Below are 115,343 nucleotides of genomic sequence, written 5' to 3'. Positions count from 1 at the left end.
GAGAGGAGTTCGCTTTGCTGTTTGTGGATCAGTCGCTTGCCACGGCGGCGGATGAAGCGGAGAACGTTCGGTCGAGGATTGCTAAGTTCAACTGGTCCTCCGTCGTCGCAGGGTTGTCCGTCACCGCCAGTATCGGATTGGCAAGTTCTCAAACGACGCCCTTATCCAAGATTATGGAAGTTGCTGACCGGCAGCTGTATCGCGCAAAGGCCAGCGGGCGCGATATGGTCATGTCGGCTTGATATCTGGGCTAAGTTTGGCGAGGTTTCGTGTTTTGCCCGCGACATGCTGCCCGCGGATGATCCGTGCACTTCATTGGAGTGACCTTCCACCAGGCCGCTAGTGAACACGCGAGCAATCTAACTGCCGTGTCCGCTCTCTGCAAGCTCAATTTGCTTACCCGATGTCCGACCAGGGGCCAGGCAGCCGCCTGGCGGCGACGCGCCCCATTTCGGTCATTCAGGAGTTCGTAGCGCCTTACGAAAAGCAGACATCGCCAAACGCAAACATTGTGCGCAAACTGCAGGCTATTCGATTGCGAGAGCTCTGCAACTAACGGGGCGGAATTGGTGTCCGACCGTTCAGTTTTTCTTGCTGGCCCACAGCAAGCTCCCCTCCTAGATGCATAGCGGTTCAAAACTGCGAGGCAAAATGGACAAGATCGGCCTTTGGGTATCCCAACCTCATTTCGGGTTTCTCGAAATCGCAAAACTGATGGGTATCAGCAGCATCGTCGTCGAGCTGGAACACGGCACTTTCGATCTCGGGACACTGGACCAGTTTCTAGCGGTGACTCGGGCTCTGGGTGTCAGAACCCTGGCAAAGGTCATAGCACCCACGACAGAGGCCATTCAGCAGGCCCTCGATTTCGGCGCCGATGCCGTGATCATTCCCCACTTGCTCGGTATCGAGCACGCGCGCGAAGTCACCCAGGCCGCCAAATACCCGCCACAAGGTATCCGCTCCTATACAGGCGGACGCGTTTATGGCTATGGCCGACCTGCCGCCGATGCATTCGACAAGGAGAACCGGCGGACGCGCTGCTACGCCATGATCGAGACCGCCGAAAGTCTTGAAGATGTCGAGAAGATCGCCGCACTTCCCACCGTCGACGGCATCTTCCCAGGCCCTTCGGACCTGTCGCTGTCGCGCGGCCGTGGCGCCTATAGTTTTACTGAGGCAGACCGGTTCGACCTCGTGCGCTGCGCCCGGGCGGCCTTCACCTGCGGCAAGCCATGGGTGATGCCGGCGTGGACACCGGAAGAACGCCAGTTCGGCGTCAAGGAAGGCGCCGAACTTCTGGTGGTCGCCAGCCAGACCATGACGATCCGTGCCGGCCTCAATGCGACGCTCGGAGCCCTGCGGCAGGAGAAGATTCTGGCGTGAGCAAATCAAGACTCGGGTCTTGATGAGCCCACGCAAACCGTGCTGCAGTGGCCGTCAGGTTCGGCATTATCGAAACTGAAACGTCGTGAATATTCGTTTCCTCCAAACCGTCGTCTGGCTGGCCGAGCTGCGCAATTTCAGGGCGACGGCCGAGCGCATGCATATCACACCTGCCGCCATTTCCGGTCGCATTGCCGCACTGGAAGATGAATTGGGCTTTCGCCTCTTTGACCGGGACTCCCGCGACGTCAGCCCTACTGTCGAGGGAGCCCGCTTCATCGAAGGCGCCAAGGACATTGTCCACCGCTATGAGCAATTGCTGGAAGACACCAGCAATGCACTGGGCCCGGATGGCAATATTCGGATCGGCGTGCTGCCGAGCATGGCGGCCACCCTCCTGCCAGCCATTATCCGTACGCTACGCGATCGCTTTCCACGTGTCAGGGTCTCGGTGAGTACCGAGTCCTCCCCAACAATCCTGCAACGGCTCGAACACCGGGAGCTGGATGTCATATTGGGATTTCCTGGCAGTGATCATGAACTGTACCGCATCACCCCACTTTGTCAGTTCAAGATGATCTGGGTTTCAGGGCAGGACTATCCGCGGGACGATGACCCTATAGTGCGGGCCGAGCGACTTCGGGCCTCGCCGATTATTTCCTACGAGGTGGGCACGCAAAACCACCGCCGGCTCTCGGACTATTTGCGACAAGCACAGTTCGACGATGCCACAGTGCACTACTCCAATTCCCTCGCCACTACGATCGGCATGGTCAGCGCGGGTATCGGGCTTTCAGTGCTGCCGGCAGCCACCATTCGCTCCGAGCTTCTCGCAGGAACGTTGAAGGTCCTGGACGTAGATCAAGACTTTCCGTCTACGGACTACTTTGCCGTTTGCTTACAGACCCCAACTTCCCGGTTGGCACCGCGTGTCGCATCAATCGCTGCGGAATGTGCTTCTGCCTTTTGCGCTGATGTTGGGCAGAACTTTGCCCTCCCGCTTTAGCCGCGTATGCGTGGCGCTCTGTCGAGATGACGACGCATCAGCACCGCCGCAAAATCCCGATCCCCTTCCTGCACAGCATCTAGAATGGCCATATGCTCTTCGCACGATTGTTGCATGCGCTCGATGGGGAGGGATGGAAACGAAGCGAACTCATGGAGCCGCCGCAGCTGGTTCTGCATTTCGACTGAGCGCTTGATGAACACATTGCCGGAACATTCGGCCAGCAGCAGGTGAAAGCCCGCATTGATGGCAAAGAAGCCATCTGCGGTGCCGTCGCCGAGTTGCGCCAAGAAATTGCTATGCTCGGCCCTGACGCGCTCGGCGCCCCGCTTGTCGAGCGAAAAGCTTTCTTCCAGGAGGCCGCCACACTCGATCAGAATTCGGAACCGATAGCTTTGTTCGAGCGCAGCGGGCGTCGTCAGTGCGGGCTCGAAGTGCCAGCCCTTGCCCTGGCTGCGATGCACAATGCCGTACTGCGACAGCGTCTGCAGCGCCGCGCGCAACTGGCTGGCGGGGACGTTGTAGCGCGCCACAAGGTGGTTTTCGGCCACCGTGTCAGGCAGGTCACCATTGGCATATTCGCGTAGGATAATGTCGTGCAGGGCCCCGATGTCGCTCTGGGACCTCGAGGCATGCGATGCCATGAGACGCGCGGCTGCCTCGGTGAGGAAGAAGCCGCGATTGGGCCTGGCCTCGACAATTCCGCGGTCGGCCAAATGCTTGAGCGCCTGCCGGATCGGAGAGCGCGATACCCGCAGTTTCTGGCTCAGCCCAAGTTCTGTAAGGTGCGCCCCAACAGGGTAATTTTCCTTGATGGCCAGCTCGATAATCTGGTCCGCTAGAACGTGATGAAAACCCCGATCAGTCGCGGGGGTGCTCTCATCTTGGCGATCGTCTACCTTCATCTCATCGCCTTTCGTCGGGCCCTGCCCCGGCTCGCTCAAACCCGCCCCCCGGGCAGAACTGGGACGCACGCAACGCGATGACGCTCACCTACATCCACCAGCCTGGCGTCACTCCCGGCCTGTTTCCAGTCGAACTGCATACCAATAGGGGCAACCGGCTCATCGTCATAGTGCCGGCGCCGAATTTCATAAGCGCCGGGTTCCACCTGGTGCAAATCGGGCACGGCTTGCAGCAAAAGGCGCGTATAGGGGTGCTGGGGATTGTCAAAGATGGCGTCTCGCGCACCCTCTTCCACCACCCGCCCCGCCTGCATGACGACGACCCGGTCGGCAATCTGCTCGACCACGCCGAGATCGTGCGAAATGAAAAGATAGGCAAAGCCATGCTGGCGCTGCAATCGCTTCATCAGCTCCAGAATCTTGGCCTGTACCGTGATGTCGAGCGCGGAGACGGGCTCGTCGGCGATCACCAGCGAGGGACTCATGATAAGGGCCCTCGCGATGCAGACGCGCTGTCGTTGACCGCCAGAGAGTTGGTGAGGATAACGATCCAGAAACGAAGCCGGGAGATCGACCTCTTCAAGCACAGCCGCGGCTCGTGATCGATAGTCGCGGCGTTTCACGAGAGGATCGGCACGAAGGCCCTCGGACACGATTTCATGAATTCGGCGACGCGGATCGAGCGAGGAATAGGGATCCTGAAAGACGATCTGCGCCGTTCGACGCATCTGACGCAGCGCTTCGCGGGAAAGCTGCTGGATGTCCCGGCCGCCAATACGAATGGCCCCGCCCGATTTTTCAACGAGACGCAGGATGGCGCGACCCAGAGTGGTTTTGCCGGACCCCGATTCACCCACCACCGCCACTGTTTCGCCTGGACCGATGGCAAGCGAAACGCCCTTGAGTGCATTGGTCTTCGTCGGCGGCGCAAAGGGGAGCGCGGCCTTTCGGGTGAATGTCACGCGCAGTTCGTCTACTTCGAGCAAAGGTGGCCCGGCGGGGGAGGAAACGGGTTGGGTTCGCGACCAGGATTTGTCCCGGCTTGGCAATGAGGCAATCAGCGCCTGCGTATAAGGATGGGCGGGGCGAAGCAGGATGTTACGGGTTCGGCCCTGTTCCACCAGATTGCCCTTCTGCATGACCACGAGCCGCTCGGTATAGGCACCGACAACGCCGAGATCGTGTGAGATCAGCATGACGGCCACGCCAAGATCGCGGGTAATCTCGGCCATGATTTCGAGAACTTCGCGCTGAATGACGGCGTCAAGCGCCGTGGTGGGTTCGTCGGCAATCAGCAAGGCCGGCTGCATCAGCAGCACCGAGGCCAGCATGATGCGCTGCCGCATGCCGCCAGAGAATTCATGCGGATATTTGCGCAGGCAGGCCTGTGGGTCCTGGATGCGGACGCGGTCGAGCATGGCAAGGATTCGGCGTCTGCCTTCGCCATCGCCGAAGCGTCCGTGAGCACGGAGGCCTTCTTCGATCTGTGCCCCGATGGTGAGGGCGGGATTGAGCGAAGTCATCGGCTCCTGGAACACCATGCCGATGCCCGCGCCTCGCACAGAGCGCATTTCGCGTTCGCCAAGATCGAAGAGCGATCTACCCTCGAATGTCATGCGTCCTCGCAGGATACTCGCCTGGGGTGGCAGCAGGCGCATGGCGGCGCGAGCGAGCATGCTCTTGCCGCTGCCGGATTCGCCGACAACGCCTATGGTCTCGCCACGACCGAGGGAAAAGCTGATGTCGCGCACAACCTCGCCCACACCTGGAAAGGCGATCGATAGCCCCTCTACGGCGAACAGCGACACTGAATCTTGGGGCGTTTTTTCCATCAGGTATGTCCTTTCGCCCGAGGGTCGAGCCAGTCGCGGAGCGTGTCGCCGGTAAGGTTGACCCCCAGCAGGAGGTAGGAAATCGCGAGGCCCGGATAGATCACGGCCCACGGCGCCTGCGAGAAGATGTTGCGGCCATCCGAGAGCATCGCGCCCCAGGTCGGAACATGTGGCGGCACGCCGAGACCAAGGAAGCTGAGCGCGCTTTCGGTCAGCACGGCGGACCCAAAAAGACTCGTCCCGACGACGGTGAGCGGGGCAACGCAATTGGGAAGGATGTGGTAGGCGATCGTGAAGAGGTCATGATTGCCGAGAGCCTCTGACGCCTCGATATATTCTTTCTCTCGCAATGACAGGACAGTCGATCGGACGACGCGGAAGACCACAGGCGTGAACGTGATGGCCATGGCCCCGATCATCCCGGCAACGCTGGGGCCCGTGACGGTCATGATACCCAGGGCCAGCAAGATACCCGGCATGGCCAGAATGGCGTCCATCAGCAGCATGGCAGCGCGGTCAGCCCACCCCATGAAATAGCCCGACATTGCCCCGAGCAGGCTGCCGATCAACAAAGCGCCGGCAACCGCCATGCCGCTGACGGCGGAGCTGGTGGACGCGCCCAGCAGCAACCTGCTGAACAGGTCGCGCCCAAGGTGATCGGTGCCGAGCAGATGCGAAAGGCTGGGGGGCAGATATCGCTGGGTAAAATCGAGGGCATTGGGATCGAATGGCGTCCAGACGAGCCCGACCACGGCCAGCAGGGCGACGCTGATCAGCAGGATGGGGCCGATCCCGATCCGGTGAAGCGAAAGGAATGCGCGCATCATAGCTTAACCCTCGGGTCGAGCAGCGGGTAGCACAGGTCTACCAGGAGGTTGACGACGATGAAGATGAAGGAGACGAAGATCAGGCACCCCTGCACGACGAGATAGTCACGGGCATAGATGGCATCGACGAGATAGCGACCGAGGCCGGGAATGGAGAACACCGTCTCGGTCACCGCGGCCCCGCCCAGGCTGTTTCCCAAAGTGATGCCGATCAGGGTCAGTGTGGGCGCGAGGGAATTGGGCAGAACGTGACGAAGCAGGACCCGGCGCTCGCTCAACCCCTTAGCTCGGGCATGGGCGACGTAATCGAGCTGCAGAACTTCGAGGGCGCTGGAGCGCGCCATGCGCATGATCGAGGCTAGCTCCCCGACGACCAAGGCAGCGACCGGCATCAGCATATAGAGCACGCCGCGTACAAAGTCCTCGCCGAGCGAGACATAGCCAACCACCGGCAACCACTGCAGCTGAATGCCGAAAATCAGGATCAGGATCAGCCCGACCCAGAAGGTCGGCATCGAGACGAGCAGCATGGCGATCAGCCGGCTGACATAGTCGATGCCAGTGCGAGCCCGCCACGCAGCGATGACGCCCATAGGCACCGCAATCAGGGCGGCAAGTATAAGGGCCGTGCCGGCAAAGGCTGCCGTGACCGAGAAACGGTAGAGAATGGTAGGCAGGATCGGTTCTCCATTGCGCATGGAGTTGCCGAAATCGCCCTGCAACAGATTGACCAACCAGATTCCGAACTGGACCGGCAGGGGCTGGTCGAGGCCCAGCTCGCGACGGACACGGGCGATCGCTTCGAGATCGTCCATGTCGCCGACCAGCAATTGTGCAGGATCGCCGGGGATCAGCCGCATGAGAGTGAAGACAATGATGGCCACGACCAGCAGGGTCGGTATTGCCATGAGAATGCGTCTGAATGCGTAGAGCATGCTGATCCCCGTATCGGTGAGACTGGCCTACTCGGCCAGCCAGGCGCCCCAAAGGCGCGGATGTCCGACACCGAACTCCGTATAGCCAACCAGCTTGTCCGTGCTGGCGGCAACGACAGCGGGATTGTAGAGGCTCGCGCCTGGCAGATCCTCGATCAGAACCTTGTGCATGGCATCGAACGCAACCTGACGACCTGCGGGGTCGAGCGTGGTGGCAGCCTGACGCAGGAGAGCGGTGAACTCGTCCGAGACGATCTCATGCGCCTTGGCGGTGTCGGGCTTGGTATCGCTGACCAGTTCGAAGCTGAGATAGGGTTCGGTGCGTGGGGAGTAGCTGTAGACCATCATCTGATAGCCACCGGCATAATAGGCATCGTCCTGCGTCGCCCATTCGACCACTTCGAGCTCCACGTTGAAGCCGGCCCGCTTGAGCTGTTCCTGCACGATCAAGGCCGTGTCGTAGTCATCCTGGAAGCGCCGGTTGGTCATGATCTTGAGCGTTTCGCCGGTATAACCGGCTGCCTCGGCATGTGCCTTGGCATTGGCCGGATCAAAGGCGGGGCGCTCGTCCTGGGCACCGGTGTGGAAATTGCTCAGGAGCGGAATTGCCGACGGATTACCCTTGGCGAGGCCGTTGGACATGATCTGAGCGATCTCGTCGATGTCGACGGCTTCGGTGATCGCCTGGCGCAGCGCCACATCGGTGAAAAGGCCATCCTTACGATTGAACAGCAATAGCTTCCAGTTAAAGGAATCCGAGGAATAGACCTTGAGCCCATCCGTGGCCTCGAGCTCGGCCAAATCATTGGGAGTGAATTCGCGAGACAGTTGCACGTCGCCGGCAAGCAGAGCCGCCTTGGCCACTGCTGCATCGGGCACAACGACAAATTTCAGATTGTCGATATAGGGCGTGCGATCACCGGCAAAGCCGCTCTTAGGGTCGGCACTGGCGACATAGCCCTCGAACCGTTCGAGCGTCACATATTCGCCCTGCTTCCACTCGGCCAGCTTGTAAGGGCCGGTGGCGATGGGCGTTACAAGCTCACCGACAGCGTCGACGGAATCCGGATGCAGAATGGGGCCGATGCACTGGTGATTTGCCATTTTGGGCAGGAAGATTGCCGTCGGTTCGACGAGGTTGAACACGATGGTCTGGGCATCGGGGGTATCGATGGAGCTGATGACCACATCGCCACCCTCGACAAACCAGCTCCGGCAGCGCCAACCGGTTTCTTCCTTGAGCAGGCGTTCCCAGCTCCACTTGACCTCGGCCGAGGTCACGGGCGCGCCGTTATGAAAGGTCATCCCGTCGCGCAGGGTAAACGTGTAGCTCAAGCCATCGTCAGAGACCGCAAGCGACTTGGCGCCTAGCAGGCCCACGCTGCCATCTTCCTTATAGGCAACGAGCCCCTCGGCGATGTGATTGATGACGGCATCAGTATTGCCGTCACGCGTCACCCCGGGATTGATGCCCTGGATGTCTGTTGTCAGGGCGATGGCGACACTGCCACCGACGACGGGCGTGCCATTTTGTGCCAACGCGCTACCCGCCATGAGACTTGCGGCAAGCAAGCCGAGAGCATTGGCCCACAGTGCCTGTGGGACATTGAAAGATATTCCAGTCATGTCTTCTCTCCCTTGAGACCGTAAGGCGCGTCAGCGCCCACTTATGAAAACGCGTACTCCGTGAAGTCCTGCGTCAGATATGGCTGACGGCACACCCAAAGCCGGCCCCTCGCCGGCTCCATGATGATTGTCGCCACAGTCGATTCCATCACTCCCGCCTTACCCGCCATCGGCGGCTGCAACACGCCATAGGGCGCATCCTTGGCATCCATGAAGGCAGAGATGATAGTTTGCCGATCAACCGGCCCGTTGCGCCGCCTAAGGGTGCCTTCGATCAGCATCTCCCGAACAAGAGAATCCGGGGAGCGTCGCACGCCTTCGTCGACGGTCCCCACAAGGGCAGCCGGACTGGTGAAATGGTTGGCATGCACGAGGATGCCTTCATGCGGTTTGAGCCAAAAGACCGCCTCGGGCGTGGTTTCGAGGTCGATGGCCATGCCATCGCGATGGCTCAGCATGAAGTTGTGCGAATAATTCCGCGGTGACTTCATGATAACGCCGATGGCTTCACCGAGCGTTTTCTGGCGCAACACGTTTCGCCGGATGACAGGGCTGCAAACGCCCTGCGTTTCACCTTCTCGGTCAGTGTGCAGGCCATTGGCGGTCAGAGCCAGACCAGCATTGTTCATGCCGCAACGTGCCACCTGCCCCGCCTCGGCAAGACCAAGAATCTCGTGGCCCTTTTCGTCCCGGATGTGGAGCACGACGGTTGAATCCGCCGCAGCATCGAGCCAGTCCCAATTCTGCCCATGAAGGACCGTGCCATCGCGAGTGACCTCTGGCAGGGCTACAATGCCCGAACATTCGGCAGGCGCAGGCTGGGTTTTGTAGTGCCGCGCATTGATAACCTCGGTGCGGGCATTGATGGCTAGGATTGCCGCCACCGGCAGCTCCGCGCCCTCAGCAATTGCGCCGATTTCGACGTTGGTTTCCTGATCGTAGCGCTCGATATGCTCGGCGGCCTGAGTGCAGACGGCCTCAACCTGCGGCCAGAAAATACCGCGGCGTTCGAATTCTCCGCGATAAAGCTCAAGCCCTCGGCGGATGTGATCTCCCGCAGCCCGGCCGTATTGCAGGCCACGATCACGCGGCCCGCCTTCCATTGTGACAAGGGGAAAGGCCGTCATTTGCTGTCCTTCTGAACAAGGCATTGGCGGAAAAAGGCGAAGACGGGTTCCAGGACCCTGGTACCACTATGAGCAACCCCTTCGACCGTACTGAGCGTTACCGAGATTCCGTGCAGTTCGAGGTTCTGTCGCAGGGCTGCAAGGCGCTCGACGCGATTCGCACCCGCATCGTTGGCCCCCTCGCGCCAGGTCCAGCTTTCAGGCTTGATCCCCACATTCCAGGTTTCCGTATCCAGCGCGCCAACCACCAGGTGGACAGGGACTCGGCGCAAGGCTTCAAGGTCAATTTCCTTGCCAAACCGCTCGCCGAACCCGCCCGTACCCGGCCACCACTCAACCGCAGGATCGATGCGCGTCACCGAGCCTGGGGCACCGACCGACACACCGAGTAGATGATCGGGATGGAGATAGTAGAAGCGGTGCACAAACTGTCCGCCGCCCGAAAACCCGAAGAGGAGGAATTGCGGTTCAAGCTTATTCAGGGCGGCACGAACCTCCTCGACCATGGCTATCAAGATCTCGTCGAAGCGCAGGCCCTTGTATTCGAGATATTTGTAGTTGTGCTGTTCTTCCGGCGCTTCGGAATAGGGTGCGTACACACCCATGGGGAACAATGGCGCCAGGACGACACATCCGGTTTCCTCGGCCAGACTGGCGAACGCGTCGCGATAGCCTTCCGCGGTCCGCTTGGTGCCATGGACAGCAACAACCAGCCGGGCACTTTTCACCTCGTCCCGGTGATAGCCGGGCGGGACATAAAGGCAATACGAAAAACGGCTATCCTTCTGCAGCGAGAAGAATGGTGTTCCCTGGTAGTAGGGAAAGTAGCGCTCCATGCTCATCTGCAGCCCCCAACACTCATTTGTCACAATGTATTTATTGGCGCCTGCGTACAATGTAAAGCATCACCAACGGGCATACTGCAGGCACAGGCGGGTGCTCCAACACTCTGGAAATGCTGGCGTTTTGAATTATCTGGCGGAGAACCTCGCGCTATTGAGGCGAATTGCTGCACAAACTAGCGCGATTTCACCGAAATTCAGCTCAAAGCCGCTGAATTTTGCAGCGATCGGATCGACGCCGCATCGATACTGCGGAGCATGAACACACATCACGCTCCAGCCCTTGAGGCATCCACCGTGCTCGCCGGCGTTTTCGGCGCCCTCGAGCCATCACCGGTCCTGCCGATCCCGTCGCTAGCTCATCGCCTTGGCGTTGGATTCATCTATGCCAAGGTGGAAACAGGCCGCCCCCTCGGCAGTTTCAAGTCGTTGGGTGGGACATTTGCGGCCGTTGCGGCCATCGCACGCTCGCGCCTCTCCCTCCCAGCAGCCCAAGCAACAGCCTCTGCGCCGCACCTAGTCTGCGCGAGTGACGGCAACCATGGTCTCGCTGTCGCCACTGGCGCGCGTTACGCGGGTGCCAATTGCACCGTCGTGCTCCACAGCGGCGTGCCGGAGGTCAGGACCAGGCGCATTCGCGACGCCGGAGCGGTAGTGCGCATAGCCGGCGGAACATATGACGACGCCGTGGACCTGGCGCGAGAGCTTGCCGCCAAGAACGGCTACCTCCTCATACCCGATACCAGCCTCGACCCTGTAGACCCCGTGGTTGCTGATGTGATGGCCGGCTATGCCGTCATCTCCGACGAGCTCCGACGCCAGTTTTCGCAAGATCGCATCGCAACGCCGACGCATGTCTTCGTCCAGGCGGGAGTCGGAGGTCTCGCGGCCGCCATAACCGAAGGGTTGCGTGGGTGGCTGTCGGCCCCCGCACGCATCATCATCGTCGAGCCTGACCAGGCGCCCTGTGTCGCCCTCGCCATGGCCGCGGGGCGGCCGGTTCGGGCAGCGGGCAATCTCGAAACCTCGGCGGATATGCTCTCCTGCGGCGAAGCCAGCGCCCCGGCCCTCAAAACCCTGAGGGAATATGGTGTGACCTGCATGACCGTCTCGGAGGTGGAGTTGGCGAGATCCGTCAGAGAGCTTGAAGAGGCTTGCGGCGTTGAGACGACCAGTTCGGGCGCGGCAGGGCTCGCCGCTCTTGCCGCCGCGGCGGGCGACTCGCTTCGCCGCCAGGAACTGGACCTGACCGGCGACAGTAGAATTCTCCTGCTCGTTACCGAAGCCCGTCCGACGCCTTAAGCGCAGACCATTTGCCAGGAAGCTCACAATGACAATTTCCCCATCGACTCACGCCCACCTCACCCAGTGGCGCCGGCATCTGCACAGCCACCCCGAACTCGGCTTCGAGGAAACAGCCACATCCGATTTCGTCGCCGAGCGCCTGGCCGAAATGGGCATAGAGATCACGCGCGGGATTGGAAGAACCGGCGTCGTTGGTACCCTGCGAGCCGGCACGGGCAACAGATCGATCGGCCTGCGGGCCGACATGGACGCATTGGCGATCCAGGAAGTCGACGGACGCGATCACGGCTCCCAAATTCGTGGCAAGATGCATGCCTGCGGCCATGATGGTCACACCACGATGCTGCTCGGCGCCGCCCAACACCTTGCGGCCAATCCCGACTTCAGCGGCACCGTGCACTTCATCTTCCAGCCCGCGGAGGAGCATGGGCGTGGCGCCCTAAGCATGATCGAGGACGGTCTCTTCGAACGTTTTCCGGTCGAGGAAATCTACGGCATTCACAATATGCCCGGCATTCCCGTAGGCCATTTCGCGACGCGGCCCGGCCCATTCATGGGGGCCGAAGACAATTTCGAGATCGTTGTCACCGGCAAGGGCGTGCATGCGGCAAGGCCCCATTCCGGCGTTGATCCCATCGTGACGGCGTCCGCCATCGTCATGGGGTTGCAGACGATCGTGTCGCGGCGGATCGATCCGACCAAGCCTTGCGTCGTCTCGGTCACCGAGTTCATTACCAACGGGACGCGCAATGTCATTCCATCCGAAGTCCGGATCAAAGGGGACTGCCGCAGCTTCCTGCCGGAAGTCAGCGCAGCCATAGAAACCGAAATGCGTCGCCTCGTCGAATCCATCGCCGCCGGCTATGCCGCCAGCGCCACTGTCTCCTATAGCCGCGAATTTGTTCCTACCATCAACGCGGTCGAAACGACGGAGGCGGCCATACGCGTGGCTCGCATGGTCTTGGGCGCAGACGCCGTCGATGCCGAATGCCCATTGAGGATGGGATCTGAGGATTTCGCTCATATGCTGGCGCGGGTGCCTGGTACTTTCGTCAATCTTGGCAATGGTGTAGCCGGCACGCCAGGCGCGACGCCCTTGCACAATCCCGGCTACGACTTCAATGACGAGATCATTCCCCTTGGCGTGGCCTATTACGCAGCTCTTGTTGCCGATCGGCTTCCCCCGGGGGCATGAGGTATTCGGGAGGGGTAACCCCCTCCCGGTCTCACTTGGCCGCAAGGGCCTTCCGAACCATAAGGCTGGCGCCGGAAACATCGCCCAGCTTCTCGCCATCTCGAACCCGACGAATACGCTCGATGCCCTTGTCCTGGGCAATAAGGCACTGGTCAGCGAAGGCCTCGGCCCCCTCCCGCGGCAGCACCAGAATACCGGACTCGTCAGCCATGACGATATCCCCCGGATGCACCGGCACGCCGCCGCAACTGACGGGATAGTTGAAACTGCCACCGAGATTGGCAAGGCGCGTTGTTATGGCCGAAATGCCCCTAGACCAAACCGGCAGGCCGAAGCGTTCGATTTCCTCGGGGTCCGTCGCAGGACCATCGACGACCGCCCCAACGGCACCGGCACATTTTGCGGCATTGGTGACCCCGCCACCCCAACAGGCGTAACGGCTGTCTCCGAGGCGATCGACCACGACAAAATCGCCGGGACGCAACAGACCAGTCACATGATGGAGCAGAGTAGAATCCGTGCCGCTGATCGAGACTGTGACAGCACTCCCTACAATCCGCCCTCCTGGCCACAACGGGCGAAGCGTCCCATCCATGAATCCAGTATCGCGAAGATGCCCGGCAGTTGCCGTTTCGACATCGGCGAGCTTGGCGAGAAGCTCGACAGGCACTGGGGGCGGCATTGAATCAGAAATCAGATAGCGTGGCATTTGCGGCCTTCCATTTTCTTTGACAGCAAAGCCGATATCTATCTGAGTGCTTGAGGCTATTAGGGGCGAAGCCCCGTAGGCGATCGGGGAAAGAATGCAAAAGACGAGCGGCAAGAGCCGAGTTTCGGCCGAGCGGGACGACACCCATCTCGACTCCTTCGATCGCGCCATTCTCAACGTAGTGCAGGAAAACAATCAGCTCACGTCTTCGCAGATTGGAGAGCAAGTGGGCCTCTCGTCGACGGCCTGCCTCCGCCGCCTCGCTCGGCTGCGCCAGACCGGCATCATCAAGGCTGATGTGGCCATCGTTGACCCAGCGGTAGCTGGCGCCCGCATCACCTTGATTGTCCAGGTCTCCCTTGAACGCGAACAGGCCAGCCTGCTCGATCAGTTCAAGAAATCCATGACTGTTCAGCCCGAAGTGGTCCAATGCTACTACGTGACCGGCGCCCATGACTTCGTGCTTATCGTCAATGTTCGGGACATGGCCGCATATGACGAATTCACCCAGGAGCATTTCTTCAACAATCCCAATGTCCGGCAATTTTCCACTGCCGTAGTGATGCGGGAGGTCAAATTCTCGACGCGCATAGCGCTTTAGTCGAAGTCCAATTGTATTTATTGATTGTCAAAGACAAAACTGAGAAGCTCGATGCCAATCGTTCGCGAGCCTCTCATGTCCGTTTCAGAACCCCCAATTCGCCCAATCAACCCCCGCTTCTCTTCTGGGCCATCAGCCAAGCGCCCCGGCTGGCGCGCGGAGCACCTGAACCAACACTCGCTTGGCCGTTCCCACCGGGCACCGGCCGCACATAGCCGCATCGCACACGCCATCGATCTGACCCGCCAATTGCTCGATATCCCGCCCGACTATCTGGTGGCAATTGTGCCGGGTTCCGACACCGGTGCCGTGGAGATGGCACTGTGGTCGTTGCTCGGGCCCCGCGGTGTAGACGTGCTCGCCTGGGAGCACTTTGGGGGCCTGTGGGCCAGTGACATTGTCGATCAGCTCCACTTGCCCGATGTGCGGATTCTCACAGAACCTGGCGACGTCCGGGACCGACTGGCAAGGGTCGACTGGCGGCGCGACGTTGTGTTTACCTGGAATGGCACCGCCACTGGAACGCGCGTACCAGATGGCGAGTGGATCGACGACGCTCGCGAGGGCCTTGCAATCTGCGACGCCACCTCCGCAGTTTTCGGAGAACGCATTCCCATCCGCAAGCTCGATGTGATCACCTTTTCCTGGCAGAAGTGCCTCGGCGGAGAAGCGGCCCACGGCATACTCGTCCTGAGCCCACGGGCAGCAGAGCGGGTGCTCTCGTATAACCCGCCCTGGCCGATGCCCAAGGTCTTCAGACTGAAGGACACCAACGGCTTCCTCCCTGGTCTCTTTTCAGGCAACACCATCAACACCGTCTCCCTTCTTTGCGTCGAGGACGCCATCGACAGCATGGAGTGGGCCCTATCCATAGGCGGACTGGAGACGCTCGTCGCACGCGTTCATGCCAATTATGGCGTCATTGCCGACTGGGAGGCCTCTTGCGACTGGGCAGCCTTTCTCGAACCGGCCGAACCCTGTCGCTCTCGTACATCGGTTTGCATCCGTATCACCGATCCCTCCGTTCTTGGTCTCGACGAAAGCAGGCAACGTGCATTGCTGTCCGCAATGGCTACGCGATTGGATAATCTGGGCGTCGCGTTCGACATCTCGGGCTTTCGAACAGCACCCCCGAGCATCAGAATCTGGTGCGGGCCTACGGTTGAGTCGGGAGACCTTCTAGCCCTGATGCCTTGGCTCGACTGGGCATTTGGCCAAGAAAGAGGAATGCATTAGGTGGCGAACAGACTACCTTAGCTTGCTAGAGTCGCCCACGAGTTGACCGCGTTCACAGGCGCGCCCAGCCGCGGCGCCAGTGCGCAGAGTATCAAGCTCTCACTCCGTCATGAACGCGCCCCATACCGGCCGTTCGGATCACACTAAGGATTTCCCGAAACCTGCCGGTCAGCTTGGCTGCCGCCCGTCGAAATGGGGTGGAAAAGTCCGCTCACATATGGCGTCGGCATTATAATGGCGACGGAAACCCTTCGGGCCTGATCTATTTGGTAAAAAAGGCTTCATCGCTGAAGCGCTGGGGCCACACGTCCGCGGGAGGAGGATATGAGCGTTACACCGCCGGAGCGGCCTTAGGAACGAACCAGCGGTCTTAGTGGGGACCGAAGGCCAGCTGAACCGTCTTCAGCCCGGCGAACTTGTCGATAGCGAACCGCCTTCGTCGCCACCCCGCTCTGGCCATGACCAACCAGTGCGCGGGTGATGCAGGTGTTCATTTCCATGTTCCGCTGCGGAACTCCCTGGCACACTGGAACCGCTGCGTCGAGCTTGATGATCCAAGCGCCGGAAGCTTCACGATATGTTGGCCATCTCGATTGCTTCGCCGACTGCGTCGAAATCATCCAAGTAGCGTTGGGATACTCCAATGCTGCTGCCATGATAAGACAACCTGTGGGGGCATCTTGATCATGCGCTCGCGTCGAGTTGAGGTTTCATAGGGTGTGCTGTACGCTGTTACAGTAAGGGGAACGCATGGCACGAACAGTAAGCAAACCGACCGGGGGGCAGCAGAAGGAAGCTGCGGCCCTAAAACCGCTGACAGCATCGCGGGCTCGGTTTGCTGGTGGGGAGGCGCTCCCGCGCCAGGCTTTTGGCGGATCCAGCCAGCTTGCGGGTAGAACGAATGAGTTCGTCGAACTTGTAGAACCGACGCGCGATGTAAAAGAGCTCGTTCTCTCGCGCGATGTTGCGCGAACGCTCCTTGATGTGGCTGATGAATATCGCCATGGCGAAGACATTCGTAGCCATGGCCTGCCGTTGCGAACGCGACTGTTGTTCTGCGGGCCACCGGGCTGCGGCAAGTCCCTAACCGCAGAGGTCATGGCTAAGGAGCTCGGTTTACCGCTGATGGTGGCAAAACTGGACACCCTGATCGGCTCAATGCTTGGAGAAACGGCGTCCAACCTTCGCCGGGTCTTCGATGCTGCCGAGCGTCAAACTTCGCTTCTGTTCCTCGATGAATTTGACGCGCTAGCGCGCACGCGATCCGATCCTTCGGAGCACAGCGAAATGCGGCGTGTCGTGAACAACCTGCTTTTGATGATCGAGCGGTTCAAGGGTCGTGGGTTCATTGTTGCTGCAACCAATCTCGAGGCAACGATCGACCCCGCTATCATCCGTCGCTTCGACGAAGTGGTGTTATTTGATCGGCCCAGCGCGTCAGAAGTCAGGCAGCTAATCAAATTCAAAACGCGCAATTTTGGCGTTGAATTCGATATAGCCGAGAATGCATCCGAGCTGGTCGGCAGAAGTCATGCCGATGTGGAGCGGATTTGCTACACCGCAATGCGCCACGCCATCATGGGCAAGCGCAAGAAGATCTCCCATGACGACTTTAACTATGCCATGGATTCGGATCGACGGCGTAAAGATATCCAGAATAAGGTGGGCGCCTCGACTTAGTGGAGGATTGCATTGGCTCGCCGGCCTCATCTTACGCTCAGACGCCTCGATGGTGAACTCGAACGACGCAAAAGACCTGGTTTTGGTGGCGGTCCGCAGAGGGATAATCGGGCTCACGGTGGGCAGCTTCTCCAGCAGCTAACCGAAATTGTTCAGCGGGCTGCTCAGCGGAATGCCGACGAACCCGATGTCGCTCCTGACCCTACGGTAATTCTGCGCATTAATACGAGCGACGGCGGCTATTTGGCCGAGGATGCTCTCGAGAATTCCGGCCTTCAAATCCTTGAGCAGCGTGGAAATCAGGCCACCATCGTCATCTCTACCGACCCTCAACTGCGCGTCCTGCAGCAGCGCACCACACAGTATGCTGGACCCATTCCCGCCGGACAAAAGGGTGCCCGACACGCAGGTATATTAGGCGTGGTCGATAGCTTTGACGAATTGGAACCTGATGATCGAATTGGCACCGCGCTTGTTCGGCATGGTTTCGCCACTGCCGAGGACATCGACAATGACACCGAATTTCTGGTCGATGTAGAGCTCTGGGATATCGACGATCGTCTTGTTCGGGAGCTCCATCTCAACCGCGTCGAGCGCAAGGTTCAGGAATATGATGGCGAGCTTCTAAGCCAATATCGAGGCGCGGGTATTTTTATCGCGCGGGTACGAATATCCGGAATTGGCCTTCGTGAGCTTCTCGCACTGAAAGAGGTTGCGTGGATCGATCTCCCTCCTGTGCCGGATTTTGCGCCTGACGAGGGTGCAGAAATGACGGTAGATGACCTTCCGCCGATTGATGCTCCGCCGCCAGGTTCAATTTGCGTTGGCATCATAGACTCGGGGATCATTGCATCACACCCAATGCTTGCGGGTGTCGTCGCCGGCGCCTTCGGTGTGCCGGAACGATTGGGAAGCGACGATGAGAGGCGCCACGGAACCGCTGTTGCGGCCCTGGCCGCCTATGGTTCTGTCGCGGAACAAATTCAGCATGATCGCCTCCGGCCGAGATTTCGAATAGCGAGTGCAAAGGTTGTCGACGCCCGTGGAAGATTTGACGAAGACCGCACCGTGGCCGACATCATCGAGGAGGCCATTCGAAGGCTGCACGATGAATTCGGCTGCCGCGTTATCAACATTTCGCTGGCGGACATCGAGCACCTCGTAGGCGGTAGGCCTTCGAACTGGGCGATGACGTTGGACAATCTCGTGCGAGAGCTTGGCGTGATCGTTACCTTATCCGCTGGCAACATAGGCGAGATCAGTCAGCGCCTGAAGGACGAGGGGCTGGGTATCTATCCCAATTACTTGCTGAAGGAGGAGAATCGACTTTACGAACCCGCCAGCTCAGTAAGCTCACTGGTCGTTGGATCCCTAGCCCACGGCAACGGTCTTATGCCTGACGATATCCACGACGTGGACATTGTTCCCATCACCGACGCACACCACCCATCGCCATTCAGCCGCTCTGGTCCCGGCTTCAATGATGGGATCAAGCCGGATGTTGCGGAGTACGGTGGCACTGCGGTTTGGTCCGGCTTTAATGCGCGCCTTTTCGCAGATCGTGAGAGTTGCGGCGTACTGACCCTCAACCCCAACTATCTCCAAAGCCTGATGGAATACCGGCACGGTACCTCGTTTGCCGCGCCAGCGGCCGCGTTCAAAGCAGCCGCACTACTCGAGGAATTTCCAAACGCGAGCGCTAACTTTATCCGCGCCCTGATGGGCTTGGGAACCGATCATCCCGAGGATTTACTGGATCGGGTGACATCGGCGAATGGGCGCGAACATTTCAGGTACGCAGGATACGGGGTATCCGATCTAAACCTCGCGATTGCGTCCGAAGATGGCCGGGTTGTGATGGCAGTGGAAGACAGCCTTCTGGTGGACCGTTTTGCTGTCTATCAGGTACCTATCCCTACCGATTTCCAGACCGCTCGTGGCACTCGGCACATCAAGGTCTCGCTCGCCTTTGACCCCCCGGTGCGAAACAGCCGCAAGGAATACCTTGGTATAAAAATGGGGTACCAGTTGGTGAGGGGGAAAAGCGCTGCGGAGGTTTTCGAACGCTTCCGCAAATGGGAAGCCGATGAGAAAGAGGACGCCGGCGGCGAGGCCTACACCTTTGAAAATAGGTATCTCTGCGACCTTACTCCAAACCTGACCATGCGAGAGGCTGGCACGCTGCAAGTGGGTACTTATATTCGGAAGCGAGACATGTCCGGATATGGCGACAACTACTACCTGGTGGTCAAATGTGAAGGGAAATGGGCTGCAAATTTGGTTGACCAACAGACCTTCGCCGTGGCCGTTGAGCTATGGCACGAGGCACTGGTGGAGCTGTACCAGGAAGTGGCTCTGAGGGCGTAATGCTGAAGCCGGATGCGAGGATCGCCACTCACGCCGCCAATAGCAACACTTGAAGGCGGCTTTCAATGATCCGCCCGCCAAGAGCTGCCTGTCCGTTTACGGCCCCTAACGCGACACTCAGATCTATTGAGTTCGCAGTTTTATTCTGAATGGCAGAATTTGGCGCACCCGGCGAGATTCGAACTCACGACCTCTGCCTTCGGAGGGCAGCGCTCTATCCAGCTGAGCTACGGGTGCATGCCGGATTCGGGCAGGGCCCGGGGAGTGGGCGCAAACTAGTCGAAGCTTGCCTTCCGTGCAACGGGGGAAATCCAGGCGCTTGATAAGTCCTGACAGGAACTGGCATCAGGCTGTGGGAGAGCAGGATTTCGCCCTTGGAGAATAGCCTATGACCACTGTTCCCGGTCCCGACGGATTGCCCCGTTGCCGCTGGTGCTCCGGCGCGCCGGAATTCCTGCCCTATCACGATCACGAATGGGGTTTTCCTGTCAGTGACGACACGCGCCTCTTTGAGAAGCTCTGCCTCGAAGGCTTTCAGTCAGGGCTGAGCTGGCGGACCATCCTCAACAAGCGCGAAGCGTTCAGGGCCGGGTTTGCTGGCTTTGATATCGACAAGGTCGCAGCCTTCACCGAGATCGATATCGATCGCCTCCTTGCCGACAAGGGCATCGTGCGCCATCGCGGCAAGATCGAAGCCGCCATCAACAATGCCCGGCGCGCCCAGGAACTGATCAAGGAGGCCGGCTCGCTTGCCGCTTATATCTGGCGCTATGAAGCGCCGGCGGACGAAACGCTGCCGCAGAGCATGACCACCAGCCTCGCCGCCATCGCCCTTTCGAAGGACCTCAAGAAACGGGGCTGGAAATTCGTCGGGCCAACGACGGTCTTTGCCTTCATGCAGGCCATGGGCCTCGTCAATGACCACGCCATCGGCTGTATCAGCCGTGAAAAGGCAGCAGCCGACCGAAAGCTCTTCATCGTTCCTGGTCGATAAAGGCGGAAAAGCCCTGTCGCGAGGCGACAGGGCCAGTTGCAGCTAGACACCTTCGGCTTCGATGGTCGCTTTCGCAGCGTCATAGAGCGCCTTGCCGTCTGTGCCAGCGGCCTGCATGTCGGCAAACCACTGGTCGATGGTGGGCTGAGCGGCCTCTTTCCAACGGGCCGTTTCCGCTTCATCGAGCTGGATGATGTTATTGCCCGCATCGGTCGCGATCTTGAGGCCAACGGCGTCGCCGGCGTCCATCACGCGGCCGAACTCACGAGCCGTCTCGATGCCGGAATTGGCATCGATAACCGCCTTGAGATCGTCCGGCAGCCCGTTGTAGCGGTCGAGATTCATGGTGAAGGCGAAGGTCTGGGTATAGAGCCCATGACTACCCGAGAAGCCGGTATGGTTCTTGACCAGCTCTGCGACCTTGAGCGATGGCGTTACTTCCCAGGGAATGGTCGTGCCATTGATCACGCCGGTCGAGAGCGCCTCCGGCACCTGCGGCACCGGCATGCCGATGGGCTCGGCCCCGAGACGGGCCAGCATGTCGCTGATGATGCGCGAGCCACCGCGGATCTTCATGCCCTTGAGATCTTCCAGTTTTGTGACAGGGTCCTTGGTGTGGAAAAGACCCGGGCCATGGCCGTGGACGCAGATCAGCTTGACGCCGTCGAACTCGTTGAGAGCGTTGGCTTCCACATAGTTCTGGAAGGCGACCGAGGTCGGTTCGGCCTTGGTTACCATGAAGGGCAGTTCGAAGACTTCGGACTTGGGGAAGCGTCCGGGCGTATAGCCGAGCACGGTCCAGATCAGATCGACCACGCCATCCTTGGCCTGGTCAAAGAGATCGCCAGGCGCGCCGCCGAGTTGCATGGCGGGATAAAGCTCGAACTTGAGCCGCCCACCTGAAGCCTCCTCGACGCGTTTGACCCAGGGCTCGATGGCCTTGGCGGGGATAGTCGCCTGCGCGGGCAGCATCTGGTGCACGCGCACGTCTTGGGCCCGCACGATGGCGGGCGAGGCAAGAACAGCAGTTCCCGCTGCCGCCCCGATCAGAAATTCACGTCTCTTCATAGTTCCTCCCTCCTATGGATCGGTGTTCTGTTCCGGGCCGAGCGGCCCGGATTTACTGCCCCGGCATGGTCAATAGAGCCATCGCACGAGGAAGAGCGAAATGGTGGGGAACGCCACCAGGATCACGGTGCGCACGAGGTCCGAGACCAGAAATGGCGTAACGCCAAGGAAGGTCTGGCCAATGGACGTGCCTTTGCTCATCGAGTTGATGACAAAAAGATTCATCCCCACCGGCGGACTGATGAGCCCCACCTCCACCACGACAAGCGTGAGGATGCCGAACCAGATCGAAAACTCTTCGTGGCTGAGGCCGAAATCGAGCGCCAGGGTCACCGGATAGACGATCGGAATGGTGAGCAGGATCATGGACAGGGAATCCATCGGGCCGCCGAGGATCAGGTACATGATCAGGATCAGCGTCAGCACCAGCCAGGGATTAAACCCCTGTTCGGTGACGAAGGCAGCGGCGGCCTGCGGCAACTGGCTGAGCGCCAGGAAATTGTTGAGCGCCGCGGCGCCGAGAATGATCATGAAAATCATGCCCGTGCCTGTCGCCATCTGTACCATGGCGGTGCGGAAGGCCGGCCAGGTCAACGTCCGGTTGAAAATGGCTATGAGGCCTGTACCTACCGCACCAACAGCTGCCGCCTCGGTCGGCGTAAAGATGCCCGTATAGATGCCGCCGATCACCAGAATGAAGATGAGCGGCGCTGGCCAGATGCGGCCCAGTTGCCGGAAGCGGTCGGCATAGGGCATGCGCGGATAGGGCGTGCCGGCGCTTTCCGGCTTCAGCCGCGCCACGATGGCGATGGTAACGCAATAGCCGATAGCAGCGAGCAAGCCCGGCACGATGGCCGCCAGGAACAGCTTGGCGATATTCTGCTCGGTCAGGATGGCATAGATGACGAGTATCCAGGACGGCGGCACCAGAATGCCGATTGTGCCGCCAGCCGCCAGCGTGCCTGTTGCCAACGCACCCGAATAGCCGTGGCGCTTCAATTCGGGCAGCGCGATCTGGCCCATGGTGGCAGCGGTCGCCAGCGACGAGCCGCAGATCGAGCCGAAGGCCGTACAGGCGCCGATGGAGGCCATGGCCACGCCGCCCTTGCGATGGCCGAGCCAGGCTGTGGCGGCGTCAAACAGCGAGCGCGACACCCCGCTCATGGCCGCAAACTGTCCCATGAGCAGGAAAAGCGGCACGACGGCGAAGGAATAGCTCGAAAAGGTGGAATAGGTCAGCGACTTGAAGAGCGCAAAGCTCGGGTTCCAGCTTTTGGTGATGAGATAATTGCCGACGACACCAACGACCAGCATGGCGAGCCCGATCGGCATGCGCAGGAAGATCAGCAGCAAGAGCACCGGGAACGACCAGAGGCCCAGTTCGATATTGCTCATTCAGAAGATTCCCGGTTCGGGCTTGTGGGGTGTTCGCGAAAGAGCATTGGCCGTGGATCGGACCACGCAATAAAGGCTCACCAGGAGCATGCTGACGGCGCCAAGCATGGCCGCGGCATAGGCCATCCAGATGGGGATATGCAGGATGATGCTCATCTCGCGATTGCCCATCTTGTCCATCATGCCGACGCCGAAACGCCAGACGATGAAGCCAGTGGCGGCGAGCATCACGAGATCCATGACCACTTCAATCACCGCCGCGACGCGTGGCGAAAAATAGTCGGTAATGAGCGACACATCGGCATGGCCGCGCAGATACTGCGTCAGCGGCAAAGAGCAGAAAATGGCGAAGAGCACGCCGAACTGCACGATCTCCGTGTCCCCCAGGATTGGCCTGAGACCAAAGGGGATCAGCGCCCGCCCGATGACGCTGATCAGCGTGACGATGGTAACAACGACAAGCGCCACGCCGCCCGCAATGGCGACGCCCGTCGCAAGGCCGAAAACGGCACGCCCAAGAGGCGTATTATCCATGACGCGCTCCCTGCAAGAGACGAGCGAACGCTACCCAGCGCCCCACAGGACAACCCTTATTCGAGTGGCTTTGCATGGCTCCTCCTGCCCTGAGCCGAACCAAGTAAACGACTGCCCCCGACTGTTGTAAAATGAGATGTTCGCGCCGTTCGATAATCTGACGATTATCCTATTGGCCAAAAACCTCGGAAAAGGCGTCGTTTCATAACTTAGAAAATATAGTAAGGCGGCCGCCGCGGCTTGCCGCGTCAGTGCCAGTACCCAAAGCCATTCCTCCAATGGCAATGTTATCCTATATAACTAAATACCCAGCAGCAAGCGAGCTTGCCGCCACGAGCCAGAGAGCGTCGATGACCCAAGACCGTGCCACAGGTGCCCTACCCTCAGCCCATGAGCCCGGCGATGCACTGCAGACCGGCGGCACAACTGGCATAATCGGCTACCGGCTGCGGCGCGCGCAGCTCAGTGTCTTTCAGAAATTCCTGTCGATCTTCGACAGTCTCAAGCTGCGTCCGGCTGACTATTCCGTGCTCGTGCTGATCGCCGACAATCCCGGACGCAAGCAGACGGAAATCGCCGAAGTGCTTGATATCAAGCGCGCCAATTTCGTCACGCTCGTGCATGGGCTTGAAGAGCGGGGCCTGGTCGAACGCATTCCCTCTTCTGCCGACAAGCGCGCCAACGCCCTGCATCTCACCGAAGAGGGCGAAACCTTTCTCGCCCATGCGCGCCAGGTGCATGAAGCCATGGAACAGGAGCTGATCGACCGGCTCGGCGGCGAGGGTGAACGCGCGCAATTGCTGGCCTTGCTCGATCGCCTGACCTGATCTCACCGAAAGACCGGCGGGCGCTTTTCGAGAAAGGCACGCAGGCCCTCCTCCGCATCCGGTCCGGTCTGGCTCAGCGCCGCCGTCAGGCTTTCGGCATAGAGTCCCGCCTCGGGTGGCATGCTGCCGATCTGGGCAATGGCCTGGATGATGAAGGCATTGACGGTCGGGGAATTCCTGGCAATGCGCTCGGCCAGCTCAAAAGCCTTTTCCAGCGCCTGCCCCTCGGGCACGACGTGATGCGCTAAACCCAAACGTTCCCCTTCGGCCCCGGAATAGGTTCGGCCGGTGAGCATCATTTCGGTCAACCGATCCGGCCCGATCAACCGGGAGATCCACACGGAGCCGCCGCCGCCGACAAAAATGCCCCGCAGCCCCTCGGGCATCTGAAACCGCACGCTTTCTTCTGCGACGCGCACGTGGCAGGCAGCACCGAATTCGAGCCCACCCCCCATTACCGCGCCACTCATGGCGGCAACGACCGGAACCGGCGAATGGGCGATCTGCGCCATGACCCGATGCCAGTTGCGTGAATGCGCCATCACCTCCAGCGGCTGGCGCGACACATGCTGCGACAGGTCGAGACCCGATGAGAAGTGCCCGCCCGCCCCTGATACGACGATGGCCCTGACCGTGTCCGGCACCGCAGAAAAATAGGCGTCGAGCGCAGAGACGAGATCGTCGCTGAGCGCATTGCGCTTTTCGGGCCGATTGAGCGTCAGATGCGCAATGGCGCCCCTGGTCTCCACCAACAATACATCGCCTGCGGCCATCATGATTTCCTTCCTCACGCGCTCAGCAGCTGCCGCACATCATCGGGCAGCGGCGCCGACCGGATCGCCTCGCCGTCGCGAACCACCCAGACGCGCTTTTCGTGCGCTTCTATCGCCAGTTCGCCACCCTTGAGGAGCCTGTGCTGCACCGAAAAGCTGGAACGGCCCAACTCGGTGATTTCCGACTGGATATCCACACTGTCGCCAAACGTGCTCGGCTTGAGAAACCGCGCGCCGGTATCGACCATAGGGATTCCGGCAATACCGTAATGCGTCAGCCAGTTGCGCTTGTTCCGGCCGAAGGCCGAGGTCAGCATGGCCGCTGTCGCATTGTCGAAGAAGCGGAAATAGTTGGGATAATAGACAATGCCTGCCGGGTCGCAGTCACCGAACTGGATGGTGAGCTTCATACGATGGGAGAACATAGCTCCTCCTATTTCGCCTGCATGCGCAGGGCGCCATCGAGGCGCACGACTTCGCCGTTGAGATAGTCGTTTTCGACCATGGCGCGGACCAGCGCAGCAAATTCCTCCGGCCGACCGAGACGCGCCGGATTTGGAATGGCGGCGGCGAGCCCGTCCTTGGTCTCCTGCGGCAATCCTTCGAGCAGGGGCGTGAGGAAAAGACCCGGCGCAATCGCCAACACCCTGATGCCGAAGCGCGCAAATTCCCGCGCTGCCGGCAAGGTAAGCGAGACTATGCCCCCCTTGGACGCCGCATAGGCCGCCTGCCCGATCTGCCCCTCGAAGGCAGCGACCGAAGCAGTGGAGATGATGACGCCGCGTTGCCCATTGGTATCCGGCTCACCCAGCGACATGGCATGGGCGCAAAGCCGCATCATATTGAAACTGCCCACGAGATTGACGCGAACGATCCTCTCGAAGGCATCGAGCGGCATCGGCCCATCGCGCCCAACGATCCGCGCCGCGGTGCCGATACCTGCGCAATTGACCAGCACCGACGGCACGCCCAAGGCCGCCACGGCCGCATTGACCGCCGCCTCGGCCTCGGCCGCATCGGCCACATCGAGCGCAAAGAACCGGCCGCCGAGTTCGTCGGCTATCGCCTGCCCCTTCCCGACATCCCGATCGAAAATGCCGACCGTCGCACCCGCCGCATGCAGCGCCCGCACGGCTGCAGCACCAAGACCAGAGGCTCCGCCGGTAACAAAGGCAGTCTTGCCGGAAATCTCCATCACGCCGCCTCGGGGTTTTCGAGCAGCAGCGCAATGCCCTGCCCACCACCGATACAGGCCGAGGCCACGCCATAGCGGACGCCGGACCGGCGCAGCTCGTTCGCCAGCGTCAGAGCCAGCCTGATGCCCGTCACCCCCAAGGGATGGCCGATCGCAATGGCCCCGCCATTGACGTTGAGAATACTCTCATCCAGCCCCAACTCGTCCACGCAAGCGAGAATCTGTGCACCAAAAGCCTCGTTGATCTCAACCCGCCCGATCTGGTCGAGCCTCATACCGGCAACTTCCAGCACGGCACGAATGGCCGGCGCCGGACCAATACCCATGATCTGCGGCGGCACGCCGACAGCGGCACTGGCAAGAATGCGCGCCACCGGCTTGTGCCCGTTAGCCCGGGCATAGGCGGAAGAGGCGACCAGCACCGCCCCTGCCCCATCGACAATGGCTGAGGAATTTCCGCCCGTTTGCACACCGCCGAATGCGGGCTTCAGCTTCGCCAGGACGTCATAGGGCGAAGGCCGGATGTGGGTGTCGACATCAACGCTCTCGACGCCGCGGGGCAACTTAATCCCGCGCTTGTCGAGGCCGTCGATTTCGAACGCTTCGCTGACAACCGGCACGATCTCCTCGCCCAGAATGCCGGCATCACGCGCCGCCAGGGCCCGCCCAAAGCTGCGCTCGGCGAAGCGGTCCACGCGTTCGCGGGAAATGCCGTATTTCTTTGCCAGGTTCTCCGCCGTATCACCCATGTTGACGCAGCCGGCCGGATCGTAGAGCGCCTCCCAGAGGAAATCCTTGAACTCCACCTTGCCCATGGCAAAGCCGTTGCGATGGGTATAGGCGGCGATCGGATTGCGGCTCATCGACTCGCAGCCCGCCGCCAGCGCCAGATCGACACGCCCCAGCGACACGCTGTCCGCCGCCTGTGAAATCACCTCGATCCCCGTGCCACAAATGCGCTGCACCAGATGCGCCGGCGCTTCGAGCGGCGCACCGGCATAAAGCCCGATATGGCGCGGCGTGACATAGGCGTCGAACGAGGCCTGGGCCATGGAGCCGGCAATGGTATGGCCGATGTCCGCCGCCTTGACGCCAGTCCGCTCGATAGCCGCCCGCGCCGCCTTGATGCCGAGATCGATGGGCGAAATCTCGCTGAGTGCCCCGCGATAATCGACAAAGGGCGTTCGCGCCCCGCCGAGCAGCCAGACATCGTCAAAGGTCAGGCGAAGCCCCTTGCTCATTGGTGAAAACCCTTTCGGTCAAGCACGAGAATGGATGGCCCCGGCGCATCGGCATGCAGCGCGGCAACGAGGTCAGCCCGGTGCGCGCGCACCGCACGCTGGTTGATCGAGCCCTTGTCGGTAATTTCGCCTCGGTCGATATCAGGCAGACCGGCAAGCAGCAGCGCCCGCGCCACATGGTTGGAGCTGCCGGTGGACCGCTCGGCCAGTTCGGCCAGCGCCATGGCAAATTTCGCCCGCACCAGCGGATGAGCGATGACCGCCTCGGGCTCGGCGTCCGCGGCCAGTCCCGCCTGGCGCTTGCACGCTTCAAGATCGGGAAAAATCATGGCCCCGACAAAATTGAGATCGAGCCCGGTAAGAACGCAATCGCGGATCAGCGGCGCACAGGCCCCGATCACCGCAGACCGAACCGCTGCGAAGTTGACCCAGGTGCCCGTCGAAAGCTTGAAGTCCTCCGCCACCCGGCCATCGAAGACAAAGCCCCGGGACAGATCCTCGGGGTCTGCATAGCGCACCGCATCGCCGATCCGATAAAACCCTTCTTCGTCAAATGCCTCAGACGTCTTGACGGGATCGCGCCAATAGCCGGGCGTCACATTGGGGCCCTTCAGCCGCAGTTCCGTCTTGTCGCCATTAGGCACGAGCTTGATGGTCATGCCTGCGGCCGGCAGGCCGATATGACCTGCCTGTTCCACCGGCCAGGTGGTGGTGAACGCAAAGGGCGCCGTCTCGGTCGAGCCATAGCCGGTGATGATCATCACCCGCTCGCCCGTCTCGGCCCGCGCCGCCCGATCGAGCCCATCGAACACATGCTGCGACAGCCCCGCCCCCGCATATTGCAGCAGCTTTAGCCGCGCAAAAAGATTGCGCCGTGCCTTGGGATGATCGTCAAGCGCGGCGACAAGGCATTCATAGGCCTTGGGCACATTGGTGAAAAAGGTCGGCTGCACGTCTTCGAGATTGCGCAACGTCGCGCCAAACCGGGCCGGCGTTGGCTGGCCGTCGTCAATGTAAAAGCTGCCGCCATTATAGATGGCAATGCCGGTATTGTGGCTGCCGCCCGCCACGTGGTTCCACGGCATCCAGTCGAGCAGTACCGGCGGCTCATCCCTCAGAAAGGCAAGTGCCGTACGGATCATTTCCTGATTGCAGGCCATCATCCGATTGGTGGTGATCACGCCCTTGGGCAATCCTGTCGAACCGGAGGTGAACAGCACCTTGGCCACCGTATCCGGCGTGATCGCATCATGCGCCGCGGCCACCGCCGACGTCACAGGCGTCGTCAGGAGATCGTCGAAGAGCCGTGCCGGTCGGCCCGCCGGCAGATTGGTACGAACGATGAGCGGCATGTCCGGCGCAAAGGTGGCGGCAATCGCCGGCCCGAATTTTTCGCCATCGCTGGCATAGACCATGCCGGGGGTCACGAGCCCCACAATGTGCCTGAGCTTGCCGAAATCGCTCGAGAGCAGCGAATAGGCCGGCGAGACCGGGGCATAGGGAATGCCCACCCAGATCGCGGCGAGCCCCAATAGAAAATGCTCGATCTCATTGCCCGAAACAATCATCAGCGGCCGTTCGGCCGAGAGACCGGCATCGAGCAGTGCCTGGCTTAGCGGCTTCATACGCGCCAACACCTCGGAAAAGCTGAGCGGGCGCCAGCCACCCCCCTCGCGATCGGCAATGAGAACCGTGTCCGGCGTCTTCTCCGCCCAGGCCTCAAGCGCATCGACGATCGACCGCGGATAGGCGCCCAGCGTCTCGATGGACCGCACGATGGTGCTGCCATCCGGGCGGTGTTCCGCCTCGGCCGCCATATTGCCCAGCCGCACGGGACGGATAGGGGTCGCCTTTACGTCCATGAGTTCCTCCCTCACGGAATATAGTTATGCTGTATATCTAAATCATGTGCAACGGGCCTTGCTCCATGGTAAGGAGAGACAAGCGCCGGCCAAGGCGGAACACGCATCTCGGAGGAAAGATGACCGATCCAGTCAAGCCACCCTACCATGCCGATATCGTCGGCAGTTTCCTGCGGCCAGATGCCGTAAAGGCAGCGCGCAAGGCGCATTTTGAGGACAAGACCCTCTCGGCCGAAGAGCTGCATGCCGTCGAAGATCAGGCCATCGCCGACGTCATCAAGATGCAGGAAGACGCCGGTTTGAAAGCCGTGACCGATGGCGAATTCCGCCGCGCCTGGTGGCATTTCGACTTCATGGGCATGCTCAACGGGCTCGACATCATCCAGCGCGAAGGCGGCGGCATCCAGTTCCACGGCGTCGCCACCAAGGCCGACGTGCCGGTGATTTCGGGAAAACTCAGCTTCCCCGCCGATCATCCCATGCTGGAGCACTACAAATTCGTCGCCGCCAAGACCAAGGTGACGCCAAAAATTTCTATCCCCGGCCCCAGCGCCATCCACTTCCGAATTGCCGACGACGATATCTCGGTCGCCGAATACAAGCACGATGCCGATGCCTATTTCGATGCCATCACGGCCACCTACAAGGACGCGGTGAACGCCTTCTACGCCGCGGGCTGCCGCTACCTGCAGATGGACGACATCTTCTTCGCCTATCTCTGCGATCCAAAGATTCGCGCCGATCGCAAGGCCCGCGGCGAAGACCCCGATTGGCTGATCGGCCGCTATGCACAGATGATGCACGACGCCATCGCAGACCGCCCGGCTGACATGCTGATCGGCATGCACATGTGCCGCGGCAATTTCAAATCGACCTGGGTCGCCGATGGCGCCTACGATCCAGCCGCCGATGCCGTCTTCAACCAGACGGACGTCGATATCTACTTCATGGAATATGACGACGAGCGCTCCGGCGGGCTCGAGCCGCTGCGCCTCCTGCCCAAGGGCAAGAAGCGCGTCCTGCCCGGCTTCATCACCACCAAGACGGCAGAGCTTGAGGATCTCGACGATCTCAAGCGCAAGTTCGATGCGGCCAGCAAATATGCCGATATCGACCAGCTCGGCATCGCCCCGCAATGCGGCTTCGCCTCGACCGAAGAGGGCAATGCCCTTACCTTCGACGACCAGCGCCGCAAGCTCGACCTCGTGGTCGAAACCGCCGAGGCCATCTGGGGCCGCGTCTGAAACCAAAACCGCGCCACCCCTGGGGATGGCGCGGTTTGTCTATTCCGCGGGCTTGGCTGGAACAGTCTCTGCCGGTTCGTGCTCGTGGTCGTCCGGCGCCTTGGGCATGAAGCGGCGGGTGAAGGCGCTGAAGCTGTCGATGTAGGTCAGCAGCACCGGCACAACGAGCAGCGTCAGCGCCGTCGAACTGACCAGACCCCCGATCACGGCATGGGCCATCGGCGCGTTCTGCCCCGAACCCTCATGCAGGCTCAAGGCCAGCGGCAACATGCCGAAGATCATGGCGAGCGTCGTCATGATGATCGGACGGAAGCGGGTCACCCCGGCTTCGACCAGCGCCTCATAGAGGTTCGCGCCGGCCTTCACATGCTGGTTGGCATTATCGACGAGCAGAATGGCGTTCTTCACCACCAGACCCATCAGCATGATGAAGCCGATGGCCGAGAACATGTTGAGCGTCGAACCGCCAATGAGCAGGCCCACCATGACGCCGATCAGTGCCAGGGGCAGCGAACCCATGATGGCGATCGGCTGCAGGAAGCTGCCGAACTGGCTGGCGAGCACGAGGTAGATGAAGATCACCGCCAGCAGCAGCGCCGAACCGATGGCTCCCATCGTATCGGCAATCTGCTCGACTTCGCCGCCAAAGCTGCTGCGATAGCCCGTGGGGAATTCGAGGCTGCCCACAGCCGCCTGGAGCTGCGGCGTTACCGTGCCCAGTTCGACGCCAGACAGATAAGCCTCGACAGTCACGCCACGCTGAAGATCCTGGCGATTGATTGTCGCCGGCCCAGTGCTGGCGACGACTTCCGCCACCTGGCCGAGCGTGATCATGCCGTTCGAACCCGTCGCGCCGGACTGGGCGATCGGCAGGTTGCTGATGGCGTCGAAATCACTGCGCAGGCTTTCCGGCAGCCGGACGACCAGCGAGGAAACCTCCCCGTTGGGCGCGGTCCAGTCGACGACTTCCTCGCCGCTGATCAGCGGCCCCATGGTCGCAGCCACCTGCGCCATGGAGACGCCGAGATTGTTGGCGAGTTCGCGGTCGACAGTGATGCCGACGATCGCCTGGGCGTCATCGAGGCTCGAGGTGATGTCGATGAGCCCGTCGATCTCCTCCATTTTCGCCATCAACTGGTCGGCAAGCCGGCCCAGTTCGACGAAGCTGTCGCCATAGAGCGTGATCGAAACCGGTGCCGTCGACTGACCAAGGCCAGAAGCCGCCGAGACCTGGAACTTGGCGCCGGGCACGGCTTCAAGCAGGCGTCGCGCCTCTGGCATGAGGTCCTGCGGCGATCGGGTCCTCTGGTCGCTGGAAACCAGGGTGACGGTCAGCGTGCCAGAATTCGCGCCACTGGCCGCAAGGCCGCCGGCAATGGTCGAATAGGTCCGCTCGACTTCCGGGATCTGGCGCAGGACAGATTCAGCCTGCCGCAGCTTTTGCGCCGTGTGTTCCTTCGTCGACCCGGCCGGTGTCTCGGCCGTGACCGTGAAGATACCGGTATCCGTAGCAGGCACGAATTCAACCCCGACCCGCGGGAAGAGAGCGAGCGCCCCGACTAGCGACAGCACGGCGATCATCAGCACCGTCTTGCGATATTTCAGGCCCCAGCGGATGAGGTGGCGATAGCCCTCGGTGACCCATTCGAAAAAGCGGTCGAACTGCTGGATGGCACGGCCGATCGGGCCGCGCTTGGCATTGGGATTGGACGCAGGATCGTACCAGACGCTCGACATCATCGGGTCGAGGGTGAAGGCGACGAAGAGCGAGATCAGCACGGCGACCGAAACGGTGACGCCGAACTGCAGGAAGAACCGCCCCATAATGCCATCCATGAAGGCAACCGGGAGGAACACGGCAACGATGGAGAGGGTCGTGGCGAGAACCGCCAACCCAATTTCATTGGTACCGTCAAAAGCCGCCTGACGGTGGCTCTTGCCCATATGCAGGTGGCGCGTGATGTTTTCGCGCACCACGATGGCGTCGTCGATAAGGATACCCACCGCCAGCGACAGGGCCAGCAGCGTCATCATGTTGAGCGTGAAGCCCAGGAAGTTGAGCGCCACCATGGTGCCGATGATCGAGATCGGCAGGGTAAGGCCGGTGATGACAGTCGATCGCCAGGAATTGAGGAACAGGAACACGATCACGACGGCGAGGATGGCGCCTTCGATGAGCATGTTCTGGACCGCATGGAACGAGTCTTCCACGGGCTTGGCATTGTCCACCACGACTTCGATATTGATGCCGGCACTGGACAGTTCGTTGGCAAGCAGATTGTCGATCGTGTGACGGATGTCCTCCGCAACGCCAACCGTGTTGGCGCCCTGGGTCTTGAGGATATCGATCGCCAGAGCCCGTTCGCCGTTGAGAATGGCAAGGCTCGACGCCTCCCCGGTCCCGTCCTCGATGGTCGCCACATCGCGCAGCGTGACCGGCTGGCCACCCTGATTACCCACGATGATGTCGTAGAAATCCTCCTGGTTCTCGAGACGTCCGAGCACCTGGATGGACTGCACGATGCTGCCTTCGGTGATCGAACCCGCGGAGAGGTCACGGTTCGAAGCCTGCAGCGCCGAGATCACGGCATTGGGTGCAATATTGTAGGCAGTCAGGCGATCGGGATCGATCTGGATATTGAGCTGGCGCGGCACCCCGCCGACCACCGACGCGCTACCCACACCCGAAATATTGGAGAGGCGGGTGACGATGATGTCTTCGGTGAGCGAGGTGAGATCACGGTCCGACAGCGTATCGGAGCTGACCGCGAGCGAAAGCACAGGCAGTGCCGAGGGGTCAAAGCGCAGCACGCGCGGATCGCCGGCATTGTCAGGCAGGTCCGCCTTGATCGGATCGATCTTGTCGCGAACTTCCTGTGCCATCTGCTGGGAGTTCTGCTCAAGATCGAAGATCATGAGCACCATGGCCTGGCCCGATTGCGCCGTGGACTGGATGGTGTCGAGACCGGCGAGTGTATTCACCGCATCTTCGATGGGCTTGACGATGTCCGCTTCCACAGCCTCGGGAGAGGCGCCGGGATAGCTGACGACGACCGCCACGACCGGGAAGTCGATATCGGGCATCTGCTCGATGGGCAGTCGCTGGTACGAATAGATACCAAAGACCATGATCGCCACCATGATCATGGTGGCAAAAACAGGATGGTTGACGCTGATGCGCGTGAGGAACATGCGTCAGTCCTCTACGGTTTCGTAGGCGGAGCCGGCCGTGAGCTCGGCAAGCGGCGCCGAGACGATGACGTCGCCCGCGGTCAGCCCGCTGACTTCCACCACGCCACCGCGATGCCAGGCGTCGCCCGGCTCCACAGCCTGCCGCACCAATGTGCCGTTATCGAGCTTGAGCACGAATTCGCCCTCGGCGTCCTCGCGCAGTGCCGATGCCGGCACCGCGATGGCATCCGCCTTCTCGGCGACCGTTATCTGCCCCGTGGCGAACATGCCGCCGCGGAGGCGACCGGGTTCATTATCGATCAGGACATAGATTGGAATGGTCCGCGTTCCGCTCGCCGCTACAGGATTGACGCGCGTCACCTCGCCTTCGAAGGTTTCGTTCGCAAGGCCCGCCGCCGTCACTTCCACCGCCTGGCCGGGCGACACGAGCGCACTCGAAGTGACCGAGCCGGAGGCCTGAAATTCCATTTCATCGAGATTGACGACAGTAAAGAGCGCCGTGCCCGTACCGATCGTCTGGCCGGCTTCGACCGAGCGCTCGGAAATGACGCCATCGATGGGCGCACGCACCGTTGCATTGCTGAGCGCCAGCTCGGCCACCGACACCGCGCTTTCAAGCGCCGTCATATTGGCCTCTAGTGCTGCGGTCGCCGAACGCGCCTGTTCCAGCGCCGAAGGGCTGGTCAGCCCCTGCCGCGCCAGTTCCTCGGTACGTTCGAGCTGCTGTTGCGAGGAGAAAAGCTGCGCGCGCGTCGCGTCGGCCGTGGCGCGCTGCTGCGCCAGTTGCAGGGCGAGATTGGCCTGATCGATCTCAACCAGCACCTGCCCCTCCTTGACAGCATTGCCGGGACGCACGGCAACGCTCAGCACGCGCCCTGCGGCCTGCGCCGCAACGACTGCCTGTTTGGAAGGCACCAGCGTTCCAGTGACCCTGACCGTTTGCCGCAGAACCTGCGGCGCGATCTCGGTGATTTCCGAGGACAGCAATTGCCGCACGACCGGCGCGGCCTCGGCCTCTTCCACTGTGGCCGGCGCAGATGGTCGCGTGGCGAAGTAGACCACACCGCCCACCACGATCAGTCCGAGCACGATCCACGGCCCGATCCGCCGCTTGGGCTTGAGGCCCTCGGCGACCCGGCGGGCATTTTCTTTTTCCCGCTTGCTTTGTGCCCATTCGGGCTTTTCATGGGCTGTGGTCATGGAGAGTGTCCTGATGAAATGGGGTCGATTGATAGTCTATCGGCCTGTGGGCACTGGCCTATCGGGGGATTAACGGGCGTTGGAAGGGCGAGGGCGACGGCGTCCTGCGCAGTTGTCTCAAACGTTGGGCCAAGGCTGTTTCTATCCAGGATTGGCGCAAAGTCCGGAGAGCCGGCCGACGCGCATGTTAAAGTGCTCGCATTCGGCTCCTTTTCCGTGGTCCATATTGCCGCAACATTGCGAAACTGCAAAGTCCACGCAATGCAATGGCAATCATTGTCAGACATAACCCCATCCATGATGAGGTAGCCATGCGTATACTTTTGGTGGAGGACGAGCTCGATCTGGCACGAGCATTGATCAGTGCCCTCGAACGCCACGACATTCTGGTAGATCACGTTTCGACCCTGGAAATGGCCCTCGAAGCGGTCGAAAACGCCGTCCATTCGATCGCGGTTCTCGACCGCAAACTGCCCGACGGCGATAGCCTGACGATCATTCCGCAATTGCGCCGGGCCCAGGCCGGGCTTCCCATTATCGTGCTCTCCGCCCTCGGCTCCCCCGAGCATCGCATCGAAGGCCTCGAAACCGGCGCCGACGACTATCTGGCAAAGCCTTTTGTCGTCGATGAACTCGTCGCCCGCATCCGCGCCCTGATGCGCCGCCCCGCCATGATCGCCGATATGGGCATCACCGTGGGCAAGCTGACCTTCAACCTCGGCGATGGCACGGCCACCGCCGCCGGCGAACCGATGACACTGACCCGTCGGGAAGTGCTGGCCCTCGAAGTGCTCGTGCGCCGCGCCGGCCGCACCGTTGCCCGCTCCGCGCTCGAGGAAGCCGTTTACGGCTTTGACGACGAAATCGCCTCGAACACGCTCGACGCCCATATTTCCCGCCTGCGGCGCAAGCTCGCGCCCGCCAATGTCGAGATCCACAGCATCAGGGGCATCGGCTACCTGCTCCGGGCCACCTCATGAAGCATCGGCCACTCTCTCTGCGCCTCGTCCTCTCGCGTGGCCTCATCGCCATCCAGATCGTCGTCCTGGTGGGCTTCACGCTGGTCGCCGCGGTGCCTTTCCTCATCGCCGTAAGCGCCCAGCAGGGGCTCGACGAAGGCGTCGTGGACGACATCGTCCGCTCCGTCCAGCGTGTCGAGGATGGCAGTTTTTCCCTGGAGCCCAATTCCGACCTGCAGGAGGTCGTCGACACCTATCCCGACTTCTGGTTCATCATGGTCGATGTCGAAGGCAACATCGTGCGGCGCGGCAATGTGCCCGCCCCGGTGAACCTCTTCCCCCAGAACCTGGTCCATGTCTCATCGGCGAACTTCACCGATTTCGGGGATTCCAAGCACCCCTATGCCATCGTCCGGACCCGCAATTCGAGCATGGGGCGCCTCTGGGTGATGACCGGCGGCGGCCCCCCCGTGCGCTTCAGCGTCGTCGCCAAGGCGTTCGGCAATCCCATGTTCGTGGGCCTCATCATCCTGCTCTCGGCCGCGACGGTGCTGACCATTCCGCCACTCATTCGCCGGTCTCTCCTCGGCGTCGAGCAGGTGGCGCGCGATGCCGAGCAGATCGATATCGGCCAGAGCGACGTGCGCCTTTCCTACAAAAATGTGCCAGTCGAACTCGTGCCGCTGGTCCGCGCCTTCAACGAGGCGCTCGACCGCCTCGATAGCGGCATTGCGCGGCAACGGCGCTTCCTCGCCGACGCAGCGCACGAATTGCGCACGCCCATCGCCATCCTGCAGACGCGCCTGGAATCCCTGCCCGACGGCCCAGACAAGCGCCAGCTGCAGCGGGATTCCGCCCGCCTCGGCGGCATGGCCAATGAATTGCTCGACCTCCATCGCCTGGCGCTGTCACCCGACAGTTTTGAAACCGTCGATCTCGTCGACATCGCCGCTCAGGTCACCGCCGACCTCGCCCCGCTCGCCATCGATGCCGGCTGCGATATCGAATTTGACGGCCCGGAAAAGCCCGTGAGCGTGAAAGGCGATGCCTCCGCCCTCTCCCGCGCCATTGCCAACCTCGTCCTCAATGCCATGTCGCATGGCGGCCCGGAGGTAAGCATCCGCGTCGAGGTCAACACCGACGGGCGCGTCTGCGTCTCGGACAATGGTCCGGGCGTCGACCCCGAGCACCGCGAAGAGATCTTCTGGCCCTTCCACCGCCTGTCGCAATCGCCCAACGGCGCCGGCCTGGGCCTGAGTCTGGTCTACGACATCATCAAGCGCCACGGCGGCAAGGTGAGCGTCGCCTCGGCCCCCCAAGGCGGCGCCCTCTTCGAGATCAGCCTGCCGGTGATCAAGGCCTAGCGCCGGAACCGATCCCTGAGCAGCCAGTAGAGCGCGAACAGCGAAAGCAGCGTCAGGCCGAACCAGGTCAGCGCATAAAGCAGGTGATTGTTCGAGAATGTAAGGACGGTCAGCCCCCCAACGGGATAACCCTCCCCGCTCGCATCGGCATCGATGAAGAACGGTGCCAAATTCTCAACGCCACCGGCCGCCCCGATCTCCGCCACGTCGCGCGAATACCAGCGTCCGGCATTGGGATCATTGCTCCGCAAAAATCCGCCGTCGGGCTCGCTGGCCCGCAATAGCCCGGTGATGGTGACGGCACCCACCGGCCGCTCAACGCCGGCGTCACGCTGGTCGGCCGTCACAAAACCACGATTGACCAGAACCGCCCGACCATCGTCGAGCAGCAGCGGCGTCATGACCCAGAAGCCGCCGCCATAAACGGTAACAGCCTGGCTCAGCGTATCGCGGCCTTCAAACCGCCCGCTGACCGACACGCGCTGATATTCGCTGCTCCCGGTGTCGATCGCACCCCAATCCGCCTGATTGAGATCAAGCGGCGCGGCGGTGCTACGCTCTTCCACCGCCGCCACAAGACTGTTCTTCCAGGCCAGCCGCTCGACCTGCCACACGCCGAGGGCCCCGAAGCCCAGGGCACAGACCGCGGCGAAAGCGGCAAAGGCAATGAGGCCGAAGGAGAGTTTTCGCGCCCCCTGCCCTTCCCGCTCCGTCATGGCGTCAGATCAGGTCTGCCGGGTTCATGATATGGCCCGGCATCATATTGGTGTTGAGGTGGAACATCACCCACAGTGAACCCGACAGGGCAATGACAATGATGATGATCGTGAAGATCGCCGCCATCATCGTCCAGCCGCCCTCGGACTTGGTGTTCATGTGCAGGAAGTAGACCATGTGCACAAAGATCTGCACCACGCCAAAGCCCATGATCACCAGCGTGGCGATCGTGGTGTCGGCGATCACGTCTCCCATCACCAGCCAAAACGGAATGGCGGTGAGGATGACCGAAAGCGCAAACCCGATGAGATAAGTCCGGCGCGTGCCGTGATCGTGCCCGTCGCCATGCGCATCCGGATTGGGATGAGCATGCGTGCCCGAAGCCAGCGTATCGGTGGAGGTGTGAGCGCTCATCGCAGCATCCCCATGAGATAGACAACCGTGAAGACGCCGATCCAGATGACGTCGAGGAAGTGCCAGAACATAGACAGGCACTGCACGCGGATCTTGTTGGCCGGGATCAGCCCCTTGGCCCCGATCTGCACCAGCAGCGTCACGAGCCAGAGAATACCGAAGGTCACGTGCAGGGCGTGGGTCCCCACCAGCACGAAGAAGGCGGAAAGGAAGGCCGAACGCTGCGGCACCGCGCCTTCATGGATCATGTGGTAGAATTCATAGAGCGTCAGCCCCAGGAACACTGCGCCCAAAAGCCCGGTGATCACCAGCCAGACCAGCGTGCCGGTCTTCTTGCCCTCGTCCATGTCGAGCATGGCAAAGCCATAGGTGATGGAGCTAAGGAGCAGCGCGCCCGTGCTCACTGCCACAAGTTGCAGGTTGAACAGGTGTTCCGGCGACGGGCCGGCGGCGAAATTGCCCCCGAGCACGCCATAGATGGCAAAGAGCGACGCGAAGATGAGACAGTCGCTCATCAGGTAGATCCAGAACCCGATCTGGGTCGAGCCATGCGGGGCATGGTGATGCGGCACCAGTTCGTAGAACTGGGTGGCTTCGCCCTCAGCGGTCGTTGCGTGTGAACTCATCTTAGCGGGCTCCGCTCAAGAGGCGCGTGCGTTCGTTCTCGACGTCAGCAACGGCCTCGACCGGGATGTAGTAGTCGCGGTCATAGTTGAATGTGTGGATGATGGCGGCGCCGATGAGCGCCACGAAGCTCAGGATGGCGAGCCACCACATGTACCAGATCAAGGCAAAGCCAAGCACGACGCTGAGGCCAGCGAGGACCACCCCCGTGCCGGTATTGCGCGGCATGTGGATTTCCATGAAGTCCTTGGTCGGACGCTGCGCATTCCGCGCCTTCATGTCGGCCCAGGCGTCATTGTCGTGAATGACCGGCGTGAAGGCGAAGTTGTACTGCGGCGGCGGCGAGGACGTCGCCCATTCGAGCGTGCGGCCGTTCCATGGATCGCCCGTCGTGTCCCATTCCTTGTTCTTGCCCAGGATCGACACGCCGAACTGGATCAGCATGGCGCCGATACCACCCGCGATCACCAGCGCACCGATACCGGCGATGATGAACCAGATCTGCAACGACGGGTCATCGAACGTGCGCAGGCGCCGCGTGATGCCCATCAGGCCCAGCACGTAGAGCGGGCCGAAAGCCAGCCAGAAGCCGACGTTCCAGAGCCAGAACGAGACCTTGCCCCAGAATTCGTTGAGCTTGTAGCCGAACGCCTTGGGCCACCAGTAGTTGATGCCGGCAAAGATACCGAACAGCACGCCACCGATGATCACATTGTGGAAGTGCGCCACGAGGAACAGCGAATTGTGCAGCACGAAGTCGGCGGGCGGCACGGCGAGCAGCACGCCGGTCATGCCACCGATGGTGAAGGTGAGCATGAAGGCGATGAGCCACATCATCGGCAGTTCGAAGCGGATGCGGCCCTTGTACATCGTAAAGAGCCAGTTGAAGATTTTGGCACCTGTCGGGATCGAGATGATCATCGTGGTGATGCCGAAGAACGAGTTGACGCTCGCCCCCGAACCCATGGTAAAGAAGTGGTGCAGCCAGACGAGGTAGGACAGCACCGTGATCACCACGGTCGCGTAGACCATGGACGTGTAGCCAAAAAGGCGCTTGCCCGAGAAGGTCGAGGCGACTTCCGAGAAGATACCGAAGCACGGCAGGATCAGGATGTAGACCTCCGGGTGACCCCAGATCCAGATGAGGTTGATGTACATCATCGGGCTGCCGCCGAAGTCGGCGGTGAAGAAGTTGGTGCCGACATAACGGTCGAGCGCCAGCAGCGTCAAAACAGCGGTCAGGATCGGGAAGGACGCAACGATCAGCACGTTGGTGCAGAGCGAGGTCCAGGTAAAGACCGGCATCTTCATCATCGTCATGCCCGGCGCGCGCATCTTGATGATGGTCGCGATCAGGTTGACGCCAGACAAGGTCGTCCCCACACCCGCCACCTGTAGCGACCATATGTAATAGTCGACGCCTGAGGCTGGTGAATGCTCGATCCCCGAGAGCGGCGGAAAGGCCAACCAGCCAGTCTGCGCGAATTCGCCGACAAAGAGGCTCATCATCACGAGTACGGCGCCGCCGGCTGTCATCCAGAACGAGAAATTGTTGAGGAACGGGAAGCTGACGTCGCGCGCACCGATCTGCAACGGCACCACATAGTTCATGAAGCCCGTGATCAGCGGCATCGCCACGAAGAAGATCATGATCACGCCATGCACGGAGAACAGCTGATCATAGTGGTGGGCGTTGAGGTAACCCTCATAGCCATTGAAGGCGATGGCCTGTTGCAGGCGCATCATGAGAGCGTCAGCAAAGCCGCGCAGCAGCATGACGAGACCGAGCACCATATACATGATGCCGATCTTCTTGTGGTCGACGCTGGTGAACCACTCTTTCCAGAGATAGCCCCAGAGCTTGAAATAGGTCAGCGCACCCAGCACGGCGAGACCACCAATGGCCACGACGATGAAGGTGATGACCACGATTGGTTCATGCAGCGGCAGGACGTCCCAGGTGAGACGCCCGAAAATGAAGGACCAGAATTCGTTTGTCATAGCGCGTCAGCCGAGGTGTTTTGGTTGAAGGCGAGCTTGCCGGCGAGCCAGTCAAGCGCGGGCGCATTGCTCTGCGCGACCATTTCGGGACGGGTCAGACCCTTGCCCACCAGCGGCGTAGCGTTCGGAGCCTTGAGCGCCGGCAGCTTCGCCGTCATGGCAATGGCTTCGTCCGTCGAACAGATCGCGGCGACATAAGTCTTCTGCGGGCCGAAGGGCGAGCGGTTCTTTTCGCCGCCGCCATAGAGTTCCGGCGCGAGGTTATCGATGCCGGCGTGGCCCAGTCCGCCCTGCTCGTCGATCGACATCATCTCGCTCACGCACATCTTGTCGCGCTCGACGCACATATTAACGATGGCGGTATAGAGCCCGCTTTCGACACCGGCGAAATGCATCACCGGCACATGTTCGCTCGGCTTTTCGACTTCCAGATAGCGCTGGCGGCTGAGCATATCCGGCGAGTTGCGAACCTCGGCCACCCAGGCCTCGAATTCACCATCGCTCACGCCCTTGGTCTCAAAGTGCATGCCGGAGAAGCCATGGCCGCTATAGTGGGCGGCAATGCCCTTATAGGTACCAGGCTCATTGATCACGCCATGCAGCCGGGTCTGCATGCCCGGCATGGCATAGATCTGGCCAGCCATGGCGGGAATGTAGAACGAGTTCATCACGGTCGAAGCGGTCAGCTTGAAGCTGATCGGCCGATCGACCGGCGTCACGAACTCGTTGACCGTGGCAATGTCGTATTGCGGGTAGATGAACATCCACTTCCAGTCGAGCGCCACGACCTCCACTTCGAGGGGCTCGACTTCTGCGACGATCGGCCGGTCCGGACCGAGCCGGCCAAGCTCGCGATAGGGATCGAGCAGATGGGTCGACACCCAGGTCACCGCGCCAAGACAGATGATGATGGCGAGCGGAGCCGACCAGATCACCAGTTCGAGCTGGGTCGAGTGATCCCAGTTCGGTTCGTACTTGGCATTATTGCCCTGCCGGTATTTGCGCGCGAACAGCACGACCAGCACCATCACCGGAATGATGATGAGCAGCATGAGCACTGTTGCGATGATGATGAGATCGCGCTGCTGCACGGCGACATCGCCTGCAGGCGCCATCACCACGGCATTACAGCCGGCGAGAAGTGGTGCCACCAGGGGCACGAGAAGAAGTTTGGCAAAACGAGACATTGCGGCCCTTGGGAGGAAGACTGCGCTGGTTTGCGGACTACTCTCATGGCACCCTCTGCGCCATCGGACATTTTGTCCACTCGCAAGCGCCCTGTCTTTGATGCAAGACAAGTTCAAACCAGTCCGTAGCGAATGACTGACCGCTTTCTTCCTCCTCCCGGAGAGCGGATCGGAAATTCAATAAAACCAGGAGCTTAGCGACATGGCAGCCTCCACTCCCCAGGTCCCTGAGACTTCAGCCGAACACGACGCACGCCAACTTCACGACACTCACAGACCCGTCGATGCCAATGAGATCGCCATCGGTGTGATTATTGGTCGCACCTCCGAGTTCTTCGACTTCTTCGTCTATGCCATCGCCTCGGTGCTGGTGTTCCCGACACTGATCTTCTCCTTTGCCGACCCATTGACCGGCACGCTCCTGTCCTTCGCGGTCTTCGCCCTGGCCTTCGTCGCCCGCCCGATCGGCACGGCAATCTTCCTCGCCGTCGACCGCCGCTATGGCCGCGGCGTCAAGCTCACCATCGCCCTGATGCTGCTCGGCGTCTCGACCGTGGCCGTCGCTTTCCTCCCCGGCTACGATCAGGTCGGCTGGCTCGCCGTCGCCATTCTCGTGATCTTCCGTATCGGCCAGGGCCTCGCCCTCGCCGGCACTTGGGATGGCCTCGCCTCGCTCCTGGCGCTCAACGCACCCCAGGAAAAGCGCGGCTGGTTCGCAATGGTGCCCCAGCTCGGCGCCCCCATCGGTCTCATCGTTGCCAGCGCTCTTTTTGCCTATCTGTCCTGGGCCCTTTCAGCAGAAGACTTCCTCGGCTGGGGCTGGCGCTATCCGTTCTTCGTGGCCTTCGCCATCAACATCGTGGCGCTCTTTGCGCGCCTCCGCATAGTGGTCACGCCCGAATACACCCACCTCTTCGAGAGCGGCGAACTCGAGCCCTCGACGCTGCGCGAGACCATCACCAATGACTGGCGCAATATCGTCATTGGCGCTTTCGCCCCGCTGGCAAGCTTTGCCCTCTTCCACATGGTGACCGTGTTCCCGCTCTCCTATGTGTTCCTCTACACCCAGGAAGTGCCGGCCAATTTCCTCGTCATCGAAATTGCCGCCGCCTGCGTCGGTCTCGTCGCCGTCGTTCTCTCGGGCTATCTCGCCGACAGCATCGGTCGCCGCCAACTGCTGGGCTATTCGGCTGCCGCTATCGGCGTCTTCAGCATCTTCGCCCCGCTCCTCCTGGGCGCTGGCCAGACCGGCGAAACCATCTACATGATCATCGGCTTCGCCCTCCTGGGCCTCTCCTTCGGTCAGTCCTCCGGCGTCGTCGCTGCCAACTTCACGCGGCTCTATCGCTATACCGGTTCGGCGCTGACTTCAGACCTTGCCTGGCTCTTCGGCGCCGGCTTCGCGCCGCTGGTCGCTCTGCTGCTGTCGAGCAATTTCGGCCTCATCTCTTCCGGCGCCTATTTGCTCTCCGGCGCCGTCTGCACCCTGATCGCGCTCTATCTCAACCGGCACCTTGCCCGCACTAACTAACTGTTTCTGCAGACCTATTGGGGCGCGCGATCACATAAGTGGTCGCGCGCTTTGTCTTTTTTGCGTTCCGCCAAAAGAACAAGTGCACGCCATCAATCTTGTATGGTACATGTAACCGCGCGGCGAAAAGATGAGTCATCTCGCCGTGGTTTTGATGGCATGCGAGGAGCGGAAATGGCCAAGACTTATGCAATCGTGGGCACGGGCGGACGGGCCAGGATGTTCTACGAGGCCATCCTCGGACCTCACAAGGATAATTCCCGCATCGTCGCCCTCTGCGACACCAACCAGACCCGCATGGACTACACCAACCGCGTCTTCACCGAAGAACTCGGCGGCAAGGCAGTCCCGACCTACAAGGCCGGCGATTTCGACAAGATGATCGCCGCCGAGAAGCCCGATTTCGTCATCGTCACCTCGGTCGACCGCACCCACCACACCTACATTATCCGCGCCATGGAACTTGGCTGCGACGTCATCACCGAAAAGCCGATGACCGTCGACAAGGAAAAGTGCCAGGAAATCCTCGACGCCGTCGAGCGCACCGGCCGCAATGTCCGCGTGACCTTCAACTATCGCTATGCCCCGCACAATTCGGCCCTGCGCGAACTGATCGCCGAAGGTGCCATCGGCACGCCGACCTCGATCCACTTCGAATGGCTGCTCGATACCCGCCACGGCGCCGACTATTTCCGCCGCTGGCACCGCGACAAGCGCAATTCCGGTGGCCTCATGGTCCACAAATCGACCCACCACTTCGACCTCGTCAATTTCTGGCTCGGCAGCCAGCCCGACACGGTCTTTGCCATGGGCGACCTGAAATTTTATGGCCGCGCCAATGCCGAATCCCGCGGCGTCTTCACGCCCTATACCCGCACCACCGGCGTTGAAGCGGCCAAGAACGACCCCTTCGCCATCGACCTGACCTCGACCCCGGTTCAGAAGTCGCTCTACTGGGATGCCGAGAAGGAAGACGGCTACCAGCGAGACCAGAACGTTTTTGGCGACGGCATTTCCATCGAAGACACGATGAACGTCATGGTCCGCTACCGCAACAAGGCGGTGATGACCTATTCGCTCTATGCCTATGCCCCCTGGGAAGGTTTCAACGTCGCCATCAACGGCACCGGCGGTCGTCTCGAGCTGACCGTGCACGAGAATTCCTACATCAATGCCGGCGCTGGCTCGGAAACCGAAGGCTCCGCCAAGGGTGTGAAGCTCTATCACTTCCCGCTCCATGGCGAACCGCGCGTCGTCCCGATCAAGCATGCCGAAGGTGGCCACGGCGGCGGCGACAAGATCATGCTCGAAGAAATCTTCGGTAACGCCACGCCGCGCCCGGGCTATGGCGCCAACCATCGCGATGGTGCCCTCTCGATCCTGACGGGCATTGCTGCCAACCAGTCCTTTGCGTCCGGCCTGCCGGTCGACGTGCGGACACTGGTCAAACTCTGACCGTAAAGGGACGCTTTCGTTAGCGCCCCTGCAGCATCGCCAATGCCCTTTGGGAGAATGGGCGGCGATGCTGCGGTCAGGGCCGAGGAGGAGAAGGCCATGCGTAAGTCAGCCGACCAATTGCGTTCGGCGCGCTGGTTCGCGCCAGATGATTTGCGGAGTTTCGGCCACCGCTCGCGGCTGATGCAGCTCGGCTATTCGGAAGCCGACTTCATGGGCAAGCCCGTGATCGGCATCCTCAACACCTGGTCCGAACTGAACGCCTGCCACAGCCATTTTCCGGAACGCGTCGAAGCGGTAAAGCGCGGCGTCCTGGCAGCCGGCGGTTTCCCGGTCGAACTACCGACCCTCTCGGTCGACGAGAGTTTTACAAAACCCACCTCGATGCTCTACCGCAACCTCCTCGCCATGGAGGCGGAGGAGAACATCCGCTCGCACCCGCTTGACGGCGTGGTGCTGATGGGCGGCTGCGATAAGACCACGCCCGGCCTCGTCATGGGCGGTATCACCGCCAACGTGCCGATGATCTATCTGCCGGCCGGCCCCATGCTGCGCGGCAATTATGCCGGCAAGCCGCTGGGTTCGGGCTCCGACGCCTGGAAATACTGGGACGAACGCCGCGCCGGCAATGTCACCGACGAGCAGTGGCAGGGCCTGCAAGGCGGTATCGCCCGTTCCGCCGGCGTCTGCATGACCATGGGCACGGCCTCCACCATGACCGCCATCGTCGACGCCATGGGCCTCACCCTGCCCGGCGCCTCCTCAATCCCCGCCGTCGATTCCGCGCACCAGCGCATGGCCGCCGATTGCGGCCGCCGCATCGTCGACATGGCCTGGGACGATCTGACGCCCGCCCACATCGTCACCGAAGCATCGGTTCGCAATGGCGCCATTGTCGCCATGGCCACCGGCTGCTCGACCAATGCTGTGGTGCACCTCATCGCCATGGCCCGCCGCGCCGGCGTCGAACTCTCGCTCGACGATCTCGATGCGCTCGGCCGCACCACCCCGCTCATCGCCAATGTCCGGCCCAACGGCCAGGGCTACCTGATGGAAGACTTCTACTTTGCCGGCGGCCTGCGGGCACTGATGACGCAGATCGTCGATCGTCTGCATCTCGGCGCCATCACCGTCAACGGCAAGACCCTCGGCGAAAACCTCGAAGGCGCCGTGGTCTACAACGCCGACGTCATCCGCCCGCTTTCTAATCCTGTCTATCACGAGGGTTCCCTGGCGGTTCTCCGCGGCAATCTCTGCCCCGACGGCGCCGTCATAAAGCCCGCCGCCTGCGACCCGAAATACTACCGCCACCAGGGCCCGGCGCTGGTCTACGATTCCTATGCCGAGATGAAGGCCGCCATCGACGACGAAAACCTCGACGTCACGCCCGACCATGTCCTCGTGCTGCGCAATGCCGGCCCGCTCGGCGGCCCCGGCATGCCCGAATGGGGCATGCTCCCCATTCCCAAGGCGCTCATCAAGCAAGGCCACCGCGACATGCTGCGTATCTCCGACGCCCGCATGTCCGGCACCTCCTACGGCGCCTGCGTGCTCCACGTCGCCCCGGAATCCTATGTCGGCGGCCCGCTGGCTTTACTCCGCACCGGCGACATCGTCCGCCTCGACCTCGACAATCGCCGGCTCGACATGCTTGTCGCCGAAGACGAATTGGAACGCCGCCGCGCCGCCTGGACCCCGCCTGCTCCGCGCTTCGAACGCGGCTGGGGCTGGATGTATTCCAAGCACGTCACCCAGGCCGACAAGGGCTGCGACTTCGACTTCCTCGAACGCGGCTTTGGCGCAGCCGCGGGCGAACCCGACATCTACTGAACCGAAAGGCGCGACATGCGACGCACGCTCGACCAGGCCCTCACCGGCATCTCCGGCATTCTCGTCACGCCCTATGACGGGAACGGCGACATCGCCCCGCAAAAGCTGGTGCCGGTTCTCGACCGCGCCCTCGGCGCCGGTCTCCACATGCCGGTGGTCAATGGCAATACCGGCGAATTCTACGCCCTGACGACAGACGAAGCCTCCACCATGGTGCGCGAAGTCGTCGCCCTCGTCGCCGGCCGCGCGCCCGTGCTCGCCGGCGTCGGTCGTGGCATCCGCGACGCGCAGTCCCTGGCCAAAACGTCAGCCAACGCTGGCGCTACCGCCCTCATGGTGCACCAGCCGCCCGATCCCTTCGTCGCCCCTCGCGGCATCGTCGACTACCTCAAGGCAATTGCCGACGCCTCCGGCGGCCTGCCGATGATGCTTTATCTGCGCAACGACGCCATTGGAACCAAGGCCATTGCCGATCTCTGCGCGGTACCGGGCGTCAAAGGTGTGAAGTGGGCAACGCCCAATCCGCTGAAACTCGCCGAAGCCAAGGCGGCCTGCGATCCCGACATCGTCTGGGTCGGCGGCCTCGCCGAAGTCTGGGCCCCTGCCCTCTACGCCGTCGGCGCCCGCGGCTTCACCTCTGGCCTCATCAACGTCTGGCCCGAACGGTCCCTGGCCATCCACGCCGCGCTCGATGCCGGCGACTATGTCAGCGCCAACAAGCTCATCGCCGGCATGAAGGCCTTTGAGGATATCCGCGCCGAAGAAATGAACGGCACGAATGTCACCGGTGTAAAGGCCGCGCTGCAAGCCCTCGGCCGAGATTGCGGTCCAACCCGCCCGCCCTCCGCCTGGCCCCTGACCAAGGCGCAGCAGGACAAGCTCGAGGCGTTCATTGCGGAGAACGGGCTGCACTAGCAGCCGCCCGCTCCCAATCACCGCCATCACCACCGCCACCGCACGTCATCCTCGGGCTTGACCCGAGGACACTTCACTTAAGACCGCGCAGCAAGTGCAGAGCCCTCGGGTCAAGCCCGAGGGTGACGATCTGTGCATGGCGGCAGTTCAGGTGCACGCTCCCACCCATCGTCATTGCCGGGCCTGTCCCGGCAATCCATCTCGCCTCCGCATGGACCACCGGGACAAGCCCGGTGGTGACGATAGAGGGGAGAGTTCTGATGCTGGAGCGAAACCGCTAGTCCCTCACCAGCCGCAACAACGCCACCAGTGCCGCCTCATACCCATAAGCCCCAAGCCCCGCGATCACCGCGTCCGCCCGCATCGACACATAAGACTTGTGATAGATCTGCTCGCGCTTGTGGATATTGGAAATATGCAGCTCGATCACCGGCCCCTCGAACATTTTCAGGGCATCGAGTAGCGCCAGCGAGGTGAAGGTGAAGGCGGCGGGATTGATGACAATCCCTGCCCCCTCGTCGATCGCCTCATGCACGAGCCCGATCAGCGTCTCCTCGCTATTCGTCTGCCGGAAGATGATCGGCCGATCACCAACCACCTTTCGGCAGTTCTCCTCGATCTCGGCCAGCGTCGTCGTGCCATAGATATGCGGCTCACGCTTGCCCAGACGATTGAGATTGGGCCCATTCAGCACATAGACCGGCTTCATGGCGTGACACCCGCATAGCCGAACATGCGCGGCAGCCACAGCACCGTTTCCGGCACGAAGGTGAAGACGATCAGCGCCCCGATCAGCGACCACAGGAAGGGCATGACATCGCCGATGATCGCCCGCATGGGGGAGCCCGATATGCGCGTCATGATGAAGAGCAACAACCCATAGGGCGGCGTAATCAGCCCCAGCATGATGTTGACCACCGCCACGACACCAAAATGCACCATGTCGATACCCAGCGCTTGCGCCGTCGGGATCAGCACCGGCACGATGACCAGCAGGATCGTCGTCCCCTCCAGCACGCAGCCGAGCACCAAGAGGATGATATTGACGATGATCAGGAAGGTGACGGGGTTGAGATCCCACGAAAGCAGGATGGCGCTGATGGTGCGCGGAATGTTTTCCACCGTCACCACATAGTTGAACACCAGCGCCCCGGCGATCAGCATGCCGATGGAGGCCGTGGTCTTGGCGCTCGTCAGCACCGATTGATAGAGCTCCGGCGCTTTCACTGCGCGATAGATGAAGGCCGAAACCAGCAGCGCATAGGCGGCAGCCACAGCTGCTGCTTCGGTCGGCGTGGTGATACCGCCATAGATGCCATACATCAGCACCACGGGCATGAAGAGCACCGGCAGCGCTTCCCACGTCATCTTGGGCAGCTTGCGCAGCGGCACGGGCTCTTCAACCGGAAAGTTCTTGATCCGCGCGGTAATGGCGATCTGCACCATCATGACGCCAGCCATGAGCAGGCCCGGCACCACACCGCCCAGGAACAGGTAGCCGATGGACGTATCGGCCACGAGCGCATAGAGCACCATGGGAATGGAGGGCGGAATGATCGGCCCAATCACCGCCGTGACAGCGGTCAGCGCAGCAGCATAGGAGGGGGTATATTTCCCGTCCTTGGTCATCATGTGCTGCATCATCTTGCCCGAGCCAGCGGCATCGGCCACGGCCGAGCCCGACATGCCGGCAAAGACGATCGACTGCAGCACATTGACCTGCGCCAGTCCCCCGCGGAAGCGACCGACCAGCGCGTCACACCATTTCAGCAAGCGATCAGAGAGCGTGCCCGAATTCATGATCTCGGCCGCGAGAATGAACAGCGGCACAGCCAGCATGATGTAGTTGGAATACATGCCGTTGAGGAACTGCTCGGCGACAATGCCGGGGTCCTGTCCGCGCATGAAGAGATAGAGGACAGACCCGCAGATCATGGCGAGACCCATGGGCAGGCCAAGGAAGGCCAGGACCGTGAGAAGGCCAAGAGAAAGGCCGAAGGCCAGAGAAATCGTCATACGCCGGAACTCGCCTTGGTGGGGTCGAACTCGTTCGCCTTGCTGCCCCATGCCGCCTGATAGGCGAGGCAAAGCTGGCGCACGATCATGGCGACCGCGAAGATGCCGTAGATGGAATAGAGGTAGTCGAAGCGGATTTTCAGATACGCCGTCTTCTCGACTTTCATGAAAGCGATGTAGTCGATGACCGCGGGCAGCGAGATCGAGAACAGCACGACCAGCGACAGGCTACTGATGAGCACCATGACCCGGCGCGTGCGCGGCCCGGCGGCGCTGTAGAGAATATCGAAGCGGATTTCCTCGCTGTCGCGCACGACGAAGGCGGTGCCGAACAGCACCATCCAGAGCCACATCATGACGCTGATCTCATGCGTCCAGCCGATCGGCAGGTTCAGCAGATAGCGGAAGACGATCTGGATGATGAAGACCACGAACATGGTCGCCAGCATGGCCGCAAGCAGGTTTTCGGCGCGGGCATAAAGCCATCGGCCGATTGAATGGAAAGAGGTGGTCATGGTGGGCTCCCGCTACCGGTCTCGCCGACCGGTACATTTCAAGTGGGGCGGCACCGGCTGGCGGCGCCGCCCCTGGCGGAGGAGAGTTTTAGAGCGCGTTGATCTTGTCGACGACGCCTTCCGGCCAGTCCTTGGCCAGATCGCTGTCGAGATAGACCTTTTGCGCATGGGCGCGGAACGCGTCGACATCGGGCGTATTGATGGCAAGGCCAGCGCCCTTGAACTGTTCCACCAGCGCCGCCTCGCGTTCAAGATGCGCCTTCTGGCTGAAGTCGATGGCAGCGGTTGCGGCAGTCGTGAACTCAGTCTGCTGTTCCGGCGTCATCGCGTCCCAGGCACTCTTGGAAATCACCAGAAGATCAAAGCCGACGAGATGCGAGGTGAGGACGATCTGGTCCATCACTTCGTAGAACTTCATGTTCTCAACGTTCGGGAGCGGATTGTCCTGGCCGTCGATGGCACCGGTCTGAAGGCCGGTATAGACTTCGGCATAGGCCATGGGCGTCGGATTGGCGCCGAGCGAAGTCCCGAGGAACTGCCAGGCATCGCCGCCAGGCATGCGCAGCTTGATGCCGGCCATATCGGCTGGCGTCTTGATTTCCTTGTCGCCGCGCAGCCCCACCTGACGGGCACCGAAATAGGTCGGCCCGAGAATGTGGATGCCGAGCTGTTCTTCGGCCATGGCCTTGAATTCGGCGCCAACTTCGCTGTCAAAGAAGGTGCGCAGGTGATCCGCATCACGGAAGAGATAGGCCGAGGTAAGAACCGACCAGGCCGGGATCTGGTTGGAAATATCCTGCGGAGCGATATTGCCCATTTCGAGATTGCCGCGCTGCAGCGCGACGAGCTCGGTGCCCTGCTTGAAGAGATTGCCGCCATAATAGGGTTCGAGCGTGGCGATATCGGCGATCTGCGAGCCCAGGAGCTGGGTCATCTCGGCGCGAATATCCTGCTCGGAGAACACAGCGGAGAAGCGCAGCACAGGCTTGTCCTGCGCCATGGCCGGAAAAGCAGCCGCCAGCAGAAGCCCGCCGACCATAAGGGCGCGGCGCGAAAGCAAAAGGTTCATATCTATTCCTCCCTTGGGGGAATACCCCCGTTCCGGATTGTCCGGGACGGCCAATGGTCCTCTCCATCGGCTTGGCGTCACTTTGTACGAACTAGTACGTTCATGTCAACTATGGCTGAGACTCTTTGTTCAGGTCTCTTTCATTTCACCATTGGTTTTCGTATATATCAGATATTCCTGATTTTACCAGATGCATGATGATGAACGGACCTGAGGCGGAAAACGAGCAGACAATCGGCGAAGCGACCTATCTGCGCCTGCGCGCCGACATCATCGCCTGCCGACTGGCGCCGGGGCAGAAACTCAAGCTCGAACCCCTGCGCGAAACTTACGGCGTCGGCGTCAGCACGCTGCGCGAAATCCTCAATCGGCTGGCGAGCGAAGACCTGGTGGTCGCCGAAGGACAAAAGGGATTCGTCGTCGCCCCGGCGACGGCTGCTGACCTGCGCGAAATCGCCGACCTCCGCCTGCTACTCGAAAGCCACGCCTTGCAACTCTCGTTCCGCCGCGGCGATCTCGAATGGGAAGGCCGCGTCGTTGCCGCCCACTACAAGCTCGCCACCATCGAAAAGCAGTTGCTGGCCGGCGAGGCCAAGCAGACCAGCGATTGGGTGCGCTACGATTTCGCCTTCCACAATGCGCTGATCTCGGCCTGCGGCTCAAAAGCCCTGCTCGATCTCCACGCGGCGATCTTCGACCGCTTCCTGCGCTATCACATGCTGGCCGTCAGTTTTCGCGGGGTCGGCGTGGTGGATGACCACAAGGCCATGTTCGAACTGGCGCTATCGCGAAATATCGATGGCGCGCTCGCCATGCTGGCAAGCCACGTCAATCGCGGCGTCGAACATGTGTTGGCAACCGGCCGCCTCAGCACTCAGGCATAGGCGGCAAAGGTTTTGGCCATTTCCCCGGCATCCGGCTCCGTGCCGGAAAACAGGCGGAAGGCACGCACGGCCTGATAGACGGCCATGCCGCCACCCGGCAGAACGCGGCAGCCAAGTGCTCGCGCCGCTTTGATCAACTCGGTCTCGCGCGGAAAATAGATGATGTCGGCGACCCATTGATGTGGCTTGAGCAGGGCCGGATCGAAGGGCACGCCTGGCAGCTTCTCCATGCCCACTGGTGTTGCATTGACGATACCCGCTGCAGACCCCACGACTTCGGCGAACCGATCCGGTGCGAGCGCCCGCGTCAGGGTACCATTGGCGCGCGCCACCTGACCGGCGAGAGCTTCAGCCCGCTCCAGATCCACATCGATGATATCGATCTGCATAGCGCCGAGTTCGGCGAGGGCCTGTGCGACAGCCGCCCCGGCCCCACCGGCGCCCACCTGAACCACGTGATTGACCGGCACAACGCCGAGCCCCTGGCGCAGGCTTTGGGCAAAACCGTAGCAATCGGTATTGTGCCCCGTCGCCCCAAAGGCGTTGAACACCACTGTATTGACCGCGCCGATGGCCGAGGCTCCGCCGGAGAGTTCATCGAGCAGCGGAATGATCGCCTGCTTGAACGGATAGGTGACATTCACCCCCCCAAAGCCAAGCTGCTGAACGGCATCGAGAACACTGCCAAGATCGGCGTCTTCGAGCCCCAACCGGTCGAAATCAATGAGGTCGTAGCGATAGCCAAGCCCCAGCCGCCGACCCTCGGCCTCATGCATGATCGGGGTCAGTGACGCCCCGATGCCTCGCCCGAGCAACCCGATATGCACGCCCGGCCCGGGAGCAACCGTGGTGGCGCGCTCGCCCTCGACATACGCCAGGGCTTCGCGCACGCGATCAATGTGACTGGGCAAAGGTCCTGCTCCCTCAAGCGGGGGCCTCAACACCCTTCCGCTCTTGTTTTCGTGCTCGCCTCGCCGCTACAAACGATCTCAGGCGATTTGCCCCACAATGTACGAACTGGTTAGTTTAGTCAATTCTGGGGTTCGAGGAGAAAGGCTTATTGCCATGTCGGATTCCGAGGCCCCGCTGACCAAGGCGGGTCGCAAGGTGCCAACGCGCCAGCAGGACCCGGAAGGGACGCGCCAGAACATCATCGAAGTGGCGAGCCAGGAATTCGCGCTCAATGGCCTCTCCGGCGCCCGCATCGACGAAATCGCCGCCAAGACGCGCTCGAGCAAGCGCATGATCTATTACTATTTTGGCGACAAGGAGGGCCTCTACCTCTCCGCCCTCGAAAACGCCTATGCCGAAGTGCGCGAAGGCGAGGCCAAGCTCGACATCGCCGGTCTCTCCCCCGTGGAAGGCCTCAAGCGCCTCGTGGAGTTCACTTTCGAGCACCACCATCAGCACGAAGACTTCATCCGCATGGTGATGATCGAAAACATCCACCACGGCGAATTTTTGGCCCGCTCGAACCTCGTGCGCGACCTAAACGTGACCGCCATCGCCCATATCCGCGACCTCTACGAGCGTGGCCTTAGGGACGGAAAATTCCGAGAAGGTCTCGATCCCCTCGAAATCCACTGGCAGATTTCGGCGCTCTGCTTCTTCAACGTCTCCAACCGCGCGACCTTTTCGCAATTGTTCGGCCGCGATTTCGGCGCGGAAGAGTCTCAGCAGCGGCTGAAGGCGAACACGGTGGAAATGGTCCTGCGCTTCGTCGCGAAACCCGAAGCGGTGAAATAAGAGAAGCCTGCCCCTCAGGGCAGGCTTGCTGCATTCATCATCTCTGCCACGGTGCCGATGCCGATGGCGAACAGCACCAGTGCCATCAGGATAAGCACGGCGAGCACGCCGCGCTCGAGGTCGCTATCGAGCCAGCGGTTGCGCCTGCCGCGGCTCTGCCAGTGTCTGCGGTAGCGCATTTATCCAGCCATCCAGGCAACCATCCCCGCGGCCGCGCAAAAGGGCACGCAGATGAAGAGGATCAGCAGGGCGACACCCTTGTCGGCATTGCGCGCCTGCTTTTCGTCGGCAGGCTGCGTGCGCGGGCTCATGACATTGCCCCCAATTGCAGCCGCAATTCGCCACCCTTCACGCTGACAAAGCCGCTCTGACCCAGCAGCGCCTGCAGATCGACGGCGCCGGCAGGAACATGGGCGACGACTTCGCTGGCGCCGGCAATCTCGGCCCGTGCGATGCTGGTTTCGAGCAGCAGCCGACCAATACCGCGATGCCGCGCCGAGGCATCAACCCCAAGCCAGGCAAGGCGCGCGACATCGGCGCCCTTGTGGTGCCAGGTGACAATGGCGCCCACCAGAAGCTGGCATTCGGTCGCCACCAGCACATGGGCATCTTCGGCCTGCAACAGGGTCTGCCAGATCGGATGCTCGCCGCCCAACCCACCGGGCAGCCGCTCCGACAAGGCCCAGAGCGAATGAGCATCGCCCGGCCGCCCTTCATGGAGGCGCGCAAAGGTTTCAAGGTGCGTCATGGAAAGAGCGAGGGACATGGCGCGCCCTCACAAACCGCTGAAGAAGGCGACGGCCACGAGGCCCGCCAGCACGATCGAACAGGTGATCAAAACAAACTTGCCACCTGCGGCCTCATAGGGCCGGCCAACGGTCTCATGGTCGCGATAATAGAAAAGGTAGTACGGCGGGCGCATGTTCCCAGCACTCCATATTGGTTGCAAAGGGAACCTAGGTCCGGCGCGCGTAAAGTTTCCATTCGAGATGCGGGCGCGCGTATAAAGCCGGCATAAGGTTCGGCCTAAACCACCGCGCGTCATCCTCGGGCCCGACCCGAAGACACTTCGCTTTGCGACCGCATCGCGAGTGCAGAGCCCTCGGATCAAGCCCGAAGGTGACTATCCGGGATGACAAGACCCCACCCTCATTCCCTCCCCAAAAGGGGGAGGGAGGCGCTTGCCTCGATCTCCCGGTTCCTTCGTCTCCCTCCCCCTTGTGGGGAGGGATCAAGGGTGGGGTCTGCGAGCCCCCGGACATACGCCCCCCTCTTCGCCCTCACCGTGTCATCCTGCGAAAGGATCTACATCGTTGAACAGAGATTCCCGCTTTCGCGGGAATGACGCCGTGGGTAGAAAGCAAGGCGCGGAGCATTTCGCAATTGCTGCTCCCAGCAGGAGCGAGACGATAGAGACATCCCAATTTGCTGCTGTTCCTCCTCTCTCCTCTCTCCTCCTCTACTCCTCTCTTCCCCTCTCTTCCTCTCCTCCCTCCTCTCCTCCTCTCCTCCTCTCTTCCTCTCCACCCTCCTCCCCACCCCAATCCCCTTCCCCCCCAATCCCCAATTGACCGATGCCTCTCGCGCCCCTACTTTGTACGAACTAGTTCGTTCAGGAATTTTGCGATGAAGACTTCGATTGCGACCGTCTCGATCAGCGGCGATCTCAGGGAGAAGCTCGAAGCCATTGCCGCGGCTGGGTTCGACGGCGTCGAAATCTTCGAGAACGACTTTCTTGCCTACGACCGCAGCCCCGCCGACGTGCGGAAAATGGTCGCCGACCTCGGCCTCGACATCACCCTCTTCCAGCCTTTTCGCGATTTTGAAGGCCTGCCCGAGCCGCAACGCCGCCAGGCCTTTGAGCGTGCCGAACGCAAGTTCGACCTCATGCAAGAACTCGGCGCGCCCCTGATGCTCGTCTGCTCCAGCATCGCCCCCGCCGCTCTCGGCGGCATCGACCGTGCCGCCGCCGATTTCCGCGAGCTGGGCGAACGCGCCGCCAAGCGTGGCCTGAAAGTCGGCTATGAAGCCTTGGCCTGGGGCCGCCACGTCAACGACCACCGCGACGCCTGGGAAGTGGTCCGCCGAGCCGATCACCCCAATGTCGGCCTCATCCTCGACAGCTTTCACTCCCTGTCGCGAAAGATCGATCCCGACACGATCCGCTCCATCCCCGGCGACAAGATTTTTATCGTCCAACTCGCCGACGCCCCTGCGCTCGACATGGACCTCCTCTACTGGAGCCGCCACTTTCGCAACATGCCCGGCGAAGGCGACCTGCCCGTCGTCGACTTTGCCCGCGCCGTTGCAGCCACCGGCTACAACGGCCCGCTTTCCCTCGAGATCTTCAACGACCAGTTCCGCGCCGGCTCCCCCCGCACCATCGCGCTCGACGGCCATCGCTCGCTTGTCTTCCTCATGGATCAGCTGCGCGAAGCCGAACCCGAAGTCGTGCCCGCCGCCGATGCCCTGCCCCCGCGCGTCGCGGTAAAAGGCGTCAGTTTCGTCGAGTTCACCGCCGACGAGACCGAAGCCGAAACCCTGCGCACCATGCTCGGCCAATTGGGCTTTGCCCGCACCGGCAAACACCGCAGCAAGAGTGTCGAGCGCTTCAGCCAGGGCGAGATCAACATCGTCGTCAACACCGAGCGCGAAGGCATGGCCCATGCCGCCTATCTCACCCACGGCACCTCCGCCTATGCCATGGGCCTCAAGGTCGCAGACGCGAACGCCACCCTCGCTCGCGCCAAGGCGCTCGATGCCCAACCCTTTGCCCAGCGCGTCAATCCCGGCGAACTGACCATCCCCGCCATCCGCGGCATCGGCGGCGGCCTGCTCTATTTCCTTGATGATCGGTCGGATCTCGCAAAAGTCTGGGACGTCGAATTCCAACCCGAGCCCGCCAGCACGACCGGCGCCAGCCTCACCCATTTCGACCACATCGCCCAGACGATGAACTACGAAGAGATGCTCACCTGGATCCTCTTCTACCGCTCCATCTTCGTAGTCGACAAAGGCCCCATGGTCGACGTGGTCGATCCCTCGGGTCTCGTCCGCAGCCAGGTCATCGAAAGCCCCGGCGGCGAATTGCGCCTGACCCTCAACGGCGCCGAAAGCCACCGGACGCTCGCCGGCCACTTCATCGCCGAAACCTTTGGCTCCAGTGTCCAGCACATCGCCTTTGCCTCAAGCGACATCTTTGCCACCGCCGCCGCCCTCAAGGCGAGCGGCCTGCCGGTGCTCGAAATTTCAAAGAATTACTATTCCGACCTAGAGGCCCGGCTTGGCCTCGGCGAGGAGATGATCGCCCGGCTCGCTGCCAACAACCTGCTCTATGATCGTGACGCCGGCGGCGAGTATTTCCAGATCTACGCCCAGAGTTTCGGCGAAGGCTTTTTCTTCGAAATCGTCGAGCGGCGCGGAAACTATGCCGGCTATGGCGCCGTCAACGCGCCCTTCCGGATTGCCGCGCAAAAGCGGGCAATCCGGCCAGCGGAGATGCCGCGGGTCTAGACCCTAAGTCAGCACCACGTGCTGCGTCAGTTCCTCGATCGTCGTATCGGCCTTCGCCACATCGAAGACCTTCGTGCCATGGCTCATGATCACGAAGCGATCGCAGACCTGGTAGGCATGGTAGAGATTGTGCGTCACCAGCACGCTCGACACACCCTCGGCCTTGAGCTTCAGAACCTGATTGAGCAGCGCCTCCGTCTCGCGCACCGATAGCGCCGAGGTCGGCTCATCGAGCAGCAGCACGCGCCGCTTGAAGAACACGGCCCGTGCAATCGCCACGGCCTGCTTCTGCCCGCCCGAAAGATCGCCCACCAGCTTGTCCGGGCTGTCGATACCCGAAATATGCACGGCGCTTTCCAGCACCTGCATGGCGATCTCGCGCATCTTTTTCAGGTCCAGGAACCCAAACCGATCCGTCAGCTCGCGCCCAAGGAAGATATTTCGCGAGATCGAGAGGCAATCGACCAGTGCCGTGTTCTGGTAGATCGTCTCGATCCCCGCCTCGGCACTGTCGCGACGATTGGCAAAAGTCTGTCGCTGTCCATCCACCGAGATATAGCCCGAGCTCGGCTGATGAATGCCCGAGATCATGTTGACCGTCGTCGACTTACCGGCGCCATTGTCACCAAGCAACCCAACGACCTCGCTGTGCCCCACCTGAAACGACAGGTCCGTCAGCGCCTTCAGCGGCCCAAAGGTCTTGTTGATATTGTGCAGCTCAAGCAGGCTCATGACTCGGCTCCCCGGCGATCAAGACCGTGATTGAAGATCGAGGCAGCAACGATCAGCGTGGCGATGAACATGTCGAGATAAAAGCCTGGCGCGCGCATCAGCAGCAGCACGTCGGTAATGGTGAAGATCAGCATCACCCCGAGGAAGACGCCGAGGATCGAGCCACGGCCACCCCGGAGGGAGAGCCCGCCGATGACGCAGGCCGCAATCGCCTGAAGCTCCAGCCCTGCACCCTGCCCCGGCTGCACCGAGCCGACGCGCGTCGTCGCCAGAATACCGGCAAAGGCCGCCATGACTCCCGCAATGGCGAAGGCGATCATCTTGATCCGCCCGGTATTGACCCCGATTGCGGTCGCCGCGGCTCGATTGCCGCCCGTCGCAAAGATGTGGTTGCCCAGGCGATGGCGATGCAGCACCGCCCAGAAGGCGAAGCACAACACAATGAACCAGATGAAGGCGGCATTGATGCCAAAAATCGTGCCCGAGAACAGCGCGTTGAAAACGGGGTTCGGATCGAACCGCACCTGCACAGCGCCATTGATCAGCAGCACGGCGCCGCGCCAGAACAGCAGACCGCCTAGCGTGACGATAAAGCTTGGCAGATGAAATCTGAGCGTAAGAAACCCGTTGCCAAGCCCGATGACTGCACCGACCAGCAGCCCAACAGGCGCGGCGAGAAACGCGTCAACACCCGCGCCCACCAGCATAGCCATGATAACGGCCGTCAGCGTATAGACAGAGCCGATGGAGAGATCGAACTCCCCGGCGATCATCAAGACGCCGGCCCCAAGGGCGAGGCAGCCGAGCACCGGCACCGAGCGCATCATGATGCCCATATTGGCCGATGAGAGATAACGGAAGTCGTCGGGGAACAAGAGCCCGGCGACAATGCAGCCAAGCTGCACGACGAGGAAAACCAGCAGAATGGCGCCCGCCGGCATGCTGAGAAGGCTATGGAGCCACTCTCCTGCCGAGCGCCGGGGCGCGACGGCCCGGTCATGGGTCATATCGGTCACGTTTTTATCCAGTTGTTTAAGCACTCAGCGCCCGTGCCCTTCCTTCACCGCGTCATTCCCGCGAAAGCGGGAATCTCGGGATGCAGCGGCAGGGATTCCCGCTTTTGCGGGAATGACGCCGTGGAAAATTGGGTGGGGCCGAAACCCCACCCGGACGATTACCGATAGGAGCCGATGAGCGGCTTGACGGTGCCGATGCGGCCCTGGTCGAGGAACGCCCCCTGACCGGTGTCGACGTCGGTCGGCGTCAGGCCATAGCGCGCAGCCATGGCGATCTGGGCGATCGGATAATAGCCCTGCAGATAGGGCTGCTGGTCCATGGTCGCGAACATCGCGCCAGATTCGACCGCATCAGCGATTTCCACGGCAAGGTCAAAGCCACCAAACGGCACTTCCACACCCGCATCCTTGATGGCGCCAGCGCCAACCGTAGAGGTCACCGAACCCGTGCCGAACACGGCCTTGATGTCGGGGTTGGCGATTAGCGCCTGCGCCATGATGTTCTGCGCTTCCGCCGGATCAAGACCGGCACGCACCGTCTCAACCTTGATGCCATGTTCACCCATCGCCTTTTCGATGCCGCCGCCGCGCGCCACGGCAAAGCTCGCTTCGGGAATTTCGCGCGGATTGAAAACGGTGTCGCCTTCCTTGAGCCCAAACGCCTCGATCATGCGGATGCCGAGTTCATAGCCGCTGTCGAATTCGTTCATGCCGACATAAGCCTGGCGGCAATTGCCGGCGGCGCCTTCGAGGTCATCATTGTTGAAACCGATGACCACGACGCCAGCCTCGACGGCCGCACAGATGCTGTCGTCAAAGGCGTCGGACGACGAAATGGCAACCGCGATACCATCAACGCCCGTTGCCACGGCGGTATCGATCAGGTCGTTCTGGCGCACCGGATCGTTGTTGGCATATTGCACGTCGAGATCGACGTTGAAGGCAGCGGCGGCGTCTTGGGCGCCCTTCACCACTGGATTGAAGAACTGCACGCTGGGATCGAGATAGATGATCATGGTCGCCTTGACGGGCTCCTGATCCTGCGCCAGCGCACCGCCAACGGTTGCGAACAGGGCGCAACCGGCCAGCAGAGCGGCTTTTGACTTGGTCAACTTCATCGCTTAATCCTCCCTTTGGATTGTGGCGGGCCCTCCTCAGGTCCCGCTTCGGGCGGCGTGCTCCGACCAAAGATTGCGCCGCCAGATTCTGGCATTCCCACCACGTCATCTCCGCGAAAGCGGAGATCTCCCTCCTCAGGTGAGATTCCCGCTTTCGCGGGAATGACGCCGTGGGCGTATTCCTCCTAGTGCTCGAACCAGGGTTCACCGCGCCCAAGGGTCATATGCAGACCCTTGAACTGCGAATATTCATCAAAGCCATAGCGGCCGAGTTCGCGACCGACGCCGCTCATCTTGTAGCCACCGATGGGCATTTCCGGCGTTCCATCGATCACCGAATTGATCCAGCACCGCCCGGCGCGAAGCTTTCGCGTCGTCTGGATCGCTGTTTCCAAATCGCGAGACCAGACACCGGCCGACAGGCCGAACGGCGTGCCATTGGCGAGCGCAACAGCCTCCTCCGGCGTGTCGAAACCAATGGTGGCGAGCACCGGCCCAAAAATTTCCTCCTGCGCGATCCGCATGTCGGGCCGCACTTTGTCGAAGACCGTCGGGGCAAAGAAATTTCCCGAGCCTTCGTCGATCTTCTCCCCGCCCAGCAGCAGCTCGGCGCCATCTTCCAGACCAGCCGCCACGTAGCCCGCAACCTTGTGGAGATGCGGCACGGACACCATTGCGCCATAGCGGGTCGTGGCGGCCAGCGGGTCGCCGAAAGGCAGGCGACGCGAGAGATCGAGCAGACGCTCGAGCAAGGCCGGGCGGATGGAGTTTTGAACAATCAGCCGGCTGCCCGAAATGCAGCACTGGCCGGCATTGTGATAGACGCCATAGGCGATGCCATCAGCAGCTGCCTCAAGGTCAGCATCGGCAAAAACGATCTGCGGCCCCTTGCCGCCCAGTTCGAGCCCGACGCGCTTCACATTGGCAGCCGCAATGCCGGCCAACTGCGTGCCCACTCGCACCGAGCCAGTAAAAGCGACCATGTCGACGCGCGGATCTTCAGCCAGGATCTGCCCCACCTCCGGCCCATAGCCGGTGATGACATTGAACACCCCCGCCGGCAGACCCGCCTCAAGCGCGATCTCGGCCAACCGGATCGTCGTGCCCGAAGTGAATTCGCTCGGCTTCACGACAACCGTGCAGCCCGCCCCCAGCGCCCACGGAACCCGCTCGGACACAATGATGAACGGGAAATTCCACGGGGTGATGATGCCCACCACCCCAGCCGGCTCGCGCAGCACCAGGCCCAGCCGATTGGTGCCGATGGCATTATGCGTATCGCCTTCGAGCCCGCGACACTGGCCAGCGGCATAGGTCCACAGATCAGCGCAATAGCCGATCTCGCCCCGCGCCTGATTGATCGGCTTGCCCGTCTCCAGGCATTCGATCAGCGCCAGCTCGTCCTGATGTTTCAAAATCCCCTGCGCGATGGCATGGAGAATGGTGGAGCGCTCCGCCCCGCTCATCCGCCCCCAGGGACCATTGTCAAAAGCAATGCGCGCAGCGCCAATCGCCCGCGAAGCATCTTCAGTCGTCCCAGCCGGCCATACGCCGATGACCTTGCCCCTATGCCCGGGGCTCTCGCGCTCCACCACCTTGCCGGACACCGAGTCTACGGATTTGCCGTCGATAACCATGCGATAGGCGCGTTTACTCGCAAGGCGCGGATCACTAAGATTCGGAACGGCAAAATTGTCCTGAAAGCTGGATTGACTTGTTATGGCCATGGCGGACTGACCCACCTCCCCGAAGATGCTGGACCCGTGCAAACGCGTCCTGTATGGAATTGTATGGTACCGTATGGCGCATTGACCCAAGCTGTCAATGGCATGGGCGAGATGTAATATGACCTTGGAAATGCAGACTTCGACGGAGAGCGGGGAAAGCGCGGCAGCGACCATCGAGAAGGACCTGCGCCGCTCGATCATCGAGCTCGAACTCCTGCCCGGCACACGGCTCTCCGAGCAGGATATCGCCACCAAACTTGGCGTTTCCCGGCAGCCGGTGCGCGAGGCGCTGATCCGCCTCGCCAATTCGCGCCTGATCGAAATCCGGCCCCATCGCGGCACGGTTGTGGCCCGCATTTCCGCAAGGGAAATGATGGAAGCGCTGTTCGTGCGTCAGTCCGTGGAAATCGCCGTCGTCGCAAAGGCCGCGCAGAATTTTGACGCCTGGCAACGCAAGCGCATCGCCAGTCTCCTCGCCAAGCAGGCCGAGGCGGCCGAAAAACTTGACCATGCCGGCTTCCGCGAGCACGACGAGGCTTTTCACATCGCCATCGCCACCGGCGCCGGTGTTGGCATTGCCTGGATTGCCATTGCCGACATGAAGACGCACATGGATCGGGTCTGCAACATGACGCTGCAGAGCGAGGCCGATATGGCCCGCCGCGTGCGCGAGCACACCGCCATCATGGACGCCATCGACGCCCATGACGTGGAAGCCGCAAAAGCGGCCATGGCGACGCATTTGGGCAGTATTCTCGACGATCTTCCCGAGCTAGAAACCCGTCACGCCAATCTTTTTATCTAGACCGCTCGGAGATTTTCATGACGCAAACCGCCCGCTATCCGAGCCTTGCCGGCATGCCCGTGGTCATTTCCGGCGGCGCCTCCGGCATCGGCGAATCCCTCGTTCGCAACTTTGCCGCCCAGGGCGCCAAGGTCGGCTTTGTCGACATCCAGGACGAGCGCGGCACAACCCTCGCCAACGAACTGACCGCCGCCGGTCAAACCGTGCGCTTCACCCACTGCGACATCACCAATACCGACGCCTACCAGGCCGCCATTGCCGGCTTCGCCGCCGCCCACGGCGACGCCCTCGCCCTCGTCAACAATGCCGCCCACGACCAGCGTCACGAATGGGAAGAGGTCACCTCGGCCTATTGGGACGACCGCATGGCGGTCAACCTGAAGCACTCCTTCTTCGCCATCCAGGCCGTCGCCCCCGGCATGGTGAAAGCCGGCCGCGGTTCGATCATCAATACCGGCTCGATCAGCTGGATGATCATGTCCCCCAAAATCCCGGTCTATGAAACCGCCAAAGCCGCAACCCATGGCCTTACCCGCGGCATGGCCCGCGAACTCGGCAAATCCGGCATCCGCGTCAATACGCTGGTCCCAGGCTGGGTCATGACCGAACGCCAGCTGACCCACTGGGTCGACGCGTCGGCCGAAGCACAGATCGACGCCCAGCAGGCCCTTGCCGGTCGGGTCCAGCCCGACGACATCGCCCGCATGGCCCTCTTCCTCGCCGCCGACGACAGCGCCATGATTTCGGCCCAGCAATTCATCGTTGATGGAGGCTGGGCAAACGGCTGAGGCTAGGCTTTACACCCCACCCCATCGTCACCACCGGGCTTGTCCCGGTGGTCCATGCCCTCCAAAAACTGGATTGCCGGGACAAGCCCGGCAATGACGACAGCGTATAGGGCGCAAGAAGCCTAGACGAACAGCGCCGCCGGCTCGACATCCAGCGCCTGCGCAAGATTGTCGATATCATCGAGCGCCAGGTTGAACCTGTCAGAGGTTTCGAGCGCGCGCACTTCGGCAACGCTCCAGCCGAGACGCGTTGCAAACGTCTCAAGGCTCAGATTGCGGATGCGGCGCAGGCGAATGACATTGCCAGCAATCAGCATGGCACCGGTCATTTCAGGAGCAGGGGCGAAAGCGGTAGCAGCCATAGCGATCAACCCACCAACTTGAGCTTGGCCCGGGTCTCGGTCAGCTCGGGATTGGAGAGGCATTTCAGCAGCTTGATAGCCTTGTAGGTGGCGCCGTTCATGAGCATGCCATTGACCTCGGCCACGAGCCCCGAGTGCTCGGGCGACTGCACCAGCAGCGCCTGCACAGCCTCGAAATAGGCGACGTGGTGACCCGAAACATCGCCGGTCAGATACATCTGCTGCACGGCATGGCGCAGACGATGGGCGGGTGAATTAAGGTCGGCGTCCGAAACATAGTCCTCGGAACGCAAAACGGGGGCCTTACCCCCCACGAGAACATTGACGATGCTGTCGCACTGAACGGTGATCTCAGCGGTGCCGACGAAGAAGCTTTCGCCGGGTTTTACAGTGAGCTTCAGAGCCATCGTCTTTCCTTCTGGGTAGAGCCGGGGGCGACCACGCCGCCCCCGGAAAGTCTTGGCGATTAGCGCAGGAGCTGCAGAACAGCCTGGTCCTGCTGCGAGGCCATGGACAGAGCCGACGAGGAGAGCTGCTGGCGAGTCTGGAGAGCCAGAAGGTTCGCAGCTTCTTCGTTGGTGTCAGCCAAGGTCAGGTTCGCAGCGCCGGTTTCCAGCGTGTTGATCATGTTCTTGGTGAAGGTCTGGCGGTTTTCGACCGACGACAGGTTCGAACCGAAGGTCGAAGCCTGCGAGCGGAGTTCCGACAGAGCCGTCGAGAGCTTGCCGAGCAGGGCGTCGATATCGGTGTCGTTATCGAGGTCCTGGCCGATGAGGCTTTCCAGGTTCAGGTTAGCCGCAGTGATCGGGCGCTCGTTGCCGTTCTTGTCCTTGGCCTGAATCTGGATCGAGGACGAACCGGATTCATTGAAGGTGATCGTCAGCTTGTCGCCGCGGAGCAGGTTGATGCCGTTGAACGAAGAGTCATCTGCAAACTTGTCGAGCTGGTCGCGCAGGTCGTTGAACTGCTTGGCCAGGTTGTCACGGATGACGTTGCCAGCGATCTTGTGCTGGGTCGGTGCACCAACGCCTGCGCCGTCCTTGTCGAACTCGACGTCGAGCTGTTGCGTCGAGAGGTTCTCGATGCGCAGCTTGCCATTGTCGTTCGAAGCACGAACCTTGCCGGCAGTGGCAGCGTTGCGGTTGATCTCTTCGACGAACTGGTCGACCGTGTTGGACGACTTGTACGCCGATACTGCAGCCTTGCCGGTCGAGACGTTCTCCGTACCAAACAGGGCGACATCCTTGCCCGAGACGGCAAGGGTCTTGCCTTCCGTGTTATTGGCGGTGAACACCAGCTTGTCGTCGGCGTCGAACGAGGCCGTCACGTCGTTGATACCAGCAGCCTTGAGCTGGTCGTTGATCAGATCAAGCTGATTGGTCTTGTCGTAAGGCGAGCCGTCACGGCCAACGACGTTGATCTCCGCCGACTTGTCACCGTAGGTTACGGTGAACTTGTGCGAGGCAGCCTCGACAGTCTTAACGTGAGCACCCGGCGTACCGGCAGTCTGGCTAACGGTGATGCCGGTCGTGTCTGCATCAACGAACGTGCCCGCAACGGCCGGGGCGGCCGCCGTACCACCACCTGCTACGGCGGTTGCCGTCATGACTGCAGCAGTCTGACCTTCTCCGGCCGCCTTGCTCGTCAGGGTCATGACGTTGGTGCCGGTATCATAGCTGAGCGTGTACTTGTCGTTCAGCGCAGGAGTAGCGGTGAATGCAGCCTGCAGGTCAGTGTAGACGTCATCCGCGGTCGCACCTTGAATGCCGTTAACTGCAATGCCATCAAAGGTGAAATTGACAACGCCCGCGCCGGTGGTAGCGGCGGCCGACAGATCGAAGGTGGTCGTTGCATTGCTCTGGCCGGTGGTATTCAGACCACTGATCGCCGGAGCGCCCAGATTCGGCTCTGCCGAACGCAAGGTGATCTTCTGCGTGGTGGCATCTGCGACGACAGTGTACTTGCCGTCCTTTGCCTTGGCTTCAAGCGACGAAACAAAGTCGGCAAACGAAGCACCACCGTTGCTGATGGTCTGAGCGTCAGCACCGCTACCAACCGTCACAGTGCCGGCATGGGTCGCGTTATAGGTGAACGAGGTTTCACCATAGGTCGCAGCGTTAATGCCGGAGACAAACTCCACCACAGGCGAGGCCTTGGTCTTGTCGGTCTGCTCAATGATGACCTGACCTTCGGCAGCATCCGCACTAACAGTGTAGCCCGAACCAGTGCCGAGCGCCGACGTAATGGCACTCGCAATGTCGCCTGCGCTGGCATAGGTGCCGGCATAGCCGCCGGCGCCCAGCGTGATTTCACGGCCATCGATCTTGAGCTTGTCGCCAGCACCAAAACCAGCAGCAACGTCATACTTGACCAACGCGCGTGCACCCTCGCCCGGTGCAGTAGAGTCGGTAGCCGCAGCACCGGTCGCGTCCTGGTAAGCCAGATTGAAGGAAACCGCGGCCTTTTCGCCACCCGTGGGCTGCTGCAGCTTGACTTCGTACCCTTCTGGGAACTGGCCGCCGGAGAGCTTCAGGGTGCTGTCCTTGCCGACTTCATAGTTGTCGGTCTGGAACGACTTGTCCTGGCGAGCCTGACGCAGGGTCGACTGCATGGACTCGATATTCTTGGTGATCGCGGTGATGCCCTTGTCGGCAGCCTCGATGACCTTGATGCCCGACGCCATCGAGTCGAGCAGGTTGCTCATGTCGGCGGCGCGGCTGTTGAGAGCCGAAGCGGTGAAGAAGTTGGACGGGTTGTCCAGGGCAGAGTTCACCTTGTTGCCGGTGGCAAGACGGTTCTGCGTCTTGTTCATCATTTCGGCGGTGTTCTGCAGGCTCAGAAGGTTCGTGCGAACGGCCTTCGAGAGAGAGATATCGGAACCCATGTGTGGTGCTTTCCTTCTGGAAACATGAGCCGCTTCATGCAGCCCTTTTACAAATCAGAGGATTGTACGCATCACATTAAAAGCGCGTTAATGATGCGGATAGACCTACAATTAATCAAGCAAATTTTGTACTCATAAACCGACACGGCCACGCACTGCCAAACCACGTCTCCCGGGCGGGGCAACGGCTTCAGAACAAAGACATGCATGAAAACAACGCGCTAAAGCGCAGAGCGGAGCCGGCGATCGCGACGCGCTTTAGCGGCGATCGCCGGCTCCGCTCTGCGCCCAAGGGCATGGAAAGCTCAGGCGCCGCGATAGCGCAGGGCGAACTGTGTACGATTGGTAGCGTCGAATTTGCGCAGGAGGCTTTTGACATGCACCTTTACGGTGCCAACCTGCAGCGACAGCTGTTCGGCGATTTCCTTGTCGGAAAGACCGCGCGCCAGATGCGTCGCCACATCCTGCTCGCGCGGCGTCAGCGGGCTGGCCTGCTGACGCAGCATGAGGTCGGCGGGCACGAATCGCTCGCCCGCCAGCACCAGGTTGAGGGCATTGATCAGGGCTTCTCCGGGCATGGATTTGGGCAGCCACCCGACAACGCCACGTTGCAGCGCCTCTCCCGCCACCTGTGGATCATCGAGCCCGGAAAGAAAGGCGATGCGCAGGCCCGGCCGCCTTGTTGCCGCCATCTCTACCGCTTCAATGCCGCTGGTGCCCGGCATGGAATAGTCCAGCAGCAACAGGTCTACCGGCGCATCGGTGGACAAGAAGTCCAGGACGCTTGCGAGCGACGAGAAAACCTGCGCCTCGATATCGGCGCCGCTAGATTCCAGCAAGAATTTAACGGCATCGGCGAAAAGCAGATGATCGTCAGCAATCAGCAGCTTTCTAGACACATTCCAACCAATTCAGAAGCTTGAGAGATTTTATGCGAATTTTACGAACCATGGTCACGGTGATTCTTCTTGCCGCGATTTGGCTCGTATCATTCCGCATCGCCGATCTATTTACGGTTTTCAGGACATATTCAAGTGTGTGGTTCCTGCCCTCCGGCGTCACTATGGCTGTCGTGATGGCAGCCCCCGGTTGGCTAAAACTGGTGCCGCTCCTGGCGCATCTCTCGCTGACGCTGCCGCCCGTGCGACAAGTTTTCGACATCGAGGTCGCGAGTGACCTCGACGTGCTTATCCACAGCATCAGAATCTATCTGATCTATGGCGGCACCGGTCTGTTCCTCACAAGAGTGATGCGGATCACCCTGCCTTTCCGCACCTGGGGCGAGGTGCAGTGGTTCATCGGCGCTGCCATTGGCGCGGCGTCTGTGGCTTCGGCCGCCGGCATCGGACAAAGCGTGCTGCTCGGCGAAATAGACCCCTCGGGCGCCCTGACCCTGGCCGAGCCATGGTTCCTTGGCGACGCCCTCGGCGCCATCATGGTGCCGCCCATGCTGATACCAGCGATCATGCTGGCTCTGGGCCGGCCGCTCGGCGCCTGGCGATGGCCTAGTGCCCGCGCTTTTGCCGTGCAGACAGCCATCTTGTCCGTCGCCTCGTTGATCGGCGCGCTAGGTCCGTCGTTGGATATCAACCTATGGTACCTGGTCCTCCCATCCGTGCTCGTCTTTGCTCTGCGCGGCGGCTTCGAGCACGCGGCGGCGGCGGCATTCCTCACCTGTATCGCCACCCCCACCGTTGCCATGATCTTCACCGGTGCCGTCGAGGTTGCCGGCCTCCCGGCACTGCTCCTGACCACCGCCATCGCCGCCCTTCTCGTCGGCGCAGCGACTACCGAGCGTCAGCAGGCCGCCGACCGGCTCGAAGAGCTCGTCGCCCAACGCACCGAGGAACTGGAAAAGGCCTATGAACTGCAGCGCCATCTCGTGCGCTCGCTCGGCCACGACCTGCGCCAGCCGGTGGAAGCCATCAACCTGACGGTCGCCGCCATCGACGATCGCAGCGATATGCAGGTTCGAAACACGGCCCTGACCCGTGTCCGCCAGCTCGGCACCGTGACCTCCGAACTGCTCACCCGCATTCTCGCCTATGCCCGGCTCGACACGGGCGACGTCAGCGCCGAACTCGCGCCCCTGCCGCTGGCGCAGCTGATGGACCGCTTGCGCGCAACCTATATCCCCCAGGCCCAGCGCCGCTCCCAGCGCCTCGTCTGGCCCGATACCAACCTCACCGTGGTTTCAGACCGCGACCTGCTGTTCCAGATCCTGTCCAATCATCTCGACAATGCCATTCGCCTCACCCCCGAGGGCGGCACAGTTGAAGTGCGGGTCGAGGCTCAGGCCGAGGGCATCAGCATTCTCGTGATCGACGGCTTTGAACCCTCGTCACCGCACCAGTCCAGCCGGGGAGGTCTCGGCCTGCGCATCATCTCGCAGGCCGCCAGTCTTCTCGGAGCCGAGATGGTGGACGAGCAAAACCGCAAAGGCATAATCCTACCTCCAAAGAGGTAGTTAATCCTTCCTTAATACCCGCCAAGCGCCCCCGCCATCGCCGCTAAGAGTCAATGAGTTCAAGCACACGATTCGGAATGCCCATGACCCGCCTGCCGGCCGCCACTCTCCTCGGACAAAACGTCCGGCGGCTCTGCAAAATGCAGGGCACGAGCCTCGATGCGCTTGCCGAACGCCTCGACTGGTCCGAAAAAATTCTTGCCGACCTCAAGGCCGGATCGCTCGATCTGACCCTCGACCAGCTCGACGAGCTCTGCGCAGCACTCGCCGTCACCCCCCAGAGCCTTTTCGATGACGCCGTCGCAGCCGAAAATCAGGCGCAGGAACTGCGCTACGGCTGATTGCACCGCCGCCATGCTTTGTGTAGCGTTCCCTTGGGGGGCGCCGAAGCTTTTATGGATAGTCGGGAACTGGTAGCCTGGAACATGCGACGCCTGCGCGTCGAACGAAAACTGTCCCAGGAAAAACTCGCCGAGCTTGCAGCGGTGGATCGCACCTATGTCAGCCGGCTTGAGCGCATGATGGAAAATCCATCCATCGGCATTCTGGACAAGGTCGCCACGGCCCTCTCCGTCTCCATCGCCGAACTCTTCGTGCCCCCGGCCCAAGATGAGGCACGTCCAAAACCTCTCAAGGCCGGACGACGCCCGTCGACCCCATCTGACGCCAGCTAGTCCAAAAACACCGTCACCGTATCGCCCCGCCCCTCGGCGTCGACTACCGACAGCGTCACATAGCCCGGCCCATCCGGCGTCCAGCTATCCTGGCGCGCAAATTGCGAACGCCCGAACGGCGCCCCATTGGCAAAGAACGTGAATGGCGGCACGCCATTTCGCACCTTCACCACCAGTGGCGACAGCGACCCGCTGCGCAGCCCTAGGTCGACATCGACGCCATCGCCGGGAAAGGCGATTTCGGGCGCGGAGATGCGCGCGACAAGGTTTTCATTGGGATGCCTGAACCGTCGCAACGGTGTGGGTAGCTCCGTATTGGACGCAAACAGCACCCCCGGCGGCGCCTTGGGCAAAGCCGCCTTGCGGCTCCCCAACCGATCAAACGCCTCAAAAAGGATCGGCGCCGCCCCGGTAATCCCCGACAGTCCCGGCACCGGCGCCCCATCGGGTCGCCCCACCCAAACACCCACCACCGTCTTGCCATCGAACCCGATGGCCCAGGCATCGCGATACCCGTAGGACGTACCGGTCTTGTAGGCGACGCGCCCCGGTGACCCATTCAGCGGCGGCGGCACATCGGCGAGAATGTCGGCGACATACCAGGCCGAAACCGGATCGAGCACATCGGCCGAAACCTGCGGCACCGGCCGCTCGCCGAGCCCATCATAAAGCGACACCGGCTCACCCCCATGCCCCAGCGCCGCATAGACGGAAACGAGATCGCGCAGGGTGATCCCCACACCACCCAGCCCCACCGCAAGGCTCGGCGCCGTATCCACCGGCAGCAGCGGATTGGCATGCGCCCGCTTCAGACGCGAGACCAGCCGCGCCGGCCCCACCGCATCGAGCACCACCACCGCCGGAATATTCAGAGACTCCGTCAGCGCATCATGGATGGTGACCGTACCGCGGTTGAACCCGTCGAAATTGACCGGCACATAGCCGCCAAAAGCCGTCGGCCGATCTTCGATGAGACTCTGCGGATGCGCCAGACCCAGCTCAAAGGCGAGCCCATAAATCAACGGCTTCAGCGTCGAACCCGGCGACCGCACCGCCTTGGTCATATCGACAAAGCCGGCGCTCTCGGTCGCCAACAGCCCCGCCGACCCCACCGAGGCCAGAATTTCGCCGCTCTCGATATCCGCCGCGAGGATCGCCACCGACACGCGCGGATCGATCAACCGCGCCCGCGCCGCCGCCAGCCGCTCCAGCGCATCCTGCAATCTCTTGTCGAGCGTCAGCTCCACCGTCCGCGCCGTCGGCTGTGCCTTCACCGCCTGCTCAGCCATATGCGCCGCCAGCATCGGAAACGGTTTTCGTGCCGTCGGGATCGGCTCAAGCTTTGCCGCCCGCGCCTCCTCCTCGGCAATCGTCCCAATCGACACCAGCCGATCCAGCACCATGTTCCGGCTCGCTAAAGCCGCCGCCTGATCCCGATCCGGCCGCCGCGCCTCCGGCGATTGCGGCAGCGCCACCAGCAGAGCCGCCTCCGCCGTCGTCAACCGCGTCGGCTCCTTGCCAAAATAAGCCAGCGTCGCCGCGCGAATCCCTTCAATGTTCCCCCCATAGGGCGCCAGCGTCAGGTAGAGATCGAGGATTTCATCCTTGCTGAGATTTGCTTCCAACTGCTGCGCATGGATCATCTGCCTGAGCTTGCCGAAGGCATTGCGCGTCGGCTGCCCCTCGATCAACCGCGCCACCTGCATGGTCAGCGTCGAGCCGCCCGAAACCACCCTGCCCCCAGCCAGCACAAACTGCCCCGCCGCGCGCAGCATGGAATTCCAGGCAATGCCTTCGTGGCTCGTAAACCCGCGGTCCTCATAGGCAATCAGCATGTCGATGAAGCGCTTATCGACGCCCGCCCGCGTCACCGGCAGGCGCCAATGCCCACCCGCCGTCGTGAACGGCCGCAGCAGCAGCCCATCCCGGTCGGTCACCTCAGCCGAAACCGGCAGAGTCTCAAGGTCAGGCACCGCCGGCAACGACGCCGAAATCGTCGTCGTCCACGACACGAGCTGGATCACACCAGCCAGCACAATCACAAAAACCGAAAAACCAAAAAGCGTCAGCCGCGCCACCCATGGGCGCGGCTGCTTGTCCTTCGTATCTCTACCCTCTTCCGTCATTGGCCCTGGGCGGTGATCTCGATCGAGCTCGCCGCCGTATTGCCGCGGAATTCAGGACGATACATGTCTTCCACCGTCGCGCCCGGCAGTACGAACGTGCCCGGCGTCACCGCGCGAACCATATAGGCCGTGGTGAACGTGCCGGGGTCCGAGCCATAGCGGAAGGCGGCGACATATTGGTCGGTCCGCGATTCCACATGCGCCGGGATGTTGAGCGACAGCCAGTTGAAATCCGACACGCCCTCACCGTCGGAAAGGTTCGGGTTTTCGATTTCAAAGCCCGCCGGCAGCGGATCGGCGACGATATATTGCCCCGAGCCCAGATCATGCGGCCGCACACGCAGCACCACGATCATGCGGTCGTTCTGGGCCAAAGTGCCTTCGGTCGGATCGACCTCGGTGCCATCGGGCAGGTAATAGGCCCGCGAAATGGCAAAGCCATCATCCGAAGCATCCGGCGGCACCGCCGGATACCCCGTCACCGTCACCTTGGCCTCGGTATCGGCCGAACCGCCATTGGCAATCTCGACCGTCTCGAAACCGGCCTGCTCGACGCGGCGATAGACCTGCCCCGTCAGCGCTTCGCCATTGATGGTAACAGACCCATCCGTGCTGCTCGCCCCGAGAGCCGAGGCGGCCAGCAGCGTCCAGGTATCTTCCTGCGTCGAGGTATAGCGGGTCCGATCGCGCAGCTTGGCCAACTGGTTGGCGAGCGAAGTCAGGTCGACACCAGCCGGCTTGAACTCAGCCGCCAAAGCCAAGACACCCGCCATATCCCGCAAGCGACTACCGTAATCGCTGCGATAGCGGTTGCTGTCCCGCGCCTTGCCCACGCTCTCGACTGCAGCCTCAAACGCTTCTTTGGCGCGCGTCGTATCGCCATAAAGCGCCAGGGCCGCGCCAAGCTGCGCCTGTGCCAGCGGCGAACCGAAGGCATCAAGACGGGCTTCGAAATAGTAGCGGAGATCACCCATCGCCACCCGACCGGCACGCGCCAGATCGTAAAGCGCATAGGCAATGTCTTCGCCGCCATTCTCGAAGTCGCTGGCATAGGAGAGCTGGTTGGAGAGGTTGTCGAGCGCCATGCTTAGCGCCTGTTCGGGCACGGCATAGCCGGCCGCCTTGGCGCGCAGCAGGAAGTCGGTCACGAACCCATCGAGCCAGAAATCCCCGCCATCGAAAGGTCCCCAGAGGCCAAAGCCGCCAGCCGAAGTCTGCTTTGCCAGAATGCTGGCAATCGCATCGATGACAGTCTGGTTGAGCTTGTCATCCTTGGCCACCCCGATCATCTGCGCCACCTCATTGAGATAGAGCAGCGGCAGGGCGCGGCTGGATGTCTGTTCGGCACAGCCATAGGGATACCGATCAAGCGACAACAACAGCCCAGGCACATCGAGCCGCGCAATCGGCCCGATGGCGAGGGTCATCGACCCGGTATCCGCGAGCAGCCCATCGAAATAGCTCGCATCGATAGAAACGCTGCCATCCGCCTTGATCGCCACCAATCGACTGGTCGTCACCGGCGCACTGGTCGGCCGCACACCAAGCAGCAGTTCCTTGGTCTGCGTCGTTCCATCTGGCCCCGTGACGGTCAACTGCACCGGCCAGTCGCCGATCTGCATGCCGTTGAGCTTCAGATCGAGCGCAGTCCGCTCGCCCTCTCCCAGCTCCACATCGGTCGTCTCTGCCGAGGTCGAGATCCCCTCGCCGGTCGACAGCGCCACCTCATAGGAACCTGCGGCCCCGCCGACATTGTTGACTTCCACAAGCAGCCGCGCCTCGTCCCCCACACGCAGGAAGCGCGGCGGGCTCAGCGTCACGACAACCGGATCGCGCACGATCACATCGGTCGAAGCATGCCCCACCGCCGAGGCAGTCCAGGCCATGGCCATGACGCGCACCGTGCCGGTGAAGTCAGGCATGTCAAACGTCACCGTCGCCTTGCCATCAGCATCGACTTCCACAATGCCCGTATGCAGCGCCACCAGCACCGAGATCGGCGGCGGTGTGCCGAGGCGCGAACCGCCACCATCGCCACCCGAGCGCATCGCACCCGGCAGACCCTGCGTCGGATCGATCAGCGAGCCATAGAGATCGCGGATTTCCATGCCGAGCTGGCGCTGGCCAAAGTAATAGTCATCCGGCGCCGGCACCTTGAAATTGGTGACATTGAGAATGCCAAGATCGACCGCAGCCACAGCCACATAGGCCTTCTCTCCCGCGGCCACATTGGCTAGCTCAACACCCACCTCAAAGCTCTGCCGCGGCAGCGTTACGTCCGGTGCGCCAAGCTTCACATCAAGCTTGCGATCGCCCGGCTCCACATCGGCAAAAGCCAGACCCAGCGCACGCGAAGGCATGCGCTTTTCCGCCGTGTCGGACGGACGATAGAGCACCGCCGTCACATAGGCGCCCGGCCCCCATTCCTCGGTCACTTCGAGCGGCACGGTCGTGCCACCTTCGGGCACTTCCACCGCTTCCATGGCGATGACGCGATTGTCGATCACCATGACCAGCGCCGTACCGGCAAATTGCGGATCAAGCTTCAGGTTCGCCGTCTCGCCAACCTTGTAGGCCGGCTTGTCGAGCGCCACCTGCAGCGTGTCCGGCGTGTCCGAACCCGCATCGGCATAATAGTAGCCGGCGTAGAATTCATAGCTCGACGAAGTGCCCTGCCCCTCGACTTCGAGACGATAGAGTCCCCAATTCACATTGGCGCCCACGGTCACCGAACCGCCATCCGGCGTATCAGCCTCGCCATTGGCAATCTCGCGCGTGGTGGTGATCCCCTCCCACTGCCAGGTGCTGCCATTGCGGTACCATTGATAATTGGTCTCGACCCGCGACAGCGTCCAGCCAAGCCCCGTCGCCGCGACCTTCGCGCCCTCGGGCGACACGACGATCAGTTCGAATTGCGCTTCGCTGCCCTCTTCGAGCCCCGTCGCATCGGCAAATACCGGTTTGATGCCGATCCGATCGCCATCGGCCAGCACCGGCCGCGTAATGCTGCGCTCGACCGTGCGCCCACTGGTATCGACCAGCCGCAACAGCACCTGCGCCTCAAGTGGTCGCGTCGTCGCCTGCCCCTCGGGCAAGGTCACCTCGGCCACCGCATTGCCGTCGTCATCGGTCACCCCGACCGTGCCCAGCGGCTCGCGCGTGGTTTCAATGGTGTCGTCCAAACGGCCGAACGTAAAACCCGGGAATTCGGGCAACGTCGTCCGCGGCCGCACAATGGCATCGGCTTCGACCGACAGCCCCGGCGCCGTCGCGCCATAGAGATACTTTGCCGCAATATCGATCAGGTTGACGTCAGTGGCAGAAAACGCCCCCTCGCCCTGCGGCTTGATTTCAAAAGCGAGACGCTCCGGCTCAAAGTCTTCCACGAGGAAGGTCGTGCTCGACAGCGCATCGGCATTGGGATCGGAGTAAATCCGCAGCGTCCACGAGCCACGCATGGCTTCGCTGGCCATTGGCAGCGCCGCATAGTAGCCGCCCGCACCCTCGTCATCCATCACCTGGCTCGATGCCACAACGCCATCCGGCCGCTCGACTTCAAGCGTCAAAGGCAGGTTCTCCACCGCCTCGGCCCGCGCATCGCGCAAGAGAGCGGTCAGATGCACCACCTCGCCCGGCCGATAGACGCCGCGCTCTGTGGTCATGAACAGATCAAGCGGCCCCGGCGATGGACGCCCTTCCACGCCACGGTCGGTCAGGTCAAAGGCCGGCTTGGAAAGATCGAGGAAGGCGTAATCCCCCTCCGTCTCGGCCACCAGCAATTGCGGCGCCCTTCCGCCCGTGCCGCGCGCCAGACCCGGCGCAAACACCGCGCGACCATCCGCATCTGTCGTCGCTTCGCCCAGAATTTCATTATTGACCGCGACAAGCCGCACATCGGCCCCAGCCACTGGCTGTGCCGTCTCAAGGCTACGCACAAAGGCATGCACGCCATCGTCGCCGGCAATCGTCGTCACGCCCAGATCGGTGACAATGAACCACTGCGTCGCCAGATCAGACCAATAATCGTCATCCGGCTCGCCCTTGATCCGCGCTGTGATCACATAGGCCCCTGCCTCGAGCGTCCCCAGCGCCTCGGCCACAGGAATGGCCGTCGTCGTCAGCGCATTATTGTCGCCCTGCGCGAGGTCAACCTCGCCGGTCCAAACCTGCTCGCCCACGCGATCGGCAATGTCCTCGGCATTATATTGGCTGAGGCTTCCCTGGAACACGCCATCGCGCACCGCCGTCGCAATCCCGCGATCGCCAATGCGATAGATCATCACCTCTGCCGTCTCGGCGTTGACCGAGGTAATCGGCAACCCGCCGCCGAGCCCGGCCGGCATCACATAGGCATTATTGGCAAAGCCCACGAAGGGCGCGCGATCGGGCACGTAGACGCTTAGGTCGACATCCTTGCGCAGCTCTTCGCCATTGGCTGAAGCCAGCCCGGCCCGCAGCTTGATCGTGTAGCGATTGCCATACTGCACGCCTTCGACGCAGATCTGCTCGCTTTCGGTCTCGACCGAAACCTGCGGCGCATTGGCGACAGACACATAGGCAGAAAGATCGGTGCTGCCGAGCGGCTCGGAAAACACCACGCAGATGCGTGGCGACGCAGCTTCCGCATCGACCACATGATCGGTCACCCGGAACCCGTGCTGCGCCACGACGCTATCGAGATGCGCCTCGACATCGGCATCCGGCACCAGCGCCAAAGCCGCACGATAGGTCGCGATCACCTCGCGCCACATCTCGCGATATTCCATGGCATTGGCGAGCGCGCGCAGGCTCCCGGCCCGCTCGTCTTCGCTCGTCGAACGCAAAAAGGCATTCATCGCCGCATTGGAGCCGACATAGGAGAGATCGTAGCTATTGTCCCCCTCGCTCTGCCCGGCCACCACATCGGCCCGCCGCAAGGCAGCCTCGGCCAGCGCCTGCCACACGGCGCGATCATTGGCATTGATGGCCAGCGCTTGACGATAAGCCACCATCGCAGCCTGATAATTTTCGTTGGCCACCTCTTCGTCGCCGGAAGCCACTAGATCGACATAGATCGACTTCGGCGCCGGCGCGTCGGTCTGGGGCAGGTCGCGCGCAAAAACCTTGGCGGAATCGACCAGCGATTGCGCCGGGAACGGCAGTTCGGCCTGCCGCACTGCCTCGGTCACCGCCGGGGTGGGCGAGCGGCTGACACGGCCCGAAGTGGCGCCCGAAAACTCGGCGCGATCGCCGATATCACCCTTGAGGAAGCACCATTCGCTGCGCGAATTATAGGTGAACGCGCGACAGATATTGTCCTCGCTACACGCCGCCTGGCAGCTATCGAGGTCGGTATTTTTGACGATGGAATAGTCGAACCCGGGCAGGTCGGTGTTTTCGAAGAGCGTTATCTTCGTCTCGGCCGCAACCGGCATGAGCCCCACCAGGGCCAAAACCAAAGCGCCAAAGACGGAACGAATTGCGCGGCGTCCACCCAGCATCCTGCCCTCCCAAAAACGGCCCCGCATAAGGAAGCCAACCCCAGTGAGAATGCAAGTGGTGCAGAAATTATGACAGCGCCGGATTTTGTTTGTGAGGTCAAGGAAATGCACCGGTTTCCGCGGGTCGAACCGGCCATCCGGAGCGTTGCTATTTTTGAACCTGCCCTTGCTGATTCAAAAGTACCGCTTCTTGTGCGAAATGGGGTAACAAGTCGCGAGGCCGCGGTTTACGCAATGCGAACCCAATGGCTCTAGGCTGACCGGCGACACACAATAGTGGCGCTGCGTCTCAGCGCCCCACACATCATGATGTTGAGATTGCGATGACCCTCTACTCCGATTACCTGGCCGAAATCGATAGCAGAAAAGAGCAGGGTCTTGCGCCCAAGCCGATCGATGCTGGCGGGCTTACCGGCGAGATCATCGCAATCATCCGCGATGCCGCCAATCCGCAGCGCGCCGATGCCCTAAAATTCTTCATCTACAATACCCTGCCCGGCACGACGAGCGCCGCCACCGTCAAGGCCGCCTTCCTCAAGGAAATCATCCTCGGCGAAGTTCTCGTCCCCGAGATCACCCCCCTCTTCGCCCTCGAACTGCTTTCGCATATGAAGGGCGGCCCCTCGGTCGAAGTGCTGCTCGACGTGGCCCTCGGCACTGACGCGACCATCGCCAAGGCAGCCGGCGATGTCCTGAAAACCCAGGTCTTCCTCTACGACGCCGACATGTTCCGCCTGCGCGATGCCTACAAGGCCGGCAATGCCGTCGCGAAGGACGTGCTCGAGAGCTACTCGAAGGCCGAGTTCTTTACAAAACTTCCCGATGTCGCCGACGAGATCAAGGTCGTCACCTTCATCGCCGCCGAAGGCGATATTTCCACAGACCTTCTCTCCCCCGGCAACCAGGCCCACTCGCGCGCCGACCGTGAACTGCACGGCCAGTGCATGATCACCCCTGCCGCCCAGCAGGAAATCGTCGCCCTGCAAAAGCAGCACCCCGACAAGCACGTCATGATGATCGCCGAAAAGGGCACGATGGGCGTCGGCTCCTCGCGCATGTCCGGCGTCAACAACGTCGCCCTGTGGACCGGCAAGCCGGCCAGCCCCTATGTGCCCTTCGTCAACTATGCCCCCATCGTTGCCGGCACCAATGGCATCTCCCCGATTTTCGCCACCACCGTCGACGTGACCGGCGGCATCGGCCTCAATCTCAAGAACTGGGTCAAGAAGCTCGGCGAGGACGGCAAGCCGATCCTCAACAACGAAGGCAACCCGATCCTCGAGCAGAAGTACTCGGTCGAAACCGGCACGGTCCTCACCATCGATGCCAAGACCAAGAAGCTGCGCGACGAAGCCGGCAATGAGCTCGTGGACATCGCCTCTGCCTTCACCCCGCAGAAGACCGAATTCATGAAGGCCGGCTCGTCCTACGCCATCGTCTTCGGCAAGAAGCTGCAGACTTTTGCCGCCCAGACCCTCGGCGTCACCGCCCCCCAAGTCTTTGCACCGAACAAGGAAATCACCGTCGAAGGCCAGGGCCTGACCGCGGTCGAAAAGATCTTCAACCGCAACGCCGTCGGCGTCACGCCTGGAAAAATCCTGCACGCCGGTTCGGACGTCCGCGTCACGGTCAACATCGTCGGTTCGCAGGATACGACGGGCCTGATGACCGCCCAGGAACTCGAGGCCATGGCCGCTACGGTCATCTCCCCGCTGGTCGATGGCGCCTATCAGTCCGGCTGTCACACCGCTTCGGTCTGGGACAAGAAGGCCCAGGCCAACATTCCAAAGCTCATGGCCTTCATGAACAACTTTGGCGTGATCACGGCCCGCGACCCGCTCAACAAGTATCACTCGATGACCGACGTGATCCACAAGGTGCTCAACGACATCACCGTGGACGATTGGGACATCATCATCGGTGGTGACTCGCACACCCGCATGTCCAAGGGCGTGGCCTTCGGCGCCGATAGCGGCACCGTGGCGCTGGCTCTCGCCACCGGCGAAGCCACCATGCCGATCCCGCAGTCGGTCAAGGTCACCTTCAAGGGCAAGATGCAGCCCCATATGGACTTCCGCGACGTCGTCCACGCCACCCAGGCGCAGATGCTGCAGCAGCATGGCGACAACGTCTTCCAGGGCCGCATCATCGAAGTGCACATCGGCACCCTGCTCGCCGACCAGGCCTTCACCTTCACCGACTGGACGGCCGAAATGAAGGCCAAGGCGTCGATCTGTATCTCTGAAGACGAGACGCTGATCGAGTCCCTCGAAATCGCCAAGTCGCGCATGCAGATCATGATCGACAAGGGCATGGACAACGCTGCCCAGACGATCAAGGGCCTGATCGCCAAGGCCGATCGCCGCATCGCCGAAATCCGCTCGGGCGAAAAGCCGGCCCTCTCGCCCGACGCCAATGCAAAGTATTTTGCTGAAGTCGTGGTCGATCTCGACCTGATTGACGAACCGATGATCGCCGATCCCGACGTCAACAATTCCGACGTCTCGCGCCGCTACACCCACGACACCATCCGCCCGGTTTCCTACTATGGCGGCACCAAGAAGGTGGACCTGGGCTTTGTCGGCTCGTGCATGGTGCACAAGGGCGACATGAAGATCGTCGCCCAGATGCTGAAGAACCTCGAAAAGGAAACCGGCAAGGTCGAATTCAAGGCCCCGCTCGTCGTCGCCGCCCCGACCTACAACATCATCGATGAGCTCAAGGAAGAAGGCGACTGGGAAATCCTCCAGAAGTATTCCGGCTTCGAGTTCGACGATATCCACCCCAAGACCGCCAACCGCACGGAATACGAGAATATTCTCTATCTCGAACGTCCGGGCTGTAACCTCTGCATGGGTAACCAGGAAAAGGCCGAAAAGGGCGACACTGTTCTCGCCACCTCGACCCGCCTCTTCCAGGGCCGCGTCGTTGAAGACACCGCCGAAAAGAAGGGCGAATCCCTCCTCGCCTCGACGCCTGTGGTTGTCCTCTCCGCCATCCTCGGCCGCACCCCCAGCGCCGACGAATACAAGGCCGCCGTGGTAGGCATCGACCTGACCAAATTCGCTCCGCCGACCTCGTCCAACCCGATGGACTCCAAGTCGGTGCACTTCTAAGGGCGCGAACCCTAGTCGGGTGACATCACATGAAAGGCCCCGCCGAAATGCGGGGCCTTTTGCGTTGATCGAGTGCCGGCATTGGTTAAGCACCCGTCGTTTTCCGACACGTGCTCCCGCAAGCAACTAGAACTTGACCGCGAGACCCGTCGTGCCGGCGATGCTGTAGCTGCGACCAAAATATACAAGGCCGGTATTGATCCCGGCCTGCCCATAGATCGCGTACTTGCCGTCGCCCCAGCTGTAAGTGCCACCGAGACCGAGCCCACCCCACAGGCTTTCTCGGGCACTCGAAAGACGCACATTCTCAAGGACCACCTGGGATTGCGGCAGTGCATCAATATAAAGGTTGGCAATGCCGTATGCGTGGAGGTGGCTGCGCTCGCCGCCCGCATCGATCCAGTTGTCCCTGTAGTCGGCCGAGAGCCCGAGACGGAGCTTCAGGTCCTGACCATCGGCGAGTGCGACCTTCGCGCCATAGACATCGGAGAAGCGATCAAAAGAGACGCCGGAATAGGTCAGCTGAGCCTGTGGTGTGGCGGACCAGTTTTGGTCCAGAGCGATCTGCCGGCCCGCCTCAAGTCCCATTGCATAGCCAAAGCCGTTGTTGCCAGAAACGAGCCTCGTTTGAGCGGTCGATGAGGACAGAGTGCTGTCATACCAGGTCATTCTCGCGGCGGCATCGAGATAGAAGCCCTCGGTGCCATACCAGGTCAGAGAGCCATCCAGCCCGTGACCAACGCTACCGATCGAGCCGTGCCCGTGGAACGAAGCAACGTCGCTCGAGATCGTTCCATAACGCAGGGCAAGACTGCCGATCACGTCACCCGCACTACCGGTGTAGAGCTGCCGGTCTGCTCCGATCTGCAGCTGCCAGGTGTCGACGCTATAGTCGGCCCCAGTTGTGGATTGAGAGGGAACAACACGCGTGTGGCTGCCGGCCACCCGGCTCCAAAGGCCGCTTCTGGTGCCAGTGGACGAAGCTTCGGTGTTGGTCTCTCCGCCATCCCAGACACGATTGCCGAGACGTTGTTGCAGTGTATCGAGGCCCTCAAAATCCTGCAGCACGGCTGCATAGGCTTCGTACACTGGCGCGCCTGCCTGATAGAGCAGGCCGGCCGACGCCCCTGGACTGACGGCGGTCGAGCGCAGATACCAGTTTCCGTCAGCGGGCGTTGACACCCCGTTCTGATAGAGCCTGTATCCATAGGCACCTGCGACAACGGTCTGCTCCCCGTCCAGCAAATAGTCGCCGAGCAGTGCGAATGACGCGTTGGAGGCCCCTCCGACTTCGACAATCTTTATGCCTTCGATGGTTTGCGCACCAACACCACCGACATTGATGACGCGAACATTGGTGTTGCCAGACGTATCGCCAGTCACGATCAGCAGGTCCGTTGCGGAACTGTCGTCTCCCAGCACCGTCTCGATCTCGAGCGTGCCGCCATTGCCGACATAATTGCCGTTGATGGTCAGCGTGCCGATGGAATTGCCGGGCGCGATCGTACCGCCGGAAAAATTCGTGGTGCTGCCGACCTGGCCATTGCCTTGCAGGCGCCCTCCCACGACTTCGAGGGTGCCTCCAAGAATGCCGTTGATCGACAGGATGCCGTCATGAACCGCAGACACGCCCAAAAGGCCCGAATTGTCGGCGGTGAGTGTGGTCCGTCCCGCGCCAAGCTGCTGAACGCCGCCGGTGCCGGTGATCGTGCCACCGAAAGTCACCTGGTCTGAGCGGTTGAACGCCAGCACACCACTATTGGTGACATTGCCGAGAATGCTGCCGCTCGTGCCGCCGCCGCCCAGCTGCAGGGTACCCGCGTCGATTGTCGTGCCGCCTACAAAACTGTTGGCGCCGGTCAGGGTCAAAGTACCCGCGCCCTGCTTTGTCAGGCCGCCTGCCCCAGTCAGTTCCGGCGAGATGCCAATATCGTAGCCATTGGTGTCAATCGTCCCGCCCGCGGCGCCAAGCGACACTGTCTGGCTTCCATAATTCTGGAAGAACTGCGCGGCGTCGTCCGTCGCGCGCAATACACCACCATCTATGGTGAGATCAGCGGTTCCAAGGCCGCCACGAATGCGGTTCGTTTCCAGAACGCCGCGAGCCCCCAGCGTGCCGCGCAGAACCAGCGTTCCGTTCGCCGACGCACCTGCCGTGCCCAGGTCAACGCCGCCAGCCGAAACAACCGCGCCATCCTCGATCTCCAGGACACCGTGGCCAGCCCCCCCGACAGTGAACAGACCTCCCACGGTCCATGAGCCCCCGGACGTCAGCAGGGCCTCGCCACGACCGGCCGATCCAACGCCTATGGTCGCTGCATTGCTCGAGACGGTCGCACCATCTTCAATGACAATATCGCCCGTTCCGCTGTTGCCGATATTGATCCGTCCGCTATTGGACCAGCGTGAACCCGTTCCGCTGACCAGCACATGGCCTTCGTCCGTATAGCCGACATCGCTGTTCCTAGCCGATACAACGCCCCCAGCGGCAATATTCAACGTGCCGACGCCGTGAAAGCCAATGTCCAGGTTGTTTCCATTGTGCCACTCCGATCCCAGTCCCGTCACAGTCGCGATGCCTTCATCGCCCGCGGAGCCGCCGATATAGGCACTCAGATCGTTCAGCACGCCACCGTTCTGGATGTTGAGTTCCCCATCCCCGTAGAGGCCGATCCAGAGAACGGTGCTGCTATCGATGGTCGCAGGATCACCAGGGTTATTGGTGCCGGTGAGAATGACCTGCTGGGCAGATGCCGGGGACAGGGCCACCATGGCCGCTCCCATCCAAGTCGAGGACAGAAGCAGGCCTCGATATCGCCAACTGGCGATTGCAGAGCAAAGACGATTTCGCGCTTGCGTTGAAATGGAAAGCATCTTGAGCATAGCCGCAAATATTGCGGACTATGCTTAATTGTTTGATAAATTGGCTCCCCACAAGGACTTGCGTGCAAAGCCCCGCGACCTCTCCACGATCCACCAGCCCACCCCAATCACCACCAGCACGCCCAGCGTGCTCCCCAACCACGTTTCCACCTCCGTGATTGGCCTTCCCCAGATCCGCCGCGCAGAAAAGATGAGCAGGTTCGAAACCAGCAGATAGCTCAGCACATGCCGCCCCGGCAGCAGCAGCAGATTTGGCATGCGGGCGGCGAGCAGGCGCGCCAAGGCCCAATAGAGCGCCAGCACCAGAGCCGGGGCGATCACCCAGGGCACGGTCGGCGGAAAGCGTCCCGGCAAAGTGCCCGTCTGCTGCACCTGAAAGGCGAGAAGGCCTGAGCACAGAGCCGCCAGCGCCCAATGCGCCCAGCCCAGTTTCCCGCCGCTCCGCCCCAGCCGAATGCCGACGAGAAACCACGGCAGATAGGGCAGTAGCGGAAAGCTCGCGAAGAGTGTCGTGCCCAGAAGGGTTGCCGATGCCGGCAGCCACAGGTCGACGACGATCCATGTCGAGGCAAAGGACAGCGCCACGGCGAGGCCAAAGGAGAGCGGGTCCAGCGCCATGCGCAGGATGAGCGGTCGAAACAAAGCCAGCAGCAGATAGAGCATGAAGAAGCTGGCGAGAAACTCGCTCCAGCCGAAGAGCTGCCTAAAACTCAGCACATCCAGCGCCAGCGCCCAAGTGAGCGGCGCCCGATCGACCAAGAGCGCAAAGGCAAAGGCCGAAATCCAGGCGGCAAGCAGCAGCAGCACCACCGGCCGCAACCGCTCCCAAAGCCCCCGCTCCCGCTCGCTCCCCATCCCCACGCCAATACCCATGGCGAGGAGAAAGCCGGAAAAGGTGATGAGATTGATCCCCTCGGCCAGCCAATCCACCCAGACCGGCATAGAGCGCCCGAGGAGCTGGAAGACATGGATAGCAACCATGCCCACAACGAGCATGGTCTTGAAGAGATCGAGATCAGCGGAGCGCTTCAACCCTTCACGCCGGCCGAAAGCATGATCGCCTGCGTCACCCGGCGCTGGAAGATCAGATAGACCACCGCCACCGGCAGGCCCGCCACCACGGCCGAGGCCATCAGCTTGCCGTAGACGATGCCATAGGCGTCCTTCACCTGGGTAATGCCCACCGGCACGGTCATCGTCGCCTCGCCTGTCGCGGCAAGGAAGGGCCAGAGGAAGCTGTTCCAGGCACCAATGAAGGTGATGATGGCGAGCGACGCCGTGACCCCCCAGTTCATCGGCAGATAGATGCGGAACAGGATTTTGAGATGCCCCGCAGAATCCATCTGCGCCGCCTCGCGAAACTCCTTGGGCACCGAGTCAAAGAACTGCTTGTAGACGATGATGACAACCGGAACGATCAACTGCGGCAGGATGATACCGGCCCAGGTATTGAGCAGCTTGAACTGCGCCATGAGCACAAAGTGGTTCACGATCAGCGCCTGCATCGGCACCATGAAACAGGCCAGAATAAGCACATAGATCACGCGCCGCCCGGGGAAATCGAGCTGGCTCAGCGCATAGGCGCAACCGGCCGAGGAGACGATCACCAAGGCAGTAATGATCAGCGAGGTCACCATCGAGTTGATGTACCAGATGCCGATATTGGTGTTGTTCCAGATGTGGATATAGCTGTCGAAGACGACGCGATTGGGGATCAGCGAATTGCTGCCCGAGATCACCTCGCCATCGGGTTTGATCGAGGTGATGACGGCCCAATAGATCGGGAAGAACGAGCCGAGCGCCACGAGGATGGTGATGACGGTGAGCACCAGTCCGATCATGTCGATGGGGCCATCGCCCCGGCTGCGCGCGGCCGCAATGGCTTCGCGGTTGGGAAGGGCTTCGGCGCTCATTTCTCACCTCGGGCACGCAGGAGCTGGTATTGCAGCACCGACAGGATGATGATCATCAGGAAGAGCAGCATGGCTGCCGTCGCGGCCTCGCCGCCCTTGTTCTGCTGGAAAGCCAGCTTGTAGACATATTGAACCAGCGTGATCGTCGCGTCCTGCCGCCCGCCGATCGAGAACAGATAGACCTGGTCGAAAATCTTGAGCTGTGCGATGAGCTGAATGGTTAGCACCAGCGCCGTCACCGGCCAGATCAGCGGCCAGGTAATCCGCTGGAACTGCCGCCACCGCCCGGCACTATCAAGCGATGCCGCCTCATAAATTTCAGGCGAAATGTTCCGCAGCCCGGCGATAAAGAGCAAAATATTGAAACCCATGGTCCACCAGATGGTGACGAAGGCGACCGTGGGCATGAAGAGCGGAATGGTACGCGTCAGCGAGATCGGCTGGCCGCCATTAAACAGCGCCACAAAACCCTGCACGAGCCCATATTGCACGTCGATGATCCAGTTCCAGGTAAGGAACACCACCGAGACCGGCAGGATATAGGGCAGGAAGAAGCAGGCAAGCACAAAGCCCTGCACCGGCCCCTTCAACCGGTTCACCGCCAGCGCAATGACCAGCGAAATCAGCGTATTGGGAATGACGGTCAGGAGCACGAAATAGGCGGTGTTCCAAAAGGCCTGGTGAAACAGCTTGTGGCTGAGGATTTTTACATAATTGTCCCAGCCGACCCAGTCGCCCGTCCCGATCAGCGGCGCCTTGGTGAAGCTGAGCATGGCCATCTGGATCGTCGGCCAGACAAAAAGCGCGCCATAGATGAGCACGAACGGGCCCACCAAGAGCAGCGCAACGAGATATTCCTGCCTTTTGTCCCTGAGCATTCTTTTGGGCCTCCAATCCAACCAAAATCACCAGACCGGCACCTCCCCCTTGACGGGGGAGGATGGGAGGGGGTGTGAGAGCCTCGATCTCGCGGCTCAAGCCCCCCTCCCCAACCCTCCCCGCAAGGGGGAGGGTGCCCATCGAGTCCAGACCTAGAGCTGGCCGTTGAGATCGTCGCGCATCTGCGCGGCGGCATCAGCCGGTTCGATTTCGCCGGTCGTGGCGGGATTGATGAAGTTGCTCCACGCATCGCCCAGCGGGGCAGCCGGGCCAGCAAGGATCGTGCGCGGATCGAACACCGCCGTATCGGCAAACCCTGCATAATCAGACTGCGGCTTCAGCGCCTGGAATTCAGCGCTTTCACGCACGGCGTTGAAGGCCGGGATATGGCCCGCGCCAGCCCAATCGAGCGAGTGCTGGTCCATCCAGGCGATGACCTTCATCACTGCCGCGCGCTTGTCGGCGTCCACTTCCTTGCCGGAATTGGCCGGCACGACGAAGGCATGCGAGTCAGACCAGGCAGCCTTGTTCTCGAACAGCGTCGGCAGCTCCACCGCACCCCATTCGAACAGTTCACCCTTGGCATGGAGATCGACAAAGGTCGGGATTTCCCAATTGCCCATGATGAAGAACGGCGACTGGCCCGAGGTGAAGAGCGCGAGCGCGGCCGGGCTTTCGACCTGCACCGGCGTATAGCCGCTATCGACCCAGCCCTTCACCACCTCGATCGAGCTGGTCAGCTTGGCGAGATCTTCATCGGTCGGGAAGAAGCCGCCAGCGGCCTCGTCGAACATGGTGCCGCCCTGCTGGCCGAAAAGGCTGTAGATGGTGCGGTAGCGGTCGCCCGTCGGGGTCGAAATGCCGTATTTGCCGTCCTTGGTGAAATCGGCCAGGATCTTGTTGAAGTTCTCGAGCCCATCGAGCCCGGCCGGCAGACCATCGTCGCCAATCAGACCGGCTTCGGTCAGCATGTCCTTGTTGTAGTAGAGAATGAGGCCATGCTGGTCGAACGGCACGGCATAGCGCGTCCCATCGACCTTGCCGGCGTCCGAAGCCGCCTGGGTGAAATCGGCATCGGAAATGCCGGCACCCGAGAGATCCTCATCGGTGATTTCGGAGAGCGTGCCGCTATCGACAGCCAGCGGAATGCGGCTCAGGTGATAGGTGGCGATATCGGGACCTTCGCCAATGGCCGAGGAGGTCTGGAGCTTGGTGTAGAAGGGCGTACCCCATTCCAGCGTCGTGCCCTGGATTTCGATCTCGCCCTGGTGTTCGGCATTAAAACCGTCGATCAGCGCCTTCATGCGCACGCCGTCGCCGCCTGCCAGAAAATCCCACCAGACCACGGTCTGCTGCGCTGCAGCGGCACTCGTCAGCGCCATCAGCGCCGTCGACACCAGAGCCAATCGCTTCAAAGACAGTCTCATAACATCTTCCTCCCAAAACATGCCCAATGCATGTGTTCATCCGGCTGAGGCGGTGCAGTTATCGTCTTCCGCCCAGCAGAAATTCTTGCGGTCTATTCCGCGTGATAAGCGACGCCCTGCGCATCAAAGAGATGCACCGCCGAGCCATCGACCTTCAGCCGCACCGGCGCGCCCGCTTCGAGCGTCGACTTGCCGATATCGTCGCCAACAATGACGGTGCCGTCGCTGAGCCGCGTATGGATCAGCGTCCGGTCCCCCAGCCGCTCGACGAGCGCAATCGTCCCGGAAATCTCCCCATCAGCGGCGACCCGCAGCGATTCCGGCCGCACCCCGAAGGTCAGCCCCTGCCCGACGGTCGGGGCCGCCGAAGTCGCGATTGTCGTCGGAATGGTCGAACCACCCGCCGTCACCACCACGCGTCCGCCAACATCGGCCAGCGCCGTCACCGGCAAAAAGTTCATCGAGGGTGAACCGACAAAGGCCGCCACAAACCGGCTCGCCGGCTTGGAATAGACCTCCATCGGCGTGCCGATCTGCTCCACCTTGCGGTTGTTCATGACCACGATCCGGCTCGCCAGCGTCATGGCTTCGGTCTGGTCATGGGTCACGAAAATCATCGTCGTGCCGATGCGCTGGTGCAGTTGCGCCAGTTCCACGCGCGTCCTCACGCGCAGCCCCGCATCGAGATTGGAAAGCGGCTCATCGAGCAGGAACGCGTCGGGCTCGCGCACAATGGCGCGGCCAATGGCAACACGCTGCCGCTGCCCGCCCGAAAGCTGTGCAGGCCGCCGGTCCAGCAATTGCCCGATTTCCAGCATGCGCGCCGCTTCATCGACGCGTCGATTGATCTCAGCCTTGTCGGTGCCGACGTTTTCGAGCCCAAAGCTCATATTCTGGCGCACCGTCATATGCGGGTAGAGCGCATAATTCTGAAACACCATGGCGACGCCGCGCTGATTGGGCGGCAGCTGATCCACCCGGCGCTCGCCGATATGGATTTCGCCCGCATTGACCGCCTCAAGCCCGGCAATCATCCGCAGCAGTGTCGACTTCCCGCAGCCCGAAGGCCCAAGAAAGACGATGAACTCGCCCGAGCGGATATGCATGCTGACGCTGTCCAGCACCTGCACGGCGCCATAGGACTTGCTGACATCCCGAAGGACAATATCGGCCATCTCTTTCCTCCTCTTCAACCAGCGCAGCTTTGCTGTCTTCTGGTCACGGCATTCATTCTCGCCCCACCCACCGAGCCTCCCCTCGCCCCTTGAGGGAGAGGGACAGACTTTTCGCGTTCAGCGAAAGGTCAGGGTGAGGGGTATCTATCCTCCGCAGAGGAGCTTCTGAGGGGCACCATAAAATACCCCTCATCCGCCCCTTCGGGGCACCTTCTCCCTCAAGGGGAGAAGGGGGCATCGTGGCTCACCTCACATCGAACCCTTATCCACCGGCAACTCCGCCGCCGTCGCCACGAGCCCATCGAACAGCGCCGCCGCCACCGGATCGGCCCCGGCCTTTTCCCGCAGCAAGCGGAACGTCGTCGCGACAACCCCACCACGGCCAACCCGTTTCTCGCCAATGATCGCCGCCGGCTTATGCACCCAGCCGCAGACCATGCCGGCAATGACGTTGTTGCCAAACTCCCAGGGCCTGAACCCGGTAAGAAGGTGATGCGGCACGACATCCGAAAAACTCAGATCAAAGATCGGCCCGCCCGGAATGTCCGCAAACGCTCCCTCGCGTCGAACCCACGAGAACCCGGCAATCCAGTCACCACGCCAAATCGTGCCATCGCGTTCGACAAGGCTGATCCCCGGCAGGTGCTGATCAAGGCTCGGCCGGAACTTCTTGCCATCGGCCACGATCGACCGGTGCGGCAGTTCCCCGTCCGGCATATCCGTCCGCAGGTTCTTGTTGGTCTCAACGGTCCCATCAGCCAGGATCAGGTAGCGTGCGCCCGCCTTGATGGCTTCGACGTCGTCGCCATCAACAGCATGCACCAGCACCACATCGGCCTCGGCAGCCGGTACCACACGGTAGCCGAGGCCGCTGGCATAGCTTGCGAGGGAGGAATCGGCGGCAGCGATGGAGGGTCGCCCGGCCGTATCGCGCTTTGCATAAAGCGCGATCTCGCAAGTGTTGCGCGAGAGGACCGAACCATTGGCCTCCAGCACAAATTCTATGGACAGCACACGATTGCCGCCGCCCGCAGGCAGGGCAAAACCAATCTTGCCGAGATCAGCCGTCGATACCTTGCCCGTTGCCGGCACTGCAACAGAACCCGAAACCTCGCCGCTCCAGCGCAGCACGGCGCCAGCCGGAATGGAAAGACCGCCGGTACCGATCTTGAGTTCGATATCGAGCGTTTCACCCAGATATGCCGAGTAACGCGCCGGACGCGGCACGATGACCACGTCAGCGTTGATCGTCCCAAACACATCATGGAAGACGCGCGGATTGCGCTCGATATCGAGGAGCCCATTGGCCTCCCAATGCACGTCCGTCAGCTCGGTGATCACATAGCCCATGATCGAAGAGTAGCGGCGCATCTCCTCGATCTCGTAGCGCAGGTTCATAAACTGATACCACTGCACGTTCTCGATAAAGGCATCGAACGAACCGAAGGTTTTGGCGAGATCGAGCGCGCCAAAACGGTCCTCGATGCCATGCGGCAGCGCCACGCCATCGCCCCAAAGCGATCCCGTCTCGAACCAATCCGGCTCCGAGCCGTCTTCACGGCGCAGCTTCTTGGGATCAGGCAGACCCCAGACGCCGAACTCGGAAACGATCAACGGCTCATCGCCCTTCCGTTCCGCATCGCCAAGGCTTGAGAACGTCCAGTCGGCACCGGCCGCAAACTGCGCGGTGATGTCGTCCCATTCCTGCCGGCGCTCGGGCACCGAGCGGTAATAGTGGTAGTCATTGAGGTCGGTCTTGACGTGGAAGTTGGGGAAACAGGCGGAGTTGTCGACGACCAACCGCGTAGCATCCTCGGCCTTCAGCCAGTCATAGGTATCCTTCACCCACTGCCGGTGCTCGGCATTTTCGAGCATGCGGGTGCCCCAGTCCTCATTGATGATCGTCCAGGCGATGATCGAAGGATGGTTGCGGTCGCGCTTCAAAATACCCGTCATCGTGTCGCGCATGCGCTGCGCCGATTTCGAGGTGAAATTCGCCACGTTCGGGATTTCGGTCCAGACGAGCAGGCCAAAACGGTCGGCCACGTCATAATAGCGCGGGTCCGGCACCTTGATGTGGCAGCGCAGCGTATTGAGGCCGAGTTCCTTCGCCTTCTTCGCCTGGTCTTCCAGAAATTCGAGCGAAGGCGGCGTATAGATACCGTCCGGATAGTAGTCCTGATCCAACGCGCCGCGCATATAGATCGGCTCGCCATTAAGGAGGATCTTGCCGTCACGCGTCTCGACCGAGCGGAAGCCAAAACGCTCTTCCACCACGTCGACATCGTCGCCCAGCGACACGGTCAACGTATAAAGATTGGGCTGATCGATGCCCCAAAGCTTCGGCGCCGTCACCGCCAGTTCCGCCACAACCGAAGCCGCCGCCGTCACCGTGCTCTCGGCCACCACATTGGCGCTGGCATCGCGCACGGCCAGTGCCACCGGCAGGCCCACGGCCGCCGCAGAGAAATCCAGCTCAGCTTTGACAATGCCATCGGTACCGGCAGTGATCACCACCGCCTCAAGCCGACGCGCATCGCGCGCTTCCAGCGATACCGACTGCCAGAGGCCACCAATCCGGCCATACCAGGAAATCTTGCCATGCGGCACTTCGCCAAACGGGAAGTCCGGGAAGGCGCGATGATCGGCCGACGGCATCGTCACGCGCACTTCGACCTCATTGGTCGGGCGCAGCAGCTTGCTATCGAGCACGAAGTCGAACGGCAGGAAGGCCCCTTCGTGACTCCCCAGCTTCTGCCCGTTGAGGAACACTTCGCAGAAATAGCTCACCGCACCAAAGTGCAGCACCAGTTCCTGCCGGTCCCAGCCAGCCGGTACGGCAAAGCTGCGCTTGTAGACGGCATGGCCAAAGGTATCGACGAGGTCGGAGAATTCGGCCTGCCAGGGCTGGGGCACGTGCGCCTCACGCCAGGGACCATCCTCGTGCTTGAACTGCCAGACACCATCCAGCGACAAGCTCTTGCGCGGCGCGTCGACGGCCTCCGTGGCGACTGCACGACCAAGATTCATAATCTCCACCCTTAAGCGTATTAGTTATATTATTATCACCATATGGCCGAAACGACCCGCTTGGCAAGAGGGTGAAAAAGGCGCCGCACTCGCTCGTGAGAAACCACCGCAGGGCGACTACAATTCGCCGGAATGCGGTCCGAAATGTTCCCAGTCTGTCAGCAAATTAGGTACAAGAAGGGGGAATCTGGCGCACCGTGGGAGATCAGGTGGAAAAGCGCGCAACCATGCATGAAGTGGCCGAGCTGGCAGGGGTTTCCCAGGCCACGGTCTCGCTGGTTCTCAACGGCGTCCCCAATGCCCGAGTCTCAAAAGCCACGCGCCGCCGCGTCCAGGAAGCCGCCGATCAATTGGGCTATCGCCGCGGCAAGGCCCATGCCGTGCCCGCCGGCCGCCAGCGCGTCATCGGCCTTTTCATCGATGAAGTGTCCACCACACCCTTCGCCGCGCAATTCCTCGAAGGCGCCCGCGACGAGGCTGCCCTGCAGGACGTCACCGTCGCCACCTTCTGCACCGGCAATAGCCCCGCCCTCGAACAGGCCGGCCTGGACATGCTGGTCGCCCAAAACGCCATCGGCGCCATCTACACAACGCTCATGACGCGCGAAGTCGTTGTTCCTAATGCCTTTTCCGCCCTGCCGCTGATCCTTCTCAACTGCTACGAAAAGCGCCTAAAACACCCCGCAGTCGTGCCCGGCGATATCGTCGGCGGCTATATGGCAACCGAAGCGCTTCTCAAGGCCGGCCACACCCGCATTGCCCATCTCGCCGGAGAACACGACACGGCCGAAGCCGCCATCGATCGCGAAAAGGGTTTCAGGCAAGCCATGGAAAAAGCCGGAGTGCAGGTCGACGAAAGCCTCGTTACCCTCGGCGGCTGGTCCATCCGTGCCGGCCGCGAGCGCGCCTTGACCCTGCTCTCCCGCCCCGATCGCCCCACAGCCATCTTCTGCTTCAACGACCGAATGGCCATCGGCTGCTACGAAGCCGCCCGCATCCTCGGCCTGCAAATCCCGCAAGACCTCTCCATCGTCGGCTTCGACAACGAAGACATTTCCGCCAGCATGGACCCACCGCTTTCGACCATGGTCCTCCCCCACGACGAAATGGCCCGCTGGGCCGTCGGCCAACTTTTAGACGGCTTTGACGACCTTGATGCCGACGAGCGCATGCAGAAACTCAAGATCGAGTGTGAATACGTGGGAAGAAATTCGATAGCGCCGCCAATGGGCTAGGCCATCACCCCTCACATTCGCAGTAGCCCTCATGGTGAGGTGCGGAGCGCAAGCGCAGCCTCGAACCACGAGGGCGTGCACTACCCCCGCGGCTTATCCACCGAGGCCCGCTCCACCAACGGACACTCCAGCTTGGTCAGCGGATAGCGATCATCACCAGGCCCATCAGCAAGCTGCTCGGCAATCCACTGCCCCATGGCCCGATGCGGCAGCACCGACGTCGTCAATTGCGGGTGCAGATGCCGCGCAATTTCCTCGTCGTCATAGCCCACGACCGACATATCCCGCGGGATCTCATACCCCGCCTCTTTCAGCGCCTCATAGCAGCCGATCGCCATGCGATCGTTCTGGCAAAAGATCGCCGTCGGCACCTCTGGCAGGTCCAGGATCTTCCGCGTCGCCTCATAGCCGGCGCTGGCCGACCAATCGCCCGAAAACACCAGGTCCGCATCGAACGGAATATCCGCCGTCGCCAGCGCCCGCCGATACCCCTTAAGCCGATCCTGCGCCGCCTCCATCCAGATCTCGCCCGTTATCGTCGCAATCCGCCGGTGACCGCGCGTGATCAGATGATGTGTCGCCCGCTGACCACCGGCAATTTCGCTCGGCACCACAGCAGGATAAGACTGCCCCGTCGTATAGCAATTAAGCAAAAGCACCGGCACATCGAGGTTCCGCAGCGCCAGCGGCAACTCCACCTCGCGGGTAAAAATGGTCATATAGACCAGCGCCGAAACCCCTTGTTCGACAAAGGTTTCGATCAGCTCCGCCTCGACCTCGGGATCATTCCGGCTCTGCGATACGAACACGAGATCCCCCGCCCCCTGCGCCGCCTGGCTCAACCCCTCAATCGCCTGCACCGCCTCCGGGCTCGTCGCCAGCTGATCGACAATAAACCCGATCCTTCCAGCGCGGCGGACCCGCTTGGCCTCCACTGCCACCTTCACCTGCGGCAAGCCATAACCCAGCCGCCGCGCCGTCTCGAGCACCCGCTGCCGCGTCTCGCTCGACAATCTTATCCCCGGGGCATCATTTATGACGAATGATACAGTCGCCTGGGAGCAGCCGGCCTCCCGCGCAATATCGGTCATCGTAACCCGGCGCGAATTCGACCCGCTCTCTTTTCCGGAACGGGCAGGCTTCGCCAATGTGCGGGTTGAAGGAGGCATGACACTCAGAGCTAGATGCCGAAAAAGCTAATACACAATCAGCTAATATTAGCAAGCCTCTGAATGCCAAGGTTTATTAGCGAAAATGCCGGCCGACCTCGGCGAAGAGTTTGAGGTCCTCCATGGAGTCCTCAAGACTGGTCTTCGCCGGTAAGCCATTGGCAACACTATCGAAAAACGCACCAAGCTCGATGCGGAACGGGTCCTCATAGATCGGCCCGATCACTTCCGTGCCGGTATCCGTATCCGTTGAACTCGTGATCTCCAACCGCGTCGGCAGGTTGCGGATGTAGGGCGTATCGTAGTTCATCTTGAAATGCTGTCTCTGGGTCAGCACCTCGATACCCGCATCGAACCGCGAGACATCATCGATCACCGCCTCGTAAAGCGCGGTGAAATGCCCATAGTCAAAGAGCGCAATGACCGTTTCGCCATTGTGCTGGGTCGCGTAACGCACCCCTTTTGGCTTGCCGAGCAGATCGCGCATCGCCGAAAAGCTGTGTGAACTCAAGCCCGTAAGCACCTGATAGGCCCGTAGCGCGTCAGGCGGGCAATCCTCGCCCATCACCGAGCGCAACATGCCCAGCGTCCGCGCCCGACCTTCGGCGATCACCTCAGCCGACACATCCCTAGGCTTGAACACGTTTCGCGTCTGCGCCACGAAAAACGGCGCCTCGCGAATGATATCTCGCACCCGCACATGGCGGATTTTTTCCAATGGCGGCAAGCGTTTCCTGAGTTCCGCGAAAGCCCGCGAGAACCGCCGCATATAGCCCACGAACAGCACCTGCCCCGGCCGTTTCGGCAGCGACAGCAGCGGCTCAAGCTGCGTCGCGGTCAGGCAAGCCGGCTTCTCGATAAAGACGTGCTTTCCCGAACGGATGGCCTTTTCCAGCAGCTCGGCGTGAAGATGATCCGGCGTCAGGATGAACACTGCATCCAGCGTCGGATCGGCAATCAACGGCTCTGCGCTCGCATGCCGTGTCGGCACGCTATAGCGGTTCGCCACATAGTCAACGAGACTGGACGACACGTCGGTTATCGCATTGATCTCAAAGCGATTATCGTCCGCCAGCAGGGGCAGGTGCATAAGCTGGGCGACTTCACCGAGCCCGATGAGGCCAACCTTGAGAACCGCGCTCATTCCGCAATCCCTTCCATATAGACAAGGTTCCGCGCCGCCAGTTGCAACGGTGTTTCCGCGGCGTGTTCCGCAACATCCTGCTCGACCACGATAGGCCCATCAAAGCCCCGCTTAGCCAGGAGGCGCATCACGGCCTGAATATCCACTGCCCCGTCAGGCAGCGGACACATCACCCCCGCACCATAGGATTTTGCGATGGACAGCTCCCCGGCCAGAACCCGGGCGCGGACATTCGGATCGACATTCTTGAGGTGCATGTAGGCAATGCGGGAAAAGACCTTTTCCATATAGGAAACAGGATCTTGGTCCCAAAAGGCATGGTGCCCGGTATCAAAGCAGAGATCGATTCTCGTGTCAGCAAGCAGCCGATCTATCTGCGCTTCCTTCTCTACGGCGGTGCCGATATGCGGGTGAAAGCTGAGTTTTAGGCCATACTCGCCTTCGACCAGCTTCTGCGCGTCACGCACCATCCCGACTAGTCCCTGCCAGCCAGCCTCGTCGAGCACGCCTTCCTGGCCCGCCGGGTACCAATTGCTTTCATCCATGATGACGAGATGCTTGGCACCCAATGTCTTCAACAACGTCGAAAGCTCACGCAAAGTCGCCATCAGCATCGGCGCGGAGGCCACGTCGCCAAAGGTGTGGACGTGCGTGGCGCCAATCAGCGCCAAATTGCGCCTGCCCAATTCGTCGCGCAGCAGGTCTGCATCTTTCGGCAAAAAACCGAGCGGCCCCAGTTCAGTACCGCGATAGCCGGCTTCGGAAACCTCATCGAGATACTGCGACCACGAATAGTGATTGCCGGTAGGATAGGCGATGCCCCAGGAACAGGGCGCGTTGCCGATAAGCATGGGTCAGGAACCGATATAGATTGGATTGCTGAGGGCGCGGCGGATCGGCTGGTCGGCCAGATCAGCACCTTTGAGTTGCCAAGGCAGTTCGCGGCCTTCGAGAGCGCCAGTGAACTCGGCCACCAGCCTTTCGCGACTAGCGACAGCGATGATTTCTGCCCGAACGAATTTTTGCGGGTTTTTGACGGCTATATTCTGCTGCCAGTCCTCACCCGAAATTGGGACGTCAGCGATGGGGCCGGTGGCATCGATCAGCACAAGCCGGTCGCCCGCGGCACCGCGAACAACAGCGGTTATCTCGGAGAGGCCGGCAGCCCTGCCGCCCATGACAATGCCCCCGCAGCGGATTTCGAGATGCGGCCCGGTCGGGCTTTCGGTCACATAACCATGGCCCGATTTCATCGCGGCGAGAACGGCGTCTTCGCTCAGTTCGGGCAGCCAGAAAACCGTGGTCGGACGAGCCAGAACCAGCGGGCCTTCGGGCAGCAGACGGTCGGGCTGGTGATAGTCCGAGCCGCCGATAGCCGAGAGCTTCAGGCCTGCCGCCAAGCGCTGCTGATAGCGTTCCAGCGAAATCCAGTTCCAGGCCATCCAGGTGGATTGCCACACTTCCTGGCAGTCGGCGGCGGGAAACTCGTAATCCCAGGGGATGGTGGGCTTGTCGTGATTGATCGAGAGCAGCCCGCCCTTTTCGTGCACCAGCTTTTCCAGCACATGCGCATCGGACGGCTTTGTCATGCGGAAGTCGATCCACTCATCGACCCCATAGACATTGGCGTGTCCAACGGCCGTAGTCACTTCCATGGCCCGCACGAAGACGAGGTCCGGCGAGGATTGGGGGTGAAAATACCGGCGTTGGGTGATGGTGTTGTGGTCGGCAATGGCGAGGAAATCGAGCCCGGCCTGTTTCGCCGCCGCATGCAGCAATTCCGGCGCACCGCGCGCATCGGAATGGAAGGTGTGGCAGTGGAGGTCACCCTTGTACCAGCCAGCCTCGTTGCGCACCGGAAAGGTCCGCGCCGGTTGTGGTTCAAGCTTTCGCGGTGACGCGTCAAGGCTGATGGTCACCGTAACATCGGCACCCGCCTCGGGAACCTTGTAGAGTCCCAAAATGACGTTCCACGTCCCCGGCCGAATTTCGCCATGGATATAGCCCGGTGTCGCATCGTCGGTGGCGATGAAATAACGATCGCGCGCCCCGCCGCTCCAGCCGCGAAAACCCTCCTGGGTCGGATAGCCCTTGTCGCGGGGATCAAAGGCGCCGAGATCGATGATGCAATCCTCGGCCTTGGGATAGGCCAGCGTCACATCGATCCGCGTCGTGCCGGATGGAACCTCGAAGGGAATGTAAAAGTATGGATTCCGCGCCTGATCAGCGCGGGTCGCATGTGCGGTGATAGTCTTGGACAAGACCTATTCTCCCAAGGCCGGAATACGCTTGCCGGCGCTATCAAAGAGATGGACGTGCTCAGCAGAGAAGCCGAGCGTCACCACCTTGGACAGATCAAGATGATCATCGGTGAAGATGCGCGCCGTAACGCGGGCGCTGTCGCCGCGGTCCACGGTGACGAGGCTTTCGGGCCCCATATTTTCATTGGCAAAGAGCGGCGCCGTGATTGTGTTGGTGGCGCCCGCCGCGGCGATCCCCAGATGTTCCGGCCGCACGCCCAGCGTCAGCTTGCCGCTCGCCGTCAGTGCCTTGCCGATAGCATCGGTCATGGCTAGGCCGGCAATGGTCAGCCCCTCGGCCTTCAGCACCAGCTTGCCATCGACCTGCGCGCCTTCCACCTCGACCAGATTCATCGGCGGGTTGCCGACAAAGTTCGCAACGAAGGTCGTGGCTGGCCGGCGATAGATTTCGATCGGCGAGGCAAACTGCACGATATGCCCCTGATCCATCACGGCAATGCGCGTCGCCAGTGCCATGGCCTCGGCCTGGTCATGGGTCACATAGACAGCCGTCATGCCCATGTCGCGCTGCAAGTGGTTGAGGAAACCACGCGCCTCAAGCCGCAGCTTGGCGTCGAGATTGGAAAGCGGCTCGTCGAAAAGATAGACCTTTGCCGGGTAGACCAGTGCGCGGGCAAGCGAGGTGCGCTGCTGCTGGCCACCAGAAATCTGGCTCGGCAGGCGATCCATCAGGTGCCCGATCTTGAGGACATCAGCGACCTCTTTGGCCCGCCCATGGCGTTGCGCCACCGGCTCGCCGCGGACTTTTAGCGGATAGGCGATATTGTCGGCCAGGTTCATATGCGGATAGAGCGCATAGTCCTGAAACACCATGGCGATGTTGCGATCCTTGGGGTGGAGATGGGTCACCTCCTCCCCGCCGATCAGGATTTTCCCCGAAGTCGGAGTTTCAAGCCCCGCCATCATGCGCAGCGAAGTGGTCTTGCCGCAGCCGGAGGGGCCAAGCAGACAGACAAATTCCCCATCGCCGATATCGAAGCTGACGTCCGCGACCGCCTTGAACTCGCCAAAGCTCTTGGTGACGTTTTTGAATTCAACAGATGCCATAAGTGCTTAAGCCTTGATGCCGCCGAAGAACCGGAAGCCGAACTTCCAGCTGACGAAGAGATAGAGAACGATGACCGGCAGCGAATAGATCAGCGAATAGGCTGCCAGGAGCGTGACGATGGGCGTGCCCGCTTCCGAATAGAACGAATAGATGGCGACCGAAGCCGGCATATTGCTGTCGCTGCGGAGGAGAATGAAGGGGATCAGGAACGAGCCCCAGATGTTCACGAAACCCCAGACCACGACGACCACGATGCCCGGCCGGATGACCGGCAGCGCCACATCGAAAAAGGCCTGCACCGGCGAGGCCCCCGCCACCATGGCGCTTTCCTCGTAGGATTTCGGGATCGAGTCGATGAAATCGCGCAGGATGAACATGGCTGTCGGCAGGAGGCCGCCAGCAAAGGTCAGTATCACGGCGAGATGCGTATCCATGAGGCCCGCGGCCGAGACAATAAGAAAGATCGGCACCATGGCCGCCGAACCCGACACGACCGACGAGAACAACAGCAGAATATAGGTCACCGCACCCTTGCCGGGGATGGACGAACGGCTAAGCGCATAGGCAGCCAACGTCGCCGCCGCACCCACCAGGATGACCCCGCCGACAGCCTGGATGAAACTGTTCCAGAGCGCCTGCACGGCATAGGAATTGCCGAAGACCGTCACGAAATTGTTGAGCGTCCATGGGTCAGGCAGAGCCAGACCCAGCTCCGCGCGCGCATTGAACGGCGCAAAGAGGAACCACAGCAGCGGCAGCGCGAAGATGGCGCCGATCAGCGCGGCGAGCGCCGAAAAGGCAATGCGACCGACAAAGGCGGGAATGGTGAGCTTCATGGTCAGCGCCTCTTCTTGCGGCCGATGCTGAGATAGATCAGCGCGAAAGCCAGGTTGATCAGCATCATGATCACGCCCACCGCCGCACCCTTGCCGAACTGAAAATCCTGGAAGGCGACGCGATAATTGTAGATCGACACCAGTTCCGTCCGGTAGCTCGGCCCGCCATTGGTGAGCAGGAACGGCGTGAAGGTATTGAACGTCCACATGGTGATGAGGATGAGATCGGTAACGATATGCCCGCGAATGAGCGGCAGTCCGATGTCGCGGAATTTCTGCCAAGACGAGGCACCGGCAACGTCGGCGGCCTGGAAATAGCTCGGCGGGATCGACGAAAAGGCCGAGTTGAACAGCATCATCGAGAAAGCTGCACCCCGCCAGGTGTTGAACACCACGATGACCCAGAAGGGTTGCTGCAGCAGGAAGTCGCCGGGCGGCAGGCCAAGACCTTCGAGCAGCATGTTGAGCGTGCCCTGGTCGCGATCGAGGAATGCGAACCAGGCAAAGCCAATGACCACCTCGGGCAGGATCCAGGCGGCAATGACAAAGGTTTCGGTGATGCGCTTCACCCATGGCGGCACGGTCTGGATCAGCCAGGCCAGCAACAGGCCCAGCAGCGCCTGGCCCAACAGCGCCGAAGCCAGCACGAATTGCGTCGTCAGGATCAGCGAGAAGCCGAATTGTCCGCGCTGGAAGAACGTCGCGGGGTCAAAGAGCGAGAGATAGTTAGCCAGCCCAACGAATTCGGGATTGAGCGCCGTGCGCCCCAGCAGCGTCCGGTTGGTGAAGGAAACAAAGATCACCCAGAAGAAGGGCACGATGACGAAGACCGAGACCAAAAGGCCGGCAGGCGTCAGGAAGGCGGCGCCGGCGCGATTGGAAAGCAGCGCAAAATTGCGCACCTTCTTCGGCTTGGCCTCGATGGGTTCGGTGGTCATGGATGGCCCCACAGGTCTGGGTCAGTCGTGAGCACATGCGGACCTGCCGGCATATGCAATCAGTCGCGCCGCCACGTAGCGACGTCAAAAAACTCCCGCAAACCCGGCACCCCCGAAGGGCACCGGGTCGACGTGGGAGGACTAGAGCAGGCTGACGGTGTTGTCTTCGCCGACGATGGCGATCACGGCCGCCTTGTACTGAGCCATGGCGTCTTCCGGCGAGAGTTCGCCCGAAACCACAGCTTCGGTCATGCGCTGGATTTCCGAGGAAACCGCATTGTAGTTCGGATCGTTCGGACGGGCCGTGGTCAGCGGCAGCAGCGTCTGGCTGGTTGCCGTGAGGAACGGACTGTTCGGGATTTCGATATCCGTACGGGCGGTGATGCGCGGCTGGATGGCCTGGAAGGCATTCTGCATTTCCGGCTCGTTCATGAACGAGAGGAAAGCCCAGGCTTCCTTGGGCGAGTCAGTCGCGGGGTTGATCACAAAACCCGTACCACCCGAAATGGTCACGAAATCCTGGCCGCGAATACCTGCGCCCGGCTCCTTGGCCGGAACCTTGGCCCAACCCATGACTTCGTCACGGTTCGGCACGGCAAACTCCGCACCTTCCGGAGTGACCGAACGGTAGAAATAGTCGCCTTCGAACAGCAGTGCCGTCACGCCATCGCGGAAATTGGCGAAAGAGCGATTGCGGCCATCGGCCAGGAGCTGGGCGCGCTGGTCACCAAGCTGCTCGTCGACATAGATGGTCTTGTAGAGATTGAGCGTGTCCAAAATGCCCTGGCTCGAAACGACGAACTTGCCGTTCTCGTCGGTCACCTTTTCGCCCGTGCCGAGCAGCGCCAGCCAATAACCCTGCATGGTCGTGGCTTCGCCCATGGCAACGCCGGCATTGAGCTGGATGGGGAAACTGTCGGGCTTGATCTTCTTGATGGCGCGGGCGGCGTCGAGAACCTCTTCCCACGACGTCGGTTGCCAGGTTTCACCATCGATGCCGGCTTCAGTCAGAATGTCCTTGCGCGTGTGGATCATGCGCACGTCGGTCCCGAGCGGAATGCCGTAGAACTTGCCCTGGTATTCCATCAGCGAGCGCGAACCATCGGACAGCGCCGCCCAACCGGACCAGTCATTGACTTCTGGACCAGCCACTTCATCGAGCGCCTTCAGCAGGCCACCTTCCACGAAGGAGGGGATGAGGAAGCCGTCAAAGGCGGAAACGTCGGGGCCGGCGCCGGTCGAAAAGTCGAGTGCCAGCTGCTGGGTGAGCTGCGCATCTTCGCCGCCGAACTGGTTGAGCGTCACATTGACATCCGGATGGGCCGCCTCGAAAGCCGGAATGACGCTTTCTTCGATCCACTGGGCGGTGCCGCTGTTCACGCCGCCGATAACACAGCGGCAGGTGACATTGAGATCCACGGCAAAGGCAGGAATGGCGACCGAGGTGGCGCCGATAAGGCCGAGCGCAAGCGCGCGCATACGATTATTCATCGTAGGTAATCCTCCCGAAATGGTGGCTCCGAATTCTCCGGTAGCCGATCTTGGCCAGAACGCTCCCCGCGTCCGACCATCACAGAATGAACACGTTTTCATTTCTCGTCAATGCGGAGAATTCGCAGAGGGGAAAACGGGTGCAACAGGCACATTTGCTGTATGGCAGGCTTCCGAGACATTCCGGTGACAATCAAGGCTGAGATTGCGAGTCAACCGCTTCACGGCTAACTTGACTCCCGGCTCCCTTACAGCCATTGAATTGAACACGTTTTCACTCCTAGCGAGTGGATGGGAGGATTATCGTGACCGACACTGAGCAGGCCCCGCGAGGGCGGGCGACTGCCGAAATGGTTGCCGCGCGAGCCCAGGTTTCGCGCGTCGCCGTGTCACGCGCCTTCAATCCGCACACCTCGCTCAAGCCCGAAAAACGCGAGCTGATCCTGAAGATCGCGCAGGAGCTAAACTACACGCCAGACAGGGCCGCCCGGGCCCTCGTCAGCGGCCGTTCGCATCTTGTCGGCGTCATCGTGCCTGATGTGTGCAGCCACTGGGAAAGCCAGGAAATCGACGCGCTGACGACGGCGCTGCAGGCCGAAGGCTTTGCCACGCTGCTGTTCAAGACGCGCACCGACTATTCCATGGACGAGCAATTGCTCGCCTATATGCGCGGCTTTAATCCAGACTCGGTCATCGCCTTCGTCGAGAACGTGAAGCCACATACTCTCGCGCGTTTCCTCGACCGCGCCGTGCCCATCTACGTGCACTACCCCCTGCCCGGCACCAGCGACGAGGCGGAAGACGAACCCCTGCATGATCGGCTGAACGTGCTGCAGCGCGACGGTATCGATCAGGCCGTCGCCCTGCTTCAGGGCTTTGGGGCCAAGCGCATCGCCTACCTCTCCGGCGCCGAAAAATCCCGCGCCAATACCTCGCGCGAGCGCACCCTGCGCCAGGTCATGGCCGATCGCGGCCTCACGCCGCCTGTCGTGGCGCGCGGCGATTTCAGCTATGACGCCGCCTATCAGGCCACCATCGATCTCTTCCGCGTCGGCGACGGCGCCGATGCCATTTTCGCTGCCAATGACGTCGGCGCTTTCGGCGTCATCGACGCCCTCCGCCACGAACTAAAACTGCGCGTGCCCGAGGACGTAAAAGTCATCGGCTTCGACGACATCGCCCAATCCCACTGGAAAAGCTACAATCTCACCACGGTGAAATTCGATCTCGACGAGCGCGTCCGCGCCCTCGTCCGCCTGATCCTCCGCCGCCTCAACAATCCCGATGCTCCGGGCTTCCAGGAAACCCTCAACACCCGGCTTGTCGTACGCGGCACCGTCGGCTGAACCTCTTTGCCATGACCAAAAAGATCCACCTCGTCTTCAAGACCCATCTCGACATCGGCTTCACCGATCACGCCTCACGCGTTCGCGCGCAGTACCACAATCAGTTCATCCCCCAGGCCATCGCCACGGGCGAGCATTTTTACGCCGAGAATTCTAAGCAGCCCGAGTTCATCTGGACCACGGGCGCCTGGCTCATCTGGGATCATCTGCATTCGCAGGACGCCGAACGGGTGAAAAAGCTCGAACGCGCCATCGAGCGAGGCCTGATTACCTGGCACGCCCTGCCCTTCACCACCCATACCGAATTGATGTCGCAGGCCCTATTCCGCGCCGGGCTCTCCTTCTCGCAGGAACTCGACCAACGCTTTGGCCGCCACACCACGGCCGCCAAGATGACCGATGTTCCCGGCCATACGCTCGGCATGGTGCCAATCCTCGCCGAAGCCGGCGTCAATTTCCTGCATCTGGGCGTCAATACCGCCAGCCCCGTCCCTGACGTGCCGCCGATCTTCCGCTGGCGCGCGCCGCAAGGCGAAGAGGTCGTGGTGATGTACCAGGCATCCTACGGCGCCACCGACTTTCCCGCCGGCCCCGAAATCGGCCTCAGCTTCGCCCATACGAACGACAATATCGGCCCGCAAAGCGTCGGCCAGACCGTCGAGGCCCTGCGCCACATCCGCCACGAAAACCCTGATGCCGTGGTCACCGCCTCCACGCTCGACGCCTTCGGCTCCGAGATGTGGAGCCGCCGCGAAGAGTTTCCGGTTGTCACCGAAGAAATTGGCGATAGCTGGATCCACGGCACCGCCACTGATCCACAAAAACTCGCCCGCTTCCGCGCCCTTCAGCGTCTCTATGATGGCTGGGAACCGACCGAAGCCCGCCGCGCCTTTGCCCGCGGCCTGACCCAGGTTGCCGAACACACCTGGGGCGTCGACATCAAAACCTATCTCCGCGACGACAGGGCCTGGGACCGCGCCGACTTCGACAAGGCACGCAAGGCCGACTACCGTTTCGCCTATTCCGAACAATCCTGGGCCGAGCAGCGCGCCTATATCGACACCGCGCTCGCTGAACTCGACACCGCCGACCGACAGGCTGCCGATCGCGTGCTCAGCGAAACGACAGTTTTGCCGGCCACCGAACCCACTCGCATGTCCACAGGCCTAATCGATGGTGGCTGGGCCGCCGACCTCGACTCAACCACCGGGAGCATAGCCGCCCTCACGGCGCCCAATGGCACACGCATTGCCGGCAAGGACGGCGTACTCTTCGGCTATTCGCACGAAAGCTACGACTGGACCGAGCTGCAAAAGCACCTCGATTCCTATCTGCAGCACCGCCAGGAATGGGCCATTCTTGACCACGACAAGCCCGGCCTCGACAGCGCGAAGACGGCACGAACGGACGCCGTGTCGCCTATCTCCCAGGGCATCGGCGGCACGACCAGCATCGCAACCCTGCCCGCGGACGCACATGCAGAAATCGGCGCCCCCGCCCGCTGCGACATCACCCTTCGTGGGATCAACGACCGCCAGGTCGAAGTGACCCTGACCCTGCGCAACAAGCCGGCCAATCGCATGCCCGAAGCCGGTTTCTTCCGTTTCACCCCGCAAGGCGGCGAAAGCTGGCGGCTGCAGAAACTCGGCCTGTGGCATGACAGTCAGGCCATAGCCCGCAAGAGCGGCGGCCAATTGCAGGCCATCGAGGCGGCCGAAACGAATGCAGGCGGGCAGACCCTGAACCTCACGCTTCTGGACGCAGCGCTGGTAGCGCCCGCCACCTCGCCCTTCATTCCCTTCCAGCCCGAACGCCCGGACTTCTCCGGCGGTCTCAGCGTCAATCTCTACAACAACAAATGGGGCACCAATTTCCCCATGTGGTGGGAAGGCGACGCAAAGTTCCGCTTCGTGCTGACGCTTCAGTAGGCCTCCGACGCAAGCAAACACTCGGCTGTCACCCCGGCCTTGAGCCGGGATGTCAGCCAATAGTTTAGTGGAATGGGGTGGTTACCCCGCCACACCATCCTCGATCGGGATCAAATCAGCCAGCCCACGATCTTCCAGCAGCCCCTTCACATCGGGATCACGTCCACGGAAGAGACGATAGGCCTCCGCATAGTCGCGCGAGCCGCCAGCCGAATAGACATATTTGTAGAGCCGATCCGCGGTCTCCTTGTCGAAAGGATCACCCGCTTCCTCGAAGGCGCCATAGCCATCGGCATCGAGCACCTCCGACCACAGATAGCTGTAATAACCGGCCGCATAGCCATCGCCCGAAAAGAGATGCAGGAAATGCGTGCTGGCATGGCGCAGCGCGATTTCCTCGGGCATGCCGATATCGTCGAGCGTCTTGCGCTCCAGCGACGGAATATCCTCATTCTCGCTGATGGCAGCCGAGTGATAGTCCATGTCGAGGATTGCCGAAGACACGAATTCGACCGTCTCAAAACCCTTATTGGCCTTGCCCGCCGCCGTCATCCTGTCGAGCAGCGCCTGCGAAATAGGCTCGCCGGTGCGATAGTGCACCAGACGCGCCAGCACGGGTTTGGACTCCAGCCAGTGCTCATAAAGCTGCGAGGGCAATTCCACGAAATCCCGCACCACACTGGTGCCGGCAATGCGCGGATAGGTCACGTTCGAGAGCAGTCCATGCAGCCCATGGCCAAACTCGTGAAAAACCGTCCGCGCCTCATCGAGCGACAGCAGCGCCGGCTGCCCCTCTGGCGGTTTCAGGTAGTTGCAGGTGTTGACGACAAGCGGAATGACCGCGCCATCGAGCTTGGCCTGCTTGCGGAACGAAGTCATCCAGGCGCCGCTGCGCTTGCCGGCGCGCGCGAAATAATCGCCATAGAAAATGCCGATCGTTTTCCCTTCGCGCTGCACTTCCCAGACGCGCACATCGGGGTGGTAACCCTCGATATCCTCGCGCGGAACAAAGCTCACGCCGAAGAGCCTTGAGGCCACATGGAAAGCGGCCTCCACCACCTTCCACAGTTCGAGATAGGGCTTGATTTCATTCTCGTCGAAATCGAAGCGCGCCAGCCGCAGCTTCTCAGCATAGTAGCGCCAGTCCCAGGCGGCGAGAGCGAAATCGCCGCCCTCCTCGTCGATCAGCCCCTGCAACGCCACCCGATCGTCAAGCGCTCGCTGCCGGCCCGGCTTCCACACCTGTTCGAGCAGGCCCCGCGCTGCCTTGGGCGTGCCAGCCATGCTGTCGGCGAGCTTATATGCGGCATAGCTCTCATAGCCGAGCAGCTTCGCCTGCTCGCCGCGCAGCCGCAGGATTTCACCGATAATGGCGTGATTGTCGCTCGCATTGCCGTTGGCGCCGCGCTTCACAAATCCGCGCCACACCTTTTCGCGCACCGCGCGATCCCGCGCAAAATGCAGCACTGGCTCGACGCTGGAGCGCGACGTGGTCACGGCATAGGGCGCGTTGAGCTTGCGATCCCGCGCCATTTCGGCGGCAGCGGCTCGCGCAAAATCAGGCAGCCCATCAACCTCGGCTTCGCTCAAGGCAAAGACCGTGTTCTGCTCATCGGCCAGCACGTTCTGCCCGAATTCCGTGCCGAGCACGGCAAGCCGCTCGACGATGCCGGCAAAGCGTTCGCGGTCGGCCAGCGACAGTTTCGCCCCCGAACGGACGAAATCGAGGTGGTAGCGCTCCAGCACCCGCAGCGCCTCGGCATCGAGTCCCAGTTCCGCGCGCTTTTGATAAAGCGCATCAATCCGCGCAAAGAGCGCGGGATTGAGGAAAATCGCGTTCCAGTGGCGGGCCACAACCGGCGCCAGGTCGCGCTCGATGCCCTGCAAGGTCTCATTGGTATTGGCAGACCCAAGCTGGGAGAAAACGAGATCAACCCGATCAAGCTGCGCGCCGCTCCGTTCCAGCGCGACAATCGTGTTCTCAAAACTCGGTGCATTCGCATCGCCGACAATGGCCGCAATCTCGGCCTCATGCGCCTTCAGCGCCGCCTCATAAGCCGGCTTGAAATGCTCGGTCTTGATCTCGGCAAAGGGCGGCACGCCAAAGGGCGTCGCCCACTCTTCGAAAAATGGATTGGTCATACCAAAGACTCTCCTTTGCAGGAGAGAATGGGATCGCCGACAAAAAGGGACAAGTGCACTTGTCCCTTTTGCCGCAAATACTTCCCGGCCCTATTCCACCGTCACCGACTTGGCGAGATTGCGCGGTTGGTCCACATCGGCGCCGAGATGCGCCGCCGTATGATAGGCCAGCAACTGCACGGCAATCGCCGCCACGATAGGCGCAACGAAAGGATGCACCTCCGGCAAAACGATGCACTGCTGCGCTATACCGCCATGCATTTCCGCGCCCTTGGGATCGGTCACAAGCACGATGCGGCCGCCCCGCGCGGCCACTTCCTGCATGTTGGAAACGGTCTTTTCCGAAAGCTCGTCAGATGGCGCAATGACGATGACCGGAATGGTCTCGTCAACCAGCGCTATGGGGCCATGCTTGAGCTCCCCCGCCGCATAGCCTTCTGCATGGATATAGGAGATTTCCTTGAGCTTGAGCGCGCCTTCCAAGGCAATCGGATAGAGCGGCCCCCGCCCCAGGAACAGTGCATCGCTGGCCTTGCTGATGCTTCTGGCGATCTCGGCAATTTCATCTTCAGCCAGCAACGCATTGGCAATGGCACCGGGCAAGGTTTCGAGCGCCGTCACCAGCTCTTCCACCTTGTCACTATCCAGCACGCCACGCGCCCGGCCCGCCACAACCGATAGACAGGCGAGCGTCGTCAGCTGCGTCGTAAACGCCTTGGTGGAAGCAACCCCGATTTCCGGCCCGCACCGCAGCGGAAACACTGACTTGGACTCGCGGGCAATGGTCGATTCCTCGACATTGACGACGCTAGCAATATGCTGGCCATTCGCCGCGCAATAGCGCAAGGCCGCCAGCGTATCGGCCGTCTCGCCTGATTGCGAAATAAACAGCGCCAGCCCCTCGGGCGCCAATGGCGGCTGTCGGTAGCGGAATTCGGAGCCCACATCGATATCGACCGGCAGGCGCGCATAGCGCTCGAACCAGTATTTGCCGACAACACCGGCCAGATACGCCGTGCCACAGGCCGAAACCGTCATCCGCGTGAGATCTGCAAAATCGAAGGAGAGCGGGTCCTGCACCGCCAGCGTCCGCGCGCCGCGATCGACGAACCGGCCAACGACCCGCGAAACCGCATCCGGTTGCTCATGAATTTCCTTGAGCATGAAGTGGCGATACGGCCCCTTCTCCACGATATTGGACGAGGCATTAGTCTGATGCACCACGCGATTGACATTGGAACCCTCGCGGCTGCGGATCGCCGCCTGGCCCGGCGTCACGACCGCCCAGTCCCCTTCCTCGAGGTACGTCACCTTGTCGGTAAAGAGCGACAGGGCTAGCGCATCCGAACCCAGGAACATCTCGCCATCGCCATAGCCCACCGCCAGCGGCGAACCCTGACGCGCCGCGACCAACATCTGCTCCTCGCCGTGAAAGAGGAAAACCAGCGCAAAGGCCCCCTGCAGTTTCGACACGGTCGCCTGCACGGCGGCCACCGGCGACAGACCCAGATCCATCCACCGCGTCGCCATCATGGCCACCACTTCGCTATCGGTCTGGGTCAGCGGCAGATAGCCATCGGCCGCCAATTCCACCAGCAGTGAGCGATAGTTTTCGATGATCCCATTGTGTACCACGGCGACGCGCGGCGTCGCATGCGGATGGGCATTGAGCTCGGTCGGCGCACCATGTGTCGCCCAGCGCGTATGCCCAATTCCGATCGTGCCGGCCAGGGGATCAAGAGTGAGCTTATTGGCGAGGTTGACCAGTTTTCCGGGAGCGCGGCGGCGCTGGATTTCGCCATGGTCGAGGGTCGCAATTCCGGCGCTGTCATAGCCCCGATATTCGAGCTGCGCCAAGGCGCTGACCAGGCGATCGGCCACCGGCTTGCAGCCGGCAATTCCAACGATTCCGCACATCTTTGTCTCCCTGGGAGATGAGGCTGTGCTCAGGCTAGGCGGGGTTGTTTGCCCCGGCATTGATGGCAGTCAACGCCGGAAACACAAATGCCCGGCGTGGGGGTTGCCGGGCATCTGCGCGATGACGTGGGGGCGTCATCGAAAGGGGGTCACAGGATAAAGTCGCCAACCCCCAATTGAATGAGACCGGTCAGCTCGACTTGGAAATCGGCGACGCGATCGCCGTTTATGTCGCCGAGCACAATGGTCTTGTCGTTCGTCGTCCCCGCCGGGTCCTCCACCCGCCACTGCAATTGGCCCCGAACCCCAGTGAACGCCGCCCCTTGCGGGGCAAGGAAGGAAAAGGCCTGATTGCCCAGCAGCAGCGTATTGGCGTCGATGGCCGAGAAGTCGAACTTGTCCTGGCCGGGCGTGAAGTCGGTAATGACGTCGCGCGTCGTGGTCGTATTGCCCATTTCCGAGGTGGCGGTGAAGATGAAGGTGTCGTTGTCGGCACCGCCCGTCATCACGTCGCGCCCGGTCCCGCCGGTGAGACGGTCGGCACCAACCCCGCCGACAAGTGTATCGGCGCCACCCATGCCGAGCAGGATATCGGCGCCTACCCCGCCATCGAGAACATTGGCGGCCGAAGAACCGGTAATGGTATCGGCACCCGAACCACCCGTGACATTTTCGATGGTCGCGAGAATGTCGCTGCCGGTCTGGCTGCTGGAGGCGGTGCCATTGGTCAGGTTCACCGTCGCCGCAGCCGTGGTGCTGGACAGGTCATACCGATCCGTCCCGCCATTACCGGTATAGCGGTCGTTGCCGTCCGAGAGCGTGGCAAAGAAGACGTCGTTCCCGTCACCACCACCCGCGATGTCATTGCCCTCATCGCCATAGATGGTGTCATTGCCGGCCCCGCCCGAGATCGTGTCCCCGCCAGCAAGACCCCGATAGGTATCGGCCGTCGCCCTGGCGGCGAGATTGTCCACGCCGGCCGTACCCATGATCGTGTTGGACGGCAGCAGATCCATCGCTGCCGTGCCCTGGGCCAGCTTCGTGCCGTTTGTCGCGGTATAGCTGAAAGTGACCCCGGTATCGTTGTTGGCCGGCGGCGTATAGGTCCACTGTCCGCTGCCAAGCGCCACAAGGGTGCCGATCGATGCCGTGAGCGAATTGATCGTCACCGTACCGGTGATCCCACCCCCGACAAGCTCGGCCGTGGTGATCGTACGCGCGGTATTGGCCATCAGCGGCGTCAGCGTCGTATTGGCGAGCACATCGACCACCTGGGTCGTGGGCGCCGAGAAGATCGTCTCGGTGGTGAGGCTGCCATCGCGATAGGACACGGCGACCCGGACCAGTTGGTCCGCATCCGCCTGCACCAGGCGATAGGTTGCGGCCGTCGCCCCGGCGATATTGGTGAACACCGTGCCATTGCCGCGCTGCCATTGGTAGGTGAAGGCGCCGAGGCCATCCGGGTCCGCGATCAGCGCCGTGCCCGCACTCAGAAGCACGTTTTCGACAGCAGATCCGGCAACCGTTGGCGCACCGGTCGGCGCTTCGTTGACGTTGACCACCGTGAGCACGAGCGCCTTGGACAGGCTCAGGGCCCCGTCGGTCGCCGTCAAGGTCATGGCAATGGTTGCGCCCGCCTCGAAGTTGACCGCCTGTCCGGCCTTGAGATAGAGCGCGCCGGTCGGGGCATCGATCTCGAAGCGGGCATCAGAGACCGTCACGACATTCATGCGCAGCAACGGGTCGGTATCGGGATCAATCACAGCCAGATCGGCAATCTTGGTCCGTGCCGCCGTGTTCTCCGGCAGCGCCACCTGGTTGGAAACGACGATATCAGTGGGTGCCCGATTGATCGGAACCTGCCGCAAGGCAACCGTGTGGCTGCCGATGGCGCCAAGATCGAGCGTGAGGATATCTCCCGTCTGGCCGACGATCGTCGCGCCGGTCGCCTGGTAGGTAAAGCCGGCGGTCTGCTTGAGATCGACTGTAATGCGCCCTTCCCCGGCAATGGTGAAGTCGAGATTGGTGCCATCACCCGTCAGGCTCACGAGCTGGGCACGCGAACCGATCGAGGTGATGTGGGTGACATCGTCGACGCTGGTCCCCAGCTGCACAGTGAAGGTGCCGCCATCGGCATCGAGGAAGACGCTGTCGGCATCATAGGCGTACCAGTTGGTGACCGACTTGATCACCTTGCCGGCAAGGTCATCGAGATTGAGCGCAAACGTACCCAATTGGCCCTGCTGGGGCGTGGCGTGCATGGTGATCACGTCCCCAGCGACACTGAAGCCGAAATCGGTGCGCTCAAATGCTTTTATGCGCGCCGCCAGATCGGCCAGTGTCACGAATTCAGTGCCGGCGGCATGGGCCGCGGCGATGAAATTGGTGAACATCGCCGCGGTATAGGGCGAGGTCTGGCCCTCATCCAGCGACCAGGCAGTCACGCCATAGTCGTGCCAGGGCCAGACGACAATCGGCATGTCGGAATTGGCGGTGAGCTGAGCCCATTCGGCCGCCCATTTTGCCTCGGCCTGCTCGACGGTCAGCCCCAGCCACCCCATTAGGGTAAAGTCAAAGGACATGTTCGGGGCAATATAGACCTGGCCATCGGCGCCCGGCGCCAGATAGCCGATGGCCCCCGGATAGCCGGCGCCAAGCATGGAAGCCCCGCCAGAGAGGTAGTCGTAATATTGGATGATCTGCTGGGCAGGCAGCAATTGCTCGGGCATGCCGGGCACAGCCGCGCCACCCACCGAATAACCAAGATTGGCCTCCAGCACTGCACGGGCCGTAGCGAACTGGAAGGTGTAGGTCGCCTCAAGGAAGGCCTTCGAGGTCGCATCGAGTGCGCTCGGATTGGGCGCCGCGAGCACCTGGGCCAGTTTGGCATTGACCTGGGCCAGCGTCATCGTGGCCAATGCCTCCCCGATAACACCGGGTCCGCCCGGCCTTGCGGCATATTGAGCGATGCGCTGATCCAGCAGCGCCTGCGTCAGGACATTGGGCAGCAGGAAATTGGTGTCTTCAGGGTGCGTATAGGAGTGCGATCCGATCTCGTTCCCCATGGCGCGCATCGCGTCATAATACTGCGATGAGATGAGCCAGTTAGTTTCCTGGTCGGGCGGATTGAAGCCGACATTGACGTAATAGGAGCCAACGAAATTGTAGTCGGTCTTCCACTGCTGCAGGAACGGCAGCATGGCGTCATAGATGCCACCGTCGACGTCAAAGCTTTCCTGGCTCTGGTCCATGTCGTTGCGTGAAGCAAAGAGCGAAGTGTTCCGCGTCATATTCAACGACACGGTCGGACCAGCCACCTCTTCATTGACCCAGTCTATGGCCTGGCCCAGCAGGTTAAGGTCACCCAGCAGCGCATCAGTCGAGAAATGCACATTGCGGCTGCCGGTAACCGTGCCCAGCACCGCGCCATGGGTCGTTCCATTGACCACCTGCTCGGCAATCACACTGACAGAACCCGCATTGGGATTGGCGGCCGAGAAATACGACGTCGCGGCGCCGGTATAGGTATGGATGGCGCCGTTCGCGCCATAGCCCTCGGTAATGGCGTGGCCCGTCGGAGTGGCCTCGATATTGACCGTTACCCCGCTCTCCCCGCCCGTACGGTTGAGCCCAAACAGCGTCTGCATGCGCTCATAGGCATTGTTGGGCAGGCTCGCATTGGCGGCGTCATTGGTCATGAAGTCACCGGCCGCGATGAGCGAGACGTCGTACTGGTACACAAGCTTGGTCAGCACATCGTAGATGGCCTGGTGATTGGCCGGCACATTGCGGAACGAGGGAAACACGATCGCGTCGTAATTGACCATCTTGGAGAGATCGGCGAGATCGGTCTCGGATACGAGATCGAACGGAATACCGGCCGCCATGGCCTGGCTCTGCGCCGCCATGACCAACTGGGTATAGGCCATCGGGCTGAAATAGTTGTTGGCCGTGGTCTGCGAAAAGACGATGGCGATCTTGTTGCCGGTATCAGTCACCGCCGGCAACGAGGCCGGATCGTAAACCGTATAGGCCGGCGAGAGATAATTGGCCGGCAGGAAAACGCTGTCATTGACGTCGGCAAGAATGCTGACCGAGGTGACCGCTGCGCCAATCATCGTCTTGGGCACGGCAAATTCGATCGTCTTCCCATCCGGCCCCAACTTGTAGTCGATGGTGCCGACCAGGGTCTGCCCGGCCGTGCCGCTATAGAGGCGTGCCACCCCGTCCGAGCCGATATTGACGTTGAATTCGGCGCCCCCGGCAAAGCCGAAGACCTGCGTACCGGTGGCCGCATTGCCATCGGTATTGAGCCAGAACGTCGTATTCGGCCCGATTGCAACGGCACTCTTGAAGCCGAAGGTGAATTGGCCGTCGCTATATTGGCCATAGAACTCATGGCCATCGACCGTCGTCATCGGCGTTTCAAGCCGCTGGCTGGCCGTCCATTCCGTCAGCACACCATCGAACTGGCTCGGCGGGATCGAAGCAGGATCCACCAGCGTATAGCCACCATTAGCATAGGTCGTCGGCAGGAAGACCGAATTGTTGACGTCGGCCAGAAGGGTGATCGCCGTCACGGAAGCGCCGATCAGGCTGCGGGGGACGGCAAATTCCATGCTCATGCCATCCGGGGCAACCTTGTGATCGATCTGGCCGACAAGGGTTTGGCCATCGGCGCCGCTATAGAGCCGGGCAACTCCGTCCGCTCCGATATTGACGTTGAATTCCGCCCCGCCGGCAAAGCCGAAGATCTGGTGGCCGGTGGCGACATTGGCATCAGTATTGAGCCAGAAGGTCGTATTCTGCCCAATGGCAACGGCACTCTTGAGTGCAAAGACAAACTTGTCCTCGCTCACCGTGCCATAGAGCTCATAGCCCGCAACGACGCCGGCGCCGGTATCAAGCCGCTGCGCCGCCGTCCATTCGGTGAGCAGGCCATCATAGGGTCCGGGGGGCACCACCACTGGTGTTGTCAGCACATAGCCACCGCTCGAATAGCTCGGCGGCAGGAAGACGGAATTGTTGATATCGGCGAGGATCACGACGCTGTTTACCGCCGGCCCGAGCAGGGCCTTGGGTACAGAAAACTCCATGCTGAGCCCGCCCGAGGCTATCTTGTAGTCGAGCGTTGCAACCAGCGTCTGACCGTCGGCCCCGCTATAGAGTCGCGCGACGCCATCCGCCCCGATATTGACGTTGAATTCCGCGCCACCGGCAAAGCCCCAGATCTGGTAGCCCGTCGCGGTATTGTTGTCAGTGTTAAGCCAGAACGTGGTGTTCGGCCCGATCGGCAGCGCGCTTTTGAGCCCGAAGACGAAGCTCTCGTCCGCCACCTTGCCATAGAGCTCATAGCCCGCAACGGTCTTTCCCGGCACATTG

General features: G+C 61.5%; 90 protein-coding genes and 1 tRNA gene (2 of these 91 only partly in view). 30 read left to right on the top strand and 61 right to left on the bottom strand.

What is annotated here, in order from left to right; genetic code table 11:
• The 3 genes from ACSQ2A_RS10955 to ACSQ2A_RS10945 all read left to right on the top strand — a co-directional run.
• A protein-coding gene (locus ACSQ2A_RS10955) for a diguanylate cyclase (RefSeq protein ID WP_436072255.1) crosses the window boundary here: on the top strand, positions 1 to 242 show its 3' end. Its footprint begins 1,204 nt before the window's first position; 242 of the gene's 1,446 nt are visible here — the last part of the coding sequence; the start codon falls outside the window, past its left edge; its stop codon occupies positions 240 to 242.
• 409 nt (positions 243 to 651) lie between these two features.
• The gene (locus tag ACSQ2A_RS10950) at positions 652 to 1,386 is read left to right on the top strand and encodes an HpcH/HpaI aldolase family protein (RefSeq protein ID WP_436072254.1); all 735 of its coding nucleotides are present in this window, start codon (positions 652 to 654) and stop codon (positions 1,384 to 1,386) included.
• Positions 1,387 to 1,471: 85 nt separating this feature from the next.
• A complete protein-coding gene (locus ACSQ2A_RS10945) occupies positions 1,472 to 2,392 on the top strand; it encodes a LysR family transcriptional regulator (RefSeq protein WP_436072253.1) in 921 nt (306 codons plus the stop codon).
• Here ACSQ2A_RS10945 and ACSQ2A_RS10940 read toward each other — a convergent pair.
• Genes ACSQ2A_RS10940 through ACSQ2A_RS10910 form a run of 7 tightly spaced genes read right to left on the bottom strand, consistent with a single transcriptional unit; the run spans position 2,389 to position 10,486 of the window.
• The gene (locus ACSQ2A_RS10940; protein WP_436072252.1) at positions 2,389 to 3,297 is read right to left on the bottom strand and encodes a GntR family transcriptional regulator; all 909 of its coding nucleotides are present in this window, start codon (positions 3,295 to 3,297) and stop codon (positions 2,389 to 2,391) included. The two genes, ACSQ2A_RS10945 and ACSQ2A_RS10940, sit on opposite strands and share 4 nt — an antisense overlap.
• Before the next feature lie 35 nt (positions 3,298 to 3,332).
• Positions 3,333 to 5,129, bottom strand: a complete 1,797-nt coding sequence (locus ACSQ2A_RS10935; protein WP_436072251.1) for an ABC transporter ATP-binding protein — start codon at positions 5,127 to 5,129, stop codon at positions 3,333 to 3,335.
• Positions 5,129 to 5,956, bottom strand: coding sequence for an ABC transporter permease (locus tag ACSQ2A_RS10930; protein ID WP_436072250.1), 828 nt, complete (start codon positions 5,954 to 5,956; stop codon positions 5,129 to 5,131). Before ACSQ2A_RS10930 ends, ACSQ2A_RS10935 begins: the two co-directional genes overlap by 1 nt.
• On the bottom strand, positions 5,953 to 6,891 hold the full coding sequence (locus ACSQ2A_RS10925) for an ABC transporter permease (protein ID WP_436072249.1): 939 nt from the start codon (positions 6,889 to 6,891) through the stop codon (positions 5,953 to 5,955). The genes ACSQ2A_RS10930 and ACSQ2A_RS10925 overlap by 4 nt, the downstream gene beginning before the upstream one ends.
• Positions 6,892 to 6,918: 27 nt before the next feature.
• A complete protein-coding gene (locus ACSQ2A_RS10920) occupies positions 6,919 to 8,517 on the bottom strand; it encodes an ABC transporter substrate-binding protein (RefSeq protein ID WP_436072248.1) in 1,599 nt (532 codons plus the stop codon).
• Positions 8,518 to 8,558: 41 nt separating this feature from the next.
• Positions 8,559 to 9,644, bottom strand: a complete 1,086-nt coding sequence (locus ACSQ2A_RS10915; protein WP_436072247.1) for a C45 family autoproteolytic acyltransferase/hydolase — start codon at positions 9,642 to 9,644, stop codon at positions 8,559 to 8,561.
• On the bottom strand, positions 9,641 to 10,486 hold the full coding sequence (locus ACSQ2A_RS10910; RefSeq protein WP_436072246.1) for an alpha/beta hydrolase: 846 nt from the start codon (positions 10,484 to 10,486) through the stop codon (positions 9,641 to 9,643). Before ACSQ2A_RS10910 ends, ACSQ2A_RS10915 begins: the two co-directional genes overlap by 4 nt.
• Before the next feature lie 258 nt (positions 10,487 to 10,744).
• On the opposite strand from ACSQ2A_RS10910, the gene ACSQ2A_RS10905 reads away from it, so the two are divergent.
• On the top strand, positions 10,745 to 11,788 hold the full coding sequence (locus tag ACSQ2A_RS10905; protein ID WP_436072245.1) for a pyridoxal-phosphate dependent enzyme: 1,044 nt from the start codon (positions 10,745 to 10,747) through the stop codon (positions 11,786 to 11,788).
• Between the two features lie 28 nt (positions 11,789 to 11,816).
• Positions 11,817 to 12,986: a M20 aminoacylase family protein gene (locus ACSQ2A_RS10900; RefSeq protein ID WP_436072244.1), complete on the top strand. Its 1,170-nt coding sequence runs from the start codon at positions 11,817 to 11,819 to the stop codon at positions 12,984 to 12,986.
• A 31-nt stretch (positions 12,987 to 13,017) separates the two neighbouring features.
• On the opposite strand, the gene ACSQ2A_RS10895 is transcribed toward ACSQ2A_RS10900, so the two are convergent.
• On the bottom strand, positions 13,018 to 13,695 hold the full coding sequence (locus ACSQ2A_RS10895; RefSeq protein WP_436072243.1) for an RraA family protein: 678 nt from the start codon (positions 13,693 to 13,695) through the stop codon (positions 13,018 to 13,020).
• 94 nt (positions 13,696 to 13,789) lie between these two features.
• Between ACSQ2A_RS10895 and ACSQ2A_RS10890 the strand changes: the two genes are divergently transcribed.
• The 4 genes from ACSQ2A_RS10890 (at position 13,790) to ACSQ2A_RS10875 (ending at position 19,579) form a co-directional block, all read left to right on the top strand.
• Positions 13,790 to 14,296 (top strand): Lrp/AsnC family transcriptional regulator, encoded by a 507-nt coding sequence (locus tag ACSQ2A_RS10890; RefSeq protein WP_436072242.1) that lies wholly within the window; start codon positions 13,790 to 13,792, stop codon positions 14,294 to 14,296.
• Positions 14,297 to 14,371: 75 nt separating this feature from the next.
• On the top strand, positions 14,372 to 15,532 hold the full coding sequence (locus ACSQ2A_RS10885) for a phosphoserine transaminase (protein ID WP_436072241.1): 1,161 nt from the start codon (positions 14,372 to 14,374) through the stop codon (positions 15,530 to 15,532).
• A 750-nt stretch (positions 15,533 to 16,282) separates the two neighbouring features.
• Positions 16,283 to 17,212: an AAA family ATPase gene (locus ACSQ2A_RS10880; protein WP_436072240.1), complete on the top strand. Its 930-nt coding sequence runs from the start codon at positions 16,283 to 16,285 to the stop codon at positions 17,210 to 17,212.
• Between the two features lie 12 nt (positions 17,213 to 17,224).
• Positions 17,225 to 19,579 (top strand): S8 family serine peptidase, encoded by a 2,355-nt coding sequence (locus ACSQ2A_RS10875; protein ID WP_436072239.1) that lies wholly within the window; start codon positions 17,225 to 17,227, stop codon positions 19,577 to 19,579.
• Positions 19,580 to 19,739: 160 nt separating this feature from the next.
• Here ACSQ2A_RS10875 and ACSQ2A_RS10870 read toward each other — a convergent pair.
• Positions 19,740 to 19,816: transfer RNA gene (locus ACSQ2A_RS10870), tRNA-Arg, on the bottom strand.
• Between the two features lie 151 nt (positions 19,817 to 19,967).
• Here ACSQ2A_RS10870 and ACSQ2A_RS10865 point away from each other — a divergent pair.
• Positions 19,968 to 20,573, top strand: a complete 606-nt coding sequence (locus ACSQ2A_RS10865) for a DNA-3-methyladenine glycosylase I (protein ID WP_436072238.1) — start codon at positions 19,968 to 19,970, stop codon at positions 20,571 to 20,573.
• 42 nt (positions 20,574 to 20,615) lie between these two features.
• On the opposite strand, the gene ACSQ2A_RS10860 is transcribed toward ACSQ2A_RS10865, so the two are convergent.
• From ACSQ2A_RS10860 to ACSQ2A_RS10850, 3 genes are all read right to left on the bottom strand, one after another.
• Positions 20,616 to 21,641, bottom strand: coding sequence for a TRAP transporter substrate-binding protein (locus ACSQ2A_RS10860; RefSeq protein ID WP_436072237.1), 1,026 nt, complete (start codon positions 21,639 to 21,641; stop codon positions 20,616 to 20,618).
• A 69-nt stretch (positions 21,642 to 21,710) separates the two neighbouring features.
• Positions 21,711 to 23,036, bottom strand: coding sequence for a TRAP transporter large permease (locus ACSQ2A_RS10855; RefSeq protein WP_295415127.1), 1,326 nt, complete (start codon positions 23,034 to 23,036; stop codon positions 21,711 to 21,713).
• Positions 23,037 to 23,570 (bottom strand): TRAP transporter small permease, encoded by a 534-nt coding sequence (locus ACSQ2A_RS10850; protein WP_436072236.1) that lies wholly within the window; start codon positions 23,568 to 23,570, stop codon positions 23,037 to 23,039.
• A 350-nt stretch (positions 23,571 to 23,920) separates the two neighbouring features.
• Here ACSQ2A_RS10850 and ACSQ2A_RS10845 point away from each other — a divergent pair, with 350 nt between their 5' ends.
• A complete protein-coding gene (locus ACSQ2A_RS10845; protein ID WP_436072235.1) occupies positions 23,921 to 24,397 on the top strand; it encodes a MarR family winged helix-turn-helix transcriptional regulator in 477 nt (158 codons plus the stop codon).
• A 2-nt stretch (positions 24,398 to 24,399) separates the two neighbouring features.
• On the opposite strand, the gene ACSQ2A_RS10840 is transcribed toward ACSQ2A_RS10845, so the two are convergent.
• The 5 genes from ACSQ2A_RS10840 to ACSQ2A_RS10820 are packed head-to-tail and all read right to left on the bottom strand — an operon-like array spanning position 24,400 to position 29,468.
• Entirely contained in the window at positions 24,400 to 25,173 is a 774-nt protein-coding gene (locus ACSQ2A_RS10840; protein ID WP_436072234.1) for a crotonase/enoyl-CoA hydratase family protein, read from the bottom strand.
• Positions 25,174 to 25,184: 11 nt separating this feature from the next.
• On the bottom strand, positions 25,185 to 25,595 hold the full coding sequence (locus tag ACSQ2A_RS10835; RefSeq protein ID WP_436072233.1) for an acyl-CoA thioesterase: 411 nt from the start codon (positions 25,593 to 25,595) through the stop codon (positions 25,185 to 25,187).
• 8 nt (positions 25,596 to 25,603) lie between these two features.
• On the bottom strand, positions 25,604 to 26,365 hold the full coding sequence (locus tag ACSQ2A_RS10830; RefSeq protein WP_436072283.1) for an SDR family NAD(P)-dependent oxidoreductase: 762 nt from the start codon (positions 26,363 to 26,365) through the stop codon (positions 25,604 to 25,606).
• Positions 26,365 to 27,606: a thiolase family protein gene (locus ACSQ2A_RS10825; RefSeq protein ID WP_436072232.1), complete on the bottom strand. Its 1,242-nt coding sequence runs from the start codon at positions 27,604 to 27,606 to the stop codon at positions 26,365 to 26,367. The genes ACSQ2A_RS10830 and ACSQ2A_RS10825 overlap by 1 nt, the downstream gene beginning before the upstream one ends.
• Entirely contained in the window at positions 27,603 to 29,468 is a 1,866-nt protein-coding gene (locus ACSQ2A_RS10820) for a feruloyl-CoA synthase (protein WP_436072231.1), read from the bottom strand. Before ACSQ2A_RS10820 ends, ACSQ2A_RS10825 begins: the two co-directional genes overlap by 4 nt.
• A 119-nt stretch (positions 29,469 to 29,587) precedes the next feature.
• On the opposite strand from ACSQ2A_RS10820, the gene ACSQ2A_RS10815 reads away from it, so the two are divergent.
• Complete coding sequence (locus ACSQ2A_RS10815; protein WP_436072230.1) at positions 29,588 to 30,712, top strand: 5-methyltetrahydropteroyltriglutamate--homocysteine S-methyltransferase; 1,125 nt, start codon at positions 29,588 to 29,590, stop codon at positions 30,710 to 30,712.
• Positions 30,713 to 30,751: 39 nt separating this feature from the next.
• On the opposite strand, the gene ACSQ2A_RS10810 is transcribed toward ACSQ2A_RS10815, so the two are convergent.
• Both ACSQ2A_RS10810 and ACSQ2A_RS10805 read right to left on the bottom strand, forming a co-directional pair.
• Entirely contained in the window at positions 30,752 to 33,904 is a 3,153-nt protein-coding gene (locus tag ACSQ2A_RS10810) for an efflux RND transporter permease subunit (RefSeq protein ID WP_295415135.1), read from the bottom strand.
• A gap of 3 nt (positions 33,905 to 33,907) precedes the next feature.
• Positions 33,908 to 35,104 (bottom strand): efflux RND transporter periplasmic adaptor subunit, encoded by a 1,197-nt coding sequence (locus tag ACSQ2A_RS10805; RefSeq protein ID WP_295415136.1) that lies wholly within the window; start codon positions 35,102 to 35,104, stop codon positions 33,908 to 33,910.
• A 311-nt stretch (positions 35,105 to 35,415) separates the two neighbouring features.
• Between ACSQ2A_RS10805 and ACSQ2A_RS10800 the strand changes: the two genes are divergently transcribed.
• Both ACSQ2A_RS10800 and ACSQ2A_RS10795 read left to right on the top strand, forming a co-directional pair.
• A complete protein-coding gene (locus ACSQ2A_RS10800; RefSeq protein ID WP_056312329.1) occupies positions 35,416 to 36,084 on the top strand; it encodes a response regulator in 669 nt (222 codons plus the stop codon).
• Positions 36,081 to 37,427, top strand: a complete 1,347-nt coding sequence (locus tag ACSQ2A_RS10795; protein ID WP_295415137.1) for a sensor histidine kinase — start codon at positions 36,081 to 36,083, stop codon at positions 37,425 to 37,427. The genes ACSQ2A_RS10800 and ACSQ2A_RS10795 overlap by 4 nt, the downstream gene beginning before the upstream one ends.
• On the opposite strand, the gene ACSQ2A_RS10790 is transcribed toward ACSQ2A_RS10795, so the two are convergent.
• From ACSQ2A_RS10790 to cyoA, 5 genes are read right to left on the bottom strand one after another with little or no spacing between them, the layout of a single operon-like run.
• Positions 37,424 to 38,143: an SURF1 family protein gene (locus ACSQ2A_RS10790; protein WP_436072229.1), complete on the bottom strand. Its 720-nt coding sequence runs from the start codon at positions 38,141 to 38,143 to the stop codon at positions 37,424 to 37,426. The two genes, ACSQ2A_RS10795 and ACSQ2A_RS10790, sit on opposite strands and share 4 nt — an antisense overlap.
• Before the next feature lie 4 nt (positions 38,144 to 38,147).
• Positions 38,148 to 38,558 carry a cytochrome o ubiquinol oxidase subunit IV gene (gene cyoD / locus ACSQ2A_RS10785; protein WP_436072228.1) on the bottom strand — a complete coding sequence of 137 codons (411 nt, stop codon included), beginning with the start codon at positions 38,556 to 38,558 and terminating at the stop codon, positions 38,148 to 38,150.
• On the bottom strand, positions 38,555 to 39,184 hold the full coding sequence (gene cyoC / locus ACSQ2A_RS10780) for a cytochrome o ubiquinol oxidase subunit III (protein WP_436072227.1): 630 nt from the start codon (positions 39,182 to 39,184) through the stop codon (positions 38,555 to 38,557). The genes cyoD and cyoC overlap by 4 nt, the downstream gene beginning before the upstream one ends.
• Before the next feature lies 1 nt (position 39,185).
• A complete protein-coding gene (gene cyoB, locus ACSQ2A_RS10775) occupies positions 39,186 to 41,183 on the bottom strand; it encodes a cytochrome o ubiquinol oxidase subunit I (protein ID WP_295415140.1) in 1,998 nt (665 codons plus the stop codon).
• The gene (gene cyoA / locus ACSQ2A_RS10770; protein ID WP_436072226.1) at positions 41,180 to 42,370 is read right to left on the bottom strand and encodes a ubiquinol oxidase subunit II; all 1,191 of its coding nucleotides are present in this window, start codon (positions 42,368 to 42,370) and stop codon (positions 41,180 to 41,182) included. The genes cyoB and cyoA overlap by 4 nt, the downstream gene beginning before the upstream one ends.
• Positions 42,371 to 42,572: 202 nt before the next feature.
• Between cyoA and ACSQ2A_RS10765 the strand changes: the two genes are divergently transcribed.
• From ACSQ2A_RS10765 to ACSQ2A_RS10750, 4 genes are all read left to right on the top strand, one after another.
• The gene (locus tag ACSQ2A_RS10765; protein WP_436072225.1) at positions 42,573 to 43,901 is read left to right on the top strand and encodes an MFS transporter; all 1,329 of its coding nucleotides are present in this window, start codon (positions 42,573 to 42,575) and stop codon (positions 43,899 to 43,901) included.
• 174 nt (positions 43,902 to 44,075) lie between these two features.
• Positions 44,076 to 45,356, top strand: a complete 1,281-nt coding sequence (locus tag ACSQ2A_RS10760) for a Gfo/Idh/MocA family oxidoreductase (protein WP_295415142.1) — start codon at positions 44,076 to 44,078, stop codon at positions 45,354 to 45,356.
• Between the two features lie 99 nt (positions 45,357 to 45,455).
• Complete coding sequence (gene araD / locus ACSQ2A_RS10755) at positions 45,456 to 47,186, top strand: L-arabinonate dehydratase (protein WP_436072224.1); 1,731 nt, start codon at positions 45,456 to 45,458, stop codon at positions 47,184 to 47,186.
• Between the two features lie 15 nt (positions 47,187 to 47,201).
• Positions 47,202 to 48,101 carry a dihydrodipicolinate synthase family protein gene (locus ACSQ2A_RS10750; RefSeq protein WP_436072223.1) on the top strand — a complete coding sequence of 300 codons (900 nt, stop codon included), beginning with the start codon at positions 47,202 to 47,204 and terminating at the stop codon, positions 48,099 to 48,101.
• A 277-nt stretch (positions 48,102 to 48,378) separates the two neighbouring features.
• Here the strand turns inward: ACSQ2A_RS10750 and ACSQ2A_RS10745 are convergent, their stop codons facing one another.
• The 4 genes from ACSQ2A_RS10745 to dctP form a co-directional block, all read right to left on the bottom strand.
• Positions 48,379 to 48,810: a type II 3-dehydroquinate dehydratase gene (locus ACSQ2A_RS10745; RefSeq protein WP_436072222.1), complete on the bottom strand. Its 432-nt coding sequence runs from the start codon at positions 48,808 to 48,810 to the stop codon at positions 48,379 to 48,381.
• On the bottom strand, positions 48,807 to 50,117 hold the full coding sequence (locus ACSQ2A_RS10740; RefSeq protein ID WP_436072221.1) for a TRAP transporter large permease: 1,311 nt from the start codon (positions 50,115 to 50,117) through the stop codon (positions 48,807 to 48,809). Before ACSQ2A_RS10740 ends, ACSQ2A_RS10745 begins: the two co-directional genes overlap by 4 nt.
• A complete protein-coding gene (locus tag ACSQ2A_RS10735) occupies positions 50,114 to 50,632 on the bottom strand; it encodes a TRAP transporter small permease (protein WP_436072220.1) in 519 nt (172 codons plus the stop codon). Before ACSQ2A_RS10735 ends, ACSQ2A_RS10740 begins: the two co-directional genes overlap by 4 nt.
• Positions 50,633 to 50,720: 88 nt before the next feature.
• Positions 50,721 to 51,701 carry a TRAP transporter substrate-binding protein DctP gene (gene dctP / locus ACSQ2A_RS10730; protein ID WP_436072219.1) on the bottom strand — a complete coding sequence of 327 codons (981 nt, stop codon included), beginning with the start codon at positions 51,699 to 51,701 and terminating at the stop codon, positions 50,721 to 50,723.
• Positions 51,702 to 51,898: 197 nt separating this feature from the next.
• Here dctP and ACSQ2A_RS10725 point away from each other — a divergent pair, with 197 nt between their 5' ends.
• Entirely contained in the window at positions 51,899 to 52,585 is a 687-nt protein-coding gene (locus tag ACSQ2A_RS10725) for a GntR family transcriptional regulator (RefSeq protein ID WP_436072218.1), read from the top strand.
• On the opposite strand, the gene ACSQ2A_RS10720 is transcribed toward ACSQ2A_RS10725, so the two are convergent.
• The gene (locus tag ACSQ2A_RS10720) at positions 52,576 to 53,496 is read right to left on the bottom strand and encodes a shikimate dehydrogenase (protein ID WP_436072217.1); all 921 of its coding nucleotides are present in this window, start codon (positions 53,494 to 53,496) and stop codon (positions 52,576 to 52,578) included. The two genes, ACSQ2A_RS10725 and ACSQ2A_RS10720, sit on opposite strands and share 10 nt — an antisense overlap.
• Positions 53,497 to 53,650: 154 nt before the next feature.
• On the opposite strand from ACSQ2A_RS10720, the gene ACSQ2A_RS10715 reads away from it, so the two are divergent.
• Positions 53,651 to 54,331 (top strand): TetR/AcrR family transcriptional regulator, encoded by a 681-nt coding sequence (locus ACSQ2A_RS10715; RefSeq protein WP_436072216.1) that lies wholly within the window; start codon positions 53,651 to 53,653, stop codon positions 54,329 to 54,331.
• A 14-nt stretch (positions 54,332 to 54,345) separates the two neighbouring features.
• Here the strand turns inward: ACSQ2A_RS10715 and ACSQ2A_RS10710 are convergent, their stop codons facing one another.
• The 4 genes from ACSQ2A_RS10710 to ACSQ2A_RS10695 are packed head-to-tail and all read right to left on the bottom strand — an operon-like array spanning position 54,346 to position 55,253.
• On the bottom strand, positions 54,346 to 54,510 hold the full coding sequence (locus ACSQ2A_RS10710; RefSeq protein WP_353922821.1) for a hypothetical protein: 165 nt from the start codon (positions 54,508 to 54,510) through the stop codon (positions 54,346 to 54,348).
• A complete protein-coding gene (locus ACSQ2A_RS10705) occupies positions 54,511 to 54,642 on the bottom strand; it encodes a hypothetical protein (protein WP_436072215.1) in 132 nt (43 codons plus the stop codon).
• On the bottom strand, positions 54,639 to 55,097 hold the full coding sequence (locus ACSQ2A_RS10700; protein ID WP_436072214.1) for a GNAT family N-acetyltransferase: 459 nt from the start codon (positions 55,095 to 55,097) through the stop codon (positions 54,639 to 54,641). The genes ACSQ2A_RS10705 and ACSQ2A_RS10700 overlap by 4 nt, the downstream gene beginning before the upstream one ends.
• 9 nt (positions 55,098 to 55,106) lie before the next feature.
• On the bottom strand, positions 55,107 to 55,253 hold the full coding sequence (locus ACSQ2A_RS10695; RefSeq protein WP_295415152.1) for a hypothetical protein: 147 nt from the start codon (positions 55,251 to 55,253) through the stop codon (positions 55,107 to 55,109).
• Positions 55,254 to 55,957: 704 nt separating this feature from the next.
• Between ACSQ2A_RS10695 and ACSQ2A_RS10690 the strand changes: the two genes are divergently transcribed.
• Entirely contained in the window at positions 55,958 to 57,844 is a 1,887-nt protein-coding gene (locus ACSQ2A_RS10690) for a bifunctional sugar phosphate isomerase/epimerase/4-hydroxyphenylpyruvate dioxygenase family protein (RefSeq protein WP_436072213.1), read from the top strand.
• Positions 57,845 to 57,847: 3 nt separating this feature from the next.
• Here ACSQ2A_RS10690 and ACSQ2A_RS10685 read toward each other — a convergent pair whose 3' ends face one another.
• From ACSQ2A_RS10685 to ACSQ2A_RS10670, 4 genes are all read right to left on the bottom strand, one after another.
• Complete coding sequence (locus ACSQ2A_RS10685) at positions 57,848 to 58,576, bottom strand: ATP-binding cassette domain-containing protein (RefSeq protein WP_436072212.1); 729 nt, start codon at positions 58,574 to 58,576, stop codon at positions 57,848 to 57,850.
• Positions 58,573 to 59,517 carry an ABC transporter permease gene (locus ACSQ2A_RS10680; protein WP_436072282.1) on the bottom strand — a complete coding sequence of 315 codons (945 nt, stop codon included), beginning with the start codon at positions 59,515 to 59,517 and terminating at the stop codon, positions 58,573 to 58,575. Before ACSQ2A_RS10680 ends, ACSQ2A_RS10685 begins: the two co-directional genes overlap by 4 nt.
• Positions 59,518 to 59,750: 233 nt before the next feature.
• Entirely contained in the window at positions 59,751 to 60,710 is a 960-nt protein-coding gene (locus ACSQ2A_RS10675) for a sugar ABC transporter substrate-binding protein (RefSeq protein WP_436072211.1), read from the bottom strand.
• A 185-nt stretch (positions 60,711 to 60,895) separates the two neighbouring features.
• Positions 60,896 to 62,437, bottom strand: a complete 1,542-nt coding sequence (locus ACSQ2A_RS10670; RefSeq protein ID WP_436072210.1) for an aldehyde dehydrogenase family protein — start codon at positions 62,435 to 62,437, stop codon at positions 60,896 to 60,898.
• 118 nt (positions 62,438 to 62,555) lie between these two features.
• Here ACSQ2A_RS10670 and ACSQ2A_RS10665 point away from each other — a divergent pair, with 118 nt between their 5' ends.
• A complete protein-coding gene (locus tag ACSQ2A_RS10665) occupies positions 62,556 to 63,242 on the top strand; it encodes a GntR family transcriptional regulator (RefSeq protein ID WP_295415157.1) in 687 nt (228 codons plus the stop codon).
• Positions 63,243 to 63,259: 17 nt separating this feature from the next.
• Entirely contained in the window at positions 63,260 to 64,030 is a 771-nt protein-coding gene (locus tag ACSQ2A_RS10660; RefSeq protein ID WP_436072209.1) for an SDR family NAD(P)-dependent oxidoreductase, read from the top strand.
• A gap of 122 nt (positions 64,031 to 64,152) precedes the next feature.
• On the opposite strand, the gene ACSQ2A_RS10655 is transcribed toward ACSQ2A_RS10660, so the two are convergent.
• The 4 genes from ACSQ2A_RS10655 to ACSQ2A_RS10640 all read right to left on the bottom strand — a co-directional run bounded on the left by ACSQ2A_RS10655 (position 64,153) and on the right by ACSQ2A_RS10640 (position 68,175).
• The gene (locus ACSQ2A_RS10655) at positions 64,153 to 64,392 is read right to left on the bottom strand and encodes a helix-turn-helix domain-containing protein (RefSeq protein ID WP_295415159.1); all 240 of its coding nucleotides are present in this window, start codon (positions 64,390 to 64,392) and stop codon (positions 64,153 to 64,155) included.
• A gap of 5 nt (positions 64,393 to 64,397) precedes the next feature.
• On the bottom strand, positions 64,398 to 64,799 hold the full coding sequence (locus ACSQ2A_RS10650; RefSeq protein WP_436072208.1) for a flagellar biosynthesis repressor FlbT: 402 nt from the start codon (positions 64,797 to 64,799) through the stop codon (positions 64,398 to 64,400).
• Between the two features lie 59 nt (positions 64,800 to 64,858).
• Positions 64,859 to 67,276, bottom strand: coding sequence for a flagellin (locus ACSQ2A_RS10645; RefSeq protein WP_436072207.1), 2,418 nt, complete (start codon positions 67,274 to 67,276; stop codon positions 64,859 to 64,861).
• A 305-nt stretch (positions 67,277 to 67,581) separates the two neighbouring features.
• Positions 67,582 to 68,175 carry a response regulator transcription factor gene (locus ACSQ2A_RS10640; RefSeq protein ID WP_436072206.1) on the bottom strand — a complete coding sequence of 198 codons (594 nt, stop codon included), beginning with the start codon at positions 68,173 to 68,175 and terminating at the stop codon, positions 67,582 to 67,584.
• 137 nt (positions 68,176 to 68,312) lie between these two features.
• Between ACSQ2A_RS10640 and ACSQ2A_RS10635 the strand changes: the two genes are divergently transcribed.
• The 3 genes from ACSQ2A_RS10635 to ACSQ2A_RS10625 all read left to right on the top strand — a co-directional run bounded on the left by ACSQ2A_RS10635 (position 68,313) and on the right by ACSQ2A_RS10625 (position 70,417).
• Positions 68,313 to 69,743, top strand: a complete 1,431-nt coding sequence (locus ACSQ2A_RS10635) for an ATP-binding protein (RefSeq protein WP_436072205.1) — start codon at positions 68,313 to 68,315, stop codon at positions 69,741 to 69,743.
• A gap of 83 nt (positions 69,744 to 69,826) precedes the next feature.
• Positions 69,827 to 70,084 (top strand): helix-turn-helix domain-containing protein, encoded by a 258-nt coding sequence (locus ACSQ2A_RS10630; protein ID WP_295415164.1) that lies wholly within the window; start codon positions 69,827 to 69,829, stop codon positions 70,082 to 70,084.
• 54 nt (positions 70,085 to 70,138) lie between these two features.
• Positions 70,139 to 70,417: a helix-turn-helix domain-containing protein gene (locus ACSQ2A_RS10625; protein ID WP_295415165.1), complete on the top strand. Its 279-nt coding sequence runs from the start codon at positions 70,139 to 70,141 to the stop codon at positions 70,415 to 70,417.
• On the opposite strand, the gene pbpC is transcribed toward ACSQ2A_RS10625, so the two are convergent.
• On the bottom strand, positions 70,414 to 72,543 hold the full coding sequence (pbpC, locus tag ACSQ2A_RS10620) for a penicillin-binding protein 1C (protein WP_436072204.1): 2,130 nt from the start codon (positions 72,541 to 72,543) through the stop codon (positions 70,414 to 70,416). The two genes, ACSQ2A_RS10625 and pbpC, sit on opposite strands and share 4 nt — an antisense overlap.
• Positions 72,540 to 78,023: an alpha-2-macroglobulin family protein gene (locus ACSQ2A_RS10615; RefSeq protein WP_436072203.1), complete on the bottom strand. Its 5,484-nt coding sequence runs from the start codon at positions 78,021 to 78,023 to the stop codon at positions 72,540 to 72,542. The genes pbpC and ACSQ2A_RS10615 overlap by 4 nt, the downstream gene beginning before the upstream one ends.
• Positions 78,024 to 78,346: 323 nt before the next feature.
• Between ACSQ2A_RS10615 and ACSQ2A_RS10610 the strand changes: the two genes are divergently transcribed.
• The gene (locus tag ACSQ2A_RS10610; protein ID WP_436072202.1) at positions 78,347 to 81,139 is read left to right on the top strand and encodes a bifunctional aconitate hydratase 2/2-methylisocitrate dehydratase; all 2,793 of its coding nucleotides are present in this window, start codon (positions 78,347 to 78,349) and stop codon (positions 81,137 to 81,139) included.
• 126 nt (positions 81,140 to 81,265) lie between these two features.
• On the opposite strand, the gene ACSQ2A_RS10605 is transcribed toward ACSQ2A_RS10610, so the two are convergent.
• The 7 genes from ACSQ2A_RS10605 to ACSQ2A_RS10575 form a co-directional block, all read right to left on the bottom strand.
• Positions 81,266 to 83,911 (bottom strand): autotransporter outer membrane beta-barrel domain-containing protein, encoded by a 2,646-nt coding sequence (locus tag ACSQ2A_RS10605; RefSeq protein ID WP_436072201.1) that lies wholly within the window; start codon positions 83,909 to 83,911, stop codon positions 81,266 to 81,268.
• A 135-nt stretch (positions 83,912 to 84,046) separates the two neighbouring features.
• Positions 84,047 to 85,054: a hypothetical protein gene (locus tag ACSQ2A_RS10600; protein WP_436072200.1), complete on the bottom strand. Its 1,008-nt coding sequence runs from the start codon at positions 85,052 to 85,054 to the stop codon at positions 84,047 to 84,049.
• Positions 85,051 to 85,863, bottom strand: a complete 813-nt coding sequence (locus tag ACSQ2A_RS10595) for a carbohydrate ABC transporter permease (protein ID WP_291409273.1) — start codon at positions 85,861 to 85,863, stop codon at positions 85,051 to 85,053. Before ACSQ2A_RS10595 ends, ACSQ2A_RS10600 begins: the two co-directional genes overlap by 4 nt.
• Before the next feature lie 68 nt (positions 85,864 to 85,931).
• Positions 85,932 to 86,813: a carbohydrate ABC transporter permease gene (locus ACSQ2A_RS10590; protein ID WP_295415171.1), complete on the bottom strand. Its 882-nt coding sequence runs from the start codon at positions 86,811 to 86,813 to the stop codon at positions 85,932 to 85,934.
• Positions 86,814 to 86,966: 153 nt separating this feature from the next.
• The gene (locus tag ACSQ2A_RS10585) at positions 86,967 to 88,241 is read right to left on the bottom strand and encodes an extracellular solute-binding protein (protein WP_436072199.1); all 1,275 of its coding nucleotides are present in this window, start codon (positions 88,239 to 88,241) and stop codon (positions 86,967 to 86,969) included.
• Positions 88,242 to 88,333: 92 nt separating this feature from the next.
• On the bottom strand, positions 88,334 to 89,416 hold the full coding sequence (locus tag ACSQ2A_RS10580; protein ID WP_436072198.1) for an ABC transporter ATP-binding protein: 1,083 nt from the start codon (positions 89,414 to 89,416) through the stop codon (positions 88,334 to 88,336).
• A gap of 249 nt (positions 89,417 to 89,665) precedes the next feature.
• The gene (locus tag ACSQ2A_RS10575; RefSeq protein ID WP_436072197.1) at positions 89,666 to 92,446 is read right to left on the bottom strand and encodes a glycoside hydrolase family 2 protein; all 2,781 of its coding nucleotides are present in this window, start codon (positions 92,444 to 92,446) and stop codon (positions 89,666 to 89,668) included.
• 209 nt (positions 92,447 to 92,655) lie between these two features.
• Here ACSQ2A_RS10575 and ACSQ2A_RS10570 point away from each other — a divergent pair, with 209 nt between their 5' ends.
• Positions 92,656 to 93,681, top strand: a complete 1,026-nt coding sequence (locus ACSQ2A_RS10570) for a LacI family DNA-binding transcriptional regulator (RefSeq protein ID WP_436072196.1) — start codon at positions 92,656 to 92,658, stop codon at positions 93,679 to 93,681.
• Between the two features lie 80 nt (positions 93,682 to 93,761).
• Here ACSQ2A_RS10570 and ACSQ2A_RS10565 read toward each other — a convergent pair whose 3' ends face one another.
• The 8 genes from ACSQ2A_RS10565 to ACSQ2A_RS10530 form a co-directional block, all read right to left on the bottom strand.
• Positions 93,762 to 94,772: a LacI family DNA-binding transcriptional regulator gene (locus tag ACSQ2A_RS10565; RefSeq protein ID WP_436072195.1), complete on the bottom strand. Its 1,011-nt coding sequence runs from the start codon at positions 94,770 to 94,772 to the stop codon at positions 93,762 to 93,764.
• Between the two features lie 154 nt (positions 94,773 to 94,926).
• Complete coding sequence (locus tag ACSQ2A_RS10560) at positions 94,927 to 95,994, bottom strand: Gfo/Idh/MocA family protein (RefSeq protein WP_436072194.1); 1,068 nt, start codon at positions 95,992 to 95,994, stop codon at positions 94,927 to 94,929.
• Positions 95,991 to 96,845 carry a sugar phosphate isomerase/epimerase family protein gene (locus ACSQ2A_RS10555; RefSeq protein WP_436072193.1) on the bottom strand — a complete coding sequence of 285 codons (855 nt, stop codon included), beginning with the start codon at positions 96,843 to 96,845 and terminating at the stop codon, positions 95,991 to 95,993. The genes ACSQ2A_RS10560 and ACSQ2A_RS10555 overlap by 4 nt, the downstream gene beginning before the upstream one ends.
• Before the next feature lie 3 nt (positions 96,846 to 96,848).
• Positions 96,849 to 98,255 carry a CehA/McbA family metallohydrolase gene (locus tag ACSQ2A_RS10550; RefSeq protein ID WP_436072192.1) on the bottom strand — a complete coding sequence of 469 codons (1,407 nt, stop codon included), beginning with the start codon at positions 98,253 to 98,255 and terminating at the stop codon, positions 96,849 to 96,851.
• A 3-nt stretch (positions 98,256 to 98,258) separates the two neighbouring features.
• Positions 98,259 to 99,362 carry an ABC transporter ATP-binding protein gene (locus ACSQ2A_RS10545; protein WP_436072191.1) on the bottom strand — a complete coding sequence of 368 codons (1,104 nt, stop codon included), beginning with the start codon at positions 99,360 to 99,362 and terminating at the stop codon, positions 98,259 to 98,261.
• Between the two features lie 6 nt (positions 99,363 to 99,368).
• Complete coding sequence (locus tag ACSQ2A_RS10540; protein WP_295415181.1) at positions 99,369 to 100,199, bottom strand: carbohydrate ABC transporter permease; 831 nt, start codon at positions 100,197 to 100,199, stop codon at positions 99,369 to 99,371.
• A 2-nt stretch (positions 100,200 to 100,201) separates the two neighbouring features.
• Positions 100,202 to 101,101: a carbohydrate ABC transporter permease gene (locus ACSQ2A_RS10535; RefSeq protein WP_367178666.1), complete on the bottom strand. Its 900-nt coding sequence runs from the start codon at positions 101,099 to 101,101 to the stop codon at positions 100,202 to 100,204.
• Positions 101,102 to 101,278: 177 nt separating this feature from the next.
• Entirely contained in the window at positions 101,279 to 102,628 is a 1,350-nt protein-coding gene (locus tag ACSQ2A_RS10530) for an extracellular solute-binding protein (RefSeq protein ID WP_436072190.1), read from the bottom strand.
• A 305-nt stretch (positions 102,629 to 102,933) separates the two neighbouring features.
• Here ACSQ2A_RS10530 and ACSQ2A_RS10525 point away from each other — a divergent pair, with 305 nt between their 5' ends.
• Together ACSQ2A_RS10525 and ACSQ2A_RS10520 are read left to right on the top strand one after the other, a co-directional pair.
• Positions 102,934 to 103,974: a LacI family DNA-binding transcriptional regulator gene (locus ACSQ2A_RS10525; protein ID WP_436072189.1), complete on the top strand. Its 1,041-nt coding sequence runs from the start codon at positions 102,934 to 102,936 to the stop codon at positions 103,972 to 103,974.
• An 11-nt stretch (positions 103,975 to 103,985) separates the two neighbouring features.
• Positions 103,986 to 105,902 (top strand): DUF5054 domain-containing protein, encoded by a 1,917-nt coding sequence (locus tag ACSQ2A_RS10520; RefSeq protein ID WP_436072188.1) that lies wholly within the window; start codon positions 103,986 to 103,988, stop codon positions 105,900 to 105,902.
• A gap of 81 nt (positions 105,903 to 105,983) precedes the next feature.
• Here the strand turns inward: ACSQ2A_RS10520 and ACSQ2A_RS10515 are convergent, their stop codons facing one another.
• From ACSQ2A_RS10515 to ACSQ2A_RS10505, 3 genes are all read right to left on the bottom strand, one after another.
• On the bottom strand, positions 105,984 to 108,044 hold the full coding sequence (locus ACSQ2A_RS10515) for a M3 family metallopeptidase (protein ID WP_436072187.1): 2,061 nt from the start codon (positions 108,042 to 108,044) through the stop codon (positions 105,984 to 105,986).
• Positions 108,045 to 108,134: 90 nt separating this feature from the next.
• Entirely contained in the window at positions 108,135 to 109,961 is a 1,827-nt protein-coding gene (gene glmS, locus ACSQ2A_RS10510; RefSeq protein WP_436072186.1) for a glutamine--fructose-6-phosphate transaminase (isomerizing), read from the bottom strand.
• A 149-nt stretch (positions 109,962 to 110,110) separates the two neighbouring features.
• Positions 110,111 to 115,343, bottom strand: the 3' portion of a protein-coding gene (locus ACSQ2A_RS10505; protein WP_436072185.1) for a M10 family metallopeptidase C-terminal domain-containing protein. It continues 524 nt past the right edge of the window; the window shows 5,233 of its 5,757 coding nt (coding positions 525-5,757); its start codon lies beyond the right edge, outside the window; its stop codon occupies positions 110,111 to 110,113.

It is taken from the genome of Devosia sp. LjRoot3 (assembly GCF_964252865.1).
GTDB lineage: Bacteria > Pseudomonadota > Alphaproteobacteria > Rhizobiales > Devosiaceae > Devosia.
The sequence above is the reverse complement of the archived record's forward strand: the minus strand, read 5'-3'. Positions and strand labels throughout refer to the sequence as shown.

Coding starts and splice junctions, on each gene's coding strand:
- pbpC (WP_436072204.1), bottom strand. CDS start 72,543: ATGACGGAAGAGGGTAGAGATACGAAGGACAAGCAGCCGCGCCCATGG.
- ACSQ2A_RS10665 (WP_295415157.1), top strand. CDS start 62,556: ATGACCTTGGAAATGCAGACTTCGACGGAGAGCGGGGAAAGCGCGGCA.
- ACSQ2A_RS10575 (WP_436072197.1), bottom strand. CDS start 92,446: ATGAATCTTGGTCGTGCAGTCGCCACGGAGGCCGTCGACGCGCCGCGC.
- ACSQ2A_RS10745 (WP_436072222.1), bottom strand. CDS start 48,810: ATGAAGCCGGTCTATGTGCTGAATGGGCCCAATCTCAATCGTCTGGGC.
- ACSQ2A_RS10765 (WP_436072225.1), top strand. CDS start 42,573: ATGGCAGCCTCCACTCCCCAGGTCCCTGAGACTTCAGCCGAACACGAC.
- ACSQ2A_RS10680 (WP_436072282.1), bottom strand. CDS start 59,517: ATGCCGGCGGGCGCCATTCTGCTGGTTTTCCTCGTCGTGCAGCTTGGC.
- ACSQ2A_RS10710 (WP_353922821.1), bottom strand. CDS start 54,510: ATGCGCTACCGCAGACACTGGCAGAGCCGCGGCAGGCGCAACCGCTGG.
- ACSQ2A_RS10555 (WP_436072193.1), bottom strand. CDS start 96,845: ATGCTTATCGGCAACGCGCCCTGTTCCTGGGGCATCGCCTATCCTACC.
- ACSQ2A_RS10610 (WP_436072202.1), top strand. CDS start 78,347: ATGACCCTCTACTCCGATTACCTGGCCGAAATCGATAGCAGAAAAGAG.
- ACSQ2A_RS10795 (WP_295415137.1), top strand. CDS start 36,081: ATGAAGCATCGGCCACTCTCTCTGCGCCTCGTCCTCTCGCGTGGCCTC.
- ACSQ2A_RS10690 (WP_436072213.1), top strand. CDS start 55,958: ATGAAGACTTCGATTGCGACCGTCTCGATCAGCGGCGATCTCAGGGAG.
- ACSQ2A_RS10935 (WP_436072251.1), bottom strand. CDS start 5,129: ATGGAAAAAACGCCCCAAGATTCAGTGTCGCTGTTCGCCGTAGAGGGG.
- ACSQ2A_RS10650 (WP_436072208.1), bottom strand. CDS start 64,799: ATGGCTCTGAAGCTCACTGTAAAACCCGGCGAAAGCTTCTTCGTCGGC.
- ACSQ2A_RS10645 (WP_436072207.1), bottom strand. CDS start 67,276: ATGGGTTCCGATATCTCTCTCTCGAAGGCCGTTCGCACGAACCTTCTG.
- ACSQ2A_RS10820 (WP_436072231.1), bottom strand. CDS start 29,468: ATGGACGTAAAGGCGACCCCTATCCGTCCCGTGCGGCTGGGCAATATG.
- ACSQ2A_RS10950 (WP_436072254.1), top strand. CDS start 652: ATGGACAAGATCGGCCTTTGGGTATCCCAACCTCATTTCGGGTTTCTC.
- cyoB (WP_295415140.1), bottom strand. CDS start 41,183: ATGACAAACGAATTCTGGTCCTTCATTTTCGGGCGTCTCACCTGGGAC.
- ACSQ2A_RS10715 (WP_436072216.1), top strand. CDS start 53,651: ATGTCGGATTCCGAGGCCCCGCTGACCAAGGCGGGTCGCAAGGTGCCA.
- ACSQ2A_RS10810 (WP_295415135.1), bottom strand. CDS start 33,904: ATGTTCCTCACGCGCATCAGCGTCAACCATCCTGTTTTTGCCACCATG.
- ACSQ2A_RS10865 (WP_436072238.1), top strand. CDS start 19,968: ATGACCACTGTTCCCGGTCCCGACGGATTGCCCCGTTGCCGCTGGTGC.
- ACSQ2A_RS10760 (WP_295415142.1), top strand. CDS start 44,076: ATGGCCAAGACTTATGCAATCGTGGGCACGGGCGGACGGGCCAGGATG.
- ACSQ2A_RS10735 (WP_436072220.1), bottom strand. CDS start 50,632: ATGACCACCTCTTTCCATTCAATCGGCCGATGGCTTTATGCCCGCGCC.
- ACSQ2A_RS10850 (WP_436072236.1), bottom strand. CDS start 23,570: ATGGATAATACGCCTCTTGGGCGTGCCGTTTTCGGCCTTGCGACGGGC.
- ACSQ2A_RS10815 (WP_436072230.1), top strand. CDS start 29,588: ATGACCGATCCAGTCAAGCCACCCTACCATGCCGATATCGTCGGCAGT.
- ACSQ2A_RS10725 (WP_436072218.1), top strand. CDS start 51,899: ATGATGAACGGACCTGAGGCGGAAAACGAGCAGACAATCGGCGAAGCG.
- ACSQ2A_RS10590 (WP_295415171.1), bottom strand. CDS start 86,813: ATGCTCAGGGACAAAAGGCAGGAATATCTCGTTGCGCTGCTCTTGGTG.
- ACSQ2A_RS10670 (WP_436072210.1), bottom strand. CDS start 62,437: ATGGCCATAACAAGTCAATCCAGCTTTCAGGACAATTTTGCCGTTCCG.
- araD (WP_436072224.1), top strand. CDS start 45,456: ATGCGTAAGTCAGCCGACCAATTGCGTTCGGCGCGCTGGTTCGCGCCA.
- ACSQ2A_RS10605 (WP_436072201.1), bottom strand. CDS start 83,911: ATGGTGGCCCTGTCCCCGGCATCTGCCCAGCAGGTCATTCTCACCGGC.
- cyoA (WP_436072226.1), bottom strand. CDS start 42,370: ATGTCTCGTTTTGCCAAACTTCTTCTCGTGCCCCTGGTGGCACCACTT.
- ACSQ2A_RS10830 (WP_436072283.1), bottom strand. CDS start 26,365: ATGGAGATTTCCGGCAAGACTGCCTTTGTTACCGGCGGAGCCTCTGGT.
- ACSQ2A_RS10940 (WP_436072252.1), bottom strand. CDS start 3,297: ATGAAGGTAGACGATCGCCAAGATGAGAGCACCCCCGCGACTGATCGG.
- ACSQ2A_RS10585 (WP_436072199.1), bottom strand. CDS start 88,241: ATGAGACTGTCTTTGAAGCGATTGGCTCTGGTGTCGACGGCGCTGATG.
- ACSQ2A_RS10860 (WP_436072237.1), bottom strand. CDS start 21,641: ATGAAGAGACGTGAATTTCTGATCGGGGCGGCAGCGGGAACTGCTGTT.
- ACSQ2A_RS10705 (WP_436072215.1), bottom strand. CDS start 54,642: ATGAGCCCGCGCACGCAGCCTGCCGACGAAAAGCAGGCGCGCAATGCC.
- dctP (WP_436072219.1), bottom strand. CDS start 51,701: ATGAACCTTTTGCTTTCGCGCCGCGCCCTTATGGTCGGCGGGCTTCTG.
- ACSQ2A_RS10565 (WP_436072195.1), bottom strand. CDS start 94,772: ATGACCGATATTGCGCGGGAGGCCGGCTGCTCCCAGGCGACTGTATCA.
- ACSQ2A_RS10750 (WP_436072223.1), top strand. CDS start 47,202: ATGCGACGCACGCTCGACCAGGCCCTCACCGGCATCTCCGGCATTCTC.
- ACSQ2A_RS10895 (WP_436072243.1), bottom strand. CDS start 13,695: ATGCCACGCTATCTGATTTCTGATTCAATGCCGCCCCCAGTGCCTGTC.
- ACSQ2A_RS10695 (WP_295415152.1), bottom strand. CDS start 55,253: ATGCGCCCGCCGTACTACCTTTTCTATTATCGCGACCATGAGACCGTT.
- ACSQ2A_RS10740 (WP_436072221.1), bottom strand. CDS start 50,117: ATGACGATTTCTCTGGCCTTCGGCCTTTCTCTTGGCCTTCTCACGGTC.
- ACSQ2A_RS10805 (WP_295415136.1), bottom strand. CDS start 35,104: ATGACCACAGCCCATGAAAAGCCCGAATGGGCACAAAGCAAGCGGGAA.
- ACSQ2A_RS10700 (WP_436072214.1), bottom strand. CDS start 55,097: ATGTCCCTCGCTCTTTCCATGACGCACCTTGAAACCTTTGCGCGCCTC.
- ACSQ2A_RS10520 (WP_436072188.1), top strand. CDS start 103,986: ATGACCAAAAAGATCCACCTCGTCTTCAAGACCCATCTCGACATCGGC.
- ACSQ2A_RS10900 (WP_436072244.1), top strand. CDS start 11,817: ATGACAATTTCCCCATCGACTCACGCCCACCTCACCCAGTGGCGCCGG.
- ACSQ2A_RS10880 (WP_436072240.1), top strand. CDS start 16,283: ATGGCACGAACAGTAAGCAAACCGACCGGGGGGCAGCAGAAGGAAGCT.
- ACSQ2A_RS10915 (WP_436072247.1), bottom strand. CDS start 9,644: ATGACGGCCTTTCCCCTTGTCACAATGGAAGGCGGGCCGCGTGATCGT.
- ACSQ2A_RS10835 (WP_436072233.1), bottom strand. CDS start 25,595: ATGTTCTCCCATCGTATGAAGCTCACCATCCAGTTCGGTGACTGCGAC.
- ACSQ2A_RS10615 (WP_436072203.1), bottom strand. CDS start 78,023: ATGCTGGGTGGACGCCGCGCAATTCGTTCCGTCTTTGGCGCTTTGGTT.
- cyoD (WP_436072228.1), bottom strand. CDS start 38,558: ATGAGCGCTCACACCTCCACCGATACGCTGGCTTCGGGCACGCATGCT.
- ACSQ2A_RS10630 (WP_295415164.1), top strand. CDS start 69,827: ATGACCCGCCTGCCGGCCGCCACTCTCCTCGGACAAAACGTCCGGCGG.
- ACSQ2A_RS10560 (WP_436072194.1), bottom strand. CDS start 95,994: ATGAGCGCGGTTCTCAAGGTTGGCCTCATCGGGCTCGGTGAAGTCGCC.
- ACSQ2A_RS10920 (WP_436072248.1), bottom strand. CDS start 8,517: ATGACTGGAATATCTTTCAATGTCCCACAGGCACTGTGGGCCAATGCT.
- ACSQ2A_RS10515 (WP_436072187.1), bottom strand. CDS start 108,044: ATGACCAATCCATTTTTCGAAGAGTGGGCGACGCCCTTTGGCGTGCCG.
- ACSQ2A_RS10930 (WP_436072250.1), bottom strand. CDS start 5,956: ATGATGCGCGCATTCCTTTCGCTTCACCGGATCGGGATCGGCCCCATC.
- ACSQ2A_RS10890 (WP_436072242.1), top strand. CDS start 13,790: ATGCAAAAGACGAGCGGCAAGAGCCGAGTTTCGGCCGAGCGGGACGAC.
- ACSQ2A_RS10625 (WP_295415165.1), top strand. CDS start 70,139: ATGGATAGTCGGGAACTGGTAGCCTGGAACATGCGACGCCTGCGCGTC.
- ACSQ2A_RS10925 (WP_436072249.1), bottom strand. CDS start 6,891: ATGCTCTACGCATTCAGACGCATTCTCATGGCAATACCGACCCTGCTG.
- ACSQ2A_RS10655 (WP_295415159.1), bottom strand. CDS start 64,392: ATGGCTGCTACCGCTTTCGCCCCTGCTCCTGAAATGACCGGTGCCATG.
- ACSQ2A_RS10660 (WP_436072209.1), top strand. CDS start 63,260: ATGACGCAAACCGCCCGCTATCCGAGCCTTGCCGGCATGCCCGTGGTC.
- ACSQ2A_RS10580 (WP_436072198.1), bottom strand. CDS start 89,416: ATGGCCGATATTGTCCTTCGGGATGTCAGCAAGTCCTATGGCGCCGTG.
- ACSQ2A_RS10825 (WP_436072232.1), bottom strand. CDS start 27,606: ATGAGCAAGGGGCTTCGCCTGACCTTTGACGATGTCTGGCTGCTCGGC.
- ACSQ2A_RS10685 (WP_436072212.1), bottom strand. CDS start 58,576: ATGAGCCTGCTTGAGCTGCACAATATCAACAAGACCTTTGGGCCGCTG.
- ACSQ2A_RS10540 (WP_295415181.1), bottom strand. CDS start 100,199: ATGAAGCTCACCATTCCCGCCTTTGTCGGTCGCATTGCCTTTTCGGCG.
- ACSQ2A_RS10840 (WP_436072234.1), bottom strand. CDS start 25,173: ATGATGGCCGCAGGCGATGTATTGTTGGTGGAGACCAGGGGCGCCATT.
- ACSQ2A_RS10910 (WP_436072246.1), bottom strand. CDS start 10,486: ATGAGCATGGAGCGCTACTTTCCCTACTACCAGGGAACACCATTCTTC.
- ACSQ2A_RS10845 (WP_436072235.1), top strand. CDS start 23,921: ATGACCCAAGACCGTGCCACAGGTGCCCTACCCTCAGCCCATGAGCCC.
- ACSQ2A_RS10595 (WP_291409273.1), bottom strand. CDS start 85,863: ATGATCGGACTGGTGCTCACCGTCATCACCATCCTCGTGGCGCTCGGC.
- ACSQ2A_RS10530 (WP_436072190.1), bottom strand. CDS start 102,628: ATGAATAATCGTATGCGCGCGCTTGCGCTCGGCCTTATCGGCGCCACC.
- ACSQ2A_RS10790 (WP_436072229.1), bottom strand. CDS start 38,143: ATGACGGAGCGGGAAGGGCAGGGGGCGCGAAAACTCTCCTTCGGCCTC.
- cyoC (WP_436072227.1), bottom strand. CDS start 39,184: ATGAGTTCACACGCAACGACCGCTGAGGGCGAAGCCACCCAGTTCTAC.
- ACSQ2A_RS10800 (WP_056312329.1), top strand. CDS start 35,416: ATGCGTATACTTTTGGTGGAGGACGAGCTCGATCTGGCACGAGCATTG.
- glmS (WP_436072186.1), bottom strand. CDS start 109,961: ATGTGCGGAATCGTTGGAATTGCCGGCTGCAAGCCGGTGGCCGATCGC.
- ACSQ2A_RS10545 (WP_436072191.1), bottom strand. CDS start 99,362: ATGGCATCTGTTGAATTCAAAAACGTCACCAAGAGCTTTGGCGAGTTC.
- ACSQ2A_RS10885 (WP_436072241.1), top strand. CDS start 14,372: ATGTCCGTTTCAGAACCCCCAATTCGCCCAATCAACCCCCGCTTCTCT.
- ACSQ2A_RS10855 (WP_295415127.1), bottom strand. CDS start 23,036: ATGAGCAATATCGAACTGGGCCTCTGGTCGTTCCCGGTGCTCTTGCTG.
- ACSQ2A_RS10905 (WP_436072245.1), top strand. CDS start 10,745: ATGAACACACATCACGCTCCAGCCCTTGAGGCATCCACCGTGCTCGCC.
- ACSQ2A_RS10675 (WP_436072211.1), bottom strand. CDS start 60,710: ATGAAGTTGACCAAGTCAAAAGCCGCTCTGCTGGCCGGTTGCGCCCTG.